99 protein-coding genes and 1 other RNA gene (1 of these 100 running past the window's edge) are annotated in these 115,343 nt (G+C 41.3%); 37 read left to right on the top strand and 63 right to left on the bottom strand.

The window, feature by feature from the left end; genetic code table 11:
* The 4 genes from AC07UV_RS12580 to AC07UV_RS12565 form a co-directional block, all read right to left on the bottom strand.
* On the bottom strand, window positions 1–67 hold the 5' end (the start) of the coding sequence (locus tag AC07UV_RS12580; protein ID WP_495184011.1) for a hypothetical protein. The gene continues 1,010 nt to the left of window position 1, outside the view; the window shows 67 of its 1,077 coding nt (coding positions 1–67); its start codon is at window positions 65–67; the stop codon falls past the left edge of the window.
* A 326-nt stretch (window positions 68–393) separates the two neighbouring features.
* The gene (gene odhB / locus AC07UV_RS12575) at window positions 394–1,635 is read right to left on the bottom strand and encodes a 2-oxoglutarate dehydrogenase complex dihydrolipoyllysine-residue succinyltransferase (RefSeq protein WP_495184010.1); all 1,242 of its coding nucleotides are present in this window, start codon (window positions 1,633–1,635) and stop codon (window positions 394–396) included.
* Window positions 1,636–1,698: 63 nt separating this feature from the next.
* The gene (locus tag AC07UV_RS12570) at window positions 1,699–4,440 is read right to left on the bottom strand and encodes a 2-oxoglutarate dehydrogenase E1 component (protein ID WP_282252575.1); all 2,742 of its coding nucleotides are present in this window, start codon (window positions 4,438–4,440) and stop codon (window positions 1,699–1,701) included.
* A gap of 181 nt (window positions 4,441–4,621) precedes the next feature.
* Window positions 4,622–5,878 carry a deoxyribodipyrimidine photo-lyase gene (locus AC07UV_RS12565; protein ID WP_495184009.1) on the bottom strand — a complete coding sequence of 419 codons (1,257 nt, stop codon included), beginning with the start codon at window positions 5,876–5,878 and terminating at the stop codon, window positions 4,622–4,624.
* A gap of 535 nt (window positions 5,879–6,413) precedes the next feature.
* Here AC07UV_RS12565 and AC07UV_RS12560 point away from each other — a divergent pair.
* From AC07UV_RS12560 to AC07UV_RS12550, 3 genes are all read left to right on the top strand, one after another.
* On the top strand, window positions 6,414–7,283 hold the full coding sequence (locus AC07UV_RS12560; RefSeq protein WP_282252578.1) for an NAD-dependent epimerase/dehydratase family protein: 870 nt from the start codon (window positions 6,414–6,416) through the stop codon (window positions 7,281–7,283).
* Window positions 7,284–7,504: 221 nt separating this feature from the next.
* Complete coding sequence (locus AC07UV_RS12555; protein WP_495184008.1) at window positions 7,505–9,343, top strand: UbiD family decarboxylase; 1,839 nt, start codon at window positions 7,505–7,507, stop codon at window positions 9,341–9,343.
* Between the two features lie 73 nt (window positions 9,344–9,416).
* Window positions 9,417–9,752 (top strand): HopJ type III effector protein, encoded by a 336-nt coding sequence (locus AC07UV_RS12550; RefSeq protein ID WP_282252581.1) that lies wholly within the window; start codon window positions 9,417–9,419, stop codon window positions 9,750–9,752.
* A gap of 142 nt (window positions 9,753–9,894) precedes the next feature.
* On the opposite strand, the gene AC07UV_RS12545 is transcribed toward AC07UV_RS12550, so the two are convergent.
* Both AC07UV_RS12545 and AC07UV_RS12540 read right to left on the bottom strand, forming a co-directional pair.
* Window positions 9,895–10,356 (bottom strand): VOC family protein, encoded by a 462-nt coding sequence (locus AC07UV_RS12545; protein WP_495184007.1) that lies wholly within the window; start codon window positions 10,354–10,356, stop codon window positions 9,895–9,897.
* Window positions 10,357–10,578: 222 nt separating this feature from the next.
* Window positions 10,579–11,154, bottom strand: a complete 576-nt coding sequence (locus AC07UV_RS12540) for a Crp/Fnr family transcriptional regulator (protein ID WP_495184006.1) — start codon at window positions 11,152–11,154, stop codon at window positions 10,579–10,581.
* 237 nt (window positions 11,155–11,391) lie between these two features.
* Between AC07UV_RS12540 and asnB the strand changes: the two genes are divergently transcribed.
* Complete coding sequence (gene asnB / locus AC07UV_RS12535) at window positions 11,392–13,080, top strand: asparagine synthase B (RefSeq protein ID WP_495184005.1); 1,689 nt, start codon at window positions 11,392–11,394, stop codon at window positions 13,078–13,080.
* Window positions 13,081–13,230: 150 nt separating this feature from the next.
* Window positions 13,231–14,796, top strand: a complete 1,566-nt coding sequence (locus AC07UV_RS12530) for a M20/M25/M40 family metallo-hydrolase (protein ID WP_495184004.1) — start codon at window positions 13,231–13,233, stop codon at window positions 14,794–14,796.
* Between the two features lie 84 nt (window positions 14,797–14,880).
* On the opposite strand, the gene AC07UV_RS12525 is transcribed toward AC07UV_RS12530, so the two are convergent.
* Window positions 14,881–17,058: a S9 family peptidase gene (locus tag AC07UV_RS12525; protein ID WP_495184003.1), complete on the bottom strand. Its 2,178-nt coding sequence runs from the start codon at window positions 17,056–17,058 to the stop codon at window positions 14,881–14,883.
* Window positions 17,059–17,217: 159 nt separating this feature from the next.
* Window positions 17,218–17,946, bottom strand: coding sequence for a 3-keto-disaccharide hydrolase (locus AC07UV_RS12520; protein WP_282252587.1), 729 nt, complete (start codon window positions 17,944–17,946; stop codon window positions 17,218–17,220).
* Between the two features lie 182 nt (window positions 17,947–18,128).
* Between AC07UV_RS12520 and AC07UV_RS12515 the strand changes: the two genes are divergently transcribed.
* The 3 genes from AC07UV_RS12515 to AC07UV_RS12505 all read left to right on the top strand — a co-directional run bounded on the left by AC07UV_RS12515 (window position 18,129) and on the right by AC07UV_RS12505 (window position 20,029).
* Window positions 18,129–18,497: a dihydroneopterin aldolase gene (locus AC07UV_RS12515; protein WP_282252589.1), complete on the top strand. Its 369-nt coding sequence runs from the start codon at window positions 18,129–18,131 to the stop codon at window positions 18,495–18,497.
* Between the two features lie 80 nt (window positions 18,498–18,577).
* A complete protein-coding gene (locus AC07UV_RS12510) occupies window positions 18,578–19,303 on the top strand; it encodes an AAA family ATPase (RefSeq protein ID WP_495184002.1) in 726 nt (241 codons plus the stop codon).
* A gap of 282 nt (window positions 19,304–19,585) precedes the next feature.
* Window positions 19,586–20,029 (top strand): Hsp20/alpha crystallin family protein, encoded by a 444-nt coding sequence (locus tag AC07UV_RS12505; RefSeq protein WP_120262112.1) that lies wholly within the window; start codon window positions 19,586–19,588, stop codon window positions 20,027–20,029.
* A 141-nt stretch (window positions 20,030–20,170) separates the two neighbouring features.
* Here the strand turns inward: AC07UV_RS12505 and AC07UV_RS12500 are convergent, their stop codons facing one another.
* Window positions 20,171–20,608 carry an acyl-CoA thioesterase gene (locus tag AC07UV_RS12500; RefSeq protein WP_495184001.1) on the bottom strand — a complete coding sequence of 146 codons (438 nt, stop codon included), beginning with the start codon at window positions 20,606–20,608 and terminating at the stop codon, window positions 20,171–20,173.
* Between the two features lie 75 nt (window positions 20,609–20,683).
* On the opposite strand from AC07UV_RS12500, the gene AC07UV_RS12495 reads away from it, so the two are divergent.
* The 4 genes from AC07UV_RS12495 to AC07UV_RS12480 all read left to right on the top strand — a co-directional run bounded on the left by AC07UV_RS12495 (window position 20,684) and on the right by AC07UV_RS12480 (window position 24,469).
* The gene (locus tag AC07UV_RS12495; protein WP_282252596.1) at window positions 20,684–21,232 is read left to right on the top strand and encodes an RNA polymerase sigma factor; all 549 of its coding nucleotides are present in this window, start codon (window positions 20,684–20,686) and stop codon (window positions 21,230–21,232) included.
* A complete protein-coding gene (locus AC07UV_RS12490; RefSeq protein ID WP_495184000.1) occupies window positions 21,222–21,863 on the top strand; it encodes a hypothetical protein in 642 nt (213 codons plus the stop codon). The genes AC07UV_RS12495 and AC07UV_RS12490 overlap by 11 nt, the downstream gene beginning before the upstream one ends.
* A gap of 81 nt (window positions 21,864–21,944) precedes the next feature.
* Complete coding sequence (locus AC07UV_RS12485; protein WP_495183999.1) at window positions 21,945–23,600, top strand: ABC1 kinase family protein; 1,656 nt, start codon at window positions 21,945–21,947, stop codon at window positions 23,598–23,600.
* A gap of 83 nt (window positions 23,601–23,683) precedes the next feature.
* Window positions 23,684–24,469: an SDR family oxidoreductase gene (locus AC07UV_RS12480; RefSeq protein WP_495183998.1), complete on the top strand. Its 786-nt coding sequence runs from the start codon at window positions 23,684–23,686 to the stop codon at window positions 24,467–24,469.
* 126 nt (window positions 24,470–24,595) lie between these two features.
* Here the strand turns inward: AC07UV_RS12480 and AC07UV_RS12475 are convergent, their stop codons facing one another.
* Together AC07UV_RS12475 and AC07UV_RS12470 are read right to left on the bottom strand one after the other, a co-directional pair.
* On the bottom strand, window positions 24,596–25,189 hold the full coding sequence (locus AC07UV_RS12475) for a YceI family protein (protein ID WP_495183997.1): 594 nt from the start codon (window positions 25,187–25,189) through the stop codon (window positions 24,596–24,598).
* A gap of 107 nt (window positions 25,190–25,296) precedes the next feature.
* Entirely contained in the window at window positions 25,297–25,884 is a 588-nt protein-coding gene (locus AC07UV_RS12470; protein ID WP_120262105.1) for a Crp/Fnr family transcriptional regulator, read from the bottom strand.
* A gap of 356 nt (window positions 25,885–26,240) precedes the next feature.
* Between AC07UV_RS12470 and AC07UV_RS12465 the strand changes: the two genes are divergently transcribed.
* Entirely contained in the window at window positions 26,241–26,780 is a 540-nt protein-coding gene (locus AC07UV_RS12465) for a GNAT family N-acetyltransferase (RefSeq protein WP_495183996.1), read from the top strand.
* A gap of 21 nt (window positions 26,781–26,801) precedes the next feature.
* Here the strand turns inward: AC07UV_RS12465 and AC07UV_RS12460 are convergent, their stop codons facing one another.
* The 7 genes from AC07UV_RS12460 to AC07UV_RS12430 form a co-directional block, all read right to left on the bottom strand.
* On the bottom strand, window positions 26,802–27,203 hold the full coding sequence (locus AC07UV_RS12460; protein ID WP_495183995.1) for a DUF1634 domain-containing protein: 402 nt from the start codon (window positions 27,201–27,203) through the stop codon (window positions 26,802–26,804).
* Window positions 27,204–27,347: 144 nt separating this feature from the next.
* Complete coding sequence (locus AC07UV_RS12455) at window positions 27,348–28,181, bottom strand: sulfite exporter TauE/SafE family protein (RefSeq protein ID WP_495183994.1); 834 nt, start codon at window positions 28,179–28,181, stop codon at window positions 27,348–27,350.
* 189 nt (window positions 28,182–28,370) lie between these two features.
* The gene (locus tag AC07UV_RS12450) at window positions 28,371–31,478 is read right to left on the bottom strand and encodes an efflux RND transporter permease subunit (RefSeq protein ID WP_495183993.1); all 3,108 of its coding nucleotides are present in this window, start codon (window positions 31,476–31,478) and stop codon (window positions 28,371–28,373) included.
* Between the two features lie 22 nt (window positions 31,479–31,500).
* Window positions 31,501–32,592, bottom strand: a complete 1,092-nt coding sequence (locus tag AC07UV_RS12445; RefSeq protein WP_495183992.1) for an efflux RND transporter periplasmic adaptor subunit — start codon at window positions 32,590–32,592, stop codon at window positions 31,501–31,503.
* Window positions 32,582–33,940 (bottom strand): TolC family protein, encoded by a 1,359-nt coding sequence (locus AC07UV_RS12440; protein ID WP_495183991.1) that lies wholly within the window; start codon window positions 33,938–33,940, stop codon window positions 32,582–32,584. The genes AC07UV_RS12445 and AC07UV_RS12440 overlap by 11 nt, the downstream gene beginning before the upstream one ends.
* A gap of 100 nt (window positions 33,941–34,040) precedes the next feature.
* Entirely contained in the window at window positions 34,041–35,438 is a 1,398-nt protein-coding gene (locus AC07UV_RS12435; RefSeq protein ID WP_495183990.1) for a HAMP domain-containing sensor histidine kinase, read from the bottom strand.
* Window positions 35,435–36,172 carry a response regulator transcription factor gene (locus AC07UV_RS12430; protein WP_495183989.1) on the bottom strand — a complete coding sequence of 246 codons (738 nt, stop codon included), beginning with the start codon at window positions 36,170–36,172 and terminating at the stop codon, window positions 35,435–35,437. Before AC07UV_RS12430 ends, AC07UV_RS12435 begins: the two co-directional genes overlap by 4 nt.
* Window positions 36,173–36,294: 122 nt before the next feature.
* Here AC07UV_RS12430 and AC07UV_RS12425 point away from each other — a divergent pair, with 122 nt between their 5' ends.
* Window positions 36,295–38,808, top strand: coding sequence for a phosphocholine-specific phospholipase C (locus AC07UV_RS12425; protein ID WP_495183988.1), 2,514 nt, complete (start codon window positions 36,295–36,297; stop codon window positions 38,806–38,808).
* A gap of 289 nt (window positions 38,809–39,097) precedes the next feature.
* Here AC07UV_RS12425 and bioD read toward each other — a convergent pair whose 3' ends face one another.
* From bioD to bioB, 6 genes are all read right to left on the bottom strand, one after another.
* Entirely contained in the window at window positions 39,098–39,730 is a 633-nt protein-coding gene (gene bioD / locus AC07UV_RS12420) for a dethiobiotin synthase (RefSeq protein WP_495183987.1), read from the bottom strand.
* A gap of 186 nt (window positions 39,731–39,916) precedes the next feature.
* Window positions 39,917–40,723 carry a malonyl-ACP O-methyltransferase BioC gene (gene bioC, locus AC07UV_RS12415; protein ID WP_495183986.1) on the bottom strand — a complete coding sequence of 269 codons (807 nt, stop codon included), beginning with the start codon at window positions 40,721–40,723 and terminating at the stop codon, window positions 39,917–39,919.
* 1 nt (window position 40,724) lies between these two features.
* Window positions 40,725–41,432, bottom strand: coding sequence for a DUF452 family protein (locus AC07UV_RS12410; RefSeq protein ID WP_495183985.1), 708 nt, complete (start codon window positions 41,430–41,432; stop codon window positions 40,725–40,727).
* Entirely contained in the window at window positions 41,429–42,586 is a 1,158-nt protein-coding gene (locus tag AC07UV_RS12405; RefSeq protein WP_495183984.1) for an 8-amino-7-oxononanoate synthase, read from the bottom strand. The genes AC07UV_RS12410 and AC07UV_RS12405 overlap by 4 nt, the downstream gene beginning before the upstream one ends.
* Window positions 42,587–42,671: 85 nt before the next feature.
* The gene (gene bioA / locus AC07UV_RS12400; protein WP_495183983.1) at window positions 42,672–43,958 is read right to left on the bottom strand and encodes an adenosylmethionine--8-amino-7-oxononanoate transaminase; all 1,287 of its coding nucleotides are present in this window, start codon (window positions 43,956–43,958) and stop codon (window positions 42,672–42,674) included.
* A 39-nt stretch (window positions 43,959–43,997) separates the two neighbouring features.
* Entirely contained in the window at window positions 43,998–45,080 is a 1,083-nt protein-coding gene (gene bioB, locus AC07UV_RS12395; protein WP_495183982.1) for a biotin synthase BioB, read from the bottom strand.
* Between the two features lie 142 nt (window positions 45,081–45,222).
* Between bioB and AC07UV_RS12390 the strand changes: the two genes are divergently transcribed.
* Window positions 45,223–46,704 (top strand): aminotransferase-like domain-containing protein, encoded by a 1,482-nt coding sequence (locus tag AC07UV_RS12390; protein WP_495183981.1) that lies wholly within the window; start codon window positions 45,223–45,225, stop codon window positions 46,702–46,704.
* 101 nt (window positions 46,705–46,805) lie between these two features.
* Here the strand turns inward: AC07UV_RS12390 and AC07UV_RS12385 are convergent, their stop codons facing one another.
* From AC07UV_RS12385 to AC07UV_RS12370, 4 genes are all read right to left on the bottom strand, one after another.
* Window positions 46,806–47,294 carry a MepB family protein gene (locus tag AC07UV_RS12385; protein WP_282252627.1) on the bottom strand — a complete coding sequence of 163 codons (489 nt, stop codon included), beginning with the start codon at window positions 47,292–47,294 and terminating at the stop codon, window positions 46,806–46,808.
* 594 nt (window positions 47,295–47,888) lie between these two features.
* On the bottom strand, window positions 47,889–49,859 hold the full coding sequence (locus AC07UV_RS12380; RefSeq protein WP_495183980.1) for a DUF3858 domain-containing protein: 1,971 nt from the start codon (window positions 49,857–49,859) through the stop codon (window positions 47,889–47,891).
* A gap of 250 nt (window positions 49,860–50,109) precedes the next feature.
* Window positions 50,110–51,378, bottom strand: coding sequence for an energy transducer TonB family protein (locus AC07UV_RS12375; RefSeq protein WP_495183979.1), 1,269 nt, complete (start codon window positions 51,376–51,378; stop codon window positions 50,110–50,112).
* Complete coding sequence (locus AC07UV_RS12370; RefSeq protein WP_495183978.1) at window positions 51,365–51,943, bottom strand: RNA polymerase sigma factor; 579 nt, start codon at window positions 51,941–51,943, stop codon at window positions 51,365–51,367. Before AC07UV_RS12370 ends, AC07UV_RS12375 begins: the two co-directional genes overlap by 14 nt.
* A gap of 81 nt (window positions 51,944–52,024) precedes the next feature.
* Between AC07UV_RS12370 and AC07UV_RS12365 the strand changes: the two genes are divergently transcribed.
* Together AC07UV_RS12365 and AC07UV_RS12360 are read left to right on the top strand one after the other, a co-directional pair.
* A complete protein-coding gene (locus AC07UV_RS12365; RefSeq protein ID WP_495183977.1) occupies window positions 52,025–53,887 on the top strand; it encodes a vWA domain-containing protein in 1,863 nt (620 codons plus the stop codon).
* Between the two features lie 303 nt (window positions 53,888–54,190).
* On the top strand, window positions 54,191–54,601 hold the full coding sequence (locus AC07UV_RS12360; RefSeq protein WP_282252632.1) for a hypothetical protein: 411 nt from the start codon (window positions 54,191–54,193) through the stop codon (window positions 54,599–54,601).
* Window positions 54,602–54,725: 124 nt separating this feature from the next.
* Here the strand turns inward: AC07UV_RS12360 and pstB are convergent, their stop codons facing one another.
* From pstB to AC07UV_RS12305, 11 genes are all read right to left on the bottom strand, one after another.
* A complete protein-coding gene (pstB, locus tag AC07UV_RS12355) occupies window positions 54,726–55,472 on the bottom strand; it encodes a phosphate ABC transporter ATP-binding protein PstB (RefSeq protein WP_282252633.1) in 747 nt (248 codons plus the stop codon).
* Window positions 55,462–56,319: a phosphate ABC transporter permease PstA gene (pstA, locus tag AC07UV_RS12350; protein WP_495183976.1), complete on the bottom strand. Its 858-nt coding sequence runs from the start codon at window positions 56,317–56,319 to the stop codon at window positions 55,462–55,464. The genes pstB and pstA overlap by 11 nt, the downstream gene beginning before the upstream one ends.
* Window positions 56,309–57,199: a phosphate ABC transporter permease subunit PstC gene (gene pstC / locus AC07UV_RS12345; protein ID WP_282252635.1), complete on the bottom strand. Its 891-nt coding sequence runs from the start codon at window positions 57,197–57,199 to the stop codon at window positions 56,309–56,311. The genes pstA and pstC overlap by 11 nt, the downstream gene beginning before the upstream one ends.
* Window positions 57,200–57,205: 6 nt before the next feature.
* Window positions 57,206–58,084, bottom strand: a complete 879-nt coding sequence (locus tag AC07UV_RS12340; RefSeq protein WP_495183975.1) for a substrate-binding domain-containing protein — start codon at window positions 58,082–58,084, stop codon at window positions 57,206–57,208.
* 232 nt (window positions 58,085–58,316) lie between these two features.
* Window positions 58,317–58,979, bottom strand: a complete 663-nt coding sequence (locus AC07UV_RS12335; protein ID WP_495183974.1) for a DUF6266 family protein — start codon at window positions 58,977–58,979, stop codon at window positions 58,317–58,319.
* A 335-nt stretch (window positions 58,980–59,314) separates the two neighbouring features.
* A complete protein-coding gene (locus AC07UV_RS12330; RefSeq protein WP_495183973.1) occupies window positions 59,315–61,207 on the bottom strand; it encodes an alpha-L-fucosidase in 1,893 nt (630 codons plus the stop codon).
* A gap of 42 nt (window positions 61,208–61,249) precedes the next feature.
* Window positions 61,250–62,947 carry a RagB/SusD family nutrient uptake outer membrane protein gene (locus AC07UV_RS12325; protein ID WP_495183972.1) on the bottom strand — a complete coding sequence of 566 codons (1,698 nt, stop codon included), beginning with the start codon at window positions 62,945–62,947 and terminating at the stop codon, window positions 61,250–61,252.
* 2 nt (window positions 62,948–62,949) lie between these two features.
* Window positions 62,950–66,363: a TonB-dependent receptor gene (locus tag AC07UV_RS12320; RefSeq protein ID WP_495183971.1), complete on the bottom strand. Its 3,414-nt coding sequence runs from the start codon at window positions 66,361–66,363 to the stop codon at window positions 62,950–62,952.
* Between the two features lie 204 nt (window positions 66,364–66,567).
* Complete coding sequence (locus tag AC07UV_RS12315; RefSeq protein WP_495183970.1) at window positions 66,568–67,737, bottom strand: FecR family protein; 1,170 nt, start codon at window positions 67,735–67,737, stop codon at window positions 66,568–66,570.
* 63 nt (window positions 67,738–67,800) lie between these two features.
* Entirely contained in the window at window positions 67,801–68,337 is a 537-nt protein-coding gene (locus tag AC07UV_RS12310; RefSeq protein WP_495183969.1) for an RNA polymerase sigma-70 factor, read from the bottom strand.
* Window positions 68,338–68,667: 330 nt separating this feature from the next.
* Window positions 68,668–69,162 (bottom strand): hypothetical protein, encoded by a 495-nt coding sequence (locus tag AC07UV_RS12305; protein ID WP_495183968.1) that lies wholly within the window; start codon window positions 69,160–69,162, stop codon window positions 68,668–68,670.
* 177 nt (window positions 69,163–69,339) lie between these two features.
* Between AC07UV_RS12305 and AC07UV_RS12300 the strand changes: the two genes are divergently transcribed.
* On the top strand, window positions 69,340–70,386 hold the full coding sequence (locus tag AC07UV_RS12300) for a fatty acid desaturase (protein ID WP_495183967.1): 1,047 nt from the start codon (window positions 69,340–69,342) through the stop codon (window positions 70,384–70,386).
* Here AC07UV_RS12300 and AC07UV_RS12295 read toward each other — a convergent pair.
* The 3 genes from AC07UV_RS12295 to AC07UV_RS12285 form a co-directional block, all read right to left on the bottom strand.
* Window positions 70,358–70,861 carry a helix-turn-helix domain-containing protein gene (locus tag AC07UV_RS12295; protein ID WP_495183966.1) on the bottom strand — a complete coding sequence of 168 codons (504 nt, stop codon included), beginning with the start codon at window positions 70,859–70,861 and terminating at the stop codon, window positions 70,358–70,360. The genes AC07UV_RS12300 and AC07UV_RS12295 overlap by 29 nt on opposite strands.
* A 440-nt stretch (window positions 70,862–71,301) precedes the next feature.
* Window positions 71,302–71,916, bottom strand: a complete 615-nt coding sequence (locus AC07UV_RS12290) for a DUF417 family protein (RefSeq protein WP_495183965.1) — start codon at window positions 71,914–71,916, stop codon at window positions 71,302–71,304.
* A gap of 71 nt (window positions 71,917–71,987) precedes the next feature.
* Complete coding sequence (locus tag AC07UV_RS12285) at window positions 71,988–72,863, bottom strand: helix-turn-helix domain-containing protein (RefSeq protein WP_495183964.1); 876 nt, start codon at window positions 72,861–72,863, stop codon at window positions 71,988–71,990.
* A gap of 263 nt (window positions 72,864–73,126) precedes the next feature.
* Between AC07UV_RS12285 and AC07UV_RS12280 the strand changes: the two genes are divergently transcribed.
* Window positions 73,127–73,867 carry a hypothetical protein gene (locus AC07UV_RS12280; protein ID WP_495183963.1) on the top strand — a complete coding sequence of 247 codons (741 nt, stop codon included), beginning with the start codon at window positions 73,127–73,129 and terminating at the stop codon, window positions 73,865–73,867.
* Between the two features lie 356 nt (window positions 73,868–74,223).
* Here the strand turns inward: AC07UV_RS12280 and AC07UV_RS12275 are convergent, their stop codons facing one another.
* Window positions 74,224–74,406 (bottom strand): hypothetical protein, encoded by a 183-nt coding sequence (locus AC07UV_RS12275; RefSeq protein WP_282252664.1) that lies wholly within the window; start codon window positions 74,404–74,406, stop codon window positions 74,224–74,226.
* Window positions 74,407–74,667: 261 nt separating this feature from the next.
* Between AC07UV_RS12275 and AC07UV_RS12270 the strand changes: the two genes are divergently transcribed.
* Both AC07UV_RS12270 and AC07UV_RS12265 read left to right on the top strand, forming a co-directional pair.
* Window positions 74,668–75,555 (top strand): sugar phosphate isomerase/epimerase family protein, encoded by an 888-nt coding sequence (locus tag AC07UV_RS12270; protein ID WP_282252665.1) that lies wholly within the window; start codon window positions 74,668–74,670, stop codon window positions 75,553–75,555.
* A gap of 119 nt (window positions 75,556–75,674) precedes the next feature.
* Window positions 75,675–76,493 carry a universal stress protein gene (locus tag AC07UV_RS12265; protein WP_495183962.1) on the top strand — a complete coding sequence of 273 codons (819 nt, stop codon included), beginning with the start codon at window positions 75,675–75,677 and terminating at the stop codon, window positions 76,491–76,493.
* Window positions 76,494–76,748: 255 nt separating this feature from the next.
* Here the strand turns inward: AC07UV_RS12265 and AC07UV_RS12260 are convergent, their stop codons facing one another.
* Both AC07UV_RS12260 and AC07UV_RS12255 read right to left on the bottom strand, forming a co-directional pair.
* The gene (locus AC07UV_RS12260; RefSeq protein WP_495183961.1) at window positions 76,749–77,186 is read right to left on the bottom strand and encodes a hypothetical protein; all 438 of its coding nucleotides are present in this window, start codon (window positions 77,184–77,186) and stop codon (window positions 76,749–76,751) included.
* 72 nt (window positions 77,187–77,258) lie between these two features.
* The gene (locus tag AC07UV_RS12255) at window positions 77,259–77,759 is read right to left on the bottom strand and encodes a GNAT family N-acetyltransferase (protein WP_495183960.1); all 501 of its coding nucleotides are present in this window, start codon (window positions 77,757–77,759) and stop codon (window positions 77,259–77,261) included.
* Window positions 77,760–78,271: 512 nt separating this feature from the next.
* Here AC07UV_RS12255 and AC07UV_RS12250 point away from each other — a divergent pair.
* Window positions 78,272–79,465, top strand: coding sequence for a DUF5009 domain-containing protein (locus AC07UV_RS12250; RefSeq protein ID WP_495183959.1), 1,194 nt, complete (start codon window positions 78,272–78,274; stop codon window positions 79,463–79,465).
* Between the two features lie 102 nt (window positions 79,466–79,567).
* On the top strand, window positions 79,568–80,614 hold the full coding sequence (locus tag AC07UV_RS12245) for a glycoside hydrolase family 18 protein (protein WP_495183958.1): 1,047 nt from the start codon (window positions 79,568–79,570) through the stop codon (window positions 80,612–80,614).
* Window positions 80,615–80,754: 140 nt separating this feature from the next.
* On the opposite strand, the gene AC07UV_RS12240 is transcribed toward AC07UV_RS12245, so the two are convergent.
* The 4 genes from AC07UV_RS12240 to AC07UV_RS12225 all read right to left on the bottom strand — a co-directional run bounded on the left by AC07UV_RS12240 (window position 80,755) and on the right by AC07UV_RS12225 (window position 85,303).
* Window positions 80,755–81,906, bottom strand: coding sequence for a Gfo/Idh/MocA family protein (locus AC07UV_RS12240; RefSeq protein WP_495183957.1), 1,152 nt, complete (start codon window positions 81,904–81,906; stop codon window positions 80,755–80,757).
* A gap of 20 nt (window positions 81,907–81,926) precedes the next feature.
* The gene (locus tag AC07UV_RS12235; protein ID WP_495183956.1) at window positions 81,927–82,985 is read right to left on the bottom strand and encodes a sugar phosphate isomerase/epimerase family protein; all 1,059 of its coding nucleotides are present in this window, start codon (window positions 82,983–82,985) and stop codon (window positions 81,927–81,929) included.
* A 61-nt stretch (window positions 82,986–83,046) separates the two neighbouring features.
* Window positions 83,047–83,619: a gluconate 2-dehydrogenase subunit 3 family protein gene (locus tag AC07UV_RS12230; protein ID WP_495183955.1), complete on the bottom strand. Its 573-nt coding sequence runs from the start codon at window positions 83,617–83,619 to the stop codon at window positions 83,047–83,049.
* A 4-nt stretch (window positions 83,620–83,623) separates the two neighbouring features.
* Window positions 83,624–85,303, bottom strand: coding sequence for a GMC oxidoreductase (locus AC07UV_RS12225; protein ID WP_495183954.1), 1,680 nt, complete (start codon window positions 85,301–85,303; stop codon window positions 83,624–83,626).
* A gap of 229 nt (window positions 85,304–85,532) precedes the next feature.
* Here AC07UV_RS12225 and AC07UV_RS12220 point away from each other — a divergent pair, with 229 nt between their 5' ends.
* Entirely contained in the window at window positions 85,533–86,381 is an 849-nt protein-coding gene (locus AC07UV_RS12220) for an AraC family transcriptional regulator (RefSeq protein ID WP_495183953.1), read from the top strand.
* A 45-nt stretch (window positions 86,382–86,426) separates the two neighbouring features.
* On the opposite strand, the gene ssrA is transcribed toward AC07UV_RS12220, so the two are convergent.
* From ssrA to AC07UV_RS12205, 3 genes are all read right to left on the bottom strand, one after another.
* Window positions 86,427–86,794, bottom strand: a transfer-messenger RNA (tmRNA) gene (gene ssrA, locus AC07UV_RS12215).
* 199 nt (window positions 86,795–86,993) lie between these two features.
* Window positions 86,994–87,476, bottom strand: coding sequence for a hypothetical protein (locus AC07UV_RS12210; RefSeq protein WP_495183952.1), 483 nt, complete (start codon window positions 87,474–87,476; stop codon window positions 86,994–86,996).
* A 435-nt stretch (window positions 87,477–87,911) separates the two neighbouring features.
* Entirely contained in the window at window positions 87,912–89,942 is a 2,031-nt protein-coding gene (locus tag AC07UV_RS12205) for a M3 family metallopeptidase (protein ID WP_495183951.1), read from the bottom strand.
* Window positions 89,943–90,037: 95 nt separating this feature from the next.
* Here AC07UV_RS12205 and AC07UV_RS12200 point away from each other — a divergent pair, with 95 nt between their 5' ends.
* Entirely contained in the window at window positions 90,038–90,565 is a 528-nt protein-coding gene (locus AC07UV_RS12200) for a hypothetical protein (RefSeq protein WP_495183950.1), read from the top strand.
* A gap of 117 nt (window positions 90,566–90,682) precedes the next feature.
* On the opposite strand, the gene AC07UV_RS12195 is transcribed toward AC07UV_RS12200, so the two are convergent.
* A complete protein-coding gene (locus tag AC07UV_RS12195) occupies window positions 90,683–91,888 on the bottom strand; it encodes a pyridoxal phosphate-dependent aminotransferase (protein WP_282252685.1) in 1,206 nt (401 codons plus the stop codon).
* A gap of 212 nt (window positions 91,889–92,100) precedes the next feature.
* Between AC07UV_RS12195 and AC07UV_RS12190 the strand changes: the two genes are divergently transcribed.
* From AC07UV_RS12190 to AC07UV_RS12175, 4 genes are all read left to right on the top strand, one after another.
* On the top strand, window positions 92,101–93,090 hold the full coding sequence (locus tag AC07UV_RS12190; protein WP_495183949.1) for a cation diffusion facilitator family transporter: 990 nt from the start codon (window positions 92,101–92,103) through the stop codon (window positions 93,088–93,090).
* 80 nt (window positions 93,091–93,170) lie between these two features.
* Window positions 93,171–94,961, top strand: coding sequence for a translation elongation factor 4 (gene lepA / locus AC07UV_RS12185; RefSeq protein ID WP_282252688.1), 1,791 nt, complete (start codon window positions 93,171–93,173; stop codon window positions 94,959–94,961).
* A gap of 69 nt (window positions 94,962–95,030) precedes the next feature.
* A complete protein-coding gene (locus AC07UV_RS12180; RefSeq protein ID WP_495183948.1) occupies window positions 95,031–95,918 on the top strand; it encodes a bifunctional 5,10-methylenetetrahydrofolate dehydrogenase/5,10-methenyltetrahydrofolate cyclohydrolase in 888 nt (295 codons plus the stop codon).
* A gap of 150 nt (window positions 95,919–96,068) precedes the next feature.
* Entirely contained in the window at window positions 96,069–96,590 is a 522-nt protein-coding gene (locus AC07UV_RS12175; protein ID WP_495183947.1) for a hypothetical protein, read from the top strand.
* Between the two features lie 338 nt (window positions 96,591–96,928).
* Here AC07UV_RS12175 and AC07UV_RS12170 read toward each other — a convergent pair whose 3' ends face one another.
* Window positions 96,929–97,801 (bottom strand): serine hydrolase, encoded by an 873-nt coding sequence (locus tag AC07UV_RS12170; protein WP_282252694.1) that lies wholly within the window; start codon window positions 97,799–97,801, stop codon window positions 96,929–96,931.
* Window positions 97,802–97,884: 83 nt separating this feature from the next.
* On the opposite strand from AC07UV_RS12170, the gene AC07UV_RS12165 reads away from it, so the two are divergent.
* A complete protein-coding gene (locus tag AC07UV_RS12165; protein ID WP_495183946.1) occupies window positions 97,885–98,499 on the top strand; it encodes a DUF1543 domain-containing protein in 615 nt (204 codons plus the stop codon).
* A gap of 118 nt (window positions 98,500–98,617) precedes the next feature.
* Here the strand turns inward: AC07UV_RS12165 and AC07UV_RS12160 are convergent, their stop codons facing one another.
* The 6 genes from AC07UV_RS12160 to AC07UV_RS12135 form a co-directional block, all read right to left on the bottom strand.
* A complete protein-coding gene (locus tag AC07UV_RS12160) occupies window positions 98,618–100,102 on the bottom strand; it encodes an amino acid permease (RefSeq protein WP_120262017.1) in 1,485 nt (494 codons plus the stop codon).
* Between the two features lie 145 nt (window positions 100,103–100,247).
* Complete coding sequence (locus tag AC07UV_RS12155; protein WP_495183945.1) at window positions 100,248–100,895, bottom strand: NAD(P)-dependent oxidoreductase; 648 nt, start codon at window positions 100,893–100,895, stop codon at window positions 100,248–100,250.
* Window positions 100,896–100,903: 8 nt separating this feature from the next.
* A complete protein-coding gene (locus AC07UV_RS12150) occupies window positions 100,904–101,317 on the bottom strand; it encodes an Rrf2 family transcriptional regulator (protein WP_282252698.1) in 414 nt (137 codons plus the stop codon).
* A gap of 118 nt (window positions 101,318–101,435) precedes the next feature.
* The gene (locus tag AC07UV_RS12145; RefSeq protein ID WP_495183944.1) at window positions 101,436–102,122 is read right to left on the bottom strand and encodes a hypothetical protein; all 687 of its coding nucleotides are present in this window, start codon (window positions 102,120–102,122) and stop codon (window positions 101,436–101,438) included.
* A gap of 154 nt (window positions 102,123–102,276) precedes the next feature.
* Window positions 102,277–104,223, bottom strand: a complete 1,947-nt coding sequence (locus AC07UV_RS12140; RefSeq protein ID WP_495183943.1) for a M1 family metallopeptidase — start codon at window positions 104,221–104,223, stop codon at window positions 102,277–102,279.
* Between the two features lie 93 nt (window positions 104,224–104,316).
* Window positions 104,317–104,664, bottom strand: coding sequence for an ArsC family reductase (locus tag AC07UV_RS12135; RefSeq protein ID WP_282252703.1), 348 nt, complete (start codon window positions 104,662–104,664; stop codon window positions 104,317–104,319).
* Window positions 104,665–104,995: 331 nt separating this feature from the next.
* Between AC07UV_RS12135 and fbaA the strand changes: the two genes are divergently transcribed.
* The 6 genes from fbaA (at window position 104,996) to AC07UV_RS12105 (ending at window position 109,397) form a co-directional block, all read left to right on the top strand.
* Window positions 104,996–106,075, top strand: coding sequence for a class II fructose-bisphosphate aldolase (gene fbaA / locus AC07UV_RS12130; RefSeq protein ID WP_495183942.1), 1,080 nt, complete (start codon window positions 104,996–104,998; stop codon window positions 106,073–106,075).
* A 220-nt stretch (window positions 106,076–106,295) separates the two neighbouring features.
* On the top strand, window positions 106,296–106,970 hold the full coding sequence (locus tag AC07UV_RS12125) for a head GIN domain-containing protein (protein WP_495183941.1): 675 nt from the start codon (window positions 106,296–106,298) through the stop codon (window positions 106,968–106,970).
* Between the two features lie 233 nt (window positions 106,971–107,203).
* Window positions 107,204–107,872, top strand: a complete 669-nt coding sequence (locus AC07UV_RS12120; protein ID WP_223580800.1) for a sterol desaturase family protein — start codon at window positions 107,204–107,206, stop codon at window positions 107,870–107,872.
* Window positions 107,873–108,103: 231 nt separating this feature from the next.
* Window positions 108,104–108,280, top strand: coding sequence for a hypothetical protein (locus AC07UV_RS12115; protein ID WP_495183940.1), 177 nt, complete (start codon window positions 108,104–108,106; stop codon window positions 108,278–108,280).
* A complete protein-coding gene (locus AC07UV_RS12110; protein ID WP_495183939.1) occupies window positions 108,270–108,719 on the top strand; it encodes a DUF2753 family protein in 450 nt (149 codons plus the stop codon). The genes AC07UV_RS12115 and AC07UV_RS12110 overlap by 11 nt, the downstream gene beginning before the upstream one ends.
* Window positions 108,720–108,920: 201 nt before the next feature.
* On the top strand, window positions 108,921–109,397 hold the full coding sequence (locus AC07UV_RS12105; RefSeq protein WP_495183938.1) for a 2,3-bisphosphoglycerate-dependent phosphoglycerate mutase: 477 nt from the start codon (window positions 108,921–108,923) through the stop codon (window positions 109,395–109,397).
* Window positions 109,398–109,604: 207 nt separating this feature from the next.
* Here the strand turns inward: AC07UV_RS12105 and feoB are convergent, their stop codons facing one another.
* The 3 genes from feoB to AC07UV_RS12090 all read right to left on the bottom strand — a co-directional run bounded on the left by feoB (window position 109,605) and on the right by AC07UV_RS12090 (window position 112,889).
* Window positions 109,605–111,779, bottom strand: a complete 2,175-nt coding sequence (gene feoB / locus AC07UV_RS12100; RefSeq protein ID WP_495183937.1) for a ferrous iron transport protein B — start codon at window positions 111,777–111,779, stop codon at window positions 109,605–109,607.
* Between the two features lie 6 nt (window positions 111,780–111,785).
* Window positions 111,786–112,034 carry a FeoA family protein gene (locus tag AC07UV_RS12095; protein WP_282252719.1) on the bottom strand — a complete coding sequence of 83 codons (249 nt, stop codon included), beginning with the start codon at window positions 112,032–112,034 and terminating at the stop codon, window positions 111,786–111,788.
* A 195-nt stretch (window positions 112,035–112,229) separates the two neighbouring features.
* On the bottom strand, window positions 112,230–112,889 hold the full coding sequence (locus AC07UV_RS12090) for a metal-dependent transcriptional regulator (protein WP_495183936.1): 660 nt from the start codon (window positions 112,887–112,889) through the stop codon (window positions 112,230–112,232).
* A 117-nt stretch (window positions 112,890–113,006) separates the two neighbouring features.
* Between AC07UV_RS12090 and AC07UV_RS12085 the strand changes: the two genes are divergently transcribed.
* Window positions 113,007–115,322, top strand: a complete 2,316-nt coding sequence (locus AC07UV_RS12085; protein WP_495183935.1) for a TonB-dependent receptor — start codon at window positions 113,007–113,009, stop codon at window positions 115,320–115,322.
* Window positions 115,323–115,343: the final 21 nt, after the last annotated feature.

The following is a 115,343-nucleotide window of genomic DNA, read 5'->3' as shown; positions in this document are numbered from 1 at the left end:
TGTTGGCTGAGAGTGCCAACACCGAAAGCAAAAGAATAATCGTTAGACCTATTATCTTACTGTTCATAATTGTTTATTTAATGCATCTTCCATTCCGCTGGCTATAAATGAACCTCGTAGGTTTATTTAATTCGCTGATAGCTTCTTAGCAAACAAATATCTACAGGTGAAAGTATAAATTAAAAAGAAGAAATTAAAACCTTGATTTAGATTCGCAGGCAGAAACCTCACAAAAGCCGCAGGAGGTGAGCAAGGGGGAGGATAGACATTCTGTCCAATCCATATTCGTATAATACCTAAGGAAATCAAGCCGAGAGAAGGGGAGGTAAAGTACAATAAAAAAGACCTGTACGATTCGTACAGGTCTTTTTTATGTTATAATTTTGGTAACAATTATACCCCCAACAATAAACGAGCTGGATCTTCTAATAATTGTTTTACACGAACCAAGAAGCTTACTGACTCACGACCATCAATAATACGGTGATCGTAAGAAAGTGCAATGTACATCATCGGACGGATAACAACTTGACCATTCTCAGCGATCGGACGTTGGATAATGTTGTGCATACCCAAGATTGCTGATTGTGGTGCGTTGATGATAGGCGTTGACATCATGGATCCAAATACACCACCATTAGTGATTGTAAATGTACCACCAGTCATCTCGTCGATCGTTAACTTGTTGTCACGTGCTTTACCCGCCAATGTAGCAATCGCTTTTTCGATTTTCTCCAATGACATCGCATCTGCGTTACGGATAATAGGAACAACTAGCCCTTTAGGAGCGGAAACTGCAATTGAAATATCTGCAAAATCAGAATACACGATTTCATTTTCTTCGATACGAGCATTCACTGCTGGCCATTCTGCCAATGCTGTAGTTACTGCTTTTGTAAAGAAAGACATGAAACCAAGACCGATACCAAATTTCTCTTTGAACGTATCTTTATATTTAGCACGTAGATCCATGATCGGCTGCATATTGACTTCGTTGAAAGTTGTCAACATGGCTGTTTCGTTTTTAACAGCTACTAAACGTTTTGCGATAGTTTTACGTAAAGAGGATAATTTCTCACGACGCTCGTTTCTTGAACCAGCAACTGGCGCAACAGTAGTTGTAGCAGCAGGAGCAGCAGGTTTCGCCGCTGGAGCTGCAGCTTTTGCAACAGGTTGAGCCTTGTCAGCATCTTCTTTTGTGATGCGGCCATCTTTACCTGTTCCTTTTATAGTTGAAGGATCAATTCCTTTTTCTCTCAAAATTTTTGCGGCAGCAGGAGAGGCTGTACCAGCAGCGTAGCTATCTGGATCTTCGTCTTTTGCAGCAGCAGCTGGAGCTGCAGTTGATGATGCCTCAGCAGCAGGTGCAGCAGCAGGAGCTGAACCACCAGCAGGAGCTTGACCTTCTTCAATTGTACAAACGACAGCACCGATTTCTAAAGTATCACCTTCTTGTGCAATGATTCTTAAGATACCTGCTTTTTCAGCTGGTAATTCAAACGTCGCTTTGTCTGACTCCAGTTCGGCGATGTTTTCATCCATCTCCACATAATCGCCATCTTGTTTCAACCATTGTGATAAGGTTACCTCCGTGATAGATTCACCTACGGTTGGTACTTTAATTTCTAAGCTCATATATAATGTTCTTTATTGACAATTGCGTCCTATACATAAGACGCAATTGATTTTAAATTGTTTTTATTCGAATGATTTATTTAAGATCGCTGCTTGTTGAGCAACGTGTTGCTTCATATAACCTGTTGCTGTACTTCCGCTTTCTTTACGTGCTACGAAACCTGTAAATGCAATCTCAGTACCCATCAGTTTGCGGCAGTAGTATGACCATGCACCCATGTTCTCATTTTCCTCTTGTACCCATACAAACTCTTTGGCTTTGTTGTATTTTTTACGGATCGCTTTCAACTGCTCAGCAGGGATTGGGAACAATTGCTCGATGCGAACGATTGCTACATCCTTACGTTTGTCAGCTTCTTGTTTTTCCAATAAGTCATAATAAACTTTACCAGAACAGAACAATACACGTTTTACATCTTTTGCAGCTACATTTGCATCATCGATGACCTCTTGGAATACGCCTTCTGTGAAGTCTTTCAATGGAGAAACAACTTTCGGGTGACGCAACAATGATTTCGGTGTAAAGATCACCAATGGTTTACGGAATTCGCGTACCAATTGACGACGTAACAAGTGGAAGTAATTGGCGGGTACTGTACAGTTTGCCAAGATCATGTTCTCATCTGCACATAATTCCAAGAATCTTTCGATACGTGCCGAAGAGTGCTCAGGACCCTGTCCTTCCATACCATGTGGAAGCATCATCACTAAGCCGTTTGAACGTCTCCATTTTGTTTCCGCACTCGATAGATATTGATCTACGATGATTTGAGCACCATTGTAGAAATCACCGAATTGTGCTTCCCAAATTGTTAACGAGTTTGGATTAGAAGATGCATAACCATATTCAAAACCTAAAACAGCATATTCTGAAAGTAAGGAGTTGTAGATCGAGAATTTGTCGCCACCTTTGATATTTGCCAATGGAATATATTTCTCTTCAGAATCTTCTAAAGTCAATACCGCATGACGATGCGAGAATGTACCACGTTGTACATCTTGACCCGAGATACGAACACGGTTGCCTTGATCCAATAAAGTCGCATAAGCCATTAGCTCACCCATTGCCCAATCGTATGCATCATTGCTGATCATTTTTGCACGATCTTCAAACAGACGAGTGATCTTACGGAAGAATTTTTTGTCCGAAGGTAAAGTCGTGATCTCTTTCGCCAATTTCAAGAAAAGATCTTTTGCAACTTTAGTTTTATCCGTAGTTGTCGATACTTCTCCTTTTTTGGCCGGACGTAACCCTTCCCAGGCACCTTTAAACATCGGAAGATCTTCAGTCAATACTTCAATAGTTTTCGCTTCTTCAAGTTTAGTCTGCAATTCCGCCTTAAATTCTTTTTCTATATTTTTTGAATACGCTTCATCAATACTTCCTTCGGAGATTAATTTTTTCGCGTATACTTCTTTTGGATTCGGATGTTTTTCAATGATTTTGTACAACAAAGGTTGTGTGAACTTAGGCTCATCAGCCTCATTGTGACCAAATCTTCTATAACATAATAAGTCGATAAATACGTCTGTTTTGTATTTTTGACGGTATTCAACAGCCAAATTAATCGCATAAACTACAGCTTCTGCATCATCTCCATTGACATGGAATACAGGCGAAGAAGTGATTTTTGCAACATCGGTACAATATGTTCCAGAACGTGCATCTTTATAGTTTGTTGTAAATCCGATTTGGTTATTGATAACGATATGTACTGTACCGCCAGTTTTGTAACCATCTAGTTTGGACATTTGAGTTACTTCATAAACTACGCCCTGACCAGCAATTGCAGCATCACCATGGATAATGATCGGTGCAATTTTTGATGAATCACCATCGTATTTGAAGTCGATTTTAGAACGTACCATACCTTCTACAATTGGATCTACTGTTTCCAAATGGGAAGGGTTTGGCGCCAAACTCAAGTGAACGGATTTGCCATCGTTGGTTTTGACTTCAGAAGAGAAACCCAAATGGTATTTTACGTCACCACCGAAATTTACCTCTGGATCGTCTGCATAGGTTTTACCTTCAAATTCCGAGAAGATGGATTTGTAAGATTTACCCATGATATTGGTCAATACGTTCAAACGACCACGGTGAGCCATACCGATTACAAACTCTTGGATGCCAATTTCCGAACCTTTTTCGATAACTGAGTCCAATGCAGGGATTAAGCTTTCTGCACCTTCCAAAGAGAAACGTTTTTGACCTAAAAATTTAGTACCTAAAAAGTTCTCAAACACAACAGCATGGTTCAGTTTGTTCAGGATTCTCTTTTTGGTATCCAAAGAGAATTTTGGCATATTACGATCCGCTTCCATGCGGTCCTGCAACCATTTTATCTTTTCTGGATTACGGATATATTTGAATTCTGCACCAATAGAACGGCAATAGGTATCTTCAACCAGTTGACGGATATCTTTTAATGTTGCTGGACCTAAGCCAACTTCTACACCGGCATTGAAAACTGTGCTCATGTCTGCCTCAGCAAGACCAAACGTTTCCAATTCCTTTCCAGGGTAGTACTTACGTCTTTCGCGAACAGGGTTGGTGTGAGTGAAGAGGTGGCCACGGTCACGGTAACCGTTGATCATGTTCAGCACATTGATTTCTTTCAATACGTGCTCAGGAGTTGCCTCGCCTACTGAACTCGTTGTTCCACCAGCATTTTGACCGAAATCAAAACCTTCAAAGAATTTTTGCCATCCGAAATCTACCGATTGGGGATCTTGCTTGTACGATTGATATAAGCCATCGACATAAGCCGAATCAGCATTACTCAAATATGTCAGATTGTCCATTTACAATTAAAACTATGAAATTTGTCAAAGTTATGAATAAAAAAAGAGTTTCTAATACTGAAATTGAATAATTTAATCAATAAATCTATCCAATTCTTAACATTTTTAGCATGATTTAAAAGCGCCCTACAGGGCCCTACAAATTTCTTTTGTTTTGAAATTATTTATTTCTGCCGAAGATTTATTTAGCGAATAATTCATCCAATTTTGGAAGCCCATTTGGGAAGTTGGTTTTGATCAATTTCTGCCAATCCAAAGCCTTGTTGTCTTTTTCACTTGTGCCTACGCCAGCGACATGGGACCATTGCCCGTATACGGTGGCTGGAGAATAGTCCAAAAGCTGTTCTTCAAACCAGGATGCTCCCTTTAACCAATTGACCTGATACTCATGCACCAGATAACTGGCGGCGATCAATCCCGCCTGATAGGGGATATAACCCGTCTTTTTCAACTGTATCATGGTGCTATTGATAAAATCATCCGCTGTCTGACCGGATTTCCATTTTTCGAATAGATCCTCATTCACCGTTAACGCCGGGATATCTACCGTAGTACTGTTTTTTGAACCCAGCGGTTTGAAAAATACATTTGGATATTTTTTGAGCATAAAACGGAAATAATCCCGCCAAAGTAAGATGTCTATTATTTTTTCGAATCGTTTATCTTTTTTTCCTTCGCCCAATTTCTTAATGTTGTTGTAAAGAAGGATTGGGGATAAAGCTCCAGCAGCGATAAAAGGACCCAATATGACAGGATCCTGCTCCGTTTCTGGATAAGTGGACAATACCGAATGCATAATACTCAATGCAGTATCTTCTCCTCCCAATATATAGATGTCATCAACAGATTTGATCTCCTCATCTGAATAGCCTAGGTCCTTCAACGTGGGGATCTTGGTGTCTTCCAGATGCGGGGGAGTCAGGAAATTTGAGGGGAAAGGAATCGGTTGGCGTACCGTACTCTCACGTTCCACCTTTTTCTTGAAAACGGAAAATCCATTCGGAATATCCTTGATCGGAAAAGGGAGATCTTCTTTATGATAAAGTGTGTGTCCAATAAAATGGCGGAGGTTGATTTTGCTATTCCAGAGCTCACTCTCTACTTTTTCGGAAATAGAGGTCTCGCGCAGTGCAACTTCCCGATGGTGATAGACTTCATTGACCTGATATTTTTGGGCAATACGCGGGATAATATCCTCCGGTTTGCCAATATAGGTCAGTAGGTCACTTCCATGGCTTTTTAATTTTTCTTTTAAGGCAGTGACGGCTTCGATCACAAATGCTGCACGCAGTACACCAGTATTTAAATTACCAAATTGATTGCGGTCAAAATAACGGGGATCAAAACAATAGACAGGAATGATGAAGGAACTCTTCTCAGAGGCTTGATAAAATACCTCATTGTCATGAAGTCTTAAATCATTTCTAAACCAGATCATTGTAGCCCTTTTGTCCATAGAGGTGAAGATAAATACTTTTTAGTGCAGCCTATTTTCAGAAGATTTACAAATATATAAGGATATTGTGTTTGTGAAAATATTTAGGCGTGAATTGACATAAAAAGGACAAAGAAGTGGTTTTAGACAAAATCGCTGTATGTAATAAATTTCTGACAACAGCTTCATTTGCTTAAGTCATACGTGGAAAATAGCCTAAACGATCGATGATTGCTCCTATATCGACAGAAAACAAGTTGTTCTAATTATAAAAATAAAAATAGTGTTAAACTTATTTGAGGTTTCTCTGTTCTAAAATTAGGAAATTATGATCGTAGTTAGTCAAAGTATTTGAAGAGAAAACCATCATGGGCTTTTGCAATCTATAGGACAGTTAAAATGAGATCCAGCTTATTGTTTGGTTAATCGTTAAAACCACAGAAGGTAGTTGTATGACCGCCTTAAGAAGAAGAATAAAAAAAGCTGTAATTAGCACATTTATACCATTGAAAGCGAGTGCTCAGAAATAATTATAAGAATGAAAAAGGTTTTAATTAGTGGGCTAAATACCTATTTGGGACGACGGGCGTCATGTTATTTACAAACGAAGGATTTTGATGTTATAGGTTTGGTGCGAAACTTATCTATTTTTAATAAAATCGTGAAGGAGAAAGTGACAGCGAAGCTTTTTGAACTTGATTTGTTGCGGAAAGGACCCGCTTATGATAATTTTAAGATCAGTGATGTGAACTTTGGGATTTATTTTACACAGGTTCCTACCCTGGATAACGATATTCAGCTTCAGCTGGAACTGCTAGGTCTTCGTAATTTTGTTGAAATCTGTAAGCGGGCGGGTAATAACCGCGTGATCTATGTGGCCAGGCTGATGGATGAGCATTTTTTAGAGCCTGTTCGGAATCTATTGGAAGCTTTACGTGTACAGTATACCATTGTGGTCAAAAGCAGTGTCATCGGAAAGGAAAGTGTACTGAACCGAATTTTTAGCAAGTTGGCCAAACGGCAGACCATATTCTATTGGAATTGGGTGGCCTCGCTTAAATTTCATCCCTTACCTTTATTGGATGTCTACCGCTGGCTTCGGGAAATGCCCTGGGAAGGCAACTTTATATCTGAGGTGATTTACCTTGGTGGACATGAAGAGGTAACGTTTAGAAGCTTGTTTTATCAATTTCTCAATTATACTTCCGATACACAAAAGCGCGAGATTGGCGTAAATAAATTTTTTGCGAAGCTATTGCTGAGCCGGTTCAACGATATCAATAAGGAAGATATTGATGAGTTTAGACGGGTGCTCTATTATGAAAAAAATGTGGACAATTCAACCTGGCAGAAAGTCCAGGCCTTTGAATTTACACCGCTGAAAGCCTATGTCAGTATGGATACCTAATTTTTTTCTGCATGGTCTAACAGCCAACGGAAACCTGTAATATGCTTATCCTTTCAATGCTTTTTGTGCCTGTCGGTAATGGAGTTTTTTTGGTTTGTGAACTTTTGATATTTATCTAAAGCATTTATAGTCCCAATGGAGATAAACAGGGGTGAATAATTATTTACTTCTAAATTATTCTGTTAAATTTGTGGATTAACGCGTTGATACAGATTTAATATATGGGATACAATAGTCTAGCAGCATGTGTTGCGGATCTTGAAAAACATGGCCATTTAATCCGGATTAAAGAGGAAGTCGATCCTTACCTCGAAATGGCTGCAATTCATATGCGGGTGTTTGATGTCGAGGGACCAGCATTGTATTTTGAAAATATCAAAGGTTCAGAATTTCCCGCTGTATCTAATCTCTTTGGTACATTGGACCGTTCGAAGTTTATGTTTCGTGATTCGTTGGATCATCTTAAAAAATTGGTGGATGTCAAGATGAATCCGGCTGCTGTGCTAAAAAATCCATTTCAATATATCGGTTCATCCATGACTGCTTTAGGTGCCTTACCTTGGAAAAAGAAGTCTGGCGCTCCGATTCTACATGGTAAAACAAGCATCAGCAAGCTTCCTCAAATCGTCAATTGGCCAATGGATGGCGGTGCTTTTGTCACCATGCCACAGGTCTATACGGAAGATGTAAATAAACCTGGAATTATGCAAGCCAACTTGGGGATGTACCGGATTCAGCTTTCAGGCAACGATTATATCCCAGACCGAGAAATAGGATTGCATTACCAGCTGCACCGCGGAATCGGTATTCATCAGACAAAGGCCAATGAACTTGGTGTGCCACTTAAGGTAAGTATTTTTGTGGGTGGCCCGCCGGCGCATCCCTTGTCTGCGGTCATGCCTCTGCCAGAAGGCCTTTCTGAAATGATCTTCGCTGGGGCTTTAGGCAATAGAAGGTTCCGTTATTTTTACGATGAGGAAGGTTTTTGTATTTCGGCGGATGCGGATTTTGTGATCACGGGGACTGTTTATCCCAATGAGAATAAACCGGAGGGACCTTTTGGTGATCATATAGGCTATTATAGTCTTACACATCCATTTCCGTTGATGAAGGTGCATAATGTATACCATAAGAAAGATCCGATCTGGTCATTTACAGTAGTTGGGAGACCACCACAGGAAGATACTAGCTTTGGAGCACTTATTCACGAAATCACAGGGGCCGCAATTCCTCAGGAAATCTCCGGTCTGCATGCCGTCAATGCGGTGGACGCGGCAGGAGTGCATCCCTTATTGTTTGCGATAGGATCAGAGCGCTACACACCTTATCAACGAGTGGACCGTCCGCAGGAGATTTTAACCATTGCCAATCAGATTCTTGGAAAAAACCAACTGAGTTTGGCCAAATATCTTTTTATTTCGGCATATGAAGATAATCCCAAGTTGGATATTTATAATATTCCAGCATTTTTAGGACATATTCTGGAACGAATTGATCCTGCGCGAGATCTTCATTTTCAGACAAATACGACCATAGATACCCTGGATTATTCGGGTGATGGATTAAATGCGGGTTCGAAGGTCGTATTTGCAGCTGCGGGAACAAAGAAAAGGGAGCTTGCGCGGGAGTTGCCTGCAAATTTTGATCTGCCAAGGCCTTTCAACCAAGCGAAGTTTGTGATGCCGGGTGTATTGGCTATCGATGGAAAGGCTTTTACGTCCTATGGAGATGAAGCTGCGATAATCCAAGAGTGGTGCCGTGCGGCTGAAGGGTTGGCATGGGAAGGTTTTCCGCTGCTGGTACTGTGCGACGATGCCAGTTTTACAGCCGAGACAGTCAATAACTTCGTCTGGACAACCTTTACGCGGAGTAACCCAGCATTTGATATCTATGGAATCAAAAGCTTTACTACGTTCAAACATTGGGGCTGTGAAGGACCGATTATTATTGACGCACGCACTAAACCGCATCATGCACCAGCATTGATTAAAGATGAAGCTGTTGAAAAACGGGTTGATCAATTGGGAGCAAAAGGTGGCTCGCTCCATGGAATTATTTAGAAATTCAGTAGGAAAGGCTAAATACAAAGAACTTTAATAAACAATTAGTATAAAGCACATACAATTTAATCTGATGAAAACAGAAGAATTATTAGCGAAGTCAAAGGGAAGCCAGCTTCAGTTTCAGGAAGTTTTGGATCATATCGCAGAACAGTACACGTATAATCCGACGTCGTTTCAAAATGGAAACCTGAAAAACTCGGCAACGGAAAATCAGGGGAGTGCGAAAGTATTGTATTTCGCTAAACTAAATGATCTTTCTGTCGCAGATACCTTGGTTTTGTTTGCGGAGCATTATCAGAATGTATTGGATAGCCCCGCGGGTGAGGGACATCAAAATATCCGCCAGTTTATGGAAAATGGCTGGGATGGGGTTGTTTTTGAGGCTGATGTACTGACCGATAAATAAGTCGGGAATGTTATCATTCATTTAAGTCAAATATAAGCCAACAGCATTTGAAGGATTTGTACAGGATCCGATCAAATATATAGGGGCCTCGAAAGAAGCCCCTATTTTTGTAAACTAATTTATAGTACAGCGCACCTGTCTATTAACCTTTGCTTTCGCAATCTTCGTCTTTGCTACCTCCGAAATAGACCATCCAGCAGATGCCAAATTGATCTTGGAATGAACTGTACAGTTCCGCAAAAAAGGTCTCTCCTAAAGGCATTTCCACTACTTTTGCATTGACACTTAAAGCCGTATGTAGGTTTTTTGCTTCTTCAGCATTGTCACACATCAACATCACATAAGTATTATTGCCCTGTACGTACTGCTGGCCAAAAGCTGGAACGACATCCGCGCCCATAAGCATGCTCTCGCCATTGATGGAAATTGCGGTATGACAGATTTTGTTTTTGGCCTCATCTGGAATTGCTGGCATTTGTGGATCTGCGGGGATATCACCATAACGCATGTATCCCGGATTTTTTGTTTGAAAGATCTTCTCATAAAATGTAAAAGCCTCTTCACAGTTACCATCGAAATTTAAATAAGCGTGTAATTTTGCCATGATTTCTAATTTTTGAATATATTGATTATTTCTTGATGCGTATCTTTTTACATTCATGCTGATAAAAGATCCGCATTATCTTATCTTGTTAAATGTTCCTCCAATGGACAGTAAACCAGGGGACTGTCTGTGGAAGTGAAGATAAAATTAAGCTGAAGTTTTGATAAAAATCTTGCCTTAGGGCAAGATTTGAAAATAGACCGTCGCTGATAAGAAAAATCTTTAATTGCCGTGAACAATTTCTTTTCGGATACGGCTCAATGAGGTATCTGTGATGCCGAGATAAGAGGCGATATGTTTTAAAGGGGCCTGCTGGATCAGGATTGGTTTTTCTTTGATCAAACGCAGGTATCGGCTGGTCGCGGGTTCGGTGATCATGGCAATAGCCCTATTTTTGCTGTGGACCAGTTCTGCTGCCATCCATGAACGCCCCCATTCCCTAAATTCAGGAATACGATGAAATAATTCCTGATGATCTTCAAATCGTATTTTCCAAAGCTTGGTGTCCGCAAGCGCCTGAATATTTTCCACCGTTGGCGTACGTTGAAAAAAAGAAGCAACTTCAATAACAACATCGTTGTCGCTGCAAAAGCCGATCGTGACCTCGTTGCCTTCGTAGTCGTGCAAAAAAGATCGTGTAAGGCCATATTCTATTAAAAAGTAGGCATTTGAAACCTGCCCTTTGTGTAGTATAAAATCACCTTTTTTTATCGTAATGGCCTCGTGTTTCTCTTTTATGGAATTCAGTTCATCGGGCGTAAGTGCCAGGTCACTGTAAAAAGTTCCTATTAGATCCATGTCCTTGGTTTATTTGATTACTAAGTGAATTTAATGATAAATCTTTAAATGTGTTGTTAGTCCATTGTGTAATTATTGTAAATAAATAGGTGTTTTGTTGCTAATTTTATTTGTTTGAATTATGTTTTTTAGTAAAAACATAATAAAAATTAAAAATTATTATGAAATTAGTTTTTAATTGTTTTACTTTGTGTCAAGAACATAATGTAAAAACGAAATATTTAAAATTTTCATAATATGTGTGGAATTATTGGCGCTTTTGAATTGAAGCAACCTGCAGACTCATTGAGATCCCAAGTATTGGAAATGTCAAAACGTATTCGTCACCGTGGTCCAGATTGGTCTGGCATATTTACGGGCGAAAAAGCTTTATTGGCCCATGAGCGACTAGCCATTGTTGATCCGAAATCAGGTAGTCAACCTTTGTACAGTCCAGATGGCAAAGTTGTATTGGCTGTAAATGGCGAAATCTATAACCACCATGAATTAAGGAATAGCCTTCCGGATTATGCGTTCGCAACACAGAGCGATTCGGAGGTAATATTGGCATTGTATTTAGCCAAGGGGCCATCGTTTGTCGATGAGTTGAACGGTATCTTTGGTTTTGCGTTATATGATTCACGTGATGACTCATTTTTTGTGGCCCGTGATCACATGGGGATTATCCCATTGTATTATGGAAAAGACGCACAGGGGCAACTGTTTGTCGCTTCTGAATTAAAGTCTTTGGAAGGTTTCTGTGAGACGATCGAACAATTTCCTCCGGGGCATTATTTATATAGTAAAGAAGGTACAACACCACAGCGCTGGTACCAACGCGATTGGGAAAGCTATGATACGGTGAAAGATAATGAGACTGATATCGCTGTATTGCGTAAAGCATTGGAAGATGCAGTACATCGCCAATTGATGTCAGATGTTCCCTATGGTGTATTGCTTTCGGGAGGTCTTGACTCTTCGGTGATTGCAGCGGTGACCAAAAAATTTGCATCCAAACGTATCGAAACCGATGATAAAGAAGATGCATGGTATCCACAATTACATTCTTTTGCCGTTGGCTTGAAAGGTGCGCCAGATTTAATCGCAGCACAAAAGGCGGCTGATCATATTGGAACAATCCACCATGAGATCAACTTCACTATTCAGGAAGGCTTGGACGCCATCCGCGATGTAATCTATCACCTGGAGACCTACGATGTGACGACTATTCGCGCTTCGACTCCGATGTACTTACTGGCACGTGTGATCAAATCCATGGGCATCAAAATGGTGTTGTCTGGTGAGGGATCCGATGAGCTTTTTGGTGGCTATTTATATTTTCACAAGGCACCTAATGCGCAGGAGTTTCATGAAGAAACAGTTCGTAAACTGAAAAAACTGTACCTCTATGACTGTCTACGTGCAAATAAATCGCTAGCAGCCTGGGGTGTCGAAGGACGTGTACCTTTCCTGGATAAAGAATTTATGGATATTGCCATGCGTATCAATCCATCCGATAAAATGATCCGTGAGGGTAAAATGGAGAAATGGGTCGTACGTAAGGCTTTCGAGGATTACCTTCCGGAAAGCATTGCCTGGCGTCAAAAAGAACAGTTCTCGGATGGTGTCGGCTATAGCTGGATAGATACCTTAAAAGAACAGGCAGAAAGCAAAGTTTCTGATCAGGAGTTTGCTGCAGCAGCCGAACGTTTCCCAATCAATACACCAAAGAACAAGGAGGAGTTTTTGTATAGAACAATCTTTGAATCGCATTTTCCTTCTTCTGCTGCTGCACAGACCGTTCCATCGGTAAAGTCTGTGGCTTGTAGCACACCAGAAGCCCTTGCTTGGGATGCTTCTTTCCAAAATCTGAATGATCCATCTGGAAGAGCAGTAGCCTCTGTGCATCAGGAGAGCTACGAAAAATCCAAAGTAGAAGCTGTGTAGATAATCAACCAACCATATACTAATGTTGTAATAGGGGTATTCAAGGATACCCCTATTTTTTTTGAATATGTTTTTTGAATTATCTTTAGTAATTTTCGAAAAAAACCAATCCTGCCGAACCTACAGGATGGTGAACTAATTAAATTACAAATGAAACGATATACTAAACAAAGAAATTTGAAGTCTTTTGGGCTGGCACTTATGCTATTGAGTAGCTCAGCAATTTTTGCACAAAATAAAAATGCTGTTGTTGCGGCTATTGTCCAGGAAGCCCAGGCAAATTCCCAGCTCGAAAACTATGCTTTTGAACTTGTTGATATGATCGGTCCACGTTTGGTAGGGAGTCCACAGATGCAGCAGGCACATGACTGGGTGGTCAAACAATACACCGCACTTGGTGCGGATGCACGAAATGAAGCTTATGGAGAATGGCGTTCCTGGGAAAGGGGAACCTCAGCGGTAACGATGACCTATCCACGGATCAAATCACTCGAAGGGACGCAATTAGCCTTTAGTCCGACGACAAAGGAAAAAGGTGTAGAAGCAGAAGTGGTGGTGATGCCTTTGTTTAGTTCTCAGGCTGATTTTCAGTCTTGGTTAAAGACGGTAAAAGGTAAAATTGTCCTGATCGGCATGAACCCGATCTCGGGTCGGTCGGATGCCAACTGGAAGGAATCTGCCTCTGCCCAAAGCTATGAAAAATATCAGGCCTTAAAGAATGGGCAGCTCAAGCAATGGGAACTTAGTATGACCTACACCGGAAGTACACGACGTACGCTGCCATTGGCATTGGAAACCGCTGGAGCAGTAGGTGTGATTGATTCTTACTGGACCGAGCTTCCGGGGCTTACACGGATTTTTGATGCGAAATCGAAGCAGATTCCTGTTTTTAATATCGCTTTGGAGGATTATGGCCTCCTTCACCGTATGGCTGTGCGTGGCGTCAAACCTCGTATACTCTTGCAGGGTAAATCCAAGGAACTTGGTACAGCGAAGACTTATAATAGCATTGCTGAGATCAAAGGAAAAGAGAAGCCCAATGAGTATGTAGTTCTGTCGGCACATTTAGATTCATGGGATGGGGCTTCGGGTGCGACAGACAATGCAACGGGAGTGATTACGATGATGGAAGCGGTTCGCATCCTGCGGAAAGTATATCCCGAAAATAAAAGAACGATCCTGATCGGCAACTGGGGAAGTGAGGAACAAGGCTTGAACGGCTCATCGGCTTTTGTGGAAGATCATCCCGATATTGCCAAAAATATACAGGTCGTCTGGAATCAGGATAATGGAACGGGACGTATTGTGCGTATCGGTGGCAGTGGTTTTGAAAAGGCGTATGAATATATCGGTCGTTGGTTACAGTATCTACCCGAAGAATTTCGCAACGAGATCCAGACCAGCTTTCCGGGAATGCCGGGAACAGGCGGAAGTGACCACTCTTCTTTTGTACAAAAAGGAATTCCGGCCTTTGGCCTTTCTTCCACTTCTTGGGATTATGGAAAAGTAACCTGGCATACGAATCGGGATACCTACGATAAAATTGTCTTCGACGAGGTCAAGCAGAATGCGATTATTGTAGCGATATTAACTTACCTAGCTTGTGAGGAGCCGGAATTGGTGTCAAGAGAGAAAATCGTATTACCTGTGGATAAAACTGGTAAACAAATGACATGGCCAACAAATTTACAGTCCAAAAGGACAAGTGGTAATTAATGGACTATTAAACAGATTATTCTTAATAACACAAAGGCGCCAATCAGAAAAGAAAGGCGCCTTTGTATGATGAGCTGTTACTGCTTATTTTTTTAGATGCTGATTAAAATAATCCGCAATTTTCTCGTACATATGGATGCGATCTTTGCCCATCACATTATGTTCGTGAGTAGGGTATAAGAAATAATCGACTTGTTTCCCGGCCTTAATACAGGCTTCCAAAAACTCCATACTGTTTTGTTGTACCACTACTGGGTCTTGCGCGCCATGGATGATCAACAACCGTCCTTTTAGCTGATCGGCCTTATTTAATAAGGATGTCAGTTTATATCCTTCAGGGTTTTCCTGAGGTGTGTCCATATAACGCTCACCATACATTACTTCATAAAACTTCCAGTCAATAACTGGACCTCCAGCGACTGCGGCTTTAAAAATATCATTATGATGTAACATAAATGAAGTCGTCATAAATCCACCGAAGCTCCATCCGAAGATCCCCATGCGTTGTTGATCGACAAAGGATTTTGATTTTAGGAATTCAATTCCTTTAAGCTGATCGGCCATTTCATTTTGGCCAAGGTTACGGTGGGTAGCCGTATAAAAATCACGGCCTCGGTAATTGGTGCCGCGATTGTCCATCGTAAAAACGATATATCCCTGTTGGGCCATATAGAGATCAAAGTAACCTGCTCCACCCAACCATTTGTTGGAAACCAATTGCGAATGAGAACCGCCATACAGATAATACATGACCGGATATTTCTTCGCAGGGTCAAAATCATTTGGATAGATGATACGGCCGGTCAGTGGATATTTGCCATCAGCCGAAGTCAGTTGGACAAATTCTATTTTTGGATTATTAATTTTTCCACTGAATGGATTGTCAGCTTTAACCAGGACAGTTCCCTTGCCTGATTTGACCTCCTTGATCTGGATCATGTTTGGTGTTTTCAGGTCACTATATTGGTCATAGATATACTTGCCATCACCACTCAAAGATGCCTGGTGTATGCCCGATTCATTTGTTAGCTGTACTGTTTTTCCGGATTTGAGGTTTACCTCAAATAATTGACGGTCCATACCATTATTGGTGACACCGATATAGCTTATTTTGTTTCCATCAGCCGAGAATTCCAAGAGGTTTTCCAATACAATATCCTTGAAACCTAATTTTTTAATCAGTTTTCCCTCCGTATTGTAGAGGTAAAGCTGGTTGTAGCCATCTTTGTCGGATTGGTAAAGAAATTGATCCGCTGTGTTTGGTAAGAAGGTTAGTGGATTTTCTGGCTCTACCCAAGTTGTTGCGGTTTCCTCAAACAATGTTTTAACCAATGCTCCAGTTTCAGCATTGTATTTATTGAACTTGAGGTCATTTTGACCGCGGTTGAGAACGCCTACATAAATGAATTTGCCTGAAGGATCCCAAGTTACACTGGTCAGGTATTGTTCGCTATGATCTCCGGTCTGTAAGGTTACTTTTTGTCCAGTGACACTGTTGTAGACAACCAGTGTTACCTCCTCCGACTTTTGCCCTGTCATGGGATATTTTATCCATTTGATTTCGGCAACTTTCGGACTCCATTGGGGGAGTGGGTAGTTGGCGACCATGGTTTCATTTTTGCGGTAGTAGAGCAGCTTGTCATTTTGAGCATTCCACCACATGCCTTTTTTTATGCCGAATTCCTGCCGGTGGGTATAATCACTACCATTTACAATACCTTTGTCGCTGTCGTTGGTTACTGCCGTTACTTTTCCGTTTTTGTCAACGATGGCGATATTATTGTCCACCAAATAAGCAACTTTAGAAAGGTCTGTGCTTAGTTCGCGGTTAGCACCTTGGCTATCGTTGCCGATAAAACTTTCGATATTTTTGGACTTGACATTATAGACGACTGTATATACCTTATCTTTGCCATCTACCTGGAGCAAGAGTGAATTGCCATCATGCCATTTATAGTCGTAAGGAAACATGCGTAAGCTAAATGTTTCGTTTGGAATTGCAGCTTTTAAAGCTGTTTCGAGCTCATTTTTAGACAACAAGCCAGTCTCTGTCCAATTGGTTGCTGCACTTTTGGAGAGCAGATTTTGATACGATTTATCGAGGTAAGAGAGGCTGTTTGATTTCGGTATCCAGGAAGCTGCGGTAATCGATGTTGGCGCATAGGTGCGCGGTCCGAATACCGTTTCTTCCAAATTAAGGTTTCGTTGGGCATGGCTGGTTAAGGCACTTGCCAACAAGAAGAATAGCGCAATTCTTTTCATTAGAATAATTTATTTTTAATGATGCTGAGCCGACCATAAGTGTTTTTTTGTCCTTATGATGGAGTTTGCTTTTAAATTTTATAGGGCTAAATTAGGGAAATAGCCCTATAAAACCTAGTACAGAATTGTTGCTTGTCTAACTGAAATTGTTGTGTCGATCTATAGTTTGCGGAGCCAGATATTTCTAAACTGGACCAGATCACCATGATCTTGCAGGATAATGGGGCCGGGACCATGGCTCAGTTGTTTCGGAAGTCCTATGTACTCTGTTGTGCCATCAATCTGGGTGTTATTCTGGACAAGGACGCCATTATGGAGAACAGTGACTGTGCCTTTGCTGATCAATAGACTGTCTTTGTTAAACTGGGGAGCCTTGTAGATGATATCGTACACATGCCATTTGTCCGTTACGATGACCTGAGCCAACGGCGGACGTTGTTTGTAAAGACTTCCCGCACCACCATTAACATAGGTCGGATTGTTATTGTTGTCCAATACCTGGATTTCATAGAGCCCCTGCAGGAAAATGCCACTATTCCCTCTGCCTTGTCCTTCACCCTTGATTAGCTCGGGACTCTTCCATTCAATATGGAGCTGAAAGTCACCGAAATGTTCGGTTGTCTCGATATTTCCAGTTCCAGGTTTTACTTCAAGCGTATTGTTGGCTACTGTCCAATTTGCATTTCCCTTTTCGCTCTTCCATTTGCTCAGATCCTTACCGTCAAAAAGAACAATGGCATCACTTGGGATTCCCTTGTTAAGTGTTACTGTTGGCGGAACAGGTTTGTAATATTCTGTATCGCTGGGTTTCATATTTGTTTGGGCATGGATTGCGCTGGAACCGCATAAGATCGCCAGGCTTAGTGCCGAAGATAAAGAAAAGTTCATCTGTTGGGTTTTTGGTGTATTTAAACTTAGGAAAATTTGCTTTTATATACAATTATAATTTTAAAATAGGATCTATTTAAGTGTCTGCTTTTGGCTGACGAGATTTTTGCTCTGGTCTGATGCTATTGAATTCGTTGAAAGTGTAGGTTTTTTGATTTGGAACAATTTGCTTAGGTTTGTGCATGGCAACCATTTTACAGACAGTCTCATTGAAAGAAGCGCGTTTTTATGCGCCAATTGGCTATTACGAGGAAGAACAGATTCTCGGGAATGAATTTTTTGTGTCTATTGATGTCTCTTTCCCTTTTCATAATACAGAAACCGAAGATTTGCGTAATACGCTAAACTATGAAGAACTATACCAGATCACTGCACGTGTGATGCAGCCCAAACGGAAACTGCTGGAATCTGCAGCTGCGGAAATATTGGAACAGATTCGGTTAGGGGTGCCGCATGCCGAAATGATCGAGGTTGTCATTCGCAAATCGAATCCACCTTTTGGCGGCGATTTATCCTATTCGCAGGTTGGTTTGAAATACCTGAATGATTAATTTTCAAACTGGACCAGCAAAAGTTTGAAATACCAGCCTAAATTTGTGGATCCATTGTATAAAAGTGTCAAATTGTTAAGATGAATATTTACGATCTTGTTATAGCCGATAAGGAAAAGATAGCATTAGAAGATGTTTTTTTAGCGGAAGATAGTCGGCAGAAACTGCAACAGTTGATTAAGGAACATCGCTATATTAGAGAGCTCTCGCAATATGGTCTGCCTGTAAGCAACAAGATTCTATTGCACGGTTATTCAGGTTGCGGAAAAACAACGACGGCAAAAGCGCTGGCGACAGCACTCGACAAACCGATCTATATCTTGAATCTGAGTAACTTGATCTCATCCCGCATCGGTGAGACTTCACAGCATATCAAGCAGGTCTTTGACAAGGCTGGACGTGAAAAAGCTGTACTGTTTCTCGATGAATTTGACCAGATCGGAAAAGCGCGGATCAGTGAAGAGAAAGATGTAGGAGAGATGCGCCGCCTGGTGAACACGATTATCCAACTAATCGACTATTTTCCCAACGAAGCTGTATTGATTGCGGCAACCAACCATCCCGAGATATTGGATACAGCAATTATTCGGCGATTTCAACTTCGCCTGGCTTTTGAATTACCGACTCATGCGCAGCTGGATGCTTATTATGCTAAACTATTTTCCCCCTTTCCCCAATATGATGCTTTGGTATCACGGATTTATGATGTTTCCTATGCAGAGGCAAAAGATTATATCTACGATGCTGTTAAGTTTTTGCTGATTAGAGCACTGGAACAACAAGAAAGACCAGAACCAGAAGGGTAAAGCTCCAAGGTTAATGTTTTGTAAAATTAAATCCGCCTGAAAACAGTTTGCCTACTGCTACGTTAATGCTATATCGGATAGAGGGATCTTGGTTTCCTCACAATGACAATGTCGCTCCCTTTCTTGGAGGGTTTTAAATAAGATATGTCAAAATGACGTTTTAAATTATCTAAAAATGACATTTTGTCTCTGTTTTGCGACTGGTACGTGAATTGAATATCCCCTAGAAAAGAGTTAGAAAATAAAGCTTAACAAAAAATAAAAAAATTAGGAGGACAAAAAATGGCATTAATTAAATTCCCTACAAAAAGTTTGAATACCGACGCAGTAAATCCATTTGTAAATACTGTATTTGACAATCTATTTAATGATAATTTTATTTCAGATCGTTTAGTTTCACGTGTTCCTGCGGTGAATATTTCGGAGTCTGAAAAATCATTTAAGATCGAAATGGCAGCTCCAGGATTGGATAAATCAGATTTTAAAATCAATGTAGATAAAAATCTGATCACTATTTCAGCAGAGAAAAAAGAAGAGCAAGTAAGTGAAGAAAAACTATATAGCAAGAAGGAATTCAATTATAGTTCATTTTCAAGATCATTTACCTTGCCTGAAACGGTTGACTATAGCAATATTGAAGCAGCCTATGAGGGTGGAATATTGATTTTAACTGTTGGCAAGAAAGAAGACGCTATTATTGCAAAGCGTTTGATCGAAGTAAAATAGTTCATGCTGCTCATATGATAAATATAAAGATCATATGATAAGCTCATCCTGACCAATGGTCAGTTTACTCAAATAAGATAGTTTTTTAGGTTAGTTTATGTTTTGATCCCTCGGAATACAAAAATATTCCGAGGGATTTTTTTATCCAATCTCTTCATATCCCACTGCACGCGGTACTTTGGCTAGATAGGGCTCCATTTCTTCCGGTAACTTGGTCAATTTTCGCAGCTTTAAGTCAAGCCAGGCGCCATCAACGTTTACTGTACAGCATAATATGCCATCCTTGCGATAGACCTTATGAATAAAAGAAAATCGACTATTGATTTTATTGTATTTGGTCAGTTCCACTTTTACCTGAACGTATTCATCCAGATGAACCTCCTTCGCGTAGATCAATTCTTCCCGAAATAGGATCGGTCCGATCTGAAACTGGGCGAACTTGTCCAAAGAAAAGCCCATTTTGTTTAACATATTACTTCGTGCCTGCGCACAGATATCGGCATAGGCAGAATGGCGCATGTGCCGATTGGCATCTATTTGTGCCCAGATGACCTGTCCCTCATAAAATATATTTTCCATAATTATTATTGTGATTTGCCTCCTTTTTATGAACAATTTACATATTTTTAAATTAAGCTGTAACACTTTGTTTGTTTGCTATACTTATTACCTGAAAAGATCTTAAAAGAAAATTTACCATTGGCTCATTCGGAAACAGAATTTCTTCAGTTGATTGACGAAAATAAAGGAATTATCGTCAAGGTGAGCCGTATGTATATGGATGACCATGATGGACGGCAAGATCTTTATCAGGAAATTGTGTATCAGCTCTGGAAATCCTATGCAACGTTTAAGCAGCAAAGTAAATTTTCAACATGGATGTACCGTGTTGCATTGAATACCGCGATGGTATTTTTAAAGAAAGAGAAAAAACATCAGATTTACGATAGCCTGGAAGAACGACATGATTTTCCCGACGAATCTTATAATCCGGATAAAGACGAACAGCTAAAAATATTCTATCAGGCGGTGCATGAACTGAATGCTGTAGAAAAAGCATTGATCTTTTTGTTTTTGGAAGGCCAGAGCCATCGCGAAATTGCGGCGCATCTTGGTATATCTGAAGTCAATGCACGGGTCAAATTAAATCGTACAAAAGAACGGATTCAACAAATCATTAAAAAATACAATTATGAATTTTGATGAATTAAAAAAATCTTGGCAGGAACAGCCAACAGATGAGGATCTACAAAATCCAAATCTCAAACATTATAAGGAGGTCGGCAATATCATGGCCAAACTGAGACGCAATATCAAACGTGAATTTGTTTCCTGGGTGGTGTGCATGTTTTTTCTGATTGCTGTACCCATGCTACCTATTTATAAAATCTCCGGGTATGCAGCTTTTGCGTATTACTTTTTTATTGTGCAGATCTCGCTGTCGAGCTTGCTATATTACCGCAGGTTCTATTACCTGATCAAAAGTGCCAAACAGATTGATCTTCTGGCATCCCGTGAGCATCTCCTCAAGCTGTATTATGATCTCAAATATGCTGTCGAGACCTATCGTATCGTTGCCTATGTGATGATTCCGCAAGCCTTGTTTCTTTACCTCATTATGATTGGCCAAAATAGAGCAATCACCTGGTTTGAGAAATTATATCACTTCAGAGAGACCCTCCAGCAAGATCCCAATTTTATACTATGGATGATCCTTTCTGCACTTATTTCGATCGTTATTATCGTGTTGATTACCGAATTTATGATCCGTGCCTATTATGGGGATTATGTCAAACAGATCAGAGAAAACCTGGATCAGATGGAAGCGGAATAGGGGTGTTGATGCGAAAAAGGTAAAGTCTTTGTGTTTTTTGAACTTGGATATTTCGTATCTTGTTATCGAAAATCCTTGTCCATGATGTACAATCCGACCAAGAAGTTACAACGTAGTTCCCAAATCTTAAGCATATTAGCAAAATATGGTTTCAAAGATGCCATTGCCCGTTTGCCATGGAAAGGGTCAAGAGCGAGCTTAGAGCGTAATATAGATGTTGATAAAATCAGTGTATATACGCGTATCCGTATGGCTTTGGAAGAGCTCGGGCCGGCCTTTATCAAGTTGGGGCAATCGGCTTCCACCCGCGAAGGTTTGCTCCCAAAAGATCTTGTCGAGGAACTCAAAAAACTCGAAGATAATGTCCCACCCTTTGAAGTCGACATTCAGGAATATCTCGCTGAAGAACTCGGATTAGATATCACCGAACAATTTGAGACCATCGCGTCGGAGCCCTTTGCCGCAGCGTCTATTGCTCAAGTCTATCGGGCGACATTAAAAGACGGCACAAATGTTGTCTTAAAAGTCCGTCGACCGGGAATAGATGAGGTCATGCGTGTAGATCTTGCGCTCATGCGTGATATCGCCAAGATTCTGACCATGTACAATGACGCACTGGAAAATCTCAACCTTTCCCTGATTGTAGAGTCTTTCGCAATGACCCTGCAAGAGGAAATGTCTTTGGTCATTGAGCGCCATAACATCGAACGCTTTGCTAAAAATTTTAAAGGCAACAAACTGATCAAGGTGCCCAAAGTTTACCCTGATCTCTCCTCTGATCGCGTGCTCTGTATGGAGTATCTCGATGGTTTCAAAGTGACAGATGTTGTGGAAATTAAACGACGGGGAATGGATGTGGAAACCTTGGTGAAAAATGGGATCAATCTGTATCTGGAACAGGTGATTATCCACGGTTTTTTTCACGGTGATCCGCACCCTGGTAATATGATGGTAATGCCCGATGGACGTATAGCGTTTCTGGATTTTGGCAACATGGGCAAATTGCTCGGAATTGACCGGCGACAGCTCGAGGAGTTTATCCAATCGGCTATTTCCGAAGATGCGGTCCGACTGGCCGATGTCATTGAGGACGTGGCTGTAGTGAGTCATATCCCTGACCGAAATCAGTTTGAACGATCCCTATATGAAATATTTGACATGATCGATAATGTTTCCCTAGGTGATCTCAGCCTCGATCTGCTGTTCAATAAACTCTGGAAGATCATTGGTGACAATCGCTTGTATTTCCCGGAATATATCTATCAGCTCATGCGAGGTATTTCTTTGATGGAGGGAATCGGTCGCCAACTTTATCCTGATCTGAATATCATGGAGAGTATTAAGCCTTTTGCCCGACGAATCATGATGGAACGGTTATCGCCAGAAGCTATTTTCAAGAAGGGAAAACATAAGATAGAATCTTTCGCCCGGGATGTCGAAAAACTTCCGGAGGATATGCGGGCTTTAGTACGGCTATTCCGTACGGGAAATTTCACCTTGAATCATCGCCTGATCAGTGCCCGTTCCTTCAATGCCATACTCCGTAAAGGGGTCAACCGTATTGTGATCGGAATCATGTTTATGTCACTCAATTTATTGGGGGGAATGGTGATTGTCGCACGTATTGAACCGCAATGGTGGGGCATTCCCGTTTTTGCCTGGATATGCCTGGGCTCGGCATGGGTCTTTGCGGTCTATTTATTTATTGCCATGATCCGGGCAAAAGATAATGATTAAATGACCTTCCCTAGTTTATCTATATTTTTGAATCATACACACAACGAATTAGCTGGTATAAGTTAATAGCATACGAAATAGTTATGGAAATCAATCTAATTGGAAAAAAAGCCCTGATTGGCGCAAGTTCTGCCGGTATCGGTGCCGGGATTGCCAAAGTTTTGGCATCCTGTGGTGCCTCGGTTACCCTAGCATCACGTAGTGAGGAGAAATTGAAGCATACTTTGGAAAGCCTGGACAGCTCAAAAGGGCAGGTACATCAATATATTCTGGTCGATTACAATGATCATGAAGACTATAAAGTACAAATAGATCGTTATTTTGAATCAAACAAGGTGGATATCCTGGTCAATAACTCCAACGGACCCCAGGCGGGAACGATTGATCAGAAAAATCTGGCGGACTACCAGCATGCCTTTGAACTCTTATTTCAGAATCATTGTTATACGACTTCTTGTGCCTTACCTTATATGTTGGCAAACGGTTATGGACGCATTATCAATGTATCGTCTTCCACTGTAAAAGAGCCCGTATCTAATCTGGTTTTATCAAATACCATCCGTACCGCCCTGATAAGCTGGAGCAAATCGCTTTCAGATGATGTTGCAAAGGACGGCGTGACTGTCAATAGTATATTAACAGGGCTGTTTGATACCGAAAGAATTCAGTCTTTGACCAATATGGATGCACAGCGCTTGGTGGTATCCTATGATGAGGCTTTGCAATTGCGGTTAAAACAGGTGCCGGCGGCTCGTTTGGGTGAGCCTGAGGAATATGGGTACCTGGTCGCTTTTATTTGCTCGACCTACGCCAACTATCTTACCGGAGCCAATATTCCGCTGGATGGTGGTCTATTGAAAGGCTTGTAAGGTAAAAAGAAATTCGCCCGAGAATGAGAAAGGCGAGCTTATGGCTGAGTAGTAATAAGCCAAAAAAAAGTGGCTATCCAAATCTTGGGTAGCCACTTTCAGTTTGTGTGATTTAAAAATCTTTACCTAGTTCAAAACCAATTCGGTATTGACAGTAATGTCCACATCAGAGGCAACTGCTTCTACACCTGAAGGTAATTTATCATTGTATTTGATGCCAAAATCCTGACGGTTAATTTTTGTTTTTGCTGTAAAGCCTGCACGTGTTTTTCCCCAAGGATCGGTAATAACACCACCATTTTGAGTGACATCAAAAGTTACTTTTTTAGTTACGTCGCGGATGGTCAGATCTGCCACCATAATATATTTACCTTTCACTTTCGCATTTTTGAAGGTGACAGATTTTAAGGTCATCTTTGGAAATTTGTCTGCAGCGAAGAAATCATCTGTTTTTAAATGATTATCACGTGCTTCAATACGAGTATCAACACTATTGACATCAATGGAAAAGTTTACTTTTGCATTGTTGAAACTTGTACCGGTTGCAGTTTCCACTGTTCCCTCCACTTTGGTAAATTGACCATCGACAAAACTGATACCAAGGTGTTTTACATCAAATCTTGCATTGGTATGTCCCGGATCAGCAGACCATTTTACCTGCGCTACAGCAACATTAACCATTAACGCTGCCACTGCTAAAAATTGGAAAAATCTATTCATGTTATTTTCTATTTGTTTATTTATCAAACGTTTAATTATTCAAAATGTTTGTTTGAACAAGCTTTTGCAAAGGTGGGATAAACTTGAATAGAAAAAAATGATGTAGGTCAAGAATTTCGATTAGGCTTTAAAATTTGTCTTTTTAAGCGGCTCAAAAACTCCTGTGTCACCCCAAGGTAGGAGGCCAGCTGCATATTGGATATTCTGGGATATATTTTAGGATAGCGCTTGATAAAATCCAGATAGCGTTCCTGAGCCGTAAAACCTATACTGGAGATAATACGGTGCTGGGATGCGATCTGTGCACGCTGGGCCATAATTCTGGAAAGCTTTTCATAAATCGGATGGTCTTCGTAAAGTTTATCCTTATCTGTTTTCGACAGTGTGAGTACAACTGAATCTTCGAGTGCCTGAATATTTTGTAAAGCCGGTTCCTGATAGTTGAAACTGGCAATATCACCCACCCACCAGTCTTCTATGGCAAATTGAAGGATATGTTCTATCCCATCAGCCGTGACATAGAATGACTTAAACAGCCCACTGACGACATAAGCTTCATAATGACAGACTTCACCTGCCCTTAAAAAATATTCCTTCTTCTTGATTTTTCTGACATGATAACGTGATACAATATCATTTAATTCTTCTTCGCTGACATTGATGCGTTGTTTTACAAATTCCTTGAACTGTTCCATTAGGGTGTAAAATACGAAAAATTGCGCTTTATAAAGTAGAATTAGCAGTTAGAAGGATACAATTTTACGAAACTTATACCCAAGTCGAATTTGTATCTCCAGTGGTGATACAATTACAAAATGATGAAAATCAAAAAAACTAGACATCTTTTATCCATTGTATCGTTCGTTGTTCATTGTCGGTAAAGCTGTTATCGATGGTAATATTAAAGATATGTTATCCTAATCTGTCAATTGGACATTTTGGTGTAATATTTGAATAACAGGAAACGTAATTCAACTTAGTTCCATCAATAATTGGTATCTTTTAATGAAATTTAAAATTTTGGTAGAAGTCCAACGTTAAACATGTTCTAATGAAGTTTGTAGCACCGAATAAACTTGAAAATGATAAGGTCGTATTAAAGTTGATAGACCCCAGTGATTTTGATACGCTTTATCAAGTAGCTAAAGATCCGTTGATATGGGAGCAGCACCCCAACAAAGACCGCTGGAAAGAGGAGGTTTTTCGGTCTTTTTTTGATGCTGCATTGGAGAGCAAAGCAGCTTATCTTATTTTGGATAAAACGACGGGGGAATGCATTGGAAGCACGCGATATTATGGTTTAAATGAGGTCGAAAAATCTATTTTTGTTGGCTTTACCTTCTATGCAAGGGCTTATTGGGGGGCGGGTATCAATCCTTTGGTCAAAGAAATGATGTTTGACTTTGCCTTTAATTTTGTGGATAAGATCTATTTACACGTAGGTGCCGAAAATTTCCGTTCGCAGAAAGCTGTGGAACGTTTGGGGGCAAGTAAAGTCGCCGAAAAAATGGTGTCTTATGTCAACGAACCCGAACGGAGGAATTTTGAATATGCACTGGAAAAATCGACCTGGCTTAGAGCTAAGAGATAAGTGATTGATCTCTTAGCAGGATTATCCCTTGACTCCGCTCAATATACTGCCGATAATCACAGTCAGCACAATCAATGTGATGACGATATAGAGCTTATCTTTTTCGATAACGAAACCAAAAAGGGAGCCGATCACCCGTACAATCGGTGTACAGATCAAAAGCAAAACCCCAAGTTGTATGATTTGGGGGATATTTTTGTTGAATGCTCCGACGATAATACCGCTGATGGTGGTATTGGATTTGCCCTCACCAATGAAATCTTTATAGTTGGGTACTGCATCCTGTCCGTGGACGATCAAATACCAGATCCCACCGATCACTAACACGGAGGAGGCCAGGATAACACCTGTCCGTAAAATCTGTCCCACCAAAAGTGAGATATCCTTATCGCTCCAATAGTTTTTTGAAAATACCTGTTTCATCTGCAAATAATTAATTATTAAATGTCTATTGCCAAGGGCATAAACGAGCGCATTAATTTTTCTGTACAATTGAACTTACACTGTTCAAAACTGATATTCGACTGTGTGATACTGGCGAATATCAAATGTGTAAAGCTTATTCGCCTAAAATTTATGTTGAAATCCATTAAAAATCATTTCCAGTGCGACCAATGTGATGGCAACGGCAAAAATAATACGTAGGGTCTTGGGATTCATTCTTTTCAAAAGCTTTGAACCCGTAATAGCACCACAAAGCACACCCAAAATGACTGGAAAGGCAATTCCCGGATCCATATAGCCCCGTTGTAGATAGACCACGGCTGAAGCCGCGGCCGTCACTCCGATCATAAAATTACTTGTTGTGGTACTGACTTTAAAGGGAATTTTCATCATGCTATCCATAGCGAGTACTTTAAGGGAACCCGAACCAATACCCAGCAAACCAGATAGAATACCTGCGACACCCATCAATGAAAAACCGCCGACCACATTGGTCAGTTTGTAGGGAACGAGTTTGCCATCCATTGGATAAGTACTGTTCAATTTTAGCTTTTCGGCTAAAGCTGAACCGCCGGAAAAGGCATGTTCATTTTTCTTGCGCACGGTCATTGCGGCTGAAAAGATCAGTACCACACCAAAGATAATGGCAATCGTATTGGTCGGCATATAGATTGCAATAACGGCACCAATGACAGCACCGATGGTGGTTGCAATTTCCAAAAACATGCCGAGCCGGATATTGGTAATCCCTTCTTTGACATAGGCTGTAGCAGCCCCCGATGAGGTGGCAATGGAAGCCAGCAATGCAGCCCCAATAGCATAACGGATATCGACATGAAATAAAAGGGTCAGCAATGGAATGACGACGACCCCTCCCCCCAAGCCTGTCAGCGATCCTAAGAGTCCCGCAACAAAAGCACCCAAAAGGAGGATGAGTGTAAAGGTGAGAATAGTCATATATTTTGTTTATTGATCCAGTATGGAATAATACCAACTGGACGATAATTTGTTGTAAAATTAAGGGCTTTTTGTTGTTTTTGAAACTTTATGCCCTGAATAGATACAAATGTTACACCAACATGTATCTCGAAAAGAAATACTGCCTTACACCTCATGGTGTAAGCAGTATCGATAACCGTTAACGGTCTAAACCCCGACTCTTCGTTGTACTTTTTCAGTCCGATTGAAGATAGCATAGATGATTGGGAACACGAGCAAAGTCAAGATGGTGGCGGATATCAGTCCACCGATAATGACGATCGCTAGCGGTTTTTGCGATTCCGAACCTATACCAGTAGAGAGTGCGGCTGGCAACAATCCAATTGAAGCCATTAATGCCGTCATGACCACAGGCCGGGTACGTGATTTGACCCCTTTGTAAATAGATTGATCGTTGGGCAGGCCATCTTTTTTGTTCTGATGGAATTCGGAAATCAGGATAACACCATTTTGGATACATATCCCGAATAAAGCAATCATGCCCACACCCGCGGAGATACCGAAATTCATGCCGGTCACATGCAGCGCAATAATTCCGCCGATCAGTGCAAAAGGAACGTTGGCTAGAACGAGCAAAGAATCTTTGATATTGCCGAATAAGATAAACAATAAGAAGAAGATCAAAACCAAGCTGATCGGCACCACCTGCGCCAGGCGATGTGTCGCCCGTTGCTGATTCTCGAACTGACCGGTCCAGCCGATAGAATAACCATCGGGCAATTTGATCTTGCTGACTTTCTGCTGTGCTTCGGCAATGGTATTCCCCAGGTCACGATCCCGGATGGAAAATTTAATACCGATATAGCGTTTGATATTATCCCGATAAATAAAGGCTGCACCATTGTCCTTTTCTATTGTTGCGATACTTTTTAGGGGGATCAAGGTACCATCACCACAGGGAACCATCAGCTGAGCAATATCTTTTTCTGTCTTCCGGTATTCTGGTGCATAACGCAGGCGAATGTTAAACTTACGTTCCCCATCGTATAATACTGAAGTTGTCTTTCCACCAAAAGCCATTTCCAATACCGCCTGGGCGTCGGCCGGTAGCACATTAAATGCCGCCATGCGTGTTCTGTCCAGGATAACACTGACCTCCGGCTGACCAATATTCAGGATAATACCGGGCTCCTTGATCCCTTGTATATCCTTGATCTGTGCAAAGACCTCTTTCGATAGGCGGTCCAGTGTAGCGAGGTTGTCACCAAAGATCTTAATCCCATTCTCGGCCTTAAATCCCGCGACAGCTTCCGCGACATTGTCCGAAATGGGCTGAGAATAGTTGTAGGTGATCCCCTGATACTGCTTGAGCTTATAATCCATCTCTTCGATCAGCTGATCCATGTTAATCTTTCGTGTCCATTCTTCCTTAGGTTTCAGTGCTACAGCAAATTGCACAAAACCGAAACCATTTGGATCTGTTCCGTCGTTGCTCCGTCCGGTTTGCGATAATACACCTGTTACTTCTGGAAAGGATTCCAATGTCGTTTTTAATACTTTGGTCGTTTTGATGGATTCCTTTAAGGAAGTACTCATCGGCATTTCGGCGGTCACCCAAAGTGAGCCCTCATTTAATGTAGGCAGGAACTCAGTTCCTAGAAATTTAGCAGAAAATAGCACCGTGCCCAGTATGACCAGTGATACAATTAAACTCAGACGTTTATTTCTAAAGGTAAAACCAAAACTTTTGGCTACGATTCTGTTCCAAAACTCCACAAAGGGATTACGCCGTTCTTTGACATTTTTGTTTAACAGGATATGGGATAGTGCCGGCACCAGGGTCAGTGTAAATAACAGTGCACCTAATAGGGCAAAACCGAGGGTAAATGCGAGAGGAGAGAACATCTTGCCTTCCACCTTTTGGAAGGAAAATATGGGGATCAAGGAGGTGATGATAATTAGTTTGGAGAAGAAAATGGCTTTTCCCAATCCAGTACCGGTCTGTTTGATCCATCCTGCCTTGGCTATTTTGTTGAATTTTTCCATCCCCAATTTATGGGCCTTATGATCCAGCATGACAAATATACCCTCGACCATGACTACGGCACCATCGATAATAATTCCGAAATCCACCGCACCCAAAGAGAGCAGATTGGCACTCATGCCGGCCAGTTTAAGACATAGAAATGCGAATAACAGGGCAAGCGGAATGACGATGGAAACGATTACTGTCGTCCGCCAGTCGGCCATGAAAAGCAATACCATCAGGGTGACCAGTACAATACCCTCGATCAAATTGTGCATGACCGTGTGGGTTGTGAAATCCATCAGGTTGTCGCGGTCATAGAAGGTTTGCATTTTGACGTCCTTGGGCAATATCTTGTCGTTGAGTTCCGCAATTTTTGCTTTTACGGCAGTCAGTACCTCCCTGGGGTTTTCTCCTTTACGCATCACCACCGTACCGGCAACAACATCATCGCTTTTGCCAAAACCGGCTTGCCCTACCCGGGGCATGGAACTTTCTTTGACCTCCGCTACATTTTTGACGAATACAGGGTTTCCACGTTCGTTGATCACCGTAATGTTTTCGATGTCATTGATGGAGTTGACCAAACCGATGCCACGGACGACATAGGACTGTCCACTTTTTTCAATTACATCACCACCGACATTGAGGTTACTCTTGCTGACTGCATCGTAAACCTGTAGGGGCGTAAGATTATATTTGTCCAATTTGATGGGATCGGTACTGATCTCATAAACGAGATCCTGGCCACCGAACACATTGATGTCAGCAACGCCCGGAACACCTCTCAATGCCCGGTCAATAACCCAAGTTTGTAATGTCAATAGATCCCTGGAATTTCGTTGGTCGCTATGCAAGGTATACCGGAATATTTCTCCTGTCGGACCGTATGGCGGTTGCACCTCAGGGTCTATATCTTCAGGGAGACTGACCGAACGCAGCAAGTTGTTGACCTGATTGCGTGCAAAAGTATCATCTACCCCGTCATCAAAGATGATTTTGACAATGGAAAGCCCAAACATGGTCGTACTGCGGATACTGGTTCTCTTCTGAACGGGACTCATGCCCAATTCAATAGGTGTGGTCACAAAGCGTTCTACCTCTTCAGCACTACGGCCATTCCATTGGGTGATGATGGTAATCTGTGTATTGGTTACATCTGGAAATGCCTCAATAGGCATACTTTTGAAACTAATAAAGCCAGCAATAGCCAAAATACCAACCCAAATAAAGGTGAACGCTTTATTTTTTATGGAAAAGGCAATGATATTTTTAATGAATTTGTTCATTCTCGTAAAAAGCTAACACGGGTTAATTATCCAATGCTCTATAGATCAAAAGCTTGTTGTTGACAATCACTTGCTCTCCCTCCTGCAAGCCAGTACTAACATAGGTGGTTTCTACATTTTGTTTCATGGGTTGGATCTCGTGGATCTTGATGTCATTCTGTGATTTGTAGATTAACACGAAATACTTGTTCTGATCAAAAATGACCGCATCCGAAGGGATGGCCAGTGCCTGTGTATTGGAGTGATGGAGTAGCTTGATCGTGGCTTTACTATCCGGAATAAGTAGGCCATCTTTGTTATCCAGGACGACGCGCGCCTGCATGGCGTTGGTTTGTGGATCAATGATTTTAAAGATTTTGTCGATACTTCCCTCGAATTTTTTGTCGGGATAGCTCAATGTGGAGACAACGGCAGGCATGCCCATGCTAATCTTTTCGATATCCGTTTCATTGACATTGAGTATTGCCCAGACGTCTTTGGTGTTGGCGACATCAAAGATATTGTCGCTGCGGTCACTACGCAATTGCATATCTTTATTGATGTTTTTTTGGACGATATATCCGTCAATAGGGGATACAACGGAGTAAATATTACCCGTACGAACATTGTAAATCTGACTGACGGCCTCTGAACGGCGCAGTTGCTCCTTGGCTTTGGTCAATTGCCCTTTAGCCTCAAGCATATCTTTGTCAGTACTCAATTTACCGTTATACATATCCTCTGCGACACGGTAATTCTTTTCGGCAAGCAGCACATCCGTTTTCGCATCGGATAGATCTTTTTGTATGCCCGCAACCTCTGTACTTCTGATTGTTGCGAGTACCTGACCTTTATGTACATAATCACCCAAGGATACATTGACGGATACAACATTCCCTCCAACGAGTGGAAAGATGTCAATGTAATTGTTCTGATCGGCTGATATCTTACCGAAGAAATTTAGTTCCTCAGTTACATTTTCTTTTTTTACCGTGGCAAAACTTGTCGATTTGAGCATCGTTTCGCTGATTTCAAAACCTTTGACAATCGCTGAATTGTCGGTTTTTTTATGATTCTGGCAGGCGTATAAGCATACGATGGCCACAGTGCTTAGGAGAAGTTGTTTAGTTGACATGGCTTGAATTGAATATAGGGGTTTGCGCCAAGTAGTTAAGCTGCTCGGCATTGAGGATAATTTCTTTTTTCATATCATAAAGTTTGAGGATAGATATCCGATAACTATCCATAAAATCGGTGAACTCAACTAGGGAGATATTTCCTTTTCTGAAATTGCTGAATACACCATCGTAGACTACAGCAATATTGTGTAGGTCGTCAGCCGTAATAGTGAAATATTGGTTGTATTGATTTTCCCAAGACTGATAGTTGGAACGGATCTGCGATTCCAATAGCTGTCGCTGTACTTCGATATTCTTTTTGGCTTCTTCTTCGGCATATTTGGCCTTGATGATATTTCCCTTGTTTTGTTTCCATAGTGGAAGTGGAATCGCTGCTTTGAGATTCACCTCATTGTGAAATGTTCCTCCGTTTTGGCTGTATTCTATACCTAAATTGATGTCGGGTGTATTCAGGGATTTTTGCCATTTGGTAAAAAGCTGTGAGCTTTCGGCAGTTTTTAACGCAAATTGATAGTCGGCATTATTTTCAAGTGCGAGGTCAAACATCTTGTCCATGCTCATTGTAGGTCTGATTGTCAATTCCCGATCTGCCTCCGTATCCGATAGATTGGGGAGCACATCTTCCTGATTGGAGAGCAGTACCCTTAATTGTTGTTGCATACCGATAATGGTATTGGTGGCACTCGTTTTTTCGTTGGTGAGATCGATGGCCATGGTTTGCAGACGAACTTGGTCCCGAAGTGAAACGTTTCCCTTTTTGCCTTCTTCCTTATAGGCTGTCAACAGGCTGTTGAGGTAATCCAATTGCACATTGATGTCTGCCAGTTTATGCTGTTCGAAATAAAGAGAATAGAATGTTGTCCTTAGTTGTGCCCGTAGACTGGCCAGCAACTGGCTGAATTGAAGTTTTGAAAGCTCGACATTTGATTTGGCAAACTCAACCTCATTTTTCTTTTTTCCACCTAGATAAAGCAATTGGGATACGCTGGCATCTTTTGATCCCCCCACATGGAATGCCTTTTTATTTTGTGGATCATAAGCATTGACGGCGACTTCCAATTGCGGAAGCTCCCAGATTTTGGCCTGAATGACATCTGCTTCGGCCTGACTGATATCATATTGTTGCGCCAATAAGGAGAGGTTGTTTTTTCGGAAGGCTTCTTCACATTCAAGAAGCGTCATTTTCCGGCCAGAAGACTGCTGTATTGTTTTGCCAGTTGTATTTTCAGAACGGGCAGTTGTATTTTCCGAATGCATAGCATCGAAGGTAATTGTGGGGTTCTGTTGTGCAAATGCAACGGAATTTAAAAACAGCAAAAATAGCAAGGATTTCTTTGTCATCATGATCGAATCTTATGCAACAAAGAACGCGGGCACAGATTAAAAGCCCCTTAATAAATACTTAAAAAAAGCTTAAAATTTGATCATTCTTTACCTCAGCTGCCTATTGGAGTGGTAGGGAATCGCTGTTTTCGGTGGTCGACTTAGGGAATCTGAGTGTAAATGTATGGGCCGACTGCTGTGTATTGGCTTTGTATTCGACGCTGGCCTGATGTGAATCCATAATGCGTTTGACGATCCGCAGCCCTAAGCCCGATCCGGTGGTTTCTGAGGCATTCTCGCCACGGCTGAACGCATCAAAAATGCGTTTTTGATCAGTGCTGCTCAGCGCAGCTCCATGATTGGTTACCAATACTTTCAGCTGCGTCGGAGATTCATGGATAACAACACTTACTTCAGGGTGATAGGAGTACAGGGCTGCATTTTTAAATAGATTGACAAAGGCGATTTCAATCAATTGCGCCGAACAAATGAGGGTCAATTTAGGATCTGCGATGCCTTTAATAGAAAAATCAAGCTGCAGATCAGGGAAGGCTTTTGCGACTTTTTCGTATGCTGTAAAAATAATTTCGTCAATCCGTTCTTCCTGATAGGTGGTTTGGAGTGTTGCCGAATCAAATTTTGAAAGGAGCATCAGCGAGCTTGTGACTTCAGAAAGATGCTGTGTTTCTTTTGCAATATTGTCAAGTACGTGGCTGACATCTTCATCAAGCTGTTGTTGATGCCGGAGGTTCTCCAATTGGAATGACATTCTGGCCAGTGGTGTGCGCAGCTCATGGGAAGCACTCGAGTTAAATTCTTTTTGGGATTCAAAAGCACTGGACAGCCGTTTCAGCATGGTATTGAATGCTTGGGTTAATACCGCGATCTCATCCGTATTTCCGGCATATTTAACCGGGTTGGTCAACTTACTGGCATTGATTTGGGTGATGTCTTTTTTGAGTCTATCCAAAGGATGTAATAAACGAAGAATAAGATTGTAGCTAAAGATCCAGATTAGCAAAGTGCTCAGTAAGAATAAGATCGTTAAGACGATGGCCAGGTGATCTAGTTTCTCGTTCCCAGAATAATCCTGGGCTTTAACCAAAAGGTAGTAAGTCTGTTTGTTGATCAGGTAGTATTTGCCCAATATTTCATATTGGTCCTGTTTGTAGAAGATTCGTTTTTCATTGTCCAGACGATTAATAATCGCCTGATTCCAGGTAATTGTTTTGTCTTTTACCGTGCTGAAAATAAGTTTTTTATGCTTGTCCAGAATAATGACATCCTCATAAAAGAGTCCATCTTCAATATCCTGAAAATAAGTTTTGTACGATTCGCGGTCAAAGGAAGGGGTATTTGCGATATAATGTGAAATATAATCCAGTTTATCGATCAGACGCTGGCGGAATTGATCATTTCTGAAATCAACGCTGGCATAATAGATAATGAGCATCGCGATTCCGAATAGGATGGAGAACGCAATACTAAAACTGATCGCTATTTTCTTTTTTAAAGTCATTTATCCGCAGCGAGGTAATAGCCAAATCCAGGTCTGGTGTGGATAAGCTTATTTTCAAAATTCTTATCAATTTTTTTACGTAAAAAATTGATGTAAACTTCGATGGTATTTTGTGTTGTCTGAAATTGATTCTGCCATACTTCTTCAGAAATATGTTGTTTAGATAAGGTACGTCCATTGGCCTGTGCCAAGATCAACAGCAACTGAAATTCCTTCTGCGTCAGGTTGATTTCTTCATTTGACCGCAGTACCCTGGCCTCTTCAGGATAAATAATCAGATCATCGATGACCAATGTCTTGGGGCTATTGCTCTCATTGTGCTGATGTCGGCGAAGAAGTGAATTGATGCGCATCAACAACTCATCCAACACAAAAGGCTTGACTAAATAATCATCTGCGGCACGGAGAAAAGCTTCCTTTTTGTCGTCGATGTCATCATAGGCAGAGAGAATGATAATCGGGGTCAGCGCATCATGACTTCGTATTTTCTTGCAGATTTCTAAACCGTTTATCTTGGGAACATTGATGTCTAGCAGGTAAAAGCCGTATTTTTTTTGATGTGTCCGTGCCAAAAATTCAATGCCATCAAAGGCCTGGTCACAAGAGAAGCCCTGACTTAGTAAAAAGGATTTGATTTCAGTAGAAAGAACCCTGTCATCTTCGAGTAGCAAAATGTCCACCATAAATGTATGCATTGTCGTTTTGTAAAAGTAAGCAAATTTTGCAAACCTCATCAATGGGACCCTTTTGGGCTGTTCTTTTGGTGGAAATAATTTAGTAACACAAGATTTACACGAAGAAATATGAAACAAAAAGAAATCTAAGTAGATTCAAATCGAAATTATAGATAAACATTATGGAAAGCAGAAGAGAATTTCTTCGAAAAACCTTGTTATTTTCTGGAGCTGCTGGTATTGCTAGTTTTATGCCGGCCTCCATTCAAAAAGCCTTTGCAATAGATCCGGTGCCGGGAAGCAGTTTTCTGGATGCAGAACATATCGTGATCCTGATGCAGGAAAATCGTTCCTTTGATCATACGTTGGGGAGTCTTTCCGGTGTACGTGGTTTCAATGATCCACGTGCGGTGCGGTTACCCAACGACCTGCCGGTATGGTATCAGACAGATAAGGCGGGGAAGGTATTTGCTCCTTTTCGACTAAATCTCAAAGAGAGCAAGGTGACTTGGATGGGCTCACTTCCCCATAGCAGAGCGAGTCAGGTGGACGCTTATAACCAGGGGAAATACGACCAATGGTTGACCGCTAAGCAATCGGGTAACAAGCAATATGCGTCAATGCCGCTGACCTTGGGTTATTTCACGCGTGAAGATTTACCTTTCCACTATGCGCTGGCGGATGCTTTTACCGTATGTGATCAGAATTTCTGCTCGGGCATGACCAGTACAACTCCCAATCGTTCTTTCTTTTGGACCGGTAAAATCACAGAAGTAAAAGATGGATTGCAGAAGGTCAATATTCGTAACGATGATTTCGGCTATGGCAAAATGACCTGGGAAACCTTTCCGGAGTTGTTGGAAAAGAACAATATAGACTGGCGTTTTTATCAAAATGAAACAAGCTGTGGTGGAGGCCTATCGGGTGAAGAGCGCGCTTGGTTGTCCAATTTTGGCTGTAATCTATTGGAATTTTTTCAGGCCTATCAGGTCAAATTTAAAGATACCTATGTCAGCAACCTCGCAACACAGGTACGTGATCTGCCGGGACAGATTTCCAAGCTCGAAGAGCGTTCGCCCGAATCCGAGGAGCAGGCCGAGAAAATTCGTGTTGACATCCGTAAGAAAAGTGAAGCCCTTGAGCGGGCTGAAGCTGAATTGAAAGCGTTCAATGCCGACAATTATAATAAACTGTCTGATCTTACGAAATCTTTACATCAACGCGCCTTTACGATCAATAAAGGGGATAATAATTACCGTAAGCTGGAGACATTGCAATTTAAGGAACAGGGTAAAAAGCGGACTTTGGAAGTACCTAAAGGGGATGTGCTGGATCAGTTTCGAAAAGATGTCGACGGCGGTAAATTACCCGCGGTATCCTGGTTGGCTGGTCCCAAAAATTTCTCGGATCATCCCAGCGCCCCTTGGTATGGGGCCTGGTATGTGTCGGAAGTATTGGATATCCTGACCAAAAATCCGGAGGTCTGGAAAAAGACCATTTTTATCATCACTTACGATGAGAATGATGGCTATTACGACCATGTGAAACCTTTTCTCGTACCGGATCTGATGCGGAAAGATACAGGGGCCTGTTCGGCGGGAATTGATAGCGAAGTGGAAATGGTACGTCTGGACAATGAGCTCAAACAGGGGATTCCAAAGAAACAGGCCCGTGAGGGAGCGGTTGGGTTGGGATTCCGTGTGCCGATGTATATCGCATCGCCTTGGTCAAGGGGAGGAAAAGTCTGCTCCCAAGTGTTTGACCATACGTCGACTTTACAGTTCCTGGAATACTTCTTTAACCATAAATACAACAAAAATATTCATCTGGATCATATCAGTGCCTGGCGGCGGACGATCTGCGGTAATCTGACAGCAGCATTCACACCCTTTGTTCAAGCGCAGGAGCAGCTCCCTTTTCTAGAGCGAAACCAATATATCGAAACCATATACAATGCTCAATTCAAGGATAATCCGGGCGGGTTTATTGAAATTACTGACCTGAATCAGGCTAAGCAGCAGGTTTGGACTTCGAAATTCAATCGTGTTCAGGAAAAAGGAACCCGTAAATCACCAGCCTTGCCCTATGGACATGATGCCGTTGGCTATGTGCAGAATGGTCAATTTAACCTGAATATGCAGGTGGATACAGCCATATTTGGTGAAAAAACGAATGGAGTGCCTTTCAATGTCTATAGTCCACTTGCCTATACAGACGAAGAGGGCCAAATCGAAACCTATCGAAACTGGAATTTTGCGGTCAAGGCCGGAGATCGCCTCAACTATCAATGGGATCTACAGAAATTTGAAGGACAGCAATATGCCTTTGAGCTGCATGGTCCAAATGGTTTCTACCGAAAGTTTGCCGGACAAAAAAATGCGGCAACGTTGTTGGCCGTGGTGTCTCCGGAACTTAAATCACTGACCAAAGCACCAACAGGTAAACTGCAACTCACACTCAAAAATCTGGATGCAAAGACTGTTCAGGTGGAGGTGAAAAGTTTGAATTATCAGCATTATACAGCGACAAAGGAAATTGGAGCCGGTAAAGAACTTATCCTTACCTTAGATATTGCCGCGCAGGGCAATTGGTACGATCTTGTCATCAAGGGACTGGGCAATGCTAATTTTGAACTACAGCTTGCGGGACGATTGGAGACGGGAGTGGAAACCACGACTGATCCCTTATTGGCCTAGTGTTTTGCAAGCAAGGCTGTCTGTATTAGCAGTCTGACTGTGACAGTGGGTTCGAGCTTTTACTGAAGGATTTAGGCAATACAGTAATTTGACTGGTGCAGCTTAACTAGCGTTATTTGAAACTGCAATTAGACGTTCTTCCCATTGCAGCTATTTCGCTTACAATGAGAAGAACGCACTAATTTGGATCTATTGTGAGCTGAAATAAGGTCGGAGGTTCACTTACTAAACTTGATTTAGTGACCTACACACAATAGATACCTAAATATCATTATTTGCCTAAACGCATTTACAAGGTGATAAATTTGGTTTCGGGAAAATGCTTTTGAATATAATTGAGGAGATAACGCTGTGTTTCTGTACTGATGGTGCTGTCTTCAAGTACGGGGAACGTGTTGTAAATTACCGTATGTAGATTGATCCCGCGTGCGGCAATGGCTTCCAGGCTTAATAGGGTATGATTGATACTGCCCAATTTGCCAGAGGTTACAAAAAGCAAGGGATAACCCATTTCTTTGATATAATCTATGATGAAGTAATCCTCAGTGAGCGGCACCATGAGGCCACCGGCACCCTCTACCAATACAGCATCATAACGCTGGCTTAACTGCGCTGTCGCTTGCCGGATTTTTTCGAAATCAATATCTCGTTTATCTATATGTGCCGCCAGGTGCGGTGATGCGGGGTAGCTGAAAATTTCAGGCATGGTTGTTTTCTCCTGGTCATCTTGGGTGAAAGGGATACCCATCAGTTCACGGTGTAAGATAATATCTTCGGAAATAGCTGCATTTCCGGTTTGTACCAGTTTCTGAGTTATTGTACGTATACCTTTTGCATTCCATTGCTTTGCAATTAGGCCAGTTGCGTAACTTTTTCCTATTCCGGTATCTATGCCAGATACAAAATAAATGTTGTTTTTCATTTCTATGTTTTTTTGCTGCTTATTCGATTGCCAATTCAGTGCGATGTGCTGTTGAGATTTTCCAAAGATCTGTCTCCGTTGTGGTGTTTCGGCAATTTTATGCTTATTAGTTTGTGACCTTAGGTTTGCTTTGCGTTAGAGGAGGCGTACAAGTGCACTTCCCGATTTGTGTTCTTGTTTAGTTATTCATTTTTTCTTTGCAATGATATAGATGGGGTGATAGGTTAACGGAACCTGTGTGCCAACGGCATAACGATCGATATATTCGGTACAATAAGCCTGAAGTTTACTTTTTGTCCAGCGATGATTTTTTATACCTGTCACCCCAGTTTTTTTCAGGTGGGTGAGCACCTGTAAAGGGCTTTCAAAGGTTAAACTCAAGAGTTCTTCTTCTACCAAGAGAATTTCATAGTCCAATGCCAGCAGTTCCGCTACCAGTGCCGATTGGGTAGGATAGGTTAAGCCGATTCCTGTTGTGCTGCTAATCTCGCGCATATTTTCTTCGCCAAATGTGCTGAATGCTAGGATACCATTTGCATGAAGTGCGGTATGGCAGCGCGCAAAGAAGGCGCTAAGGTCTTCAAACCATTGAATAGTGGAACAGGAGGTAATGAGATCCAGCCCGTCAGGTAAGTTACACGTTTCGGCATCGGCACAGATAAAGCTGTAATGTTGCGGATCATGCAGCGCCGAACTATACGCTGTCAAGGACTGCTGCGACAAGACAATACTCTTCACACTTTTGATCATTTCTGGACAGATATCGTTGAAGATCGTATGCTTCGGAGAAAGGTACTGGAGCAACAAACGGGAAAAAAGTCCGGTTCCACAGCCTATTTCGAGCAGCCTATCTGGTCTGATGAGAAAAATATTCCTGAGCAGGTTAATCATTTTTTCGGCAATTTGACCTTGCACAACCGCCGCCGAGTGGTAACTCTGTGCGGCTTTCGAAAAGCGGGATTTGATCCGTTGTTTGTCTACGATGTTAAGCATTTTAGATCTCCTGCAAAAGCTGTTTAAATAATTTTTCGGGATAGTGGGCTGTATCGACAAATTTATGTGGGGTGTGTGCCCATGCCCGTTGTTGGTTTTCCAGACTAAAAATGCGGTCATCCTTTCCGATATAGGCCTCATCCCATTGAAAAGCTGTTGTTGATTGTACTGTCACCTGCTCTTCAATTGCAGTTAGTTCTTTTTGAAGACTCGCTATGTCCCGCCTGGGGGCTTTAGCAAGAAAATGGTTTAACATCTCTCTTGAACCGCACATCCGTAGTCTGAATTTATCAAGCGTTTTTTCACTTAACGTGTTCAAGGTGGCCCTGAATACCTGGACTGGAATTCCTCTGCTGTCATCAATCGGAAATGGCGTGCCATTGATTGCTGTACAGGTACCGATCGGATAATGCTGCATCTGCAGTTTCGGTAATACCTGTGAGGCTGCCCATACGCCCATGGACCAAGCGAAAACCTGGATTTCTTCGTAGCCTCTTAGGAGGTTTTCGTCCAGTGTTAAGGAAGAATAGTCGTAGGCGATAATTAGATCCTGTCCGGATCGGGCATAACCCGAAAACAGATGCTCATCCATTCCCCATCCCGCAAAGAATAAAACAAGTTTTTTGTTGGATGGTATCGGATTATTCAGTGGTACCGAATTATTGGGGTTAGCGGCATGACATGCGGGCGTAATTTTTTTGAATATCATAGGCTTGCTACAAGTTGATGAATCAGCGATGTTGGGATCCCTGCTGTTAATGAAATACGTATTCTCGAAGTTCCTTCCGGTACAGTAGGTGGACGGATCGGAAGGACATAAAATCCTTTTCGCTGCAGGTCTTCTGCTTTCAGTACTGCCGCGTTACTATCGCCTATTATAAGGGGTAGAATATGGCTTTGTGAGCAGCATTTGTAACCCTTTGCGATGATCTGTTGTTTGAGCCACGCACTGTTTTCGCGCAATTGCTGACGTCGATCTGAAAAACTGTCCAAGCGTTCCAGAATAAATAAACTCCAGCGGAGGTTGATCGGCGGGAGTGCAGTTGTGAATAGCAATGTCCGCATTTTATTGATCAAGTAATCGCGGATCGGCTGTCGACAGACGAGGTAGCCGCCTAGGGATGCCAGTGCTTTTCCAAAAGTACCTGTTAGGAAATCAATAGCAGCAATGCATCCCTGCTCTTCTGCGCAACCAAGTCCTCTTTCGCCACGTATCCCCACCGCATGGGCCTCATCCACATACAACATGACATTGGAATAACGGCGTTTGAGACGAACCAGGTAACGGAGGTCTGTACAATCCCCATCCATGCTGAAAATGCTTTCAGTGACGATAATGACGCGTTCAAAGCGGGAAGCGTGTTTTGCCAGTAATTCTTCCAGATGGGCATAGTCGGCATGTCGATACCGTAAATGCTGTGCTGCTGAAAGCCGGATGCCATCAATCAGACTGGCGTGCACCCATTTATCGGCCAGGATGAGGGTACGCCCATGACAGATGGCTGGAAGTATACCTGTGTTCATGTGATAACCACTACTGAAGACTAGGGCACTTTCGGTACCGAACATAGTGCTCAGCTGGTTTTCCAGTTGCGTGTACACTAGATGATTTCCAGTTAATAGGCGTGAAGATGAAGCGCTGAAAAGCGCATTATCGCTGTTGACCGATTGTAAAAATTCTTCACGCAATGTCAGGTCCGTAGCCAGATCCAGATAATCATTTGAGGAGAGGTTATAGCCGTTTTTCTCTTTGTATTGGATGCGGTTTCCTTGCTGGGTAATCAGGGGGAGTGTTCTGCTATTTCCTTGTTTTTCGAGTTTGTGAAGCTCATCCACAAAACTGTCGAGTAAATTGTTTTTCATTAGTAGATCTTTTTAACGACCTTGATTAGAGCTCGTTCTAGCCTTCTGATTTCAGCCACAAAGCTATGGTGTAGACTGCTCCCCATTAATTGATTTCTTTGATGACCTTGAGTAGAGCCTGTGTCAGTTTGTTTAACTCTTCAGTTCCAATGATAAAAGGCGGCATGATATAAACCAATTTGCCAAAAGGTCTGATCCAGACACCCTCTTCAACAAATCGTTTTTGTATACTGGTCATGGATACTGGATTCTTCATCTCGATGACAGCAATGGCTCCCAAAATTCGGACATCTTCTACCTGGGGGTAGTCTTTTGCTGGGGTAAGTGCTTGTTTCAGTTGCTCTTCAATAGATTTTACCTTTGCTTTCCAGTCCGTTGACAATAATAATTTGATCGAGGCAAGCGCTACGGCACAGGCCAGCGGGTTTGCCATAAAAGTCGGACCGTGCATAAACATACCCGGGCTGCCATTGGAAATCGTTTCTGCGACAGCGGTGGAAGTGATTACTGCAGATAAGGTCATGTATCCGCCTGTTATGGCCTTACCAAGGCATAGAATATCTGGCGCTACATCCGCATGTTCACAGGCGAAGAGCTTACCGGTGCGGCCGAATCCGGTGGCGATTTCGTCAAAAATCAATAAGATGTTATTCTCCTTACAGAGTTGTGCTGCCTGCCGGAGGTATTCGGGATGATAAAAGCGCATCCCTCCGGCACCCTGAACGATAGGTTCAAGGATCAGACCCGCCAATTCGTCCTGATGTGTTCTGATAAGTGCGGCCAGTGGAGCAATGTCGCTGGCATCCCATTCTTCATCAAACCCAATTTGAGGGGCCGCTGCGAAGTAACGAAGGGGGAGGGTATTGCCGAAAATACGGTGCATACCGGTCACAGGATCGCATACAGACATGGCATTCCAAGTGTCACCGTGGTATCCCGAACGAACGGTAACAAAGTTGGTCTTGTTGACCTTCTTTTGTGCCACCCAGTATTGTACAGCCATTTTGAGTGCTGCTTCCACTGCAACGGAACCGGAATCGGCATAAAATATTTTGTTGAGTGAAGGCGGTGTGATTTCAAGGAGGATTTTGCCAAGAGCAATTGCCGGTTCGTGTGTCAAACCACCAAACATCACATGCGAGATCTTGTCGAGCTGCTCCTTTACCGCAGCATTTAATACCGGATGGTTATACCCATGGATGGTACACCACCAGGACGACATGCCGTCGATCAGCTGCTGCCCATTTTCCAGTTCAATCATACAACCGTCCGCCCGCGTCACTTTGTAGGCTGGCAGCGGGTCGCTGATGCTGGTATAGGGGTGCCATAGGTGCTGTCTGTCGAAATCGTCGATCGTATGCTGCGCTGTCATAATGTTATTTTTTTCAATCCCTGATTTTCTGTCCCTGATCTATTTTTCCTGCTGCTGTTTGTCCAGATTGCGTTGAATTTTGTGGTCAGGTCGTGACCATTGTGGTTTTTCACCCAGTGCCTGGTATTGACTATCCTCCATTGCGATGGTTTCAGGTTGGCTTTTTTTCTCAAAAGGCTGTTGGGGTATCAGCCCCAACGTTTTGAAAAGCTCCATATCCTCATTTATAGCTGGGTTGGGCGTTGTCAGTAGCTTATCACCTGCAAAAATGGAATTTGCGCCAGCAAAAAAGCATAATGCTTGTCCCTCGCGACTCATATTGCTGCGCCCCGCTGATAAGCGAACTTGTGTTTGTGGTAATAAAATTCGCGCGGTGGCAACCATGCGCACCATTTCCCAGATGGATACTGTTTCCATCGCTTCCATCGGGGTGCCTGCGACCGGAACCAGTGCATTGATCGGTACCGACTCAGGTTGTGGAATGAGCGAAGCGAGTGTAATCAGCATATCCGCCCGGTTGGCTATGCTTTCTCCCATACCAATAATACCGCCACTGCATACCGTGATATTTGTCTTACGTACATTTTCGATGGTCTGCAAGCGGTCATCGTAACTTCTGGTTGAGATAATTTCTTCATAATATTCAGCTGAGGAGTCCAGGTTGTGATTATAGGCATAGAGACCTGCCTCGGATAATCGGAGTGCTTGATTTTCGGTCAGCATACCCAAGGTGCAGCAGACTTCCATATCGAGTCTGTTCAGTGTACGGACCATATCCAATACTTGGTCAAACTCTGGTCCGTCTTTGACATTGCGCCAGGCGGCACCCATGCATATCCGTGAACTGCCGCCAGCCTTGGCTGCCAAAGCCTGCGCTTTTACCTGTTCTACACTCATCAGTCGTTCGGCCTTAACGTCAGTATGATAGCGTGCTGCTTGCGGACAGTAGGCGCAATCTTCGGGACATCCACCAGTTTTTATGGAAATCAAGGTAGATACCTGTACTTTATTGGGATCATGATAAGTACGGTGAACTGTAGCCGCTTCGTACAACAGTTCCATGATCGGTTTGTTATATAAGGCAACAACTTCTGCCTGTGTCCAATTCTTTTCTGTGCTCATATTCTTTGTGTTTGATCGTTTGGAAATCAGGTCTCTATCACAAAAAATGCGGTAGATATCAAATTTCCATGCGCCTGTTTTTTCAGTTGAATTGCAAAGATTACAGTTTAAACCCTAACTTTGGTAGTCCGAAATAAACATAATGAGTAGTCCGGTTAGCATAGGTTTTCATTCGATTATCAAGATAGACCGCCGCAAGGAGGATGCTGTTTATATACAGATCGTCTATCAATTTATCAATGCTGTCAAGCGCAACCTGCTGGAGGATGGAGACCTTCTTCCGGGAAGCCGAAAGATCGCGACGGAATTGAAAGTGCACCGAAAAACAGTGGTCGCCGCACTAGCGGAACTACAGGAGCAAGGCTGGGTGGAGATTCTACCAAATAGGGGTACCTTTGTGAAAAATCCCGAACGTGTGACTACTGCGATTTCGGCAATCGAAGCTTTTCGGCAACCACCGGATCGGGCTCCGTATCATTTTAGAAAGGAATTGATCCTGGATACGCCAGTATTTGAAATTCCGGAAAAATATTATTTTACGGATGGTACCCCAGACTACCGTATTATCGAGACAGAAGAGCTGGTACGTTTTTACGCTTCTATGGTAAAACGGAAAAAGAAGAGTGATGAATTTCCGGCTACGACTGATGGAAATCTATTTTTTAGGGATCAATTGAGCTATTATCTCAATTTGACACGTGGTTTCCATCTCTCCCGGAACTTTCTATTGCCCATTGCCAGCCGTGAGCAGATCTTTTCTATTTTATCACGCTTATTGATTCAACAAGGGGATATTGTACTTGTCGAAAATCTAAGCTATTTTTTGCCGAACATGATCTTTAGCCAAGCCGGAGCCAAACTGAAAACGGTTCCTGTAGATGCGATGGGAATGGATATTGATTATATCGCAGATCATTTTGCGCCCGGTGAGATCAGGTGTGTTTACATCAATACAAAATGCCAATATCCTACTACAGTAAGCCTTTCTGAAAAAAGGAAAATGCAGCTGTTGCAGCTGGCCGAACAGTATAATTTTATTGTGATCGAAGATGATGTTGATTTTGAGTCTTCGCTGGTCAAAGACAAGGGGGAATCTCTTTTTCGTAAAAATGCGGGGAATAGGGTGATCTATACAGGGACATTTGGTCGTTTTTTGGACCCTGGTTTTCAGATGAATTTTTTGATTGCTCCTCAAGATCTCCTGGAGGAGGGGAAAAAATACCTAAATCTCTTTGGTAAGCCCAATTTTATGATCGAAAAAACATTGGGCGAAATTATCCATCAGGGCGATATTTTTCGGTATCAGCGGAAGTTTCACAAAATAGTTGCTGAACGGAAAGACTTATTTGCGCAATTGCTGCATACCAATTTTGAAAACAAGATCACATTTGATGTTCCGGTTTCTGGCTTAGCTTTTTGGGTCCGATTCAATTTCAGCTTTTCACTGACCATCTTACAGGAAAAAGCAAAAGAAAAGGGAGTGTTACTGCCGAGTAACTGCCTTTACCAGAATAGAACTGTGACAGCCTTGCGCTTGGGTTTTGCTCATTTCGATGAGAAAGATATGTGTGATGCAGTCCGTTTGTTGCATGAAGCCTATCAAGAGACTGTCGGTGCTAAGTAGAGCTATGACAGCCTTGCGCTTAGGTTTTCCTATCTCGAAGAGAAAGATAGGTGTGATCCGTCTGCAGCCTATGATCTTTTAGGATATGGTTGGAATTGTGGTCAACTAATCTGCAGGATAGTTGTCAATTTTTCCTTTATCTCCTGAGAGGGAATCCTAAGGTCAATAAAGTACTGTCCCTGCCAACTTTTGCTTTGTGCTGCCTGCTTGCTTTCTGTGATACTCCAGTCTGGATATACACGAAACCCACGTTTGCCCTCCTTTTGCGCTGTTGTTAAGATTTGTCTGTCGATCAGAACCTGTTTTGGGAAAACAAAGAAACCAGCATGAGGTTCCTGTTCCGCAGCAATAATGTAATAGTCAATAGCGTCATCGGCTGTAAATGCTGTCGTTTGACCCCGAGCGTCACGTTTCCAGAGGGTGACGAATTGTCCGACCTTTGTGGGCGTTATTTTGGCTTTTCGAAATTTGATATTTCGCTCATCAAGTTGAAAATTAAAGCCGAAATAGCCAGCACATTCTAGATCATCAGTCAGGTTCGTTATACTTTTGGATAGGATCTCTCCCAGTTGTTTTAGTTCTTTAATCATGTATGCTAATACTTTTTCTCTTTTTTTGAATTTATGGTTGTCACGAAACGCCTAACAATACTATATCCTAGCGGCTATTTTGGTACTGGCTAGTAGTTTCTATTTTGTGTCAGCGTTGTAGATTAACTGTACGACACCTGATTTGAAAGCCCTGCTTTCCATAAGTTTTAAATGCAATCGTTCAGATAAATTTTCGAATAGTGGTTTTCCCTTACCCAAACCCTATAATAATTTGTCGTGCGGATTTTGGGCAGGAGTGGTGAATTATGGAGGGATCCCTGTGTTTTTAAGGATGCCCAAATATAGTTAAATTAAAAAATGTAGACAAAAGAAAAGAAAAAGCCCGGAGAGGAATCAACCGGGCTTAGAGATTATATAAGGGGAATAATACTTGCAAAAAAAAGTGAAGACTTAGTCTTCATCGGTGATAATGTCATCACCATCTAACTCGAAACCTTCACCAAGGAAGGTATGCTCTAGTTCGAATAATTCTGAATCTTTAATCATTTTATTTCTTATTTTTTGATATTCAAATTTATCATCCCTATTTAAGTTTATCGTCAATATAACATGAAGTTTTTGTTAAGGCGACGATTAGATTTTTTTTAGGGAAATATCCAGTTTTTGCGCCTGGATAATCCGGCTAAAAAACTCTTTTAGATCAAAATACTCTTCGGGTAGAAACAGCGGTTTATTAAATTGTGTTGCGCTCTCAATAAGTAGGATGTTTGGATCTGAATTGCTGACTTTAAAAATATAGCGTGCTGCCCGCTCGGGTAGTGCCATACTGATATTTTTTAATTTTGTCTCGGGGGCGTACGTATACCCTTTTGGCAATTTGATTTCCATATAGCTTTCTTCCTGGATCAAGGATCCAAAATCAATTGGGTAATTTCGTTCGGTCAGATTAAAAGGATTTTTGGTGGTTTTGCTTTCAATGTAAGGATTGAAAGCGAGCTGGTCGTTTTGTAGGTTGGCAAAATTTTCAATCTCGATTTCAAACTCTTCGGCGAGTGGTTTGTCTAAGGAGTCCCTGTTGGAAACCTTAAAGCTATTGATTTTGATACGGTTGTTTTCTTCATCCCATTTTTCGTAAAATTCCTCTTCTGAATTGCTACCCTGTAAACGTTCGCGCATTCTTGATGCAAGATAGCCATTGCGGGAGGTTACCCATTTTCCTTTTAATGTACCGTTTTCCATGAGTTCACCAAAGAAGAAATTACTTTGTGAAGAGGGGAGTTTTGACTCGAGTTTCACCCAGTCAGACTCACCAGTTAAGGGAATAGAACGGCCTTGATAGTTGACGCATTTTAAAGGAATGTTGCCGAAGGGTTCATAGGGAGAGGTTGCATCCAACAAATAGTATTCCTCACCAAGTTTTACCTGAGCAACAACATGGTTGAATTCCGATATCGCAGGGGCGTACAGTCCAGCATAACCATTGTCGCGTGTCGATAAAATAACAGGAATAGCCTCTAATTGGGCATAACGTAGTGCATTGACCAATCCGAGATTGATGTCGGCACTATTGCCTGTTCTTTTTTCAAGCGCTTCTTTGATATTTTTCGCATAGATCGAGTGCTTATTGTTCCATTTGATCCGTTTCTGAAAATAAGCATAGAGGCGGGAGGCTTTTGTGATATCATTATTTGCCCCTTGTAGTACAGGTTCGATAAATTCTTTTAAGGCTCCTTTTCGCTTGACCTGACCACCAAAACTTTCATCTGCGACCAATTTTTCCCGTACGTTCTCCCAGGTTAGGGAGAAGTCATTTGTGGGGCCCATAGGGACACTGTATCGTCCGAGTTCAAAAAAGAGAATGGACCGAAAGTTTTTAGAGGAGGTCATATAGTCTTCACTGTGGAAGGCCGGAATATTCTCCATGATATAGGTCGTTTTGCTGCCCAGAATATCACCGATTGAACTTTGTAGCCCAGTGTTGTAATTATCAGTTTTGCGATCTTTGATGGGAAATCCCCCCTTTAAATTGGACTTATAATGACAGATTTCCGGTATGCGCGTGACATACTCACTATAGAGCTTGGGGAGTTCTTCCTGAAATTCCCAAGCATTGAGGTTGAAAATAAAAGGCGATTCCGTTTTGTAGCGATATTCAATAATTGTTCCCTCCTGAACCTGCGGAATGGCAGCCTTGGTTAAGGAGATATTTTCCGAAGAGTTTTCGTTAAAGATGTTTGCCTTTGTCATTTCAGTTTCGACGACTTTATCCCCCTGGAGGTGATAGGAAGCTCCTTTGATGTCGGTGACAACCTCGCGTTCATTTCCGCTTTTGTAAAGTGGAATGGTGAAGTTTGCATGGTTGTAGCCTTCCTTGTTCAATATTTTGATCCGAACATGTTTGACGAACTCGACGACCAGGCCGGTATGTTTGGTGTAGTTGATCTGTGCAGAGCCGTATTCCCGAATGACAAATGCGTTGGCTGCAGTGTCCAATTTGCCAATATCGATCGCGAAATCCTCTTTTTTTACTTTACCGAATGAAAAATCTTGGGCATGAGCCCAAAAACTGCCGAGAATAAGCAGGCTGGTGAAAAAACCTTTCATAAAAAGTCACTATATGGTTAAGAATTATAGTGCTAATGTATGAAATAATATTAAATTTTATAAGTAAAAAAAAATCCGTTTAAGTTGTTGTTGAACGGCCCTTACATGGGTTATTACGTAGTCTTTAATTTTTCAAATACTTGCTGAACTTAGTCAAGCTGATCGAAGTGTGGAATCTAGCCATGTGTTTTGACACCATGATCTCAAAAAGAGTGTTTTCTAGCGAGTTAAAGCCCTTTTTTGATGGGTTTTAATACGTGAAATCAAAGGTCAGCGTTACATATCGGTTGTCCTCACCCTTCCATTTTGGTCCGGAAAGTAAAATCTCCTTGGCCTTGTTGTCCAGATAATCATTGGCACTTTGTAAGATATTGATATTGGACGGGAAACCATCTTTATCGATATAGAAATTCAAACGTACAGTACCTTCGTATCGACTGTTAGCTGTTTTCTTTTTAACGTAATTATTAAATGACTTCCATCCCCAAACGGGTTCAGCACTTTTTGTTTTCCGGGAGGACATGGTTGTAACTACTACCTCGTCAAGTGTCGCACTGGAAGGTTGTAATTTTATATTCAGGTTTTTGTTGCGACGCATATTTAATGCAACTGTGTTATAACCTACAGCCATGATATCAACCAGGGAGTCTACTGTGCTCGGTTGAATGGTGGCCTTACCTTGAACATCTGTATTTGTTGCCAGCTTGCTATTGGGCTGCATGATGGTAACACCTGATATCGGTAAGCCAGTTTCTTTGTCACGTACAGTTACCAGTAAAGGACTACCAAAGGTCTGTGGGGTCACATTGACGCCAGCTATCCGGCCAGCGAGCGCATTGCTTTGATTGACCTGTTGACCTCGGATCACAACTGAACTTCCGGTGATACTCTTTTTCGCTTGGGGGGTATAACCAAATACCTCCACACTGTCTAACATTTTTGAATCAGCTATAGCTCGGTCCCTGTGGATGCCATTATTCATTTTTTCAATCGGAGCTATGCGTGTCGATGGCTCCTGATGTACTGGCACTGTCTCCTCCTTATATTGACCAAGATCGGAAGATTTACTGTTGTCCGCCAAGCGAGGACTGTCCTGCTCTTTTATACTAGGGTCAATGGTAGATGAGGCCGCTGTGTCATGCTGAGGAATCGATTTTGACGAGGGTACATCAGCCGGCATAGCGGCATCTGCTGTACGCTTTGCCTCCGAAGGGCTTTTCTGTTGCTGGAAATAGAGAATCCCCGCACTTAAAATCGCGACTACTGTAGCGGCAATGGCCAGTCTTTTCCAGTCAAAGACTTTTATTTTAGCTTCTTTTTTATGTTCGATGCGTTGTGCGATACGCGCGTTGAGTTCGGAAGGAACAGTACGGTTTTGATCCATTTCTATACCCATAAGAATATCCGCCAACATGGGATCACGTTGGGCCTCACGTTCAATGGCGTACATCTCTTTGGGAGAAAGTTGGCCATTGACGTATTTCTTTAAGTACGCTATGTCATAATTACTGTCGCTCATTCCAAGCCTCCATGCAATTTTTTAAATTCCGCTTCCCATTTTGGATGTAACTTTTAACTTCATTTAAGCTATATCCTGTCGAGTCGCTGATCTCTTTGTAACATTTTTCCTCCAGAAAAAAGAGTTTGACGGACTGTTGCTGTTTGTCCGGTAGTTTTTCCAGACAGCCTTCCATTGCAGTCAATTGTTCCTCTTTTTCATCCTGTTGTTCATACTGATGCAGATCTTCGGGATATTTCACAAATTCATCCAAAGAAATTTGTGATTTGTTCTTTTGTGACCTTAAATACATCAGGCAATGATTTTTGCTCAACACATAGAGCCATCTCGGAAAGTCTTTGATTTCTTGCTTATTAACTTTGTAGATGAGCTCTTCAAAAATATTCATCACGGCATCTTTACTCAATTCTGGATCTTGAAGATACCGTAAGCAGACATAATAGACCATTTCGGTATGTCGTTGATAAAGGTTCCCCAATACCTTGAGATCAGATGCCTCCTGATATTGTTGCAAGAGTTTCTGGTCTTGCGTTGAATCCTTTTTTGACGACTTGTATGCGAACATTTTATTTGCTAAAAATATTTTTTTTTTCTGGTTTATGGAAATTTAATATTTGCTGCATCCCTTGACAAAAATTTGAACGATATGAGAACAATACTTTTTTTAATGAGCATGTTGCTATCTCTTGGTGGATATGCCGGCCAGCAGTACGAAGTGAAAGGAAAGGTGACGGATGCAACGACCAAATTAGCGTTAAGCGGTGTGGTGGTAACAAATGTGCAGACCAACGAACGCAAATCCACTGATCGTGATGGAAATTATCAGATCAAGGTCACTCCCGGTAAGACAACTTTGGAATTCAGTTACCTCGGTTATATTACACAGCGTGTCGAAGTAAAAAGAAAGGGTAAAGTCGATGTCGCAATGGTACAGGATAACCGTGCACTTGATGAAGTTGTCGTTATGGGGGATCGTAAAGTTGCGAAAAGAAATACAGCAAATATGATGATTGCCTCTACGGCCTTAGCAGGTCAGACTCAGGGACTCTATATTCGTGGAGGCTATATATCCGATCAAAATCAGGAATCATATCAGAAAATCAAGGAAAACAAGTTTATCAATCCAATGAAGGAGCCGTTGTCAACATTTGCTGCAGATGTGGATGCTGCTTCATACAGTAATGTCCGTAGGTTTATCAATGCGGGCAATTTACCCGATAAGGATGCCGTACGTGTTGAGGAGATGATCAATTATTTTCAGTATCAGGTAGCAGGACCAAAAAATGGCGAACCAGTGAATATCGTAACCGAATTAACCAAAGCACCTTGGAACGATGCACATCAGTTGATGCGGGTGACGTTAAAAGCCAAAGATATCCCGACGGACAAACTCAAAGCCTCCAACCTGGTTTTTTTGATCGATGTCTCAGGATCGATGATGGGGCCGGGGCGATTGCCTTTGGTGAAATCTTCCCTGAAAATGTTGGTGGATCAGCTGCGTGATATTGACCGTGTTGCTATTGTAACCTATGCAGGTTCGGCGGGAGTGAAATTGGAGAGTACAAGCGGTAGTCAGAAAATGAAAATAAAAACAGCCATAGATGAACTTGAGGCTGGAGGAAGTACTGCCGGTGCTGCAGGGATCAAAAAAGCCTATGCCATTGCCCGCCAAAATTTGGTTAAGGGTGGAAACAATCGGATTATCTTGGCTTCCGATGGTGATTTCAATGTAGGAGAGAGTAGCGATGAGTCTATGGAGGAACTGATCAGTAAAGAGAGTAAATCTGGTGTTTTTCTGACCGTGCTTGGCTATGGTATGGGAAATTTGAAAGATAGTAAGATGGAGATCCTAGCAGATAAAGGGCATGGTAACTACGCATATATCGACAATATTTCCGAGGCTCGGAAAGCCATGGTCACCGAATTTGGAGGAACATTATTTACAGTGGCTAAAGATGTGAAGATTCAGGTAGAGTTCAATCCGAATTATGTACAGGCCTACCGCTTGGTCGGCTATGAAAACCGTTTGCTTGAAGCGGAAGATTTCAACAACGACCAAAAGATGGGCGGCGATATGGGCGTAGGTCATGTTGTTACCGCGCTGTATGAGATCGTTCCTGTCGGTGTCAACTCGACGATGGTGGGGACAGTCGATCCGTTGAAATACCAGCAGAACTCAACCAAAAATAGCGCGGTCAAAGGAAATGGGGAACTGGCAACAGTCAAATTCCGTTACAAAGAACCTGATGGTGAAAAAAGTAAATTGCAGCAACAGGTGGTACAGGCTAAGGTAACCGATTTGAATAAGGTCAGTGAAGATTTACGCTTTGCAACTGCTGTGGCCGAACTGGGGCTGTTACTTCGTGATTCGGACTTTAAACAGGAGGCTAATTTTGATCGTTTGATCGTCCGAGCGAAGGCTGCAAAGGGAGCAGATGATGAGGGCTATCGTGCCGAATTTATCCGAATGGCAGAAAATGCACGGGACTTATCGAAAACGAAAATGTAGGGAGCTTAAAATACAAGCTAAGTCGCATTGACATTCAAGTGTTGGGGAAAAGGTGGAGAAACAGCTTGGGGCAGTTGATAAAAAAAATCGCTGTTCCAGGTTGTTTTATTTTTATGGCTTATTTCGAAATAACACTTGTCGTTTGGTTGGTATTAAGTTTGAATAAATAGATTTTGGAAAATAGACAACTGAAAATCATAAATAAATAGATATTTTTAGGGACAAATAATTGCTTATTGTGCTGTGTGCCAAAATTGATGCTGGTGCAGGCTAATAAAGAATAGACAAATAATACAATTTTGAATGAAAAATTTCCTTTTATGTTGTTTTCTTTTAATAGGAATAGGGATACAGTCACAAGGTCAGAATAAGGCGCTCAACAAACAGCAGACAATAGCTTATATCAACAAGCTGTATAAGGTTGCCTATCGTTATAAAGAAACCAAAATTGACACAGTTACAGTGGATGGGAAGACCTTGACTGTTTTTCTGTCAACGGGTCAGCATTATCGAAGTGATATCTCGAAATCTGAACCGCTTATCATTGCACGAGTAAAGTCCGGTTATCAGATTCGATATAAATCCGCGGCCAATACGGAGGAAATTTTGTGGGCCATCCAAACCGAAGATGATGCCAAACGTTTACAAAACGCGCTACAGCATTTGATCGGTTTACTAAAAACAGAAAAGAAGACTGATCCTTTTGGAAGTTAACATCGCCTTGTCGTACTGGAGCTAAACTTTTTTCAGCAATAATGTTCGGCAAGACACGAACTCGCCGAACATAAGAGAAAGTCTGGGGCATACACGGGATGTGCGATTCGGATTGCTGAAGGGGTTAACCAAAATGCCCGCTGATATAATTACGCGTGGTTTCGTGTTGTGGGTTGTTAAAAATCTGATGCGTATCGCCTTGTTCAATAATCTCCCCAAGATACATAAAGACGGTTTTGTCGGCGACACGTTGTGCCTGTTGCATATTATGGGTGACAATAACTATCGTATATTTTTTTTTCAGATGGTGAATAAGTTCCTCGATCTTTAGGGTACTCACAGGGTCCAATGCCGAGCAAGGTTCATCCATCAAAATAATTTCGGGACGTAAGGCTACCGCACGGGCGATACAAAGTCTTTGTTGCTGCCCCCCGGAAAGCCGTGTAGCTGGTTTTTTCAGATCATCTTTTACCTCCTCCCAGATATACGCTTCTTCCAATGCCTTTTGTACGGTTGTCTTATCTGCTATCAGATTGTTGATCTTGAGACCATAGCTGATGTTTTCGTATATACTTTTGGGAAATGGATTGGCTTTTTGGAATACCATACCCACACGCTTACGTAGATCCGTAACCTCGATATCTTTTTGATAGATCTCGCGACCATCCAATTTGATATGTCCCTCTATTTTGGCTTCCGGATAGAGATCATGCATACGGTTAAAACTTCGCAAAAGGGTACTTTTGCCACATCCTGATGGTCCGATCAGCGCCGTAACTTTATTTTCCTCAAATTCGATATTGATATTTTTCAACACCTGTTTGCTCCCAAACCATAGGTTGAGATTTTCAGTGACCAATTTACTTTTCATTATTTCTAAACTTATATCGAATATAGAAAGCTGTTAAATTCATGAGGAAGACCACAATGATAAGCACCAATGCTGTTCCGTATGCAATAGGTCTGACCTCCTCAATCGACTGATGCTGCGTTGATAACATGTATAGGTGATAGGGCAGTGCCATAAACTCCTGATTGAGGTTACCAAAGGAATTCGTGATATAGAATGCGGCTCCTGTAAATAGTATGGGTGCTGTTTCGCCGGCCGCTCGTGAAAGCGTCAGGACGATACCTGTGAGTATCCCCGGTAGAGAGGCGGGCAGTACCACATCTTTGATCGATTCGAATTTAGTGGCCCCTACAGCTAGTGCTGCCTCCCGCATGCTTCGTGGAATACGGAGCAGGGCCTCCTCCGTTGTGGTAATGATATAGGGAAGGGACAGCAAGCCCAAGGTCAGTCCGGCAGACAAAATCGACGTGCCGAAATTCAGGGCCTGAACAAAGAGTGCCAGACCAAACAGGCCATAGATAATCGAGGGAACACCGGATAAATTACGGATGGAAGCTCGGATCGTGCGGGTCAGCCAGGTATTCTCTGCGTATTCGTTGAGGTAAATGGCACAACATATTCCAAAAGGAATGGAAAATAATGCTGTTATCAAGGTCAGAAATACCGTACCTATAATCGGCGTAAGAATACCTCCCCGTGTCATACCATCGGAAGGTAGTTTGGCGATGAAATCCCAGGATAGCACATGGGAGCCTTTCGTAAAAATATCGTATAGGATTACGCACAAAAAGAAGCATACAAGTCCTGTGGAAAGGAGAAGTGTGCCCCATTCGACGATCGGTGCCAGTTTTTTTAATTTATGCAGCATGATATTTTCTAAAACGGTTAATAAAATATTCACCAATTAGATTGGCCACCAAGGTCATAAAGAATAACACAATCGCTATGGCAAACAAAGCATAGTAATGTGTGGTCTGATAGGGGACCTCACCCATTTCGATCGCAATTGTTGCGGTAATGGTTTTGACAGAGTCAAAAAATCCTTTAGGAAATATCGCGGCATTCCCCGTGGCCATCAATACAGTCATGGTTTCACCGATGGCTCTTCCCAGTCCCAGCATAACGGCGGCAATGATTCCTGGTGCTGCAGCAGGAATCGTAATCTTGCGCAGCGTTTGCCAACGAGATGCACCAAGACCATAACTCGCTTCACGGTAAGTTTGCGGTACAGCATGGATGGCGTCTTCGGAAATTGTAATGATGGTGGGAAGGGCCATGATGGCCAGTAAGATTGCTCCATTTAATGCATTAAGCCCATTGGGGAGGTTGTTTAGATCTGCTATTCCGGGACCAACCAATACGATTCCCAAAAAGCCGATCACGACCGAAGGAATTGCTGCAAGCATCTCAATGGCTGGTTTTAAGATCGTCTTGAGTTTGGGACTTGCATATTCGGAAATAAAAGCTGCGGTACCCACACCCAGTGGAATGGCAATCAGCATCGCACCCAAAGAAACAATTGAGGTACTTACAATTAATGGCAGAATGCCGTAGGCCGGTTCTGCTGCTGTGGGATTCCATTGGCTTCCGGTGATAAAATCCAATGGCGAAACATCCAGAAAGAAGGCAATTGCATTGTAAAGCAGCATGAAGAAAATACCACCCAAAAGTGCAAGAACCAGATATCCGGTAGACTTGAATATGATTTTAGCGATCTTATCGATGGCGACTCGTTTTTTGTACTGCATGTTATTTTATTGAATAAGGTAATAACCTGAGTTTTCGATGATCTTGGTCCCTTCTCCTTTGGTTTCAAATTGGATAAATGACAGCACTTTGGCCCATGATTTTTCGGGAATAAACTGATAGAGGGGACGTTGAAAAAAATATAATCTATTTTTTATTGCTGTAGGATCTAAGGGCGATATGGCATTGGAATCTGCATCATTTTTAATTTTCAATACTTTGATACCTTTGTTGTCCTGAATCTTTTTGGAAATATAACCGGCACCGACATAACCGATACCAGACTTGTCAATTTTGATGGCTTCCAGAATTTGTGCATTTCCGGTCATTTCTTTGGCCTTTTGGCTATAGGCTATTTTTAGCTTCTTGCGAATAAACGAATAGGTTCCCGAACTGCTCTGTCTACCATAGATATTGATCGGAACATCCTGTCCGGAAACAGATTTCCAGTTTTCCACCTGACCGCTCATTATTTTTGAAAGCGTTTTCACATCGATTTCTGTGATCGGATTGTCGCTGTGAACAACAAAAGCGGTGGCATCTTCGGCAAAGACAACGGTTTTCAGGAGCATGTTCTTCTTTTTGAAGAGTGTCTGTTCTTCTTCGGTCAATGGACGCGATGAGTTGGCGATATCTGCCTGCCCATTCAATAGGGAAGTAATACCAAGTCCCGACCCCCCGCCGGAGATAGCCATACTGAATGTAGGGTCTGTCTTATTGTACGCTTCGGCTAGATTAACAGCAAGATTCACTTCGGTATCCGAACCTTTCATTTTGATCGTATGATCGGTATTACCGCAGGACCATAACAGGGTACTGAAACCAAGAAGGACAGTAGAAATAAGACGATTGAAAGCCATATCATTCATTCTTACTAAGTTAAACACAAGAGGAATGATTTTGTGTTAGGTTTGTGTTATCTTATTGTGAATTCATATTTTGTAAATATACTTGTCGTCTATTCAGTCCAATTGTAGAATATCCATGATCTGTACCTTTATATACAAAGAAGCTATGAATCATTTACTGCGAAACGAGAATAGCAAATCTGTTTATTGTCATAAAGTATTGGGCATATCGTACCAGCAGTTAGAAAAGGAATGCTTGCTGTTTCAGAAATTATTCTTTTTCTACTGTTACTATACCCAGATAAACGCTATTCATGCTGCGATTGCTACCATCTGTTGCCGCGAAACCAAGATAGAGGTGAAACATGGAACTGCTATTGACTTTAGGCAGTTCAATTATCTGGGATCGCTGTTCGATGCTGTTTCCCAACAGCAGTCCGGCGGATGTGTGCATCGGATCTTCCGGTAATAAGAGCACCATGGTTCTAAAGTCAATTAACTCATGGTTCAGCAATTCCTTGGTCACTTTGGGCTCCCATTTTATTTCGAGTTTGTCGTCTACGATCTCGGTGGATGTGGAAATGATCATGTTTTCCAGTCCTCTGCTAATAGCAAATTTTTCATAGTTGATTGCAGGTCCCTGTTCACCGAGGAGGACTGCATGTTCAAGATGATAAGACATCGCCGCATTAAATGCGGTCATATTTTCTCTATATCGCTGAAAACCTAAGCGAAAAAATTTTGTGAATTTCCCCAGAAAGGTTTGTGTAAAGGCAAATTTACTTCTGTTTTTATTCTCAATGTCAGATAGTTTTCTTCCTTTCTTGACTTTAGGAAGCGAACGTACATAGGTGATATCCTTCCATTTGCAAAACACGACAGCGCCAACCTTTCCGGATGGAGCACCATTTGCTCCATTATTTACTCGTGCCATAAATTCATTTATAATTTGTTTGATTCTTTTAACGGATGAATAGGGGAAAAGTTTGCCTCAAGTAGTATACTTATTGTAAATTAACTGATACAAAACGGGGAGATCATAGGGATATTAAACGCTTTAATCCGAATTAGGTCCGAATTAGGTCCGAATAAGGTCCGTACTAAGCCCCTATTAAATGATAGGAAATTCCCTAGTTGAAGGCAAGCCGTCTCGTTCTAATTGCGATGTCGGATTGGAGCGTAACCGCCTAAAAAAACAGGCTAAATGCCTGTTTTTTTAGGATATGGTAAATAGAAAACGTTTTGTTTCCATACTGTTTCGTGCAGCAACTATTTGTATAAGCTAAATTCTGCTACAGAAAAAGATTTTCCGACAGTTTCTTTGGGTGTAAATCGAATAAACTTTGCATTACTGGGGGTACTTAGACGAATGGTCTGTTCAATTGGGTTTGCCTGGATATTGGAAAATTCTCCTGAATGGAGGATAGCCCATTTGTTACCGTCATCGCTGGTGGCTACTTCATACTTGAGCACCATTCCATCGGACTTTCCATCCTGACGGGGAAGATAACCGATTGCCATAACGGGTTGTTTCGATTCAAACACAATGGCATTCTTAAGTCCGTTAACCACCTCTGTCGTCATGGGGTCTGCATCGATGCTCTTCGGTAGTTTGGTATTGATTTTAAAATCATTCCTTGTTAATTTCGTATAATTGGCCGAAGTATTTTCAAAAGCAAATGGTTCCACAAATTCCTTGAATAAGCCGAAGTCACTCAATGTAGGCGCAACTGGGGCATAAAGCCGAATTTTTAGTTTTGTCGCTGTTACCGGATGCGGTAGTTTAATCAGTCGATTGCCGCCGATACTGGTCGCTGTAGCCAAATGCTCCCATTTGCCATTAACCTGTGCTTGGATGACTACGCTATCCAGCCGCTGGCCTAATTTAATATTTTCACGCAGCCGGATCAGGTCAAACTCTTTTGATCCTGCGAGACCGACCTCCAGTTCAGGATTGAGAACATCGTCATCAGAAGCATAATAACTGTATCTATCTTCATCCAGAATGAGGTTAGGTGCAAATTTTTTCGAGCTGGCGCGTAGATTGGAAGCGTTGACTGTCGCCCCTTTGGCAAGATTAGTACCGAAGGTTTCTTTCAGTTTTTTTCCGAAAGCCTGTAATGATTTGACATCATTCGGATGTAATTGTCCAGCCGGCATAGGTGCTAAGCCAAGATCCAATGCTGCACCCCGACCTACTGATTTCAAATAGATCGAAAACAATTGATCCGGTGTTTTTACTTTGCTGTCTTCTTCTTTATGGTAAAACCAGCCGTGCCGCAAGGGTACATCACATTCCGCTGGAATCCAATGTGCGCCATTTCTTGTTCCTGATGGTGCCTCTTTGTAATCAGCTTGTCCCGGTACCGCTGGATGACCGTCTATGCCTTTGGGTGAAAAAGTAGCCCAGCTTGTCTCATCGGCAAATCCACTTTCATTGCCAACCCAACGGATATCAGGCCCAATATCCGAAAATATCACCGCCAAAGGCTGCTTTTCTCGAACAATAGGCCATGTTTTTTCATGCCAGGCATAGTAAGTTGCCCTGTCAATTTTGCGCTTCTCATTCTTACCGCCATAGTATCCGTCGCCGCCATTTGCACCATCATGCCAAGAAGTGAATATTTCGCCGTAATTACTCATTAGCTCGGCCAGTTGTGCCCGGTAAGCATCCGCATACGCTGGGGTACCGTAACGTGTGTCATGTCTGTCCCAGGCCGATAGGTAGAGGCCAAACTTTAACCCCTTTTGGTGGGTCGCCTGCATAAATTCCTTTACCATATCTCCTTTGCCACCTTTCCAGAGAGCGCTTTTGACACTATATTGTGTTGTTGAGGTCGGCCATAGGCAAAAACCATCATGGTGTTTCGCGACAGAAATAATCCCTTGAAACCCACCTTCGGCGGCGGCGTTTACAATCTGTTGGGCATCGAACTTGGTCGGATTAAAAATTGCCGGATCGGCATCCCCAAATCCCCATTCTTTATTTTGGAATGTTGTTGGCGTGTAATGGATCAAACAGTACATTTCCATTTCCTGCCATAGCAATTGCCGTTCCGTGGGAAGCACCCCATAAGGTTTAGGAGCATCCTGTGCAGATAAGACCGATGGTATGATCAGGCTGAGGAAATACCCCAGTATTCTTTTATTTCGTGTCTTCATTGTCTTTAAATTTATGAACATGTCAATGATTGATTATTTTCCTTATTGCCAGCCTGGATTCTGTTTATATGCACCGGGTTTGCCCTGTGTCAAAGTAATCTGATCCAGTGGTAATGGTAAATAATAATACTTATCGTTCCATAGACGGCCATTGGTAAAGTTGGTATTGACAATAATCAACGCATTGTTGTCGGTGGTAATTTTGCTTACATCGTAAGTATATTGGCTCCGGAGACTGGCATTGAGTTTCATACCACGCACAGTTTTAATACCCTCAATCAACTTGCCCGCTTTCCATCGTTTAATATCGTTGAAACGAAATCCCTCACCGATCAGTTCTACGCGCCGCTCTCTTCGTATTTCATAGAGTAAAGGGGCCACGGCATAGCCGTAATTCACTGCATTGGGATCAGCCTGCACCGCAGTGGTTAGCTTTGGCATACCAACACGGCTACGCAATAGATTGATGCTTTTGTCAAGATCCATTTGTGTGACAGTACCCCCCAATTCATATTTTGCTTCAGCAAAATTCAGTAGCACTTCAGCATAACGAAAGATAAATGAATCAATATCGGATTGGTTGGCGACAATTTGTGCCGGATCGCTTGAACGGCCTTTGATCAGCCAGTAACCGCTTGAGGTCTGGGATGTTCCGATATTGGGTAAACCATAGGTTAGCACGGGATTGGTGTTGTATACAAATCCGGGTGTTGCTATAGACTGGATATACCGCGGATCTCTATTTTTTACCTCATTAGCTGGAGAAGCATCGTCATAAGCATAGGACGTTAACCCAATGGGTTTGCCATCCTTGAAGAGATAGGAGTCGAGGAGATCTTTTGTTGCTCCAGTATTACTTTCCCCTGATTGGCGGGTGTAATTTTGCGTTGTTGTCCCAATGATATAAGCCCAATGCATAATCGTTTCGGGATTGGTTTTGAGATCCTGCTGGATAAATAAATTGAAGTAGTCTTGATCAGGAGTACCTGTTGTATACAATTTATACTTGCCGGCATTGATAAGCGCCTCGGATGCGGCCAGTGATTTTTGCAGCACCGGAATTTCATTGCCAAGCTGATGGTATTTTCGAAAAGTTCCTTCCCATAAGGCAATCCGTGACAGGAGTGCATTGGCAATGTCTTTATTGAGGCGTCCTGTCTCCTCACTGCCTTTATTGGGCAAATTTTGTATGGCGAATTCCAGGTCCAAGATGACCTGATCCATGACAAGGTTGCGGTTGACACGGGGGCCATAGAGCTCTTCGGAAGTGTCCTCCAGGTCAGTGAGTACCAAGGGAACATCGCCAAAATCGCTTACCTTTTGCCAATAGAACAGTGCCCGGAAAAAGCGAACCTCAGCGGCATAGAGTGCCTGGTTATTGGTTTGTGCATTTTCGTAGCGTTTGAGGAAATAGTTACAACGGCGTATATTTAACCAGCTGTCCGCATTCCATCCCCCTCCAGATGCTGGTATGGCATAGGTGCCCGCCAATAGCTCATTCGATGAAGATGGTAGCATATTGTCGGAATTATTATCTGACCTATAGTCATTTACCTGGGGTAGATTATTATAAAAGGTGTTTGCATAAAGCTTCAAGTCGTTTTCTGTTTTAAAGAATGTTGGTTCACTGAATTCACTCTTTGGAAAACGGTCCAGAAAGCTGTCATTTTTGCAACTATATAAAACGATCGAAGCGCCAAAAACAAGCGATATATGGAGTATGTTAGTTATTTTTTTCATGATCAAAATCTGATTTGTGCACCAAATGAAATGTTTTTGCTAAGTGGATATGAAGTTCGATCCAATTGTTCCGGATCAAAATTTCCGAACATCTTCGTGAATGTCAGGATGTTTTCTGCGGAGAAGAAAAAGCGTACCTGCTGTACTTTTATTCTTTCGGTTAGGGAGGACGGCAGCGTATACCCTAAGGTGACATTCTTAAGACGCAGGTAAGCCGCATTCTGCAGGTAACGCGTCGAGTTTACACCAAAGCCACCGTTACCAAAGCGTACCCGTGGGAAATAGGCGTCCGTATTTTCAGGGGTCCAGTAGTCCAGCTGATTTTTTGTTGGGACATCCCATTCGCTGCCGCCGAAGGCATAAAAGTAGGAACCGGACAAATTCGCATCCCGCTTGCCTACACCTTGCAGAAATAAGGTAAGATCGAAATTTTTGTACTCCCCACCCAGACGGATGCCGTAAGAATAACGTGCCGTCCTATTGCCGATAATGCGCTGATCACCAGGGTCTGCTAGTGTGTTGCTCCCATTGCTAATCTTTTTGTCGCCATTGATATCTTCAAATTTGATATCTCCGGCAAGCCATGTCCCTTGAAATAAACGCGATTTATCCAGACCATCATTGGCCTCGGCATCACTTTGATAGAGCCCATTGGAGGTATAGCCCCAGATTTCATCGATCTTCTGGCCGACGTAACGGTCAGCAAGCTGCCCTGTTGGGTTCAGGTTATATTTGGTAATTTCGGCTTGGTTATCAGCTAAATTAAAACTCGCAAAATATTTGAAGTCGTTTTTATAATTACTGTATTTAATTTCAAATTCCCAGCCCGTTGTTTTTAGATCGGCAGCATTGCGTTTCGGAGCGGCCACACCCAGAATAGCCGGTAGAGGCTGTCCGGCGACAAACATATCTCTGGTATCCCTTCGATAAAGATCGAAGGAACCGCTTAGTTGATTGTTGAAAAGAACAAAATCCAGTCCTAAATTTTTAGAAGTCACTTTTTCCCAGGTAAATAAGGAACTGACTAAGCCCGGGGCAGTTACATAAGCCTGCGTTGCTGAGCCGAAGATGTAGGAGGTAAGCCCTTTGGGCATGGTTGCTAAATAAGGATATAAGTTTCCAATGGAGAGATTGTCGGGGTTAAAAGCCTGATTGGGCAGCTTTCCGTATGAAGCCCTAATTTTTAGTTCGTTGACCACCGGTTTTGCAAAGCTCATAAAACTTTCGTTTGATAAGCGCCAGGCGACACTGGCCGAGGGACTAAAAACATAACGGTCTTTTGCAGCGAAACGGGAAGAGCCGTCATAGCGACCATTAACCTCGATCAGGTAACGGTCATCGAAAATATAATTGAGCCGGAAAAACTGTCCGATCAGTGCCCAATCCACCGGTGTCGAATTGACGATGGGCTTGTCGTCATTATTTAAACCCAAGTAGGGGAAATCCTGATTGATTAGGTTCTTCGCCTGTGCTGAAAAAGAACTATATGATTTAGACTCCTGGTTATAACCTACCATTGCTTTTAAATAGTGTTTTTTGGCAAAAGTGTTTTCATATTCAGCATATATATTGATGGCCGAATAAATATCCTTCGAATTTCCTTCATAGACAAAAGGAGTTTTGTTGTGTGGGTAAGGACCTAACAAAATAGCATTATCGGGGTTGGTCATATCCTTTCCCTCCGGAACCGCACCATACTCAGAAAATGACTTAATATTGATCTTATTGTTATAATGATAAGCGTTCCAGGTCAAGTCACCGACTACTTTAAAATTTTTGATCGGGGCGATCTTAAAACCACCTGTTAGCCAGATATCGTCAGCGCTATAGGTATTACGCCCATTGAACTCATTCATTGCAAAAGGATTGGTAAAGTTTCCTTGTCCGGCATAGTGACCATCGGGATGCCGGATTGGCATAATCGGTCTTAGATCTGCAGAAATGCGGTCGCCGTAGATACCGCTGATTGCTGCGGATGGAGCTGGTTTATCGTCCTCTTTGCGATTAAATCGAAGTTTTGTGTTTAAATCCAACCAAGAGGTCACTTTGGCTTCCAGACCCAAATTGGCATTGTAGCGTTCAAATTTCTGATTTGCCGCTTTAAATAATCCTTTTTGTCCCAGATAACCTAGTGATGTATTGTAACGGATCTTCTCACTACCACCAGTGAAATTTAAATCGTGTTGATTGAGCGGTGCCCATCCTGGGAACATTTCTTTCCACCAGTTGGTATTGCCTGTATAACGATAACGTGATGGATTGGTCGGATCAATATACACGGCATTTTCAGGAATCGGGTTTTCCATATACCGCTTAATTCCTTCGATGTCCCGATCTGTCCAGACGTCCGACCCCCGGGCACTACCAGAAAGATTGCCACTGCGATCGGCATAGTTATAGGCCTCAACATATTCCAGCGAATTGACCGTATTGGGAATGATCGTCGGTCTGGAGAATGCCTGGTTAAACGAATACGTAAAAGCTGTTTTGCTATCGAACTTGCCCGACTTGGTTGTAATCAGTACAACACCATAGGCCGCGCGTCCACCGTAGATTGCTGCAGCAGCAGCATCTTTTAATACGGTTACACTTTCGACATCTTGGGGGTTTAACTGATTGGGATCCATCTGTACTCCATCGATCAATACCAGTGGGCCACCACCATTTAACGATGTGTACCCACGAATATTAAAAGAGGCACCAGAGCCAGGCCTGCCATCGCCCAGGCCAATATTGAGGTTGGGAATAGCACCCTGTAAGCCCGCACCCACACTGGTAATCATTCTATTCTCAAAGACATCTGATCCGACTGTGCTCACAGCACCGGTCAGGTTAATTTTCTTTTGAGAACCGTAACCAACGACAACGACCTCGTCCATGATACTTTGGCTAGCGGCCAATGAAATGGTCGCAGCGGAACTTGAATAGGAAACAATCTGGCTGGTATAACCCAGGCTGTTAAAACGAATTTTGGCGGTATTACTGGATACTTTCAACATGAAATCCCCATTTTCATCCGTTTGCGTGACACTGGATGCCCCGACTTCCTGTACAGTTACATTGACTATAGGCACTCCTTTTTCGTCAACAACTTTGCCTTTGAAGGTTAAGTTCTGCATAGCATCAGAAACATTTCCTTTAATGACGACTGTCTCTCCGTGAATAACGTATGAATAGCTGCTATTGCCAAACAATTTGTCCAGTGAGGTATTTAAGGTCGCATTTGCGACCTGTAAGTTTGCTTTTTGGTTTTTTAAAAGACCTTCTGCATAGACAAAACGTACCCCAGTCTGTTTGGTGATGTTTTTGAGTACATTTTCTAGCTGTTCATTCCGTGCGTTGACGGTTACCTGAGCGATAGAGGATGCGGATGCGCCTAAAGTAGAAGCCGCAATGAGAAATCCAGTTAATTTCATCTTAATCAGGTTTTTTAAAAATCTATTCCCATCCGCTGGGCACAGAAAGTTTTTTGAATAAAAATTTTTATTCATAATTTGGTAAAGAATTAATGGTTGACAAAGTGTTAATTCAATCTTAAAAGCGGAGGTATTTGCAGTACCTCTGCTTTCATATACTATAATTGGTTGTGTATTTTTTATTTCATTTTATTTCCTCCATTTTCAGGTTTTATTGATTATTAATATATTGCTGTCAATTTTAAAGTTATAACCTGTCAGGTCTTTTAGGGTACTGCAGATCTGTGCTAAAGATGCATTTTTATTGATCCCACCTTCGTATTGTTTGTCATCCAGGATACAGTCTATTTGCAATTGAACACCATACCAGCGGCTGATTTCATCCATGATCTGTCTCATATCTTTATTTTTAAAAGAGAAGAATCCGTCCTTCCATGAGGTTGCTTCTTCAGGATTCGGAAGTGGTAATGCAGCGAGTCCCTTTGCTTGTAGTAAAATCTGGTGACCTGCATCAATAGTCATATCTTTTCCTTTGCCCTTTACCTTTATTTTTCCTTCAGTTAATTGGACGAGCGGATTAGCATCGTAAGATCGGATATTAAACTGTGTGCCAAGTGCTTTCACTTCCATTCCATTGCTTTCGACAAAGAATGGCCTATTGAGATCTTTGGCAATGACAAAGAAGGCCTCTCCCTGCAGTTTGACTCTTCTTTCTCCCGTACTAAAATTTGCATCATAATCAAGGCGGGAGTCTGGTTTTAGCCAAACTTTCGTGCCATCACTCAATTCAACTTGATAGGTGGCCCGGTTAGGGACGATCAAGCTATGTTTTGTTCGGGTTGAACCCGCTTGATTTGTTTTTTTGTAGATCAAGAAATTGTTAGCGATGGATAAGTCAGTTTGCAATTGTTGTTCAGGATCTACGGATAAAAAGAGGGTATCCTGACCCTCAATAGCCAATTTTGCAAATGTATTGCCTGCCAATACATCATTCTTTTGTCCATAACTGTCGTCTTTAACGATATAATCTGCTGTGCCTGAGGTTTGAGTCCATTTTATTCCTATGACGAGCAGTAATGATGCGGCGACGAAAGTCCCTGTCCATAGATATACCTTTTTAGATCGGTACCAGGGTAAACGCTGTGGTGGAAATGATGCCTGGAAACGTGCCAGCTCATCCTCCATTTTTATCTTACGGATATCAAATGGAGTCTCTATTGTTCCATTGTTAAGAATTTCTTCGATAAGCGTCTTGGATACCGGATATTTTTCCAATAGCTGTGCGATCTCCTCTTCCTGCTTTTGAGAAAGGACGATACCTTTAGCCTTGAGCGCTATTAGCTCTGCCAATACAATTTTATCGGATTCTATCATAATTTAATACTAAGTAACTTAACTGAGAAAAAAGGGTGGGTGAAAAAAAGTGAAATTTATTTTTTATTTATAAAGAGTTGGAAGTAAGCTTAATAAGCTTATGATCGATAAAGAAGTGAACTTCTCACGCAGCATTTTTAGTGCGAGCTTCCGTTGTGATTTTACGGTGTTGACAGAGATGTTTAGCTCCTTAGCGACCTCTTCGTACTTCATACCTTCCAGATAAATCAAACGACAGACATGCTGGCAGCCGTTCGGTAGCCGTTCCAATTCCCTATGCAATTCACTGATCACTTCGGCTTTTATAATTGAAGTAAGGAGGTCTGTGTCATCTAGCTCGTCATGATTTGACAACATCGTGTATTTATTAATGACTTTGGCCCTGCGCAAGTGGTTCATAGCCATATTTTTGACCGTGCTGTATAAGAAGCTTTTCTGTACAGCTGCATCCTTGCTGAGCAGCTCAGGGAGATCCAATAACACGACAAAAGCATCATGCACAATATCTTTTGCCAGTTCTTCAGAACTGACCATCGGATAAACAAACACACAAAGACGGACAAAATAGTCTGTAAAAAGTTGTTCAAAGGATGACTTCATTGCTTTGGATTATATCATAGGTTTTCAAATTGGTTTCCTTTCAGTACAAATGTCGTATTTTATTTTGGCTCTCTATTCGAAAAACTATCTCTATTCGAAAAACTAGATATCTTATAACATAACGACATCAATATAATAAAGACGACCGAAAACCACAAATGTCCGGGAGAACTAAGAATATGATTTCTTGTTGTTCATTGCTGGGCACGATAGATCTCTTTTTGCATTCGTCCGGTATGATTCAGAATCAATTGCAGTAGGCAAAAAAAAACAGGCATTTCGCCTGTTTTATACGATATGAAATCGTAATGAATATCGTTGAGATTTCAGTTAAAATAGGAGTAGCGCGAAGATGGGAATAAGTGCGACCATCGAATACATCACCGCGACTCTTTTTTGGAGATATAGACTGATTGATAGTAATAGCTCACTGTTTTCAATGCTTTCTATTGTTCCTCCATTGCCCATAACAGAGGGACTTACTTCAACAATTTGTCCTTGTTCATCCTCAATTTTCCAGGCTGACATCCACATATTCCGTGTGCTCCACTTGTATTTTTTGTCAATTAGACTAATGGTTGCCCCTCCTGTCCAGTTGTTGTATTCGATATCACCGATCAGCTCACCGTGTTTATTGCGTATTTCGGTGTATGGATTGAAAAGGCCTTTGTTTTTAAAACTGTATTGATCCGAACGGATAGAAACATTGGCATCCAGTGTCCAGTCATTGGATTCCAATGAGCCGATCAGGGTATCGTTGTTGTACAACTTTGATTTGTTTCCCAATAAGTTGTTTTTCCAGTTGTAAATAGATCTCTTTTCCATAATGGTCTAGTTTAATATGTTTATTTTTCAAATTAGTATGAGGTCAGGGAAGTATGTTACAGATTTTTGAAAAAAAATAGAATAAATATTTTTTGTGCCCCTTCCTATTGTAACAGGAAGGGTAGCAGGTACATCTAATAAAAAAATCAGTACTTTTGCATACAAAATCACATTACATTGACACATCAGCAAAAGTCGAGTCAGATCAGAAAGGAGATAAATCTTTCCTATCAACAGCTTAAAAGGGCTTATCCTCTATTAAAACTTCAGAATAGTATCGGATTGGCTATATTTTTAATTGCTATTATTGCTATCCTTGCTGTATCGATAGGTTGGTACAAAACACTTGTTCCTACCTGGTTGATGATTGTTGCGAATGCTTTTTTTATGGGGGTTCTTCATGAAATCGAGCATGATCTTATTCATTGGCTTTATTTTAAAAAGCAGAAGACTGTGCATCATCTTATGCTTTTCACCGTTTGGATCTTACGTCCGCTGACAGTCAACCCTTGGATCCGACGTACCTTACACCACCATCATCATAAATTTTCAGGGACATTACATGATGTGGAGGAGCGTAGTGTGACCAATGGCGAACGTTGGACAATTAAACGTCTGTTGACAACGCCTGATGTAGTTTTGGGTGGACTACTGCGTTTACATCGTATGTTTAGTGATATGGATCGGGAAGTCAAGAATGGAAACCTGAAAGTGGAGACATCGTCAAAATTGAAACAGATCATGTTTTTGAGTATTGTACCTGTGACGATTTTTGCACATGCCATCTTATATTTCTTCTTTGTGGATGCGTTATTGGATTGGTTGAATGGATATTCTGTCGTGGATTTGAGTTTTCCACACTATGTGGATAACATGTTGATAAGTCTAAATGTGATTATTTATACGATCCTGTTGCCTAATTTACTGCGGCAGTTCTGCTTGCATTTTATCACTTCCAATATGCATTATTTCGGTGATGTGGAAGAGGGGAATGTGATCGAGCAGACGCAGGTTCTGAACATCTGGTGGACATATCCGATGCAATTATTCTGTTTCTTTTTTGGCTGGACACATAGTATTCATCACTTTGTCGTCAATGAAACCTTCTATGTGCGTCATATCGGTCGCAAGAAAGCACAGGAAGTGCTGAAAAAGTACGGTGTTCGATTTAATGATCTGGGCACTTTTAAAAGGGCTAACCGTTTTCGGGAATTTTCCAAGTAACGTCACCTTTCTTTCGGTATTCTTTATAGTTGCCTTGTTGTTCATATGTAAGTGCACCTTCTTCGCAATAAGCGGAAAGATATACGGAGAACTTGTTGCTTTGACTTTTGTCAACCTCCAATTCATTTAGAACCTCCGCTACGCGTTTGGGATGATGAAAGAAATCAGAGTGGTAAACCAGCTGATCTAGTTTTTTATTGATCGAGATTCTTTCTTGCACGTCAGGAGAGAGTGAATAAGGCGGATTGAATGTAATATCGTCCTGAAAGAAAACTTTGGGTTGGATCTCAAGACTATGACAAAGTAGGAGGAAGTTGGTCATGGTGAGATCTCGGCCCTTTTCTATGCCATTTAACGTCCCAGTGGAAATTCCTGTCAGGTTTGATACATCTCTCAAAGAATAATAGAGTTCATTACGCCTTGTGCGAAAGCGTAAACCAATCCATTCCAGTCTGTGTTTGTTATTATCCGTCATGAAACGAATTGAACAACAATTTGCGCAAAAAATACATTATTATTTTGTTTAAAAATTTGCTTTTATATTTTTTTTGTTTATATTCGTTATAATATAGCATTAAAAGAGTATGTCATGTTTTAATTTATCTTATATATTATTTAATCTTTATGTTTATATAAGTATTTGTTCTTTAAGTGATGTTTTATTGATGTTGTGATTTCTTTAGAGATATGTTTAAAAAAATTGCAAAATAGCCCTATATTCAAGTTCTAGTGGTGATCTAGAGCATACCAATGAAAAATAAATAAGATAGAAGTCGACTTGCCCGGCTTCGGTTTTCCACAGAATCCGACAAGTTCCGCCGAGGCTGCGGTAAGTTACTTTTTTCTCTTTTAGTAATGCTTATAATTTTCTTATTTTTCGTATTCAAGTGTTCCTTTTACGCCAGAACAATCAAGTTAGAAGGTGGATTTATTGGCCAGTATGCGCTTTGCGCTATCGGAAGCAATGAGCATCCCTGTTGCTAGCATAATAACATCTTTTATTACCAAACGGCCTGCTGCGGATAGGTAAGGAAAGCCAACATTTGACGAAGGGAAATCACGATCTAGTTTTGGTACAAAGGTCTCAGGTGTGGTTATGAGAAAAGTTAGTGTCACGATGGACATCCCTATCGTAAAAATGGCGCCCCATAAACCTATTTTTGGAAACCAGATTCCCAATAAAGTCATCGAACCGATAACAACAATCACAAAACCCAACAAATAAGCAAAGGTATATGTCCCATTTTGCTGATGCCAGCTCATGTTTTTCTTCACCATCAGGCCTTCTGGATTTTTGAATAGCTGATATTCGGGAACCAGTTTTCCATTTTTATCCTCGGCATATTTTCCGGTGTTGTGGTAAAAGAAATTCATAAAGGGACTATTGATGACAAATGGTACAATACCATCTGCTTCGTATTGATACACTTTTAAACCACCTATCCAGGCCATGACGATAAATATCGCGATGCGGGCAAAATTGATAAAGCTGTTTTGGCTTCTCGCGAACATGTTTATTATTTTTTCCATCTTACTTTGTCTGATTAAAGGATAAAGCAAAATTAGACAGGAATAGGTAGTCAAAACATGGACAAATAAGGTTATAACATAGACTTTTTGGCAACAATAGATACTCCGACCTGTTCGCGAAAGACCTTAGGAGATACACCAGTCATCTTTTTGAAAAATCTACTGAAATAAAACTCATCAAGGTACTGTAGTTCGGCCGCAATTTCTTTGATGCTCTTTGTGGTCAAGTGGAGAAGCCTTTTGCTTTCAAGCACAATACGTTCCTGAATAAGTGTGGAGGGGGATTTACCCCATTTCTGTTTCACTTTTTTCGTGAAAGCGGCAGAACTCAGATTATAGTATTCAGCGTAAAAAGAGACACTTTTATGTTTTTTGTACTCATTTTCCAAAAGCTGTTCAAAACCATCGATAGGATTCTTACGTGATGTGGTTGGTAAGGATAGTTTGTTGGTCAATATCTTCTGTTTGCTTGCAATGGCGAGGATAAGCTGCAGGTATGTCTTTGTAATAGCTTGATCAAAGGAAGCGGACGAATATTTTAAATGATCTATTTTGTCTATAATCGCAGCAATCTCCTGAAATGCCTCTTGCGTCAATGCGACATGTGGTTGCTGGTAAATATTGTTGAATAATAAACCATTACAAGCTACCTCATCCTTATGATACTCGATGCAATAGAAATCGCCATGAAATTTTAAAACCTTCGTATGTTCAGGTAATTTTTCTTGAACTGAAAACAGTTGAAAAGGAGATAGAAATAAAATACTTTTTGCAGTAGATTGATAAGGCACCAGATCTATCGAAAAATGAAGTTCTTGTTCCATCAAAATAATGAAGTAGAATGGTTCTGTCAATTCCAACTGTGTTGACAGGATCTCCGGGATTCCAACGTGAATAAGTGAAGACGTCATTGCAGTAAAATACAAAATTTTTTTTAGGGGCTTCATGTTGTATAGTCGTCATTATGTAATATTCATAAATTCGATGCCTCCGTTTGTTTATAAATAGCTGAGCTGTAAAAGGTATTCAACATATCGAATGAATATTCCTTTAAAACGAATTATAAATAGGGATTGTCGAATATAAAATGAAGCATTATACATGTTAGAAAAAAAACTAGATTTAAGATGGATTTATGCTTTGAATGCAAAAAATAAGAAATATTGATGAGTTGATCTACGATTTAATAAACTATCCAATAAAATAACGAATGAAAAACATACGTCTATTGCTGTTCCTAGTTTTTATCGTGCAGTCCTGTGAAAACAGCGTGCAAAAAATAATCGTGAACGGAGCACAAAAAAAGTTGAAAGCCGGAAACAGACAAGTTCAAAAGGATAGCGGTTATAAAAAAATAGAAATGGACGAAGAAAGAATAAAGGATGAGGAAATCGCAGGATGCTTATCATCGAAATTTGATAATGATACTATTCCTGATTATTTCAAAATCGTAAAAAATGAACATGAAATCGTCCAATCTGTTCTTTCAGCTAATCTATCCGCGATAAAAAGAGAAGTCAATATAAATATTCTGAATAATAGTATTTTATATAATAGAGAGGGTGTCGATTATTGGACCTTTTTTAAATTTATAAACAATAAGATCCTTGAAATAAGAGTTGAATATCCAGATCAGAAATCAGTGCCGAATATATCTGGAGAAAGGAAAGATTTGATTGAAAGAATAAAATATAGATTTAATATTGAAAACCGTAGGATTCAAATCATAGGCTATGATCTGAGTTATCGGAAAGACGCAGTCTTCATTACAAAATCTATCAATTTCATTACCGGAAAATATATCGTTAGCCGGAAAGAAAAAGGGGAGGAAGACGTTGTTACAGATGGCTGGTCCGCAGAATTTGAAAATAATATCTATATCGAGGACTGGAATTTGCCATTTTTGCGAGATCAGATCTTTTGGGTAGGGAACGAAATGGAACCAAGTTAGAATCAATTTATTGAATAGCAATAGATCTCAAATTCATAAGTTATAAAAAAGCTATCCTCTTTTTATTTTCAACATTTGATTGGTGGTAATTTCGATGTCTGGGACATATCCTTAGACACGACCGATTTCTGTTGGGATCATTCATAAGTAATAATGATAGTGTATTTGTGCAAAAAAATTGTATTTAGTTTAATAAATATATTTGTGTTTGTATTTTTTTAAAATTATCGGTGTAATAACTATGGCCGATAACTAAATATAATAATTGTTTCAGTTTTATCAGTCCGTAGAATGATAAAACTGAATTATTCCGGTTGGATAACTGTCAATTTGATAATTTATGTACTTCCTGCCAATTAATGTGCACTCATAAAATAATAGATCAAATAAAATACGATCAGCACACAAACGGCAATAATAATCGTTCGTTTGATATTGCGACCGGCAGGTGCATCATCTTTTTCTTCAACGGCTATAGGGGGTAATTTTTCCTCCTGCTTCTCATTGCTATGCTCTGGGGTGTTGAATTGATTTTCCATCTTTTTAATTGTTGTCTCTACCAATAGAACAAGTTTGAACTGCAAATCGTTTAAAATGTTCGATTTTCGAGTTGAAAGAAGACTTCCGATAACCTTCAAAAACGCAGGAATGTGAATAAATAAAAAACCAAAACGTTGTGTTTTTTAATGGATTTGCATACATTGCAGCTGCACTTAACACGAACAAACCTAAACAACCCGTAAACTGATGTTTACCATAGCTTTCGTGTTGGGTAGGTCTGTATGAGTAAATAAAAACATATGAAAAGAAGAACACTTATCGGATCTTTAATGGCCGGCTGCATGCTATTGGCCGTCAATCCGACTTTTGCGCAACAAAAAGCCGCAAAAAAAGAAATTGGTCTACAGTTGTACTCTGTACGTGAAGAAATCAGCAAAAACCCGAATTTCGATCAAATTCTGCAAAAGATCGCTTCACTCGGTTATACAGGCGTAGAAGCTGCTGGCTATAAAGATGGTAAACTGTACAACCTAAGCCCACAGGAATTTAAAGCCAAAGTGGAAAAAACAGGAATGAAGGTTTTGTCTTCACATGCGACAAAAACATTGTCTGCGCAGGAACTTGCTTCCGGCGATTTCTCCGAGTCCTTGAAATGGTGGGACGAATGTATCGCTGCACACAAAGCCGCTGGTATGAAATACATTGTAACGCCTTGGATGGATGTGCCTAAGACGCTCAAAGATCTTGAAACGCAATGCCGCTATTTGGACGCTGTGGGTGCAAAATGCCGCCAACAGGGAATATTGTATGGATACCACAACCACGCACACGAATTTAAAAAGGTGGAGGATAAAGTGATGTTCGATTACATGTTGGAGCATACTAATCCTGAAAATGTGTTTTTTGAAATGGATGTTTACTGGGCAGTAATTGGAGATGTGAGCCCTGTGGATTATTTCAATAAGTACGCAGGCAGATTTAAAGCTTTACATATCAAAGACCACCGTGAAATCGGTCAAAGTGGAATGGTCGGATTTGATGCGATCTTTAACAATGCTAAAACAGGTGGACTGAAATATCTGTTCGTTGAATTGGAAGATACACGCAATGATATTTACACGGGCCTTGAGCAAAGTATCGACTACCTGAAAAAGGCTTCTTTTGTAAAGGATAGCTATTCAAAATAGCGGTAAAATCGGGAGAAAATTGACGATGCTGAGACAATTGTCCGGTTGACAGATTTATTATTTTTCGGTAACTTGATCGTATTAATAAGGAATTGTTTAATCGTATTAAATCGGATCACATGAAACGGATTATTGTTGCTACAGACTATGCTGAAGAGGCAGAACATGCCTTGAATTTTATACTGGAAGTTTTTGCTGGTAAAGAATATGAGATTGTCTTATTTTCTCTCCAGAACCCTTCCATCCATGCGATGAATGCACGTCTTTCTCCCGATTCTATGTTCAAAATTTTTGAACATCAAAACAAGATTTTAAAACATAAAGCGGAAGCTATTACCCAGCAGAGTGGGGTGCCCACGGTCCCTTATCTGGCTACGGGTTTGTTCTATGATCAAATTACAAAATGTATTCTGGAAACCGGCGCCGATCTATTGGTCATGGGTATGGCCAAACGTTCGTTTGACCAGGATATGTTGGGCAATACGACGACCGCAGCCATCAGTAGACTAAAAATTCCTATTCTCTCCGTACCATTGGGAGCACAATTTACTGGCCTAAAACATATTCTCTTTGCCTGCGACATTGTTCGTGGTGTTCAAAAGGAAATTCTAGAAAAAGTTAAAGATTTTGCAGCTGACTTTAATGCTGTCTTAGAGGTGCTCAATATCCGTAAAACCGTCGAACAGCTAAACGAGGAAAAAGGTAGCGCTACCCGCGAAGCCATCAATAATGTGATGGGGATCGTCAGCTATTACTATAAAAATGTAACTTCAAATGAGGTGGTGAAGGCCATTCGTGATGAGGTCAAAGAAAGCCATACGGATCTATTGGTTATGATTCCTTATAAGTATGGCTTCTGGAGCTCATTGACACATCGCAGCAAAACACGGATGATGGCCTCTGGTCTCGATGTTCCATTGCTAACAATATCAATATAGCTCAATACCGGGCGATTAATTATAGTACCTGTAAAATTTATTGTAGAAGCATTCTGTGATTATCTGTTTCTCCCCATTTGGTTTTGAGTAGATGGATAATGAGGAATGCAAAAAGCACTAAAAGAATAAGTAAGATTAGAAATGAATAACGTTTGTTTTTTTTGGTTATACACATGGTTGCTGCTCAATTTAAGAATGTGAACTATCACAAGGATAATTCACTGCCAAAATAATATAAATATATTATAAGCTTTATTACAGCAGCAGTAAAATTTTATCCCAGATCTGCTGATAGATTTTATCATCCTGGAGGAGGCCTTTGTCATCGTAGTAATAATTTTCAGCATTACCGCTTCCAACTGTACGCCGTTCGAACAGAAATATATTGAGAATGATTTTGGACCTTCGATCCGGGAGTGAGACAACTAAGAAATTGAAGATTCTTTTATCACCATCACGACCAAATATTGATTTACTTTTTAGAGATACACTGGTTTGAATAAAACCTGAAGGACGGTCTAGTTTAGTAATATTGTAACCACTTTCTTGAAGTGCTTGTACGACTTTTGTATAGGCTGAATCTGCGGAAATTGTGATGGTCTTTATCCGTTCTGGATCTTGTGCCGTTGCAACATTGATCCAAAACAACATAGAAAGAGTCAATAATAGCGGTGTGTGTGGTCGTGGATTCATACCTGTGGCTTTAAGAGTTTAAAATAATTACTTAAAGCTAATGATTTTTCTTTTGAAAGACAATGCTGAGGCCTAATTCAATCTTTTCCCAAGTATTTTTAGACTTCGTTCTACCCCATCTAGCGTAGCGATATTGGGAAGGTTGGCCCATTCCTGGAATCCCATTTTTTCAAATAAGGTGATACTAGGTACATTGTGTGCAAAGATGAAGCCTAATAGGGTATTTACGCCAAGGCTTGGGGCTTTGTCTATGCAGTATTGGAGAATTTGCTTCCCCAGTCCCCGGCCTCGCTGCTGTTCATCCAGATAGATGCTGATCTCTACTGTAGCATCGTATGCTGGTCGACCGTAAAAAGACTGGAAGCTGACCCAGCCGAGGATATTATTTTGTTCCTCTACCAGCCATAACGGTCGCTTTGACGGATTGTGTTCATCAAACCATTTCTGCCTGCTTTCTACCGATACAGGACTGGTGTCCGCTGTGACAATTCTTGAAGCAATAGTGGTATTGTATATGGCTACGATACGAGGTAAATCTTCTTGTCTAGCGTCACGAAATACTAACTGGCTCATGTTTTATCTGTTGTTTTAGAACTAGGATCAAAAATATTAGTTTTATACTATAGTTGATGCTTTTTGATCAAGTTTTTCCACGTTTTATTCGGCTTCAGCTTTTTGCATTAACTCGATTGTTTTTATGCAACAGCGGATATATCACATCGGACTCCCCGCCATTGGCAAAAAGGGGCTAAATGGAATGTACAGCAAGCAATGTACTTTTCAATAGGTATAAGAAAGCCATAATTCCAAGAAACCTGTATGATAAAAGCAAAAATTACACTAATTTGAACAATTATTTCTCTTGAATATGATATAATATGCTCATCTTAGGGTAAGTAAATAGTTGTTTTGTTTGCTAAAAATTATAAACCTGAATGCAAACGGAATCGTGTACGCGTATTTTAAGCGACCGAGCCCTGCATTTTATAATTCCTTAAAGTAGCTGAGTAGTCCGTGGCAGAATTGAGTAAACGGGACGTTTTTGGGCTATGACAGCTGATTTTCTTTGGATTTATCGTATCATTATGGATCAACAACAACCTAAACAATCAATTCGAATTCGCTCAATGGATGTCATGCGGGGTATGACTCTATTTCTCATGTTATTTGTCAACGATTTATTTGCACCCGGTGTTCCAGAATGGCTGTTGCATACCAAAGCGGAAGTCGATGGCATGGGGCTGGCGGATTGGGTTTTTCCGGGATTCCTTTTTATGGTCGGTATGGCTGTGCCCTATGCTATTGCTGCCCGAGAGAAACTGGGGGAATCTACTCGTCTGATTTTTGCGCATATTGTCACCCGTACAGCGAGTTTGATCCTGATTGGTATCTTGATTCTGAACGGTGGACGTGTGGATGCTTCATTGACGGGTATGTCTAGTTTTTGGTGGCTAGGATTGTTGTATCTCTGCGTATTTCTGATCTGGAATAGGTATCCTACTACATCCGGCAATCAAACTTTATTTAAAAGTATGCGTCTTCTTGGAGTCTTGGGGATCTGTTATTTGGTTTATTGCTTTAAAGCTGCAGAAGGTAAAGGCTTGGAGATTGGTTGGTGGGGAATCTTGGGCTTGATCGGATGGGGTTATTTTGCAGCAGCTACTACTTTTGTGTTAAGTCGGGGAAGGCTCGCTATTGTAGCATGCTTTTGGCTATTGTTTCTTCTCCTGAATATCCTCTCTCAAACGGAATACAAATTGCATATTCCAATTGTTGGGAGCTATCTGAATGTGCTGTTATCGGGTAATGTACCTTGCATCGTATTGGCCGGAACAATCATTGGCATCTTGATCAAACGGTATGCTGCTACACCTAAGCTACTTTTACGTTGGATGCTGATTATTGGAATACTTTGGTTACTGGGCGGATTTGCTCTGCGTCCATGGTTTATATTATCCAAAATTCACGGTACGCCAAGCTGGGCATTGCTCTGTTGTGGTATCAGCCTGCTTTTACTGCTTGTTATCTACTATGTAATAGATATCCGGAAATACCATAAAGGAATATTCGTCTTCGAGGAAGCCGGAAAGAATTCTTTGACGACCTATCTTGCGCCGGATTTAATTTATTTCATCTGTTGGGGATTGCAGATTCCTTTGTTTTTCTATAAGCAGTCGGGTAACATGCTTCTTGCTGTTGGTGGTTCGCTGCTATGGGCTTTCGCCATGCTGTGGTATGCTATTTTACTGAAAAAGATAAATATCTATTTAAAACTTTAATAGAAGACGGATCGTTATCCGCTTATTATCTTGTTAAATGAAGAGCGGAATTGGGCTCAATATCAGTGCTATTTATGTTGAATATTTAATATTATGATGTGTATGAAATCTAAAAATGTTATAAATCCCCTCAAGTTAATAACCCTTAGCTTTACAGCTATAGCCTTATTGTTAATGACGGTTAGCCCACAACGGAGTTGTGCACATGGGAAAAATAAAAAAGTGGTGATTGCATACGTTACATCCTGGTCAACAGTGATGCCGGATCCGACTTACCTGACCCATATCAATTATGCATTCGGGCATGTAAATGACAATTTTGACGGCGTGCGTATTGACAATGAAGCAAGATTAAAAAGTATTATTGAGTTGAAGAAGGCACATCCTCATTTGAAGGTATTGTTATCCATTGGTGGATGGGGAAGTGGTCGCTTTAGTGAAATGGCTGCTGATGTCGTTAATCGGGAAAAATTTGCCAAGGATTGTGAACGGGTTGTAAAAGAGTTTAAACTTGACGGTATTGATATTGATTGGGAATATCCAACCAACTCTTCTGCCGGTATTTCTGCGGCGGAATCGGATACCGAGAATTTTACCTTATTGATGCGGGATATCCGGAAAACTATTGGTAGGAAAAAACTATTGACACTTGCTTCGGTATCAAGTGGTCAGTATATTGCTTTTGATCAGATTAAAAACGATGTAGACTTTGTGAACATCATGACTTACGACTCGGGCAATCCACCGTATCACCATGCGAGTTTGCATCGTTCTCCCTTATCGGGGCGCACGACTTGTGCTGAAGCTGTCAAGGCGCATATTGCCGCTGGAATGCCTGCCGAAAAATTGGTGCTCGGTATTCCGTTTTACGGACGGGGAAATAAAACGGACATCAAGGGGTTTATAGACTATAAGGATCTCCTGAATTTACAGGGTTTTGAACAGAAATGGGATGATGAAGCGAAGGCCCACTATCTGGTCAATGCACAGGGAGAATTGGTACTGACTTTTGAAACTCCAGAATCCATTGCCTTGAAATGTGATTATGTGCATGGACAGGGCTTACTGGGGGCGATGTATTGGGAATATGCCGGTGATACCGAAGGTGGGGTATTACGGGATGCGGTGTATAAGGGGATTATACGTTGATATAGGGCGTTCCAATATTAAAGCCTTTCAAAAAGAACCTAAAATACCGAAATTACTGAGCTGTCACGAGACTCCTACTTGATGACGTAGTAATTTCGGGTATTGAATCTTTTTTCATGCCGATGTCCTTATAGGCTTGATCATAGTGGAGTCCACTTTTGACTGGACTGCCCAGAAGCTATTACCGTTTCGATAAATTTCATGCCCCTAGTTCCATCTGCGACGGTGGGGAAATCCAACATGGCCTCGGAGGGACTGGTGCCGTTTATTTTTGCAAGAATTGTAGCTGAAAAATTCCGATAGATATTGGCAAATGCCTCGATGTAACCTTCCGGATGCCCTGCTGGTAAGCGACTGTTGTGTTGAGCCAGAGGACTGAGATATTGCTGTCCTGCACGGAGCAGTTGTGCCGGTTCGTTAAGCGGTTTCAGCAGGAGGCTATTGGGCTCTTGCTGGTTCCATTCTAAACCGGCTTTTTCTCCATATATCCTTATTTTTAAAGCATTCTCTTCGCCTGCCGCTACCTGTGAGGCAGAGAGTACGCCAGTTGCATCATTTTCAAATCCCAGCAGGACATTACCGTCGTCTTCCAGTCGCCTTCCTGCTACGACCGTACGAAGATCAGCACATACTTTGGTGATTTTTAAATCGGAAATATATTCAGCCAAATGAGCGGCATGTGTTCCGATATCGCCCATACAGCTGCTTAGTCCACCTCTTTCAGGGTCTGTCCGCCAGGCGGCAAGTGGCGATTCGTTTTCGATCAATGTACTGAGCCAGCCCTGTGGATATTCGACCATGATTTTACGGATATTGCCGAGCTTGCCTTCACGGACCAGCTGACGTGCTTGTTTGACCATCGGATAGGCCGAATAGGTATAGGTGACGCAAAGTAGCAATCCCGATTCATTGACTTTCTGCTGTAATAATTGGGCCTCTTGCAGGGAGAAGGTCATGGGTTTTTCCAGAAGTACATGAAATCCATGTTCAAGTGCAAGCATGGCGGGTTCAAAATGGGCAACATTGGGAGTGACAATACTTACAAAATGCATCCGTTCGTCAGGGGGCAACTGACTTTCGCGCAGGATCATTTCCCGGAAATTTGTATAGATTCGATCCGTAGGGAGTGAAAGCAGCTCTCCGGACTCCTGTGCTTTAATGGGATCCGAACTTAATGCGCCGCAGCATAGTTCGACCTGTCCATCTATCCCTGCAGCCATACGGTGCACAGCACCAATAAAGGCATTCTTGCCACCGCCTATCATGCCCATCCTGATTTTTCTGATTTCCATAATAACTTTATTTTAGGCTATTATTCTGATAAACCGATCAATTTTCTATTCAAGTCATCATCGCTACCAGCAGCAGCAAAATTGTCGAATGCACGATTGCCTACCCGGATAATATACTCTTTGATATGCTGTGCACCCTCACGAGCGCCATCCTCAGAATTCTTAAATGCACATTCCCATTCGAGGACTGCCCAGCCCTGAAAATCATATTGTGTCAACTTGGTGAAAATTGCTTTGAAATTGACCTGTCCATCCCCAATAGAGCGAAAGCGGCCAGCCCGTGCTTGCCAATCTTGGTATCCACCATAAACACCTTGACGACCAGATGGGTTGAATTCAGCATCTTTTACATGGAACATTTTGATACGCTCATGGTAGATGTCGATGAATTCCAGGTAATCGAGGCATTGCAGAATGAAATGTGATGGATCGTATAGAATATTTGCCCGTTTATGGTAATTTACTTTTTCTAAAAACAGGTCAAAGGTAACACCATCGTGCAGATCTTCACCCGGATGAAGCTCATAGCAAAGATCGACATCGTACTGTTCACAGGTATCCAATATGGGGAGCCACATTTTGGCGAGTTCAGTGAAGCCTGTTTCGATCAGATTTGCGGGACGTTGCGGCCAGGGGTAAACATAAGGCCAGAGAAATGCACCGCTAAAGGTTGCGAGGGCTTTCAAACCGAGATTATGGGAGGCTTTAATCGCATAGTGGAGCTGCTGTATAGCCCATTGTTGTCGCTCTTTGGGATTATTATGCAGCGCTTGTGGCGCAAATGCATCAAATAATGGGTCAAAAGACGGATGTACAGCGATCAGTTGCCCTTGTAGATGTGTTGATAATTCGGTGATCTCCAGTCCATAGGATTGTACGGTAGACTGGAGCTGCTGCGCATAACCTTTGTCTTCAGCAGCTCTTTGAAGATCTATTAAGCGCGCATCCCAGGTAGGTATCTGGATACCTTTGTAGCCGAGCGAGGCTGCCCATTCGCAGATACCTTCTAAGGTATTGTAGGGTGCATTGTCACCAGCAAATTGCGCTAAAAAAATAGCAGGTCCTTTAATTGTTGTCATAAATCTTTTTTTAGGTGAAAAGGTTCCTTTTGTGGAACCTTATATCCGTAAGTTCGTTATTTTAAGCCCAGGAACGATCCCCTTTTTTATAAGGTACATCTCCTTCGTATCGACCGGGCGCCTGATTGTATCGCAGCGCCTGTTTATAACCTATTTCCGAAGAGAAATAACCCAGGAGTGTCAATTGCTTAAATAGGGTATAGTAGTGATTGGGTAAATCTCCTTTTTTGGACATATACTCTTTTGCCTCTTTATCGATCGCTGTGAGTAGGCTAAGCCTTTGCTCAGCTGTGGCTTCCACGAATCCAAGCTTATGCATTTTATTGCATGCATCATCCAGTTTGTCCATCCCTTCAAGAAAGATCTGTTGATCCGGAGCTTCATAGCAATCGTTCACCATAACCTTCATAAACGAACCCACTTTGGCTGCTTTGGCACCCGGGCTTTTTGGGGTAGTTGGGAGTATGGTGTCTGCTACTTCGTCCAGGAATGCAATTTGCTGGGGAGTTAAATTGAGGCGTTCCTTGAGGTCGCTTTCTTTGCTGGAACTGCATCCCGTCAAAAAAGCATTGCCACCAATCACGGCTCCACCAGTAAGCAGGGCAATCATCTTTAAAAGTGTTCTTCTTTCCATGGGCTTAGCTATTATTTTTTTTGAGTTCATTGACAGCATGGTCAACCGCTCGTGCCGTCAGCGCCATATAGGTCAATGATGGATTTTGGCAACCCGATGAGGTCATGCAGGCGCCATCGGTAACATATACATTGGGACAATCCCAAACCTGATTCCACTTGTTGAGCACCGAGGTTTTGGGATCGTGTCCCATTCTCGCGGTTCCCATTTCATGGATACCATGTCCCATGGCATGGCCACTGTCCCAGGTGCTTACATTTTTTACACCAGCGATCGTAAGCATCGCTTTCATCTCTTCCTGCATATCCTTTCGCATCTTCAACTCATTGTCTTTCAGTTCAGCGTCCATCGCCAATACAGGCAATCCCCATTTGTCCTTGCGATCTTTATCCAGTGAGATTTTATTTTCGTGATAGGGGAGTATCTCTCCAAAGCCTGTTGCACCGATAGTCCACTGACCAGGCTCAGTAAGTGCATCTTTAAAATCACCACCTATATTGAGTTCGGCAACCTCCTTGCCCCAGCCTTCACGGCTGGCACCGCCCTGATAGCCGAAGCCACGTAGGTAGTCTCTTTTGTCACTGCCAATATTGACAAATCGGGGAATATAAAACCCATTGGCCCTCTTGCCGAATATATAGCGGTCTTCGTAGCCTTCAACTATTCCAGAAGCACCGATGTTGTAATGATGGTCCATTACATTATGGCCCAACTCGCCACTGCTGCTCCCCAAACCTTCGGGCCAAATGTCCGTTGCGGAGTTAAATAAGACCCAAGTGCTGTTGAGGGCCGAAGCACATAGAAAAACCACTTTACTCTTGAACTCATAGGTTTGGTTGGTCTCGGTATCTAAGACCTCAACACCAGTGGCCTTTTTGGTGTTTTTGTCATAGAGTATCTGCCGAACCAGCGAATAAGGCCTGACAGTTAAGTTGCCTGTTTTCATTGCGGCAGGGAGGGTAGAAGACTGGGTGCTGAAATAGCCTCCAAAAGGACATCCTTCCCAGCATCGGTTCCGAAATTGACATTTTGAGCGCCCAGAGATCAGGGCTGTAAGGTTTGCAACCCGCCCAATGATCAGGTGCCGCTTGTCCCCATATTCTTGTTTAATGCGTTTGGCTACATCTTTTTCTACGCAGTTCAACTCCATGGGCGGCAAGAACTGTCCATCCGGAAGATGTGCAATATTTTCTAGGGATCCGCTGATTCCGGCAAATTTTTCGACATGGTCATACCAAGGGGCGATATCATTGTAACCTATGGGCCATGGTACGGCAACCCCATCTCGTTCATTGGCTTCGAAGTCCATTTGGCTTAGCCTATAGGATTGTCTACCCCATAAGGTGGATCGTCCTCCCATCCGGTAGCTGCGCCACCATGTAAAGGGTTTCAATTCGGTATAGGGGCAATCTTCTTCATTTGCCCAACCATCCATGACCGCTTCGGAGGCTGCCCAGCCACGGTGGATAACGGGATATTTCTTTTTCTGTTCTACAGTCGTGCGTCCGCGGTGTGGGAGATCCCAGGGTTCGCGTAAGGCAGATTTATAATCTTTGACATGCTCGTAGGGGCTACCGCGTTCCAGCATCAGAACCTTTAAGCCCTTTTCACAAAGCTCTTTTGCGGCCCATCCGCCACTGATGCCAGAGCCAACAACGATGGCATCATAGGTATTAGTTTCCATACTTGGTTATCGTTGAAATTGAGTTCATAATTTTATTTCGGTTTATTCTTATGCGATAGCCGCATACGCTTACATGTGGTTCCCTTGTCGTAAGATAAATTTACAGCATCAGTCGAGCATCTTTCAACCGCTATTTGGGTGAAAAAATATGCTATCTTGCTATTTGTTGTGTTTATAATCGTATATTATGTGTTCAGATAGCAGATGTATTCGCTAGCAATAATTTATCATGAAAACACTGATCCAGAAAATACATGTCGAAGAACAGTATTCTTTCGCCTGTCGAACCTACAGAACGCCCACTTTTGAAACGGCTTGGCATAGGCATCCCGAATGTGAGCTGATTGTGATCACAGAAGGTAATGGAACGGCGCTTATTGGTGATTATATCGGCGATTATAAGCAGGGAGATGTGTTCTTCCTCGGCTCGGATCTGCCACATTGGTTCCGTAAATCCAAGCAGGATGCGGTCGGTAGTGCTATTGTTGTTCATTTCCTCAAGGACTTTTGGGGTGCGGGATTTCTGGCGCTGCCTGAGATGCATGTGATCGCTGGATTATTGAAAAATGACAGTACGGGAATCCAGCTTATGGGAGATCTTGCAACGGAAATTGATCTCATGATCCGCAAAATAGAAAATACAGAGGGGCTTGAACGTATTCAGTTATTATTGAACTGTATGGAACAGATTGGATCGTCCGAAGAGCATAAGGTGATTACGATGGCTTTTGATACGATGGCCGGTAGAGAGGAAAACATCGTTATAGAAGCGATAATAGACTATTCTTTTAAGAATTTTTTAAATCCGATTTCACTCGAAGAAGTTGCTTCCAGCACCAATATGTCTGTTTCGGCATTTTGCCGATTTTTCAAAAAGAACATAAAAAAGAGTTATTTTGATTTTATCAAAGAACTCCGGATCGGTCATGCCTGCAAACTATTACGCGATACAGATCGGCCTATTTTGGATATCTGTTATAATAGTGGCTATAACAGCTGGGCACATTTTAGCAAACAATTTAAGGTCGTGACAAAGGCATCCCCGCTAAAATATAGGAAACAGTTTCGTACGGGGTAATGGCTTAAAAAGAAAAGCCATACTCAATGTTGAATATGGCTTTTCTAGTGGAGCTGGAGAGATTCGAACTCTCGTCCAGTCATGGTACTGTATACGCTTTCTACATGTTTAGCTTCTCTTTGATTGTCGAGCGAGGGAAGGTGAGTCGCTTACCTATACCGTACGCCGTAGTTGCTGTTTCTCACAAGTGCTTAGCAACATCACACTTGCCAGTTCTATCGTTCGATGCCCCGAATGTTAAACCAAAGAACAGGATCTAACGGGACAAATAGCTATGTTAAGTCTAACTTAAGCAGCTAAGGCGTAGTTTTCTTCGCCAGTTGTAATTCTGAAAGTTCAGATTAAAGTGCTCTACTAACAACGCACTACATGCTTACATAACCGTCTCCATCCTGTCAATTCCGGTCAACCCCAATTATGTCTTACAAAGATACAGCTTTTTTGATGATAAATCAACACAGATAGCTTTTATTTGGGGAATCCCCTGTTAAAAATAGCAACAAGGTATCATGTACTCAAACTGTTGTCGGAATAACGAACTGCGCTGGGGCTTCAAATTTAATTGTTGTTCAATGATAAATTTCGATGTTATGGAGCCCGCTGCTGCAAAATTTAAAATGAAAGATTGATCTTATTTTCGCCCTGAACTGGATCGTCTTTTTTCGTTGTGAATTTGCTTAAGGTTATTTTCTTTCCACCGATATCACAGACAAATGTATCTGTTCCATCATCAATCATCTTTCCTTTTTCTCGATAGAACGCTTTCACCTTTTCAAAAGAATCGGGTGTGAACAGAAATAGATCTCCGGCTGGATTATTGGTTTGATCCGTGGAAAAGTTGTAGTAGGTGATTTTACCATTTGGATACATGGGGATCAGCTTGCACAATACATCTGGAGCGGTTTCGGTAACGGCATCTCTAAAATAATAGTCCATCCCACCTTTGTCGTTCGGAGTACCTTTGGCAGCTGAACTATCTTCCATATAATTGATCAATAATGCCAGACCGATCAATAGGGGGAGACCGATTAAAATGCATTTGAAGAAAAATTTGCGCCGGTTTTTATCGCGTAATAAGAAGTTGATTTCACTCATGATATGAGGCTGTTTGGATTGATCCCTAATTTCTATCTTTTTGAAGAATTAATAAATGGTGAATATAGCAAATTCTTTACGATTTTTTGTAGTCAGTTAGGTCAATAGCATTATTGAGGTGAAAAGGGATCTTTTAGGAACAAAGTAGGGGGTATTGGAGCAGATTTGTGTAGTTTGTCATTTGGCTGGACTAGAATTCGGAAATAGTGTTCAATATTGTTTGATGTTTTTAAATTTTATGATTATCAAAAAATGGCATGGAAAATCTTTGATTACAAATCAAAAGCAAATTGGAAGGTACTCCATATTCCCTGTGATTAGAAAAGAATAAGGTCCAAAATTCGGAATCGAACTTGGACCTTATTTAATCATTTTAGGGATTTTCAAAAAATATTATTGCGATCAATCACAAAGACTGACTTTTGATACCGCCTTTTATTTAAGTAATCCTGCTCGTTTGAGTAGAGGCTCAACAGACGGTTCCTGTCCTCTAAATCGCTTATAGAGCACCATTGGATGTTCTGTTCCCCCTTTGGATAAGATATTGTCCTGAAATTTATGGGCAATATTGGCGTTGAAAATGCCATTTTGTTTGAAATAATCAAACGCATCTGCATCCAGTACTTCGGCCCATTTGTAGCTGTAGTAGCCTGATGAGTAGCCGCCATTGAAAATATGGGAAAAGGCTGTGCTCATCGCATTCTCTTTCACATCGGGATACAACTTGGTGGATGCGAATTGCTCATCTTCAAATGCTTTCAGGTCAGCAATGGCACTTGGGTCTTGTCCGTGCCAGCCCATATCCAACAGACCAAAGCTTAATTGGCGCATCGTGGCCATTCCTTCTAGGAAAGATGCACTCTCACGGATTTTTTCCACCAACTCCATTGGGATCACTTCACCTGTTTCATAATGTTTGGCAAACAATTCCAAGGCTTCTTTTTCGTAACACCAGTTTTCCATGACTTGACTTGGTAACTCAACAAAATCCCAATAGACAGATGTACCGGATAGCGTCGGATAGATGGTATCCGCTAACATGCCATGTAGGGCGTGACCGAATTCATGAAATAGGGTTGTTACTTCCTGAAAGGTTAATAGGGAAGGCTTAGTCGCTGTTGGACGGGTGAAATTGCATACGATAGATACATGCGGACGTTCTTGTTTGCCATCTTGCACATACTGTGGCTTGAAAGATGTCATCCAAGCACCATTTCGCTTCCCTTTACGTGGAAAGAAATCGGCGTAGAAGATCGCTACCAATTCACCATTATCGTTTGTGACCTCAAAAGTCTGAACCTCTTCGTGATAGGTTTCAATGTCGTTGACTTCTTTGAAATTGATACCAAATAGTCGGTGGGCAACCTCAAATGCACCATGCAACACATTCTCGAGCTTAAAATAGGGCTTCAGCTTTTCGTCATCTAGATTAAACCGTTCCTGTTTTAATTTCTCTGCATAGTAAGCGCCATCCCATTTCTCAAGCTGCTCGATACCGTCCAGTTTCTTGGCGAAAGCACCTAATTCAGCAAACTCATGCTGTGCTGCCGGTTTTGCTTTTCCAAGCAGATCTTTCAGAAATTCGGTTACTTTTGTTGGATTTTGCGCCATACGCTCGGCCAACACAAAATCTGCATGGGTGGCATAACCTAATAATTTAGCACGTTCAAAACGTAGTTTTACGATTTTCAACACATTTTGAACATTGTTGTATTCATTGTCTTGAAAGGCCTTGCGCCCTGCTGCCAGTGTGATCTCTCGACGCAATTCGCGGTTATCGGCATAGGTGACGAAGGGCAGATAACTTGGGAAATCCAGAGTAAATAACCAGCCCTCTTTTTCGTTGGCTTTAGCTAATGCCTGGGCTGCCTCAATGGCTCCCTCTGGAAGTCCCGCCAGATCTTTTTCTTCGCTAACCAGGAGCTGGTAGGCATTGGTCTCTGCAAGAACATTCTCACCGAATTTTAATTTTAAAAGCGATAGTTCGGAATCAATCGCACGCAACTGTTCTTTCTGCTCATCGTTCAACAGTGCTCCATTGCGGACAAAATCTTTGTAGGATTTTTCCAATAACGTTGTTTGTTCTGTGGTAAGTGACAGTTGATCTTTCTGATCGTAAACTGCTTTTACGCGTTTGAACAAGTCAAAGTTTAGCGTAATGTCATTGCCTAAAGCGGATAATTTAGGGGCAACATCCTGTGCTATCTTTTCGAGTTCATCATTGGTCTCTGCAGAATGGAGGTTGAAAAAGATACTGGACAATCTGTCTAAGGTCTGTCCGGAATAGGACATCGCTGCTATGGTATTGTCAAATGTAGCTGCGTCAGGATTGTTGACAATGGCGTCAACTTCATCTTTTGTCTTTTGAATTGCTACATCAAATGCAGGGATATAATCTTCGTTTTTTATCTGTGAAAACGGAGCCGTATCGTGCTTCGTTTTGAAGTTTTCTGTTAAAATACTCATAAAGGTAAATGTAATAAATATTTGGCTGAAGCGCCAAAATCATTGTGAATTATGTGCTATGGATGATATTTCCCAAAAATGGGTATCTTCGAAGCATGAAATTGAAATCTATTTATCTGCGGATATTAGCAATTGGACTAGTCCTGATCATGACACTGGAACTGCATGCGCAGCAGAACTGTGATTCCCTGAAAAGGGAGGTACCAGCGTTCTGTAAACTTCTGGATGACGATGCACGGATGGAGTTCCCAAAAGATTATGCTAAAATCGCTGCCTGTATGGAAATTGATTCTGTTACGGAGATGCTGCTGGGCTATGATATGGTAAAGATGAAAGCTCTACAATTGCAAAAGGAAAAAAGTAGGCTTTTCACTTACGGTGATTGGATGGATATGGTGGTGGAACTGAAAACAGGTAAGGAGTACCGCAATGCCGTGCAGATGATGGAATTGATTCAGCACAGGATCAATCGTGCGGACTGGAATCAATTGCTGAAGTTAATGAAAGAGAGTGTGTTACCAAGTCATCTAGAGGCTCTTGAGCTGGATAAGGTAGAAAAAATGCTTTTTGATCCCAAGAATAAGAGTAAGAAATTCATCGAGGTGATGGAGCATATTAAATAAAGGGGCGTATTTGAATATACCGTTGTGGAAAATACAGGGGGATTGATACAACCGGGATTGAAAAAAAATGGGCTATTCAATTTTTTTGGATAGCCCATTCAGTATACTGTGTATTAATTATGCTAATTTGCCTAATGCTTCTTTGATTCGCTTTAATGCTTCGATCAGACTTTCGTCAGAAGCTGCATAAGATAAACGAATGTAGTTGTCATTACCAAAAGAGTCACCGCCTACCGTTGCAACGTGACCAACATTCAATAAATATAAAGCTAGATCAGATGAATTTTTAATGATATTGCCATCTTGGTCTTTTTTGCCAAAGAAGGATGAAATTTCAGGGAAGAAATAGAAAGCGCCTTCTGGAAGGTTGGTGCGTACCCCCGGGATATCGCTCAATAGATCAAATACCAATTGACGACGACGCGCAAAGGCTTCTTTCATCTTGTTGACTGACGCTAATCCTTGTTCGTATGCAACAATACCTGCACGTTGTGAAATCGAGCAAGTTCCTGATGTTGTCTGGCCCTGCAATTTATCATTTGCTGCCGCAATAGTTTTGTTGGCTGCAATATAGCCCAAACGCCAACCCGTCATCGCAAAGGCTTTTGAGAAACCATTGATGATAATAACACGATCTTTGATGCTGTCAAACTGTGCAATGGATTCGTGTTTGTCCACAAAGTTGATGTGCTCATAGATCTCATCAGATAGAATGAATATCTGTGGATGCTTCTCGAAAACTTCAGCCAATGCAGCTAGCTCATCTTTACTATAAACTGTTCCAGTTGGATTGTTTGGTGAAGAGAACATAAAAAGTTTGGTTTTTGGCGTAATAGCCGCTTCCAATTGTGCAGGTGTAATCTTAAAGTTATTTTCGATCTCGGTATTGATAAATACTGATTTTCCTTCTGCTAAAACAACCATCTCTGAGTAGGACACCCAATATGGTGTAGGAATAACTACTTCATCACCTGGATTGATCAATGTTAAGATCACATTAGACAGGGATTGTTTTGCACCTGTTGAAACAACGATCTGCGAAATATCATAGTCCAGATTATTCTCTGTCTTCAATTTATTCACAATCGCCTGACGCAATTCAGGGTATCCGGGTACTGGCGAATAACGTGTCCAGTTTTCATCCAGGGCCTTCTTTGCTGCATCTTTTACATGTTCAGGCGTGTTAAAATCAGGTTCACCTACGCTAAGGCTAATTACATTAACGCCTTTTGCTGCTAATTCGCGGCCCAACTTGGTCATTTTAAGTGTAGCCGATTCGGACAAATTATTTATCCTGTCTGATAAGTATGATGATGTGCTCATGGTAAGACAAAGATATTATATACGTTGCAAATAATTGTCTTTATTTTTGAAAATTTACAAAGAAAACGGCTGTTTTTATTGGTGCTTTGGTAACAAAAAGCGCTTGAAGCGATTTAGCCTACAAATATTGACATCTTTGTGCTATTGATGTGTAAAACTAATCAATTTGATTTGGCGTTATATCTTTACCTTTGCCCTACAAAATACAGGTCATGTCGAGACAAACAAGATTGGTTTTATTATCGCTGTTTACGGGAATAGGCTTAATGATCATTAAGTTTGTTGCCTATTTTTTAACAGATTCCAGCGCCATCTTTACAGATGCTGCCGAGAGTATCGTCAATGTTGTGGCCTCAGGTTTCGCATTTTATAGCATCTACCTTGCTGCGCAACCTAAAGATGAAAACCATCCTTATGGACATGGTAAAGTGGAGTTTTTCTCTGTTTTCCTTGAGGGCGGGCTGATCTTTATCGCTGGTGCGATTATTTTGGCCAAAGCCTGTTACAATATCTTTTTCCCGGCAGAAATTACGCATCTCGAACAAGGGATCTATTTGATCGGAATTACCTCGCTGATTAATTTTGCTGTGGGACTTTATATCATGAAAAGAGGGCGTGCCTTGGGATCCATTACTTTGGTGGCGGATGGCAAACACCTGCAGGTGGATGCTTACAGTACAATCGGCTTGATATTGGGCTTAATTCTGATGAAGCTAACGGGATTCCAATGGATCGACGTGGTAATCTCTATTATATTGGGACTTTTTATCTTATTCAATGGCTACAAATTGCTTCGGCAGTCTATCGGTGGCCTGATGGATGAATCGGATACCGAACTTGTGCAGGATGTGGTGGCTATTTTGGAACGTAACCGTAAAGCGGAGTGGATTGATGTGCATAATCTTCGGGTGCAGCGCTATGGCAACGAACTGCATGTGGATTGCCATCTGACCTTGCCCAGTTACCTTGATTTAGTGAAGGTACACGATGAAATTTCGGCTGTCGATAAGATTGTCAATAAGGAAATGTCTGTTCGCACTGAGTTTTTTGTACATGCGGACCCTTGTCTCCCACAATGTTGCCGTTATTGCCAGGTGACGGACTGTCCAATACGTTCGGAACAATTTAAAGGTAAGATCGCCTGGGATATGGATAAGGTGACCCGCAACCAAAAGCATTTTTCCTACGCAGTGGCGGATTAAAAATGAAATATACTTGATTCTATAAATATGTATAAAAAAAGGTATCTTTGCCTTTTAGCAAAAGAGTTTAAAAATCCTATATGAAGCACATTCGTAATTTCTGTATTATTGCGCATATTGACCATGGCAAAAGTACTTTGGCAGATCGCCTTTTAGAGTATACCAATACCATCAGTCAACGCGAAGCACAGGCACAATTACTTGATAATATGGATTTGGAACGTGAACGTGGTATTACGATCAAGAGTCACGCCATCCAAATGAATTATACAAAAGATGGCCAGGAATATATCTTGAATCTAATTGATACTCCTGGGCACGTCGATTTTTCCTATGAAGTATCCCGTTCTATCGCTGCCTGTGAAGGGGCGTTGTTAATTGTGGATGCATCACAGGGGATTCAGGCGCAAACAATCTCAAACTTATATTTGGCTTTAGAGCATGACTTGGAAATCATCCCGATCTTAAATAAAATGGATCTTCCGGGCGCGATGCCTGAAGAGGTAAAAGATCAGATCGTCGATTTGATCGGTGGTGAGCGTGATGCAATTATTCCTGCTTCTGGAAAGACAGGCCTTGGGGTTCCAGATATCCTGGAAGCTATTGTTGCACGGATTCCACACCCTGTAGGTGATGCTGATGCACCGCTACAAGCGTTGATCTTTGACTCTGTATTCAACTCATTCCGTGGTATCATGGCCTATTTCAAAGTTGAAAATGGCGAAATCCGTAAAGGGGACAGAGTAAAATTCGTAGCGACTGGCAAAGAGTATTTTGCGGATGAGATCGGTACGTTGAAGCTCAATCAAGTGCCAAAAGAAGTCATCAAGACAGGGGATGTAGGCTATATTATTTCTGGTATCAAGGAAGCTCGTGAGGTGAAAGTAGGGGATACCATTACCCATAAAGACCGTCCTTGCGGTGCGGCTATCCAAGGATTTGAAGAGGTGAAACCAATGGTCTTTGCTGGTATCTATCCTGTGGATACAGAAGACTACGAGGAATTGCGTGAATCAATGCACCGTCTGCAACTGAATGATGCTTCTTTGGTATTCGAACCGGAATCTTCAGCAGCTTTAGGTTTTGGTTTCCGTTGTGGTTTCTTGGGTATGCTCCACATGGAGATTATTCAGGAACGCTTGGAAAGAGAGTTTGATATGACGGTAATTACTACCGTGCCCAACGTATCTTATAAAGCCTATATGACAAAGGATAAGGAAGAAGTGATCGTACACAATCCTTCAGACTTGCCTGATCCAAGTAAATTGGATTCAATTGAAGAACCTTATATCAAAGCAAATATTATTACGAAATCGGATTTCGTGGGGCCGATCATGTCTTTGTGTATTCAAAAACGTGGTACAATCATGAATCAGCATTACCTGACTTCGGATCGTGTGGAGTTGGTTTTTGAAATGCCTATGGGTGAGATTGTATTTGACTTCTATGATAAGTTGAAAACTATTTCCAAAGGTTATGCTTCATTTGACTATCATCAGATCGGTTACCGTACTTCGGATTTGGTTAAATTGGATATCCGATTGAACGATGAACCTGTGGACGCCTTGTCTTCCTTGATTCACCGAAGCAATGCCTACGATTTTGGTAAGAAAATCTGTGAGAAATTGAAAGAACTGCTGCCTCGCCAGCAATTTGAGATCCGTATCCAGGCTTCTATCGGTGCGAAGATCATCGCACGTGAAACAATCTCTGCTTTGCGTAAGGATGTAACTGCAAAATGTTATGGTGGTGATATCTCGCGTAAACGTAAATTGTTGGAAAAACAGAAAAAAGGTAAAAAACGCATGCGTCAGGTTGGGAACGTAGAAATTCCGCAATCTGCATTTATGGCGGTATTGAAATTGGATTAATAACATTTTAAATTATATAAAATAAAGGAGCTCTTGGGCTCCTTTTAAATACAATCAAATCTCCTAAACATGAATCTATTAGATGGTAAACTAGTTTCCGAAAAAATCAAAGAACAAATTGCGCTGGACGCAGCCGAATTTACAACGCAAACTGGCCGTAAACCGCATTTGGTGGCTATCCTTGTCGGTAATGATGGTGGTAGTGAGACCTATGTGGCCAGCAAAATGCGCAATTGTCAATTGGTCGGCTTTGAATCTACAAATATCCGTTACGATGAAAGTATCAGCGAAGAGGAATTGATCGCTAAGGTCAAAGAAATCAACAAAGATGATACAATCGACGGTCTGATCGTTCAATTGCCTCTGCCTAAACATATTGACCCGGACAAAATTACCGAAGCAATTGATTATCGCAAAGATGTGGATGGATTTCACCCGATCAACTTAGGTCGTATGCAACGTAATCTTCCTTGTTTTATCCCTGCGACACCTTATGGTATTATGTTGGTGCTTGACTATTACAAGATCGAGACAGCGGGTAAACATGCTGTGGTTGTAGGCCGAAGCAATATTGTTGGTTCGCCAATGAGTATCTTACTGGCTCGTAATGCCAATCCTGGAAACTGTACTGTCACGTTAACACATAGCCGTACTAAAGATCTTAAAACTGAGGTCTTGCGTGGTGATATCGTCGTGGCTGCTATCGGTAGAAAGAATTTTGTTACTGCAGATATGGTCAAAGAAGGCGCTGTGGTAATTGATGTGGGTATCAATAGAGAGACATCTACTGAAACTAAATCTGGATTTAAATTATATGGTGACGTGGACTTTGAGCATGTGGCACCTAAGGCTTCCTGGATTACTCCGGTACCGGGCGGTGTGGGGTTGATGACCATCGTTGGATTATTGAAAAATACATTGGAAGCGGCGAAGGGAACAATTTACCCAAAACAATAAGTTTTTCTATTTGGCATAGAAGTTGTAAATTGAAGATTAGTTAATCATATCATTACAAACTTACATGAAAACATCATGCAGTTGATAGGCTCCAAAATGGATAAATATAAGCTCTTGATGACTTCTTGCCATTAAAAAACAAATATTCTAATGAAAAAAATTGCACTTTTAGCAGTAGTAGCGGGAGCATTGGTAATGTCTTCTTGCAACAATTCAGAAAAAAAAGCATCAGATACAACAGATACTGCACAGACAGTAGGTGAACATGTAGATGCAGCAATAGCAGACTTAAAGAACGCGGAAGAAACTGCGCGTTTGAAAGCTGAGGAAGCTAAGAAAGCTTTAGATGAAGCAATTGCCAAAGGTGATAAGGCTGCAGAAGAGAAAGCTCGTGTGGCTTCGGAAGAGGCTAACACAGCTTGGGAGAAAACTAAAACTGCATTGCGTGATGCTGGTCAGGACGTAAAAGAAGGTTTGAAAGACGCGAAAGATGCTACGGTAGATGCAGCGAATAAAGCTGCTGACAAAACGAAAGATGTGGCTAAAGATGTTGCGGACGGTACTAAAAAAGTAGCCAATGATGTTGCTGATAAAACCAAGGATGTAGCGAAAGATGTTGCTTCCGGTACAAAAGAGGCTGCAAAAGATGTGAAAGATGCTTTTAAAAAGTAAATGACATAGCGGCCGCAAAACCAAAAATATTGATGAAGCGTTTAAAAACTAATTCGCTTATTTAAAAACATAAAGAACGGAGACTGATTCAGTCTCCGTTCTTTATGTTCTTTGGACTCAATATCACCGATGTATCGTAGGAGGAGGGTTCATCAACATTACAGCAGGATACTCAATATCATTCTAGGTGGTTTACATGCTGAATGCACTAATCTGCATGGAAATAGAAACAGCAATCGGCCTACAGGTATGCTCTCATTTGGATACGATTTAAGGCTAACGAATGACTATATCATCGTTGTGCTGCGGGCGGGCTAAATCCAATCGCAGCGAACAAATTATTTGTTGTAGTAATCCCATAGTAATTTGGAGAGATTGCGTGTCAACACTTCCGCAGCATTGGTTTTACCCCAGCTCTTATCCTGATTGTTTTTGGTGAATATACTGAATACATAGTCACCCTTAGGTGCATTGACCAAAATTACTTCGTTACGTACATCATCCAGGGAGCCAGTTTTAGAGGCTGCCTTGACTGTAGCTGGAATCTGGGAAAGCCCTCTTTCATCATAGAACATATTGCCCAGAAAACGATACATCCGATCAGAAGATTTTACGGAGACTACTTTTCCCTGACGGATCAAGGTTAGGAGATCTGCCATCTCTTTGGGTGTGGTCTGTCCCCAACCGTATTTTTCCCAATCAGCTTTTCTTCCTTCCGTTTGTGAATTGACACGGGTATGCTGTAATTGAAGGTCGCTCATCAACTTGTTGATTGCTATTCCACCACCAGCGAGCTTTTGATTCCAGATGCTTGTTACATTGTCACTATAGGAGAGCATGAGAGCGACAAGTGTTTTGAGATCAACTTTGCTACTGTCCTTAAAAAATTGCATCAGACCCGAGCCACCATACTTTTGACTTTCACGATAGACATACTCTTGGTCCAATTGCAGCTGTCCTTTTTCAATTTTATCAAAGACGCCCACTAAAATTGGGATCTTGACAACACTTGCTGTAGGAAAGATACTATCGGCTCCGATGTTAACTTCCTTGTGTTTCTTGAGGTCATGTACATAGATGCCTACTTCTCCCTGAAAATCCTGAATAAGCTGTTTTATCTGTTTTTCAAGTTTTTTATCTGTACTTCGTTTTTGCCCGAAAGAACACAAAGACAGGAATAGTAACGTAAATGATAGGAAAATTTTACTCATAGTCAGGTCTTTATCTGTATTAAATGTGGTGGATAATCGTTATTTTTATTGTTTAATGGGCTTAAGTTATGAAATATCCATGATTGGAAAGCACAAACATTGATGAAAATAACCTGGATATTCCATATAGCCTTTCAAAGACAGATTATTTGCATATGAAATTATTTATGATTTTGATCGGTTGTAAACCGAAAAATAGGCGTACAGAACAGCATGATATCTTTTTTGGAATCGGTAATGAACTGAAGGATTTTATAGAGCCAATTAAAGATTTCTGGCCTGATGCTGATGGTAAAATTCATATTGATGCTTACCGTGTGGTTAATAAGATCGGTGAATATGAAATTTCGGTGGTAGAAAAAAATAATTCTATGGTGCCGGATACTGAGTTAAAATTATTTTTTGTCAACCTGGGAGGTTATAAGCCGAATGAGTTTGATGAATTTCATTACAAGGAACTGATTGTTGCCCCCAATTTGGCTAAAGCAACAGAGAAGGCCAAGCGCACAGTTTTTTGGAAGCACCATAGTACAGCTCACATTGATGATAAATATGGGTTGGATGTGGATGATATTTATGAAATAGAAGATCTGTTGCTTGATGCGGATAAAGTAAAATATCATATTCAGATTGTTCCCAAAACCGGGTTGAAAGAAGATGTAGTTGCAAATGGCTATTTTAAGTTGAGCGCATTATAGTTTAATTTGGCGGGCGAACTCAAAAATATATACTTAGATATAAACAAATCGGGCTTCTTTTTTAGGAAGCCCGATTTGTTTATATGGAAACAAGTATCAATAGATCGTGTTTTCTCTATTATTCTATACCTTGTTGATCTCGGTGTTGTTTGCGGATAACACTATGCTTTTTACCGTACACAAAGTAAATCAATAGACCTAGGGCTAACCAGATTGCCAGACGTTCCCAGCTTTCGATAGGTAGTGAGGCCATCATCAGTACACAGACAATGATACCCATAACTGGAACAAAAGGCACTAAAGGTGTTTTGAATGGACGTTCTAGATTGGGATCGGTTTTGCGGAGGACCAATATACCTACACAAACCAATGTAAAGGCAAATAAGGTGCCGATACTCACCATGTGACCAAGGTCGGAGACAGGAACAAATCCAGCGAAGATACTTACGAATACCATAAAGATTGCATTTGTTTTCCAAGGGGTCTGTCTTTTGGAAAGATCAGAAAATATTTTTGGAAGCAAGCCATCTTTACTCATGGAGTAGAATACCCGGCTTTGTCCAAGTAACATGACAAGAATAACAGATGTATAACCTGCAATAATCGTAATAATTAATGCTGTATTCAGAAAATGATATCCTGTTTTCGCAAATGCTGTGGCTACTGGTTTGGCGTCGCCTTTAAACATGGTATAATTTTCAATACCTGTCATTACATAGGAGAACAATACATAAAGAAGGGTACAGATAATCAATGATCCGATGATACCAATTGGCATTCCTTTTTTCGGATTTTTCGCCTCTTGGGCAGCCGTACTTACAGCATCAAAACCAATGAAAGCAAAGAATACAACACCCGCTGCTCGCAATACACCGCTGATTCCAAAATGACCGAAGTCATCGCTCTTTAGAAAAGCCCAAAAGCCTTGCTGTCCATTTTTGACCATTTCCTCACCAGCATTTACCGGGATAAAAGGATCGTGGTTTGCAGGGTTGATAAAGCTCCATCCCAATGCAATAAAAATCAATACAACGCCTACCTTTAAGATTACTAGGATATTGTTTACGCGCGATGATTCCTGTGTTCCACGCATTAATAGCAGAGAAAGCAAACATACAATAATGATGGCTGGTAAATTAACCATACCACCTTCCCATGGGCCTTTTAGCAGCGCGTCGGGTAAATGGATGTGGAAAATCATCAGGAGCTGATTAAAGTATTGCGACCAACTGACGGCTACAGTAGCACCCGCTAGTGCGTACTCCAATACAAGATCCCATCCGATGATCCAGGCAACGAATTCACCCATCGTTGCATAAGAATAGGTGTAGGCGCTTCCAGCGACCGGAATCATGGATGCAAATTCGGCGTAACAGAGACCTGCAAAAGCACAACCAACGGCAGCGATAATAAAAGATAGGATAACAGCGGGACCAGCATTCTCTGCAGCAGCAATTCCGGTTAGGGAAAATAGTCCTGCTCCAATGATAGCTCCAACGCCTAGCGCAATTAATCCGCCACTTGTTAATGTTCGTTTCAGTGTATGTTCACCATTTTCATTTGCCTCAGCAATCAGTTTAGGAATCGATTTTTTAAATAGCATAGGATTAATTCTTTTTCGATTATTTAGCTTTTTAATTGTTTAATTAATGTCAAATATAAATGATATCAACGACAAAAGGGAAGATTGCGCTTCCCTTTTGTAATAAAATTTTGTATAAAATCTAAATCAAACGATTGTAGCACTATTAGTAGGCAGCTGTAAAACGTTTGTTTGTAAACTGTTTGTTCTCGATCTCGTCCACGATGGCAACGGCAAGATCCTCAACTGATAGTCTCGAGCGCCCTTCTTGATCAAATACTGGTGCATCCAAGCCCGTGCGATAATTGCCAGTGCGTGTACCGCCAGCATGCGGATTCATCTCGATGGCAGGGCTGATCATGGTCCAGTTTAGTTGTTCTTCCTTGCGAATGGTATCAAGATAATCTGCGGCAGCCAAAGCTCCGGGTTTGATTTCCTGGGGGAAATCTGGTGAATCGACCAGACGATTGCCATCAATTAATAAGCTTCCAGCTCCACCAACAACAATAAATCGTTTAATGCCTGCATCCTTAACGGCTTGTTGAATTGCTAAAGCGCCCTTGGTAAAATCTTCGTAAAGGTTAGGGTTAGTCCAGCCCGCATTAAACGCGGAAATAACTACATCGACGCCTGTTAAAGCATTTACCAACTGTTCATGATTGTTGATGTCAACTTGTACTTTCGTTATTTTGTCGTTTGATGGAATGCTATCTGTATGACGAGCAAGTGCTACGACTTGGTAGTTGCGGTCAACCAATTCTTTGACAAGATGTGTTCCTACGTATCCTGTGGATCCAATTACTGCTACTTTCATGTGTGTTTTTAATTAAATGTTTTACTAAAATCTACCAGCGTCATTTTTCCCAAACGCGCTACAATATCAGTGTCGACTTCCTGATAAAGATCCTGCAATTTGGCATTGATGTTTTTACCTACAATACAAGCTGGATTGGGATTGTTGAATTTACCCAATAGCTCATTTTGTTTTGTACTTTGATAGATGTCTGCAAGGCTGATGCGCTCTTTTTCCTTGTTTATGCGAATCCCTCCGCCTTTGCCCTCTTTACTGACTAGTAAAGCTGCTGCTTTCAGCGAAGCGATCTCCTTGCGGACTACAACAGCATTTACCTGGATGCTTGACGCGATGTATTCGGAAGAGAGCCACTGTTCGGACTCCTCCAATTGTGCTAAGACCATAATATGTAAAGCTGTTGCAAATCTCAAGTTGTGTAACATCCTGTTGCTGATTTTTTAATTTTGATAACACAAAGGTAATGCAAAAGGTTTTAAACTGAAATAAAAAATATTACAGTTTAAAACCTTCTGACAATCACATGATAAAAAGTATCGTTTTTTATTTTTTCTCGTTAAATTTCTTGTAACTATCCATGATATAGACCCGCAGTGTTTCTATGCTGCTGTTTTGGATAAACTGATATGAAGGTCTAAATCTTTCTTTAAATAATGCTAGTTCGGAAGCGTTCAGAGGCGTCAGCTCTTTGATGAGATTATCAGTAAACTTCCGGTCAACGGCTCTTTTTTCCATTTCCGCTACGAGAAGTTTGTAGTTTGAGCGTGCTTGTTTACCTTCCTTGCTAAATATGCGACTGGGAGAGATGCGGATCCCACCGCGGTTTTTGCTAGCATCCGAATATTTTCCGGCTTCTTTTTCCCGTTGAATTTCAGCTGCAAGTCTACTGTCAGTCATCCGTTCGACGATAACCTGGCTCAATTCGATAGGGGTATTTATCCTGTTCAAATAGACTCTCCGTAGACTTGTATCATAAATAAATACAGTATCTTGTTCATACCCGTTCGCTTTGATCAATAAGAGATCATTGATATTGGCATCGATGGCAAATGATCCATCCCTGTTGGTCTGAACTTCTACTTTGCTCCGTAAATTCTGGATCTGCGCAGCTTCTATCTTTTCTCCGCTGACAAGCTCCATAATAATACCTTTGGTTTTTTCCTGCGCAAATAGTTGTCCGGAGACCAATGTAATCAATAAGCAGCTTAGAATCGTTTGTATTACTTTCATGGGGATATATATTATATACATAAATGAGCTTGTTACCTTCCGTTTTTATTCGTTTATCGCAATAAAACCATTATGAACAGTTTTTTTGATCACAATGGTTTCATAACATAGCATTTCCTTATCAAAAATAACGAATAGATTTTGAATTATCGCGCTAATTTGCCTTCCATGTATTATTGTCCGGATTCTTGTCTGGCATCACATCATCGGGATCTAATTGGACGGACTGTAAAGCTTCGTTTGTTGCAATTTTAAATTGCCATACATTGTTTCTTTCCCAGATTTCCACGGGTAGTTTTTTTCTTATTTTTTTACCCGATACGGTGGTTGCCTCAACAATAATAGGCATTGGCAATTTTTCCAGATTTTCCACAGTAACCAGTGCGCCAAGCATAGGCTGATTGTTGACATAGGAAACAGCCTTGATCGCTTGATCCATTTGCCAGTTGTTGACAAACCATCCCCGCCAAAACCAATTGAGGTTTTCACCGGTTCCGTTTTCGATCGCTTTAAAGAAATCTTCTGGTGTCGGGTGTTTAAAAGCCCACTCCTGGATGTATTTTTTAAAGGCGTAATCGAAGCGCTCTTTGCCAATAATCTCATTGCGCAATAATTTTAGTCCATAGGCTGGTTTGTAATACACAAGAGCACCGATATTACGCTCTTTCATATTTTGCGGTGTACTCATAATTGGCTCGAGATTCTGTGATGTGAAAATATACGAGCGGCTAGCCTGAGGACGATGATATTCACCTTTATTAAATTCTTGTGTCGCTAACTCATTGATAAAAGTATTGAACCCTTCATCCATCCAGCCATGTTCACGTTCGTTGGACGCGACAATCATTGGGAACCAGTTGTGGCCAAACTCGTGATTGGTCACCCCCCAGAGTGAGCCTGCCTTGGCTTGATTGCCACAGAATGAAAGGGCTGGATATTCCATACCGCCTACGTTGGATGCAACATTTACGGCTACAGGATAGGGGTATTCAAACCAGTTTTTGGAATAAATTTCGATGGCAGCTTTGGTGTATTCTGTTGAACGCTCCCAAGCATTGTTGCTGTTACTTTCTACAGGATAAGCTGACAGCGCAAGAGCCTTTTTGCCACTTGGTAGATTGATCTTGGCGCCGTCTAATATAAATGCAGTAGAGGATGCCCATGCAATATCCTGTGCATTGTTGAGCTGATATTTCCAGGTCAACGCTTTTTTGCTTGGTCTGGAACTTTTTGCGGTCACTTCTTCCGCTGAGCGAATCAATACCGTTTCATCACTGCGCAACGCCAGTTGATATCTTTTGAATTGGTCTGTTGTAAATACCTCCTGTGGATTTAAGAGCTCACCTCCTAGAACAACGATATGATTAGCAGGTGCTGTGATTTCTACCTGATAATTGCCAAATTCGCGATAGAATTCTCCGGGTCCTGTATAAGGCAATGTATTCCATCCTCTAATGTCATCATATACACAAAGTCGGGGAAACCATTGCGCAATAGCATAGATTTTTCCATTTTTGGTGTCTAGGATACCCGTACGGTCAGCACCATATTGTGGCACGGTATATTGGTAAGTAATCTTGAATGTAATTTTTCCACCCTTACTTTTCAGCGCGGCCGGTAGTCGCAGCTGCATACGTGTATCATCAATAATATGCTCTATGGTTTTTCCGTTGACATCGGTGACAGACTGGATCTGGTAACCGCCATCAAATTTGGAGTTTCCATCACCATATCGGCTATTGGTCAACGGAGAAATCAATTGACCACGGCCATGTTGTGAAAACATGTTTTGGTCTAATTGAAGCCAAAGGTAATCCATATTGTCAGGACTATTGTTACTATAGGTAATCTCCACTGCACCAGTTACCTGATCATTTTGGTCGTTTAGTGATGCCTGTATCTTGTAGTCCGCAGCATTTTGCCAATATCCGGGCCCGGGCTTACCGGCCGCAGAACGGTAATCATTTCCATTGTTATTGAAAAACAAGGGTGCAAAAGCTTCAGTATAACTATAGTTGGATGTTTTTTCCTGGGAAAAGGACGGCAAAGCATAGCTTAAGGCAACAAGGCTCAAAGAAGCCAATGCAAGTCTTTTCATCATATCTGTTCGTATTAAATTATGTTTATTGGTCACAATATACAATGAAAAGTACATAAGGCAAAAAAAAGCTCCTTTTTAGGGAGCTTGTAACAATTATTTTAAGTTGCTGTTGTAATCGTCTTCACTGAATCCGAGTAAAATACCCTTACCATGTTCGATCACAGGACGTTTGATCATACTGGTATTTGCTTTTAATACATTATTGGCACTGTTTGCGTCAATGACCCCTGCTTGTTCTTCTGCGGTCAGTTTTTTCCAGGTAGTACCCTTTTTGTTGACCAGTGATTGCCAGTCAACCTTTTTCTCCCATTCTTGTAGTTTTTCATCACTGACACCTTCTTTTTTGAAGTCATGAAATTGATAGGCAATCTGATTGTCTTCTAACCATGTCAAGGCTTTTTTTACTGTGTTACAATTTTTGATACCGTATACCTGTAGCATAATGATTACAATATTAGTGAGCTCAAATTTAAATAATCCATGATGCATTTCACGCTTTATCAGACCAGTTTTTTTGTTGAATAGTTAGACAGTTTAGGGCGTTTGTGAGCGTTTGCATGTCAATCTATCTGATTTGGCTTGAATTGGCCTTGCTGGATAAACTACATATTGGATGACGAAAGCTGTCTGCTTTATTACCGTACAAGGATTATGGTAACAAATAATTGATAGTGTATTTAGTACACTTTAAAAATTAGGAAGTGATAATTATTTTTAATAATTTAGTAGCTTCAAGAGTTAATAAAGATTAAAATAAATCAATAACAGTAATATGAGCCTAAAAGATTTTAAAGGTGTATTGACGGGAGATCAAGTACAAGAGTTGTTTGAAGTTGCAAAGAAACACAAATTTGCTTTGCCTGCGGTAAACATTATCGGAACAAATTCTATCAATGCGGTAATGGAAACTGCTAAAGCAGTAAACTCTCCTGTAATTATTCAATTGTCAAATGGTGGTGCACAATTCTATGCGGGTAAAACATTAAATAATGACAACTTGCAAGCTTGTGTATTGGGTGCGGTATCTGCAGCACAACACGTGCATTTATTGGCGGAGCACTACGGTGTTGCGGTAATTTTACACACCGACCACGCTGCTAAAAAACTTTTACCTTGGATCGACGGTTTGTTGGACGCTGGTGAGAAATTCTTTGCACAACACGGTAAACCATTGTTCTCTTCACATATGTTGGATCTATCTGAAGAACCAATTGAAGAGAATATCGAAATTTCTGCAAAATACTTAGCACGTATGAAACCACTAGGTATGACTGTAGAGATCGAATTAGGTGTTACAGGTGGAGAAGAAGATGGTGTTGACAACTCAGATGTGGACAGCTCTAAATTATACACACAACCAGAAGAGGTTGCTTACGCATACGAAGAATTGTCTAAAGTATCTGACAAATTTACAGTTGCTGCAGCATTCGGTAACGTACATGGTGTCTACAAACCAGGTAATGTAAAATTACAACCGGTGATCTTACACAATTCTCAAGAATATATCCGCGAAAAATACAAGCTTGCTGCTGAAAAACCAGTGAACTTTGTATTCCACGGTGGATCTGGTTCTTCTCCAGAGGAAATTGCTGAGGCAATCTCTTATGGTGCGATCAAAATGAACATCGATACAGATATGCAATGGGCATTTTGGGATGGTGTAAGAGGTTACGAAGCTAAAAACCACGATTATTTGCAAGGACAGATCGGAAACGCTGAAGGTGCAGATTCTCCAAACAAGAAATATTACGATCCACGTGTATGGTTGCGTAAAGGTGAAGAAACATTTGTTGCTCGCTTGAAAGAAGCGTTTGCTGATTTGAATGCAGTAGACGTAAACAGCAAATTGTAAGCTGAAAAAAATATATGATAAATATGAGGTGTCCTGGATTATAGGACACCTTTTTTTGTCAAAATAGGTTAAAAAAGGGGCTTAATAGTCATGATTGGCGTGTTTTTTGACATTAAGAAATTCGAATAAGTCAGGATGAATATGCAATCCCTGTGGACAATATAAGTCGCGATACGGCAGAGAAGTATATCAAAAAGGTGAAAATATAGATAAAACAGCTATGAAATTTTTAGGCATCAGTGCATTTCTTTTATTAATGACCCAAGTCGGTTTCGGACAGGCGAAACAAAATGTAGGCGATTTTAGTTCAGTTGTCGCTACAGATAAAATACAAGTAGAACTGATCAAATCCAATGAATCTCTGGTGACTTTTGAAGGGCAGAACCACGAGAATGTAAAGGTAGTCAATACAAATGGTGCCTTGGTCTTAAAAATGAATACCTTAAATATGTTGCAAGGAGGGAATATCTCTGTAAAAGTGTATTATAAAAGCTTGAAAAATATTGAGGCTAAAAAAGGAGCTAAGGTATTTGCCACATCAAATAATGTCGTGTCATCTGAGCAGCTAAAACTCTATGCATCAGAGGGTGGGTTGGTGGACCTTTATGCTGATGCAAAAAATGCTGAAGTGAAAGTGACCTCAGGAGCAACGGTAGCACTCTATGGTAAAGCAGATAGACAGGAAATTATCTCAAATTTTGGTGGTAAATATGAAGGGAAAGATTTTAAAACTAAAACCACTATAGTAACAGTGAACGGCGGCGGAAAAGCTGAAGTTAATGTGGTCGATTCTATCGAAACAAAAACGCGTGGTGGTGGTACAATAGATGTATATGGCAAGCCAGAACAGCGTGTAGAAAAGAAAATGGCGGGTGGAACAGTCAACTTCAAATAAGAAACTGTCTTGATTTTGTCAATTTTGATCGTGCGTATTTTTGATCAAAATTGACAAAATTTGAAGAAAGTTTAAGTTAAAAGATCAAATAAAAGGTTTTAGACTAAGATTTTCCTACCTATGTGTTTAACCTTTTTGTTGAAAAGGTCAAATATTTTGTTTTTCTAATCTTGAACCTTCTTCATTTGTGCTTAAAATACGTATTTTTGTGAGGGAATAATAAAAATAGTATTATGGCAAAGCGTAATTATGTTTCAAATTCTACGGAATCTACGCGCATGTTCAAAAATGACTTTTTGGAGTCTTTGACGAAAGTGCACTGGAGTGTACCTTTGATTTTCTATGTACCCGTAGTTGTTTTCTTTTCGTATAAAGCTCTGGTTTGGGGAGAGATTTCCCTAATGACATATCTTGGGTACTTTGTTTTTGGTTTGGCATTTTGGACAGCGTTTGAATATGCACTCCACCGCTGGGTATTCCACTTTCATCCGACCTCAGAGTGGGGGAAACGGATCGCTTTCATTTTTCACGGTGTACATCATGACTATCCAAGAGACCGGATGCGCTTGGTGATGCCTTTATCGGCAAGTATCCCTTTGGCAGCGCTAGTATATTTTGGATTTACATTGTTCTTTTCAAATGAGTTTATCCTGGCTTGCTTTTTCTCCGGATTTATGATTGGATACCTGATCTATGATGAATGTCACTATGCCATGCACCATGCTAACTTTAAGAGTGGAATTTTCAAACGCATTAAACAGCATCATATGTTACATCACTATTCGGATCCTGAAAAAGGATTTGGTGTGAGCTCGTCATTATGGGATGAAATATTACGTTCAGGTTTCGAAGAAAAAGAGCCCAAAAAAGAAACATCGACACTAAAAGAAGAAAAAGCATAATGCTTTTCTATCTTAGTAAGAAGGCCTTTGGAGTAATTCCAGAGGCTTTTTTTGTGGGCAATATTTATTAGTGGGCGAATTTGAATTTTTAAAATGCCAACTAAAAGAGGACGCTTTTTGATCGTGTTTAATCCTTCCTCTAGGTTGTTTTTCTTAATGTTATTTATTGTTAATAATTTTGTTAGATGAGGCTAACTTATTATTTTTATTTATAAAATAACAAAAACGATAATGGAATATGTGATCATACTATTGGAGGAAAATAGAAAAAGGCTAGAACGTCATGTTCGTGATACCAATCTCATGAAGGCTGATATTCAATTGGCAACCAAAGAAATGCAGCAGATTGGCCAATTGAAACGAGCGATAAGAATTCTAAAACAGAAAGTAAAAAGCCATGGTCAATAGCGATCTACGTGCTATAGAGCGGTATTGGCAAACCTTAACACTTTCAAGCAATACGCTTTATAATGCGAATAAATTTGAGGAGGCCTTGTTGAGCTATCAACGTGCTTTGGCTAGCGCGGAGCTATTGAATAACCGTCTTACAGACTGTATTTGTTTGGAAGTTCCCGTTATGCAGGTCTATATTATCTCATGCAACAACCTCGCAAATACTTATATATCTTTAGGCGATTTTGAGCAGGCTGATCGTATGCTTAAGCGTGTGTTATATTATTTGTTACATCTTGTTGTTCATGCTCAACTCGATCAAAATGAGATTCAATCCGAACTGAAAAGAGCGACATCAGCCTATCAGCAATTTGCTGAAAAAACAAATATGGAGAAGCATAAGAGAGCACTTTTTTTTGATTTATTCAAGGAACAATTATTTGAACGCGAATAATAAATTAAATTTAGGTTATACAGCGTAGATTAGCTATCCCTTTAAAACAAAATATCGCAAAGCATTATTTTGTCTATGGAGAGCTACAAATAGATATGATAGGTGATTATTTATGCAGTACTCCCTCATAAATCTCATCGATGTGCTGGTTCTAAGTTTGCTTCGGGTAGCTATCCGCTAAAATAATAAATAATAGGAGTAATGGTAAAATTATTTTTAGTCCGTCACGGACAATCGCAATGGAATCTTGAGAACCGTTTTACCGGTTGGCAAAATATTGATATCACAGCCTTGGGACAACAGGAAGCGCGACAAGCTGGGAAAGCGTTAATGAAAGAATCAATCGATGTCGCGTTTACTTCTACACTAATCCGTGCCCAGCATACTTTGCAGGTTATTCTTGAGGAAATCGGAAAGCCCAATATTCCGATTATCGTTGATGCTGCACTGAACGAGCGGAGCTATGGAAACTTAGAAGGACTAAATAAGGATGAAACCGCTGAAAAATATGGTGTGGAACAAGTCCATATCTGGCGAAGATCTTTTGATGTAGCTCCTCCGGGCGGTGAAAGCTTAAAAGATACCTACGATAGGGTAATACCTTATTTTGAGAATTTCATACAGCCAGAGTTGGACGCAGGTAAAAATGTTCTTATTGTCGCACATGGTACAGCTTAAGAGCGCTCATTATGTATCTGGAACATCTCACCCTGGCACAGATCCTTGAGCGAGAAATAGCGACTGGAGATCCCATCACTTATCAATGGGATCACAATAATAAAATCATATAATAGTCGGATTTTGTAGCTAAGGTTTAGTTCGAATAGACTTAACTGTTTGCAAACAATCAGCACGGTATATGGACAGGCATCATAGGTCAAAACATTAGGCAAAAAAGTACCAAACTTTTGTTACCAGGAAGCATACAATCAGGCCATAAAATACGGGTAGCAATGTCGCTACTGCGGTCCATTTGCGACTTCCTGTTTCCTTATAAATAGTGTATATTGTCGTGCTGCAGGGATTGTGTAGGAGACTGAACAGCATCAAATTAATGGCGGTCAATGTTGTCCACCCACCCGCATGTAATAGGGTGGACACCTCATTTGCTGAGCCTTCAAACAATACACCCGTACCTGCTCCGGTACTCCCTACCGTGAGCGCAGTTAACATGAGTATGGTCGGGATAACAATTTCATTCGCTGGAATGGCAACGATATAAGCCAATAAAATAACACCATTTAGACCTATAAATAAGCCCATCGGGTCGAGGCCATGAATGAGCCAGAGCGCTATATTTTGATCAGCGATATGAATGTTGCAGATCAACCAAATAATGGCACCAGCGGGTGCAGCAAAGATGATCGCACGCCATAAAACGATCAATGTGCGATCGATAAATGAGCTGTATAATGTCTGAAAGAATCTCGGTGGCCGATAAGGGGGCAGTTCCAGTGTAAAGAAGGAGGATTCTCCCTTGAGCAATGTTTTTGACAAGAGCCAAGAGGTGAAAAATGTAAATGCAATACCAAGTATTGCAATGAAAATTACAGCTAACATGGCGACGGAACCAGACCATTTGGCAGGAACTAAAATACCTAAAAAAAGACTGGCGATCAAAATCTGTGTGGGCCATCTTCCATTACACAGTGAGAAGTTATTGGTGATAATAGCAATCAATTTTTCGCGGGGGCTGTTAATGATCCTTGTCGCAACAACACCTGCAGCATTGCAGCCAAAACCCATACTCATGGTCAGTGCCTGTTTGCCATGAGCACCGGCTTTTTTGAATATCCGGTCTAGATTGAATGCAACCCTAGGGAGATAACCAAAATCCTCCAACAATGTAAATAATGGAAAGAAGATCGCCATGGGTGGGAGCATGACCGATATGACCCAGGCAGTAGCCAGATAGATCCCGTCAATAAGAAAACCACTGAGCCAAATAGGGGTACCAATGTCTATTGACCTTTCCTTTAAAAACGGATAAACATCATCCAACAATAGTGTTGATAATATTTGTGATGGATAATTTGCCCCTGTGATAGTGAGCCACAGGATCAATCCGAGCAGCATGAACATAATCGGAAATCCCCAGATTCGATGGGTGACGATATGGTCAATACTGCGGTCCAGTCGAAACGAGTAGCTGCTCGAATCTGTAGAAACATGGTCTTTTACCAGTTTGCTTGCTTTTGCATAGATGGCTTCAACCAGCTCATTTCGATAATTATTTCCTAATTTAAACTGATATGCTGTGGCGCGATGCAATATGGGGGTTAAGTTCTCTCTGTCAATGGCGGAGGATAATTGCCCCTTTTGTAAGGCATCAATAATATGTTTATCATCTTCGATCAGGCGCATAACCAGCCAATTTATAGGGGTTAGCTTAGTGTCCAGTGCATGGAGATCTTTAGCTATTGTCGCAACTGCGGTGCCGGTTTGCTTTGTCAACTGAAAAGAGGTCGTTTTTGTGGGGAGGAAACTACCGTCAGCGACTTGATGGATGGCCGCCAAAAGGTCGGAAAGGCCTTCTTTGGTACGGGCGCTGGTAGCGATAACGGGAATGCCGAGATCCTTTGACAGGGTTCGTACATCAATCGCTATCCGATGACGCCGTGCCTCATCCATCAGGTTAAGACATAGAACCGCTTTGTTGCTAATTTCGAGGATTTGCAGAACTAGACTGAAATTGCGTAGCAACCTGCTGGCATCGACGACAATGACCGTGACATCGGGTTGGCCAAATAGGATAAAATCTCGAGCGACCTCTTCATCTTCGGATGTAGAAAGTAAGGAGTAGGTGCCGGGGAGATCAATGATTTTAAATTTATCGCCTTTATGCGAATAACTTCCTTCTGCTCGTGTAACAGTTTTGCCCGGCCAGTTTCCCGTATGCTGTTTTAATCCAGTTAGTGCGTTAAAAATAGAACTCTTGCCTGTATTTGGATTTCCGGCTAAAGCTATGGTGTAGGTGGAATTTCCCAAATTTGTTCCCCATTGTTTTAGATCTGAAATGGGATTCAGCTGGCAGGTTTCGCATGCTGTATGGTTTTTCATTATCATCTATTTATGGGTAATCAATACATGTAAGGCATCTTCTTTGCGAAGTGAAATCTGGGTACCGTGTATATTATAGGCGATCGGATCACCTAGCGGACTTATATTCTGGATGCTTATTTCAGCGCCTTTGACGAAGCCTAGATCAAGTAATCGCTGCCGGATTTCCTGGCGACAGTCTGTCGCTATTCCAGCGATGCTTGCAAGCTCTCCTTTTTTTAATAACCCCAATGTGATCACCTGATTGTTTATCATTACTTATTTTGTTTTTAGTTTTACTAAATTATAAAATTAGATTAGACTAACAAAATGTAGCGTTATATTTTAATCAAAAGATGCAAATGGGTGATGTGCCGAAGAGGTTTTAGGGCTATTAAAAAAAATGGGAGTCCTATGTTCAGACTCCTGGCAAGTATGGATGAGGGACCCGAAAATACGGAAGCGTTATTATTACGAACTGGGGCGCACAAGTAGTGTAGCGGTTACTTTACTACTGAGTACTTCTGAAGTTCGATCGCCATAACTGACTGTTATACTGTTGTCGAAGGGCTCAATGGAAAAGATGGTTAATGTTGTGCCCAATTCGAGATCTTTGGCGCTCAGGTATTGTAACAATTCTTTGGAAGAGGGTTGTACAGCCATTAACGTCACTACATCTCCAGTTTTGCATGTATCGAGAAAGATATAGCTTTCCGAACGCATTACGCCGTTATGGTCAGGGATTGGTGAGCCATGGGGGTCTACTGTGGGGTAACCCAATAATTGATCCATCTTGGTGAAAAATTCTGGCGAATGGATGTGCTCGATCTGTTCCGCAATCTGGTGAACTTCGTCCCATGCAAAACCCATTTTTTCAACGAGATACATTTCGGTAAGTCGATGCTTGCGAATGATAAGCGCAGCTTCTTTCTTTCCTTCTTCTGTGAGCTTGAGAGGTTTATAGCTTTCGTAATGGACAAAACCTTTTTCGGATAGCTTTTTCATCATACTATTTACCGTTGGCATTTTGATGTCCAGTCGTTTACTGATCTCATTGACACTGGCCTCGCCTTTGAGGTAGGTCAGATTGTATAATGCTTTTAGATAGTTCTCTTCAGTCTGTGATATCATAGTTCAAATTTACCAAATATTAGTTGTGTCTAATAGCAATGTTAGAAATTATTTTATTAGTATAATCTAACTTATTAGATTTGTAATTCTAAATTTATAATTAATCAAAACAAAACAATGATGACGGGATCCAGAGTTCTCTTAACAACAGTATTCATGCTGATCGGATTTATTTCCTTTGGGCAGACAGGTAAGGTAGTAGGTAAAATTTATGATAGCAATGGACTTCCGCTGAAGTCGGTATCTGTGGCTATCCCTCTTCTTAAGATGAGCACCAAATCCAATGAGCTTGGAAAATTCGCATTGGAAAAGATTCCCTATGGTACTTGGGAAGTAGAAGTGAAGCATATTGGTTTTAATACTTATCGCGATTCGATCAGGATCGAGCATGTATCTGAGACCAGGGATATCCGTTTAAATGGTTCCATCTTTTTACTGGATGAAATTGTGGTCACTGGAACGAAGACATTTAAACGAAAAACTGAAAGTCCGGTGATCGTCAATATTTTGGATAGTAAAACCCTGGACAACCTACAGGTATGTAATCTTTCGGAGGGACTGAAATTTCAACCGGGCTTGCGGGTGGAAACAGACTGTCAGACCTGTAACTACACTCAATTGCGGATGAATGGACTCCAGGGGGGATATTCGCAGATACTGATCAATGGGCGACCTATTTTCAGTCCTTTGATGGGACTTTATGGGATGGAGCAACTGCCTGTCAATATGATCGAAAAGATTGAGGTGGTTCGAGGCGGTGGTTCTTCGTTATATGGTTCAAGTGCCATAGGGGGCACTGTCAATGTGATCACCAAATTACCGAAGCAGAGTGGTTATGAAGTCAATTCTTTTTACCAAAGTATTGATGGAAAGACAAACGATTTTAATCTTGGCGGAAATGCCACCTTGGTCAATGAAAAGGGAAATGCTGGAACATCTTTTTTCTTCAATAAGCGTGATCGCGGTTTTTACGATGCAAATGGTGATAATTTTTCGGAAATACCTAAAATTGAAAATACCTCCTTCGGTATCAACTCATTCTATCGGTTTTCAGACAATCAAAAATTGGAAGTCTCCTTGAGCAATCTGAACGAATATAGATTTGGGGGGGAGATGACGAAAAAACCCGCCTACCTTACACTTCAGTCCGAAGAACGTACCCATAAAATATGGATGGGAAGCGCGGATTATCAAATTAATTTTAATCAGGATAAATCTTCATTGATCTTCTATACCGCTTTTCAAAACACCAATAGGAAGCACTATACCGGAATATTCCCGGATAGTCCAGAAGAGATTGAAAATCATCTCAAAAATCCGCCTTATGGCGATTCAAAGACAACAACATTACAGGGCGGTTTTCAATTGAACCACGAAATCAGCAACTTTTTGAACCATCGGAATGTGCTGACGATTGGATCTGAATATGTGTCCGATAAGGTTTACGATGAAATTCCAAGTTATAACTATTTGGTGGATCAGCATACGAAAGATTGGGGGAGTTTTTTTCAGAGTGACTGGGACTTTGCGGAGAAATTTAACTTGCTATCTGGTGTTCGTGTGGATAAACATAATCTATTGGACAAAGTGATCGTCAGTCCACGTGTGGCACTGTTATATAAACATGCGGCTAATACGCAGTTTCGCCTAAGCTATGGAACCGGTTTTCGGGCGCCACAGGCTTTTGATACAGATCTTCATATTGCTTTTGCGGGTGGAGGTGTTTCACGTGTTCAATTAGCTCCAGATCTTCGGGCAGAACGATCAAAAAATTTCAGCGGCTCGGTAAACTATGATAAAGCCACGGAGAAATGGATTGCGGGTTTTACATTGGAGGGATTCTATACACAACTGAAAAATGCCTTTGTACTTGAAGAAATAGGTACGGACGACTTTGGTAAGGTGTTTGAAAAACGCAATGGAAATAACGCGAAGGTAGCAGGGACTACACTTGAATTGCGTGCCAATTATAATAAAAAGGTGCAATTGGAGACAGGGTTTACCTTGCAACAGAGCAAATATGAAAGTCCTGTGTCTTATCTGGAAGGTATTGAAATGACAAAATCATTCTTGAGAACACCAGATGATTATGGTTTTGCAAACCTCAATATTACACCTGATAAACGCTGGACGGTCAATCTCAACTGTGTGTACACAGGTAAGATGACGATCGCTCATGCCGGTGGTGCGGACAATTTTCCGGAAGATCAAATGGTTCATACAAAAGCATTCTCAGAGGTAAATAGTAAAGTGTCGCATACTTTTAGTCTGTCAAAATTTAAAAATGTGATCGAAATCTATGCTGGGGTGAAGAATATTTTTAACGCTTACCAACATGATTTTGATACAGGTAAAAATCGGGATAGCAATTACATTTATGGCCCTAGTATGCCTCGAACTTTCTTTTTTGGGTTAAAGATAAAGACACTCTAAGTAAATTGATAAGAGTATAAG

It is taken from the genome of Sphingobacterium sp. GW821-FHT03E03 (genome assembly GCF_059420745.1).
This window is presented reverse-complemented; position numbering and strand designations above follow the sequence as displayed.

Bases quoted from the DNA above. Each gene is read 5' to 3' on its own strand.
- AC07UV_RS12240 (WP_495183957.1), bottom strand. From the start codon at position 81,906: ATGGAAATCAGAAAAATCAGGATGGGCATGATAGGCGGTGGCAAGAAT.
- AC07UV_RS12195 (WP_282252685.1), bottom strand. From the start codon at position 91,888: ATGAGCACATCATCATACTTATCAGACAGGATAAATAATTTGTCCGAA.
- AC07UV_RS12360 (WP_282252632.1), top strand. From the start codon at position 54,191: ATGAAAAATTTCCTTTTATGTTGTTTTCTTTTAATAGGAATAGGGATA.
- fbaA (WP_495183942.1), top strand. From the start codon at position 104,996: ATGAGCCTAAAAGATTTTAAAGGTGTATTGACGGGAGATCAAGTACAA.
- AC07UV_RS12375 (WP_495183979.1), bottom strand. From the start codon at position 51,378: ATGAGCGACAGTAATTATGACATAGCGTACTTAAAGAAATACGTCAAT.
- AC07UV_RS12545 (WP_495184007.1), bottom strand. From the start codon at position 10,356: ATGGCAAAATTACACGCTTATTTAAATTTCGATGGTAACTGTGAAGAG.
- AC07UV_RS12105 (WP_495183938.1), top strand. From the start codon at position 108,921: ATGGTAAAATTATTTTTAGTCCGTCACGGACAATCGCAATGGAATCTT.
- AC07UV_RS12405 (WP_495183984.1), bottom strand. From the start codon at position 42,586: ATGAAAAACAATTTACTCGACAGTTTTGTGGATGAGCTTCACAAACTC.
- AC07UV_RS12295 (WP_495183966.1), bottom strand. From the start codon at position 70,861: ATGACGGATAATAACAAACACAGACTGGAATGGATTGGTTTACGCTTT.
- AC07UV_RS12335 (WP_495183974.1), bottom strand. From the start codon at position 58,979: ATGGCACGAGTAAATAATGGAGCAAATGGTGCTCCATCCGGAAAGGTT.
- AC07UV_RS12525 (WP_495184003.1), bottom strand. From the start codon at position 17,058: ATGAAAAGAATTGCGCTATTCTTCTTGTTGGCAAGTGCCTTAACCAGC.
- AC07UV_RS12280 (WP_495183963.1), top strand. From the start codon at position 73,127: ATGAAAAACATACGTCTATTGCTGTTCCTAGTTTTTATCGTGCAGTCC.
- AC07UV_RS12550 (WP_282252581.1), top strand. From the start codon at position 9,417: ATGAAAACAGAAGAATTATTAGCGAAGTCAAAGGGAAGCCAGCTTCAG.
- lepA (WP_282252688.1), top strand. From the start codon at position 93,171: ATGAAGCACATTCGTAATTTCTGTATTATTGCGCATATTGACCATGGC.
- pstC (WP_282252635.1), bottom strand. From the start codon at position 57,199: ATGCAGTACAAAAAACGAGTCGCCATCGATAAGATCGCTAAAATCATA.
- AC07UV_RS12425 (WP_495183988.1), top strand. From the start codon at position 36,295: ATGGAAAGCAGAAGAGAATTTCTTCGAAAAACCTTGTTATTTTCTGGA.
- pstA (WP_495183976.1), bottom strand. From the start codon at position 56,319: ATGCTGCATAAATTAAAAAAACTGGCACCGATCGTCGAATGGGGCACA.
- AC07UV_RS12095 (WP_282252719.1), bottom strand. From the start codon at position 112,034: ATGATAAACAATCAGGTGATCACATTGGGGTTATTAAAAAAAGGAGAG.
- AC07UV_RS12145 (WP_495183944.1), bottom strand. From the start codon at position 102,122: ATGAAAGTAATACAAACGATTCTAAGCTGCTTATTGATTACATTGGTC.
- AC07UV_RS12430 (WP_495183989.1), bottom strand. From the start codon at position 36,172: ATGAGGTTTGCAAAATTTGCTTACTTTTACAAAACGACAATGCATACA.
- AC07UV_RS12320 (WP_495183971.1), bottom strand. From the start codon at position 66,363: ATGAAATTAACTGGATTTCTCATTGCGGCTTCTACTTTAGGCGCATCC.
- AC07UV_RS12325 (WP_495183972.1), bottom strand. From the start codon at position 62,947: ATGAAAAAAATAACTAACATACTCCATATATCGCTTGTTTTTGGCGCT.
- AC07UV_RS12380 (WP_495183980.1), bottom strand. From the start codon at position 49,859: ATGAAAGGTTTTTTCACCAGCCTGCTTATTCTCGGCAGTTTTTGGGCT.
- AC07UV_RS12115 (WP_495183940.1), top strand. From the start codon at position 108,104: ATGGAATATGTGATCATACTATTGGAGGAAAATAGAAAAAGGCTAGAA.
- AC07UV_RS12490 (WP_495184000.1), top strand. From the start codon at position 21,222: ATGAATTTTGATGAATTAAAAAAATCTTGGCAGGAACAGCCAACAGAT.
- AC07UV_RS12170 (WP_282252694.1), bottom strand. From the start codon at position 97,801: ATGAGTAAAATTTTCCTATCATTTACGTTACTATTCCTGTCTTTGTGT.
- AC07UV_RS12285 (WP_495183964.1), bottom strand. From the start codon at position 72,863: ATGAAGCCCCTAAAAAAAATTTTGTATTTTACTGCAATGACGTCTTCA.
- AC07UV_RS12230 (WP_495183955.1), bottom strand. From the start codon at position 83,619: ATGGAAAGAAGAACACTTTTAAAGATGATTGCCCTGCTTACTGGTGGA.
- AC07UV_RS12485 (WP_495183999.1), top strand. From the start codon at position 21,945: ATGATGTACAATCCGACCAAGAAGTTACAACGTAGTTCCCAAATCTTA.
- bioD (WP_495183987.1), bottom strand. From the start codon at position 39,730: ATGAAAAACAACATTTATTTTGTATCTGGCATAGATACCGGAATAGGA.
- AC07UV_RS12435 (WP_495183990.1), bottom strand. From the start codon at position 35,438: ATGACTTTAAAAAAGAAAATAGCGATCAGTTTTAGTATTGCGTTCTCC.
- AC07UV_RS12315 (WP_495183970.1), bottom strand. From the start codon at position 67,737: ATGATAGAATCCGATAAAATTGTATTGGCAGAGCTAATAGCGCTCAAG.
- AC07UV_RS12260 (WP_495183961.1), bottom strand. From the start codon at position 77,186: ATGAATCCACGACCACACACACCGCTATTATTGACTCTTTCTATGTTG.
- AC07UV_RS12225 (WP_495183954.1), bottom strand. From the start codon at position 85,303: ATGGAAACTAATACCTATGATGCCATCGTTGTTGGCTCTGGCATCAGT.
- AC07UV_RS12205 (WP_495183951.1), bottom strand. From the start codon at position 89,942: ATGAGTATTTTAACAGAAAACTTCAAAACGAAGCACGATACGGCTCCG.
- AC07UV_RS12480 (WP_495183998.1), top strand. From the start codon at position 23,684: ATGGAAATCAATCTAATTGGAAAAAAAGCCCTGATTGGCGCAAGTTCT.
- AC07UV_RS12565 (WP_495184009.1), bottom strand. From the start codon at position 5,878: ATGATCTGGTTTAGAAATGATTTAAGACTTCATGACAATGAGGTATTT.
- bioA (WP_495183983.1), bottom strand. From the start codon at position 43,958: ATGACAGCGCAGCATACGATCGACGATTTCGACAGACAGCACCTATGG.
- AC07UV_RS12110 (WP_495183939.1), top strand. From the start codon at position 108,270: ATGGTCAATAGCGATCTACGTGCTATAGAGCGGTATTGGCAAACCTTA.
- AC07UV_RS12385 (WP_282252627.1), bottom strand. From the start codon at position 47,294: ATGATTAAAGAACTAAAACAACTGGGAGAGATCCTATCCAAAAGTATA.
- AC07UV_RS12440 (WP_495183991.1), bottom strand. From the start codon at position 33,940: ATGATGACAAAGAAATCCTTGCTATTTTTGCTGTTTTTAAATTCCGTT.
- AC07UV_RS12200 (WP_495183950.1), top strand. From the start codon at position 90,038: ATGAAATTGAAATCTATTTATCTGCGGATATTAGCAATTGGACTAGTC.
- feoB (WP_495183937.1), bottom strand. From the start codon at position 111,779: ATGAAAAACCATACAGCATGCGAAACCTGCCAGCTGAATCCCATTTCA.
- AC07UV_RS12410 (WP_495183985.1), bottom strand. From the start codon at position 41,432: ATGATATTCAAAAAAATTACGCCCGCATGTCATGCCGCTAACCCCAAT.
- AC07UV_RS12310 (WP_495183969.1), bottom strand. From the start codon at position 68,337: ATGAAGTCATCCTTTGAACAACTTTTTACAGACTATTTTGTCCGTCTT.
- pstB (WP_282252633.1), bottom strand. From the start codon at position 55,472: ATGAAAAGTAAATTGGTCACTGAAAATCTCAACCTATGGTTTGGGAGC.
- AC07UV_RS12125 (WP_495183941.1), top strand. From the start codon at position 106,296: ATGAAATTTTTAGGCATCAGTGCATTTCTTTTATTAATGACCCAAGTC.
- AC07UV_RS12245 (WP_495183958.1), top strand. From the start codon at position 79,568: ATGAAATCTAAAAATGTTATAAATCCCCTCAAGTTAATAACCCTTAGC.
- AC07UV_RS12390 (WP_495183981.1), top strand. From the start codon at position 45,223: ATGAGTAGTCCGGTTAGCATAGGTTTTCATTCGATTATCAAGATAGAC.
- asnB (WP_495184005.1), top strand. From the start codon at position 11,392: ATGTGTGGAATTATTGGCGCTTTTGAATTGAAGCAACCTGCAGACTCA.
- AC07UV_RS12475 (WP_495183997.1), bottom strand. From the start codon at position 25,189: ATGAATAGATTTTTCCAATTTTTAGCAGTGGCAGCGTTAATGGTTAAT.
- AC07UV_RS12560 (WP_282252578.1), top strand. From the start codon at position 6,414: ATGAAAAAGGTTTTAATTAGTGGGCTAAATACCTATTTGGGACGACGG.
- AC07UV_RS12520 (WP_282252587.1), bottom strand. From the start codon at position 17,946: ATGAACTTTTCTTTATCTTCGGCACTAAGCCTGGCGATCTTATGCGGT.
- AC07UV_RS12135 (WP_282252703.1), bottom strand. From the start codon at position 104,664: ATGCTACAGGTATACGGTATCAAAAATTGTAACACAGTAAAAAAAGCC.
- AC07UV_RS12450 (WP_495183993.1), bottom strand. From the start codon at position 31,478: ATGAACAAATTCATTAAAAATATCATTGCCTTTTCCATAAAAAATAAA.
- AC07UV_RS12290 (WP_495183965.1), bottom strand. From the start codon at position 71,916: ATGGAAAAAATAATAAACATGTTCGCGAGAAGCCAAAACAGCTTTATC.
- AC07UV_RS12180 (WP_495183948.1), top strand. From the start codon at position 95,031: ATGAATCTATTAGATGGTAAACTAGTTTCCGAAAAAATCAAAGAACAA.
- AC07UV_RS12275 (WP_282252664.1), bottom strand. From the start codon at position 74,406: ATGGAAAATCAATTCAACACCCCAGAGCATAGCAATGAGAAGCAGGAG.
- AC07UV_RS12555 (WP_495184008.1), top strand. From the start codon at position 7,505: ATGGGATACAATAGTCTAGCAGCATGTGTTGCGGATCTTGAAAAACAT.
- AC07UV_RS12250 (WP_495183959.1), top strand. From the start codon at position 78,272: ATGGATCAACAACAACCTAAACAATCAATTCGAATTCGCTCAATGGAT.
- AC07UV_RS12155 (WP_495183945.1), bottom strand. From the start codon at position 100,895: ATGAAAGTAGCAGTAATTGGATCCACAGGATACGTAGGAACACATCTT.
- AC07UV_RS12515 (WP_282252589.1), top strand. From the start codon at position 18,129: ATGGCAACCATTTTACAGACAGTCTCATTGAAAGAAGCGCGTTTTTAT.
- AC07UV_RS12120 (WP_223580800.1), top strand. From the start codon at position 107,204: ATGGCAAAGCGTAATTATGTTTCAAATTCTACGGAATCTACGCGCATG.
- AC07UV_RS12505 (WP_120262112.1), top strand. From the start codon at position 19,586: ATGGCATTAATTAAATTCCCTACAAAAAGTTTGAATACCGACGCAGTA.
- AC07UV_RS12365 (WP_495183977.1), top strand. From the start codon at position 52,025: ATGAGAACAATACTTTTTTTAATGAGCATGTTGCTATCTCTTGGTGGA.
- AC07UV_RS12270 (WP_282252665.1), top strand. From the start codon at position 74,668: ATGAAAAGAAGAACACTTATCGGATCTTTAATGGCCGGCTGCATGCTA.
- AC07UV_RS12210 (WP_495183952.1), bottom strand. From the start codon at position 87,476: ATGAGTGAAATCAACTTCTTATTACGCGATAAAAACCGGCGCAAATTT.
- bioB (WP_495183982.1), bottom strand. From the start codon at position 45,080: ATGAGCACAGAAAAGAATTGGACACAGGCAGAAGTTGTTGCCTTATAT.
- AC07UV_RS12540 (WP_495184006.1), bottom strand. From the start codon at position 11,154: ATGGATCTAATAGGAACTTTTTACAGTGACCTGGCACTTACGCCCGAT.
- AC07UV_RS12175 (WP_495183947.1), top strand. From the start codon at position 96,069: ATGAAAAAAATTGCACTTTTAGCAGTAGTAGCGGGAGCATTGGTAATG.
- AC07UV_RS12370 (WP_495183978.1), bottom strand. From the start codon at position 51,943: ATGTTCGCATACAAGTCGTCAAAAAAGGATTCAACGCAAGACCAGAAA.
- AC07UV_RS12305 (WP_495183968.1), bottom strand. From the start codon at position 69,162: ATGGAAAAGAGATCTATTTACAACTGGAAAAACAACTTATTGGGAAAC.
- AC07UV_RS12530 (WP_495184004.1), top strand. From the start codon at position 13,231: ATGAAACGATATACTAAACAAAGAAATTTGAAGTCTTTTGGGCTGGCA.
- AC07UV_RS12570 (WP_282252575.1), bottom strand. From the start codon at position 4,440: ATGGACAATCTGACATATTTGAGTAATGCTGATTCGGCTTATGTCGAT.
- AC07UV_RS12265 (WP_495183962.1), top strand. From the start codon at position 75,675: ATGAAACGGATTATTGTTGCTACAGACTATGCTGAAGAGGCAGAACAT.
- AC07UV_RS12460 (WP_495183995.1), bottom strand. From the start codon at position 27,203: ATGAAACAGGTATTTTCAAAAAACTATTGGAGCGATAAGGATATCTCA.
- AC07UV_RS12445 (WP_495183992.1), bottom strand. From the start codon at position 32,592: ATGTCAACTAAACAACTTCTCCTAAGCACTGTGGCCATCGTATGCTTA.
- AC07UV_RS12150 (WP_282252698.1), bottom strand. From the start codon at position 101,317: ATGTTACACAACTTGAGATTTGCAACAGCTTTACATATTATGGTCTTA.
- AC07UV_RS12140 (WP_495183943.1), bottom strand. From the start codon at position 104,223: ATGATGAAAAGACTTGCATTGGCTTCTTTGAGCCTTGTTGCCTTAAGC.
- AC07UV_RS12470 (WP_120262105.1), bottom strand. From the start codon at position 25,884: ATGGAACAGTTCAAGGAATTTGTAAAACAACGCATCAATGTCAGCGAA.
- odhB (WP_495184010.1), bottom strand. From the start codon at position 1,635: ATGAGCTTAGAAATTAAAGTACCAACCGTAGGTGAATCTATCACGGAG.
- AC07UV_RS12235 (WP_495183956.1), bottom strand. From the start codon at position 82,985: ATGACAACAATTAAAGGACCTGCTATTTTTTTAGCGCAATTTGCTGGT.
- AC07UV_RS12190 (WP_495183949.1), top strand. From the start codon at position 92,101: ATGTCGAGACAAACAAGATTGGTTTTATTATCGCTGTTTACGGGAATA.
- AC07UV_RS12255 (WP_495183960.1), bottom strand. From the start codon at position 77,759: ATGAGCCAGTTAGTATTTCGTGACGCTAGACAAGAAGATTTACCTCGT.
- AC07UV_RS12500 (WP_495184001.1), bottom strand. From the start codon at position 20,608: ATGGAAAATATATTTTATGAGGGACAGGTCATCTGGGCACAAATAGAT.
- AC07UV_RS12510 (WP_495184002.1), top strand. From the start codon at position 18,578: ATGAATATTTACGATCTTGTTATAGCCGATAAGGAAAAGATAGCATTA.
- AC07UV_RS12090 (WP_495183936.1), bottom strand. From the start codon at position 112,889: ATGATATCACAGACTGAAGAGAACTATCTAAAAGCATTATACAATCTG.
- AC07UV_RS12220 (WP_495183953.1), top strand. From the start codon at position 85,533: ATGAAAACACTGATCCAGAAAATACATGTCGAAGAACAGTATTCTTTC.
- AC07UV_RS12330 (WP_495183973.1), bottom strand. From the start codon at position 61,207: ATGAAGACACGAAATAAAAGAATACTGGGGTATTTCCTCAGCCTGATC.
- AC07UV_RS12465 (WP_495183996.1), top strand. From the start codon at position 26,241: ATGAAGTTTGTAGCACCGAATAAACTTGAAAATGATAAGGTCGTATTA.
- bioC (WP_495183986.1), bottom strand. From the start codon at position 40,723: ATGCTTAACATCGTAGACAAACAACGGATCAAATCCCGCTTTTCGAAA.
- AC07UV_RS12085 (WP_495183935.1), top strand. From the start codon at position 113,007: ATGATGACGGGATCCAGAGTTCTCTTAACAACAGTATTCATGCTGATC.
- AC07UV_RS12160 (WP_120262017.1), bottom strand. From the start codon at position 100,102: ATGCTATTTAAAAAATCGATTCCTAAACTGATTGCTGAGGCAAATGAA.
- AC07UV_RS12455 (WP_495183994.1), bottom strand. From the start codon at position 28,181: ATGACTATTCTCACCTTTACACTCATCCTCCTTTTGGGTGCTTTTGTT.